Genomic DNA, 84108 nt, shown 5'->3' with positions numbered 1-84108 from the left:
ATCGCATTGATGACGTCCTGGAGGTGGATCGGCGGGCATGCGGCGACAAGCGACTGCTGGGTACCCTGTGCTGTCGCCGATCGCTCTGCACCGACAGATGATGCTTCTTTGACGGGACCGGAAACGAGCGCGCCCGTGTTCGGCTCCGCTAGGGCCCCAGGACCTTGAGGCGTGGTCAGCTGCCATGAGAAATTGATGATGGGAGGATGCATCACACAGCTTACTGCCACGGAATGGGGCTTGAAATCGATACCGGAATCGCGAGCACGAATGACGTATGTACCTGAGCATGGAAATGTGTACGTGTACGTGCCGCCAGGCTGCGGCTGATTGCATGTTCCCCCTTCAGGGCCACACGTTCCGAAGTATCCCCAAAAGCCACCCCATGACTGACTCGTACTGCCAATGTTGGTGTCGTTAATGTATACCTCGTAGTTATGGCCCGGGCATGCGTCATTGGGATCGATAGTTATCTCAATAGTTCGAGGCTGGGTGATCACTAGTTGATAACACCAATTGTAGTAGCCGTGCTCACCTGCGATGAAGAGAGAGGAAAAGGACGCGCTATACGTCAGCGCGTTGGTGTCGATCAGGAGGGGCGATGACGTCGATCGGCACTCGCGGTAGTCCTGCCAGGAGGCGCTGGCGGTGGTTTGAGCCTCGGTCGGACGCGTGCCAACCATTGCCGAGAGGGCACAGACGAGGATCAACGCGGCCCGGAACCCATTAGGATCGCTGGGGGCAGTAGAAGCCAAAGCACGCACCCTTTTGAAATTGTTCTATATCGCAGCGCTCTGAGATGCGGATCAAGGGCTCAACAACCCGAACGAATGCGGATTCTCGACCGTCTGCTAATGCCTCGTCAAGGAGTTGGTCGGAGTCGAACCAAGTCTGTGGCAACTCAACGACAGTGCGCCCACCGATAGAGGGCGCGGGCAGGCCAACTCTGCGACGAGTCGTCTCGATCGTGCGTTACCTCGCGATCTGGCGACGGGACGCGAGAAGACGCCACTGAACTACCGCAGCCAGCCCGAAGACCGGTAACCAGCAAAAGACGATGAATGCCGCCAATTCACCAGCGTAGAGGAACTTCATCCATGAGTTGCCGGAGCATCGATGCCCTGGCGTGTAATCCATTACTCGCTCCCTGGGAACTGTGACCCGATCGCCGGTTTGTAACTCCTGGCTCTCCCTGGGGAGAGCCAGGAATTACATCCGGCTGGAGCCTACGAGCACCCCATCGAGTTGCCGCAGTTGAGACACTTGTAACAGGTGCCGTTGCGCATCGTGATGTGGCCGCACTGGTCGCAGGCGGGCGCGTCGCCGGGGAACTTGTCGAGCATCTGGTCCTGGCCTCCACCCAGCATGGTCTCGCCAGGTCCCAGCGTGCTGGCCGTCGCCGGCCCGGGAAGGTGCGCCGTCTTCGTGCCCCCGTTGTCCTTGCGGTGCTCGCGTCCCACGGGATGTCCGGTGGCGTGCTTGTTGTTTGGCTCCTGGCCCCGCATGTCCTCGGTCACGATGTGGGCGAGATCGTTGCGCCCCAGGTACTCGACGCCGAGGGCCCGGAAGACGTAGTCGATGACCGAGGTGGCGGCGCGCAGGTTCTCGTGGCCCTCCACCCGGCCGGCCGGCTCGAAGCGGGTGAACACGAACTGGTCCACCAGGTGCTCGAGCGGCACGCCATACTGGAGGCCCATCGACACCGAGATCGCGAAGCAGTTCATCATGCTGCGGAAGGCGGCGCCTTCCTTGTGCATGTCGATGAAGATCTCGCCCAGCGTGCCGTCTTCGTACTCGCCGGTGCGGAGGAACACCTTGTGGCCTGCGATCCGCGCCTCCTGCGTGAAGCCATGGCGGCGCTTGGGCAGACGACGCCGGCGCAGCTTGGGCGGCGAGGTGGGCGACGTGGACTCGGTCTCGGCGGCCTTGCCGGTGACCAGCGGCTGGGACAGCTTGCTGCCGTCGCGATAGAGCGCCACCGCCTTGAGGCCCAGCTTCCAGGACTCGAAGTAGGTCTGCTCGACGTCCTGGACGGTGGCGTCCTGCGGCAGGTTCACGGTCTTGCTGATGGCGCCCGAGATGAAAGGCTGCACCGCGCCCATCATCCGCACGTGACCCATCGAGGCGATGTAGCGCGTGCCCTTGGGACCGCAGCGATTGGCGCAGTCGAACACCGGCAGGTGCTCGGCCTTGAGACCCGGCGCTCCCTCGACCGTCAGCGTGCCGCAGATCGCCTCGTTGGCCTCCTCGATCTGCTGCTCGGTGAAGCCGAGGAAGGGCAGCGCGTTGAACAGCGGCTTCTCGCGCTCGGCCTTGGCGATGCCGAGTCGCTCGAGCGTCTCGTCGGAGAGCAGGCCGCGCACGAACGCGAAGCGCACGTCGAGCATGGCCGGCAGCGCGCGCTCGATGCGGTCGATCTCGACCGGCAGCAGGCCCCGCTGCATGAGCGTGGCGCGGTTGACGTGGACCGAGCCCTCGAAACTGCCGGTGCCGATGGCATGGCGCACGATCTTCTGGATCGCCGCGTCGTCGTAGCCGAGGCGCTTGAGCGCCGCGGGCACCGACTGGTTCACGATCTTGAAGTATCCGCCGCCCGCCAGTTTCTTGAACTTGACCAGCGCGAAATCAGGCTCGACCCCGGTGGTGTCGCAGTCCATAAGCAGCCCGATGGTGCCGGTGGGCGCCAGAACCGTGGCCTGCGAGTTGCGATAGCCGTGCAGCATGCCGGCCGCGACCGCGCGGTCCCAGCACTCGATGGCCGCCGCGCGCATCTCGCGCGGCGCGAGCGTGGCGTCGATGCCGCGCGCCGCGTCGCGGTGGAGCCGCATGACGTCCATCATGCTCTCGCGGTTCTGCTCGTAGTCTTCGAACGCTCCGGCGCTGGAGGCGATCTCGGCCGACATGGCGTAGGCCTCGCCGGTCATCATCGCGGTGATGCAGGCGCCGTAGCTGCGGGCCGCGTCGCTGTCGTAGGGGAAGCCCTGCATCATCAGCAGCGTGCCGAGATTGGCGTAGCCGAGCCCCAGCGGCCGGAAACGGTACGAGTTCTCCGCGATCTTCTCGGTCGGATAAGAGGCAAAGCCGACCAGGATCTCCTGAGCCAGGAAGAAGACGCGGTTGGCGTGGCGGTACCCCTCGATGTCGAACGTTCCGTCTTCCTTGAGGAACTTCATGAGGTTGATGGACGCCAGGTTGCACGCCGTGTCGTCGAGGAACACGAACTCGCTGCAAGGATTGGTGGCGTTGATCCGTCCCGTGGCCTTGCAGGTGTGCCATCGCTGGATGGTGTCGTCGTACTGGACGCCAGGATCGGCGCACTGCCACGCGGCCTGGCCGATCTCGCGCCACAGCTCGCGGGCCCGAAGCGTCTCGTGCACCTCGCCCGTGGTGCGCAGCGTGGTCTTCCACGGGCCGTCGTTGATCACCGCGTCCATGAAGCGATCCGAGACGCGTACCGAGTTGTTGGAGTTCTGCCCCGACACCGTGGCGTAGGCGTCGCCGTTGAAGTCGGAGGAGAATCCGGCGGCGACCAGGGCGGCCACCTTCTTCTCCTCGCGCACCTTCCAGCGGACGAAGTCGAGGATCTCCGGATGATCGAGGTCGAGCACGACCATCTTGGCCGCGCGGCGCGTGGTGCCCCCCGACTTGGTGGCGCCGGCGCCCCTGTCGAGCACCTCGAGGAAGCTCATGAGCCCGGACGACGTGCCGCCGCCCGACAGCTTCTCCATGCGTCCCCGCAGCTTCGAGAAGTTGGTGCCGGTGCCGGAGCCGTACTTGAACACCCGGGCTTCGTTGCGGGCGAGCTCGAAGATCGACATGAGGTCGTCGCCGATCGACTGAATGAAGCACGCCGACACCTGAGGCCTCGAGTAGGAGTCGGCCGTGGTCTTGACGGTGCGCGTGTCGGGGTCGAAGAAATAGTTCCCGCCCGAGCCGCTGATGCCGTACTCGTGGTGGAGCCCGCAGTTGAACCACACCGGCGAATTGAAGGCGCCGATCTGGTGGACCAGCATGTAGGCCAGCTCGGCCTCGAACGCCTCCGCGTCTTCGGAGCCCACGAAGTACACGCGCTGCGCTTCGCCCCATGCGCGAATGGTGTGGGCGAGGCGGTGCACCACCTGGCGCACGCTGACTTCGTGTCCGGTCTGGGGCACGCCCGCCTTGCGGAAGTACTTGCTCACCACGATGTCGGTGGCGAGCTGTGACCACTCCTCGGGCACCTCGACGTCGTCCATCTGGAACACCACGGAGCCGTCGGGATTCGTGATCACCGTGCGCCGCTTGTCCCACCGGACCTCGTCGAGAGGATTCACTCCGGGCCTGGTGTAGCGACGGGGCACGCGGAGGCCTGCCTTGGTGGGCGCGGCTCCACTGCTGGAGCTGGAAGAGGCCATGGCCTTGTCGAGCATTTGAGTCATTGCGGACCTCCCTGTCGAGTGCTGCCTTCCATGTTCTCGCGATGCCGTGCCCCCCGAGGGGGATTGAGGAGGCTCGGCCTCGCCCGCACCGACTCTGGCTGAAGACCTGTCGTCTGCGTGATTGGAAGGTGATTCGCCGAGCGCGCGAGAGAAGTGATCCCGTCGCAAACGGTGCCGAGCTTTATACCACCGATGCGCGTTGCCGCATCAAGACCGAAATTCCTCACGCGAAATGCGGCTGCGGTCCACGCACCGCGATTCCGTCCAGCAAACATCGCATCGCGAGGCCGAGTCGTCGATCCTTGGCTCGCCACGTCTTCCTGCGCGCTCCGGACATTTCGGCGCATGGCGCAAGAGACGCCGGACCGGCGAGCTCGAGCGAAAACGCTGGTGACGTTCTTCGATGGGACACCCATGAGATCTCTCCTGCTTGCCGCGCCTTGGCGACGTTCCGGGCGCTCGCGAGGGCGAGCGAGGCGGGCCTTCCGTGGGTTCGTTTCGACGCGCCCATCATAAGAAAGAGGAAGCTAGGGCACAAGGGTGCAGTCGATGATCCAAGCAAAATAATTGCAATGGGTTAAGTGGGCCTGCGGTCAGGCCTTGCGGCCCTGCCAGGGACCCTGGATGGCGAAGGTGACACCCGGGTCCTGGATGTTCAGGAACAGCGTGCGCCCGTCGGCCGAGAAGCAGGCGCCGGCGAATTCGCTGCGATTGTAGGCGTTCCGCGCGAAGTGATAGCAGGTGCCGCGCGGCGTGATGCCGACCACGAAGTTCTCGCCGGTGCCGTCCTCGCACGCCAGCAGATCGCCGTTTGGCGCGACCGCGAGATTGTCGGGACCGTCGAGGAGATTGCGATCGTTGGGCTCGAGCACGAGCGACAGGCGGTTGCCGCCGAGGTCGAGCTTCCACACCTGACCCGCGCCGGCGCTGCCCCCGTTGGTGGCGCAGAAGTAGAGATGCCGTCCCATGCGGGTGATGCCTTCGCAGCGCGAGAACTGCGCGGCGCCGAGCGCCGTGCCCTGCGCGCGCGTGGAGCCCGAGGCGGTGCGCCCCACCCGCTTCGTCGGATCGCGCTCGCGGTCGTTGGGATCTCGCTCCATGTCGACCTTGGGCTCCGGATCGGGAATGGCGACCCAGTCGATGCGCATCCACTTTCCGGGAGTGAACCGCGGCGGACCGTCCTCGTGGTTCTGCGTCCGTGCTTTGGGATGGTCCGGGAGCCGCAGCGCCTCGAGCACGCCGCCTTCGTGGAGATCGAAGGTGGTCAGCTCGCCCGGTTTCTTGCGCCGCGACGTGATCAGGTGCGGCCGATAGCGGTAGAAGAGGCCGTCGGTGCGGTCCTCGGTGAGGTACACGAATCCCGTCACCGGGTCGACCACCAGCGCCTCGTGATAGAAGCGGCCCATGCCGCGAATGGGCCTCGGCGGCACCAGGTCCTCGGCGCGCGAATCGACTTCGAAGATGTACCCGTGAGCCTCGGCCACGTCGGGGCGCTGATGGTGCACGTGGGGATCCACAGGGCCCGGCGTGTAGACGCACTCCTCCGCCGTGAGCCACGAGCCCCACGGCGTGGCGCCTCCGGCGCAATTCCGGAAGGTGCCGGCGAGGCTCGCGAAGCTCCGCACCAGCTCGCCGTTCGCGTTCACCCACAGGGTCGTCGTGCCGCCCGTGCCGAGGCGGTCCCAGCGCGGCGTGCGGCCAGGCGCCACGGCGGGGATCTGGCCGGGATCCATCTCGTGATTGCGCACGAGCACCATCATTCCGTCGCGGCCGGTAAAGACCGCCATGCCGTCATGGAGCGCCGGAACCGGCTCGCGGTTCGAGAGCGTCTGACTGAACTGCATGTCCGAAGTGGTGCCGAGGCGCGCGCTCGAGAAGGAGCGGTAACGGAAGCCTTCGGGCAGATCGAGCAATCCCGAAGGATCGGCGACGAGCCGGCCGAAGCCCGAAGACTGGATGCTCTTCCCCGAGGCCATCCGGGCGCAGAGCGCCTCGAGACCGGTCGGCGCCATGGCGGCGGCGGTGGCCAGCGAGATACGGCGCAGGAAATCGCGACGAGTCGTCATGCCCGACTCCGGTCAGGGATTGGCGACCGACGGAAAGTAATCGTAGAAGTAGGGATCATTGAGTTTCGGAAGGTTCAGGAGCCGCCTGGCGCCGATGTCGTAGACGCGGATGTCGCGCCCGCCAAAGGAGTCCGTGGTGTACACCAGGTAACGGCCGTCGGGCGAGAGCGAAGGGAGATAGTCGGCGAGCGCCGTGTTGGCGCCCGGAAGCGACACCAGGCTCTGCGTTTGCCGGTCGTAGAGGAACACATCGAGCACGCCGCCATTCTGCCCCACGCGGCCCGACTGAAACGCGAGGTAGCGACCGTCTCCGCTCAGGGACGGGGCGAGATCGCTGGCCGGCGAATTGATCCCGGGCAGCGGGATCAGGCTGTCTCCCGGCACCGAGTAGAGGAAGAGATCGAAGCCGCCGCCGCCGCCGCCGGATCGAACGGACGCGAAAGCCATGAGCTTGCCGTCGGCGCTCAGCGATGGATCGAAGCTGAGGACTCCGGGCTGGTTCAGGCTGGGCAGCGGGAGCAGCGAGTCCCCGACCAGGTCCTCCATCCCGATGAACAGATCGGATCCGCCGACCTGGTACTGGAACGCGAGATAGCGGCCATCACGGGTGAGCGCGGGGTTGTTGACCTGCTGGAGCGTGGTGGCCCAGTGAGGCAGCGTGATGGCGCCGGTCTGGATGTCGTAGAGGAGCATGACGGCGAGCGAGCCCGTGGGCTGGCGGTTGGTCCAGAAGGCCAGATGGCGGCCATCGCCCGAGATCGCGCACGGCCCCTCGACGCTGGCGGTATTCAGGTTGGGTGGTGAAAACGCGGGGCCTCCGGTCGACGCGTCGTAGAGGTAGATGTCGCTCGCGAACGCGGGGCTCGGCGGTCGCTCGCTGAGGAAGGCGATCCGAATCGGTGGCCGGTCGCCGTCGCCCGGCTGGTTGGGATCGGAATTCGAGGCACAGCCTGGCGCGAAGATGACTGCGATGACGATTCCGAGCGCGCGGCCGAAGCTTCGGATCACGCGCGGCCTATTGCCATGCGATCCATGGCTGGGCGTCGGTGGTGGGCGATGAACCTGAAGAAGTGACGTTCCCCGAGCTGCGGGTGAGCAGGTAGATGTCCATGCTTCCCTGGGTCCCGGTGCGGTTCGACTCGAAGACGATGCGGTCCGTGTTGTAGTTGACGCTCGGGTGTCGCTCGGTCATGGCCGTGTTGGCGGCGGCGGGCAGCGTGAGGAAGCTGCGCAGCTGGAGATCGTAGAGGTAGAGATCGTAGTCCCCCGGGCTCGAGCGGTCCGAGGCGAACACGAGGTAGCGGCCGTCCGGCGTGATCGATGGATCCACGTCGCTCCCCGCCGATGCCAGATCCGGAAGGTCGATCAGGCTGTCGTTCACCGCGTCGTAGACGAGCACGTCATCGTCGGCCTGGAACCGCGAAAAGACGATCAGGGTCGCGTTCTGGTTGATGACGGGGCTCGAGTCCAGGTAGCTGCCGCTCCCTTCGATGCCGGGCAGCGGCACCAGACGGTCGGTGACCCCGTCGTAGAGGCGAATTTCACGCCGCGAGAGCGTGTCGCGCACGAACGCCAGCTTGTTGCCGTCGCCGCTGAATGCCGGGTCGCGCTCGATGCCGGTGGTATTGAGGTTGGGCGGGTTCACGAGTGATGCCTGGCATCGGTCGTAGACCAGGATGTCGTGGTCCGAGACCGTCAGCACGCGCTCGAAGGCGATGAACCGCACGTTGCGGCTCAGCGTGGGGTTCAGCTCCTGCTGCGAGGTGCTGTTGATGCCGGGCAGCAGATGGAACCCCAGGCCGTCGTGGTCGAAGAGGTAGAGGTCACCCTGATCGGGGGCCGGCATCCGCGCGTAGGCCACGAGAAAACGGCCGGTGCAGTCCGGTGGTGCCTCGAAGGTCTCTTCCCCGCAGCCGGTGACCAGAGCCAAGACGCTGACGCACAGCAGGATCGAACGCTTCAAGTGAGGCAACGCCCTCCACGGCCGTATTCCTGGGCTGCCGACTCTAGCAGAGCGGGGACGGGAGGCCCTATCATTCGTCCCGCACATGACCCCTGGGATCAAGTCACCACCAGGCGCCGCCCATCTCCGTATCCTGACCTGCGCCGCGGCCCTGGCCGCCTTGCTCGCTCCGGTCCCGGGCCGAGCCTTGACCCTGCGTAACTTCGAGCTCAAGGCGCACTTCGACAACTACCCTCCGGCCAACCCGTCTCCCGGGAACTGGAACTACTCGTCGTGCTGGTCCTACATACACCACGACGGCAGGGAATACGCCGTGATCGGCACCGGTACGGGAACCGCTTTCTACAACGTGACCGACCCAGCGGCCGCTTACCAGGTGGGCTTCATCCCCGGTCCGGCCTCGAAATGGCGGGAGATGAAGCAGTACCGGAGCTGGATGTACGTGGTCACCGAGGGCTTCGGGGCCGGCGAGGGCATCCAGATCATCCGCATGACCGATCCCGAGCATCCGGTGCTCGCGTCGACGTATGCGACCGGCTTCGCCCGGTCCCACACCGTGTCGGTGGATACCACGCGCGCGATCCTGGTCTGCAACGGCACCCGCTACAACGCCGGGCTGGGCGCCTATCCCTCTTCGGGCATGCGGATCCTCTCGCTCGCCAGTCCCGAAGCGCCCGCGCCGCTCGCGACCTGGCCCAGCACACCGATCGGTCCGAGCAACGACGATTCGGTGTACGTGCACGACAGCGTGCCGATCGGCAACCGCCTCTACGCCTCGTCGATCTACTACGGGATCCACCGCATCTTCGACTTCACGAATCCCGGAGCACCCGTCCAGATCGCGGCCTGGCACTATCCCGGCGGCTTCACCCACAACTCCTGGCCCGACAAGACCGGCAACTGGCTCTACATCACCGACGAGAAGAACGGCGAGCCGCTCAAGATCTTCGACATCTCCAACCTCTCGGCCCCGGTTCTCTTCAACCGCTACACCTCCAATCCCGCGGCCATCGTCCACAACGTCCACGTGAAGGACGACGAGATCTACGTGTCGAACTACACCGAGGGGATCCGCGTGCTCGACGCCAGCGATCCCGGTCATCCGGCGGAGTTCGGCTTCGCGGATTCCTACGCCGGTCCCTCGGGCAACTACGACGGCGTATGGGCGGTGTGCCCGTACTTTCCTTCCGGCACCGTGATCGCGAGCGACATGCAGACCGGACTCTGGGTGTATCGCCCGCGCCGCGACTACGGCCTGCTGCGGGTCAAAGTGGTGGACTCGAGCAACGGGCAGCCGATCGCGGGCGCAACGCTCTATCGCGGCGCCGCGCAGGAGTCGCTCACCACCACCGCCTTTGGAGTCGCGGTGTTCGCGCTCGACCCGGGCTCGCACACCATCACCGCCAAGCGCTTCGGGTACGCGAACGCGCAGATCACGCGCAACGCCGTCATCGCCGTGCGCGAGACCGTGACCGTGACGCTGGCGCCGCTCGCCAGGGCCGACTTCACCGGCATGGTGCAGGGGGGACAAGGCCCGCTGGAGGAGGCGGGGATCTCGCTCGACGACACGAACCTGCACACGCACACCGATGCCAGCGGGCACTTCGAGCTGAGCGACGTCCCGGTCGGCCCGTATGGCGTCAACGTCACCGCTCCCGGGTACATCCCGCTCCGCTTCGTGCGCACGATCGGCCCGGGACCGACGGATCTGTCATTCACGCTGCCGCCCGTCGCGCTCTGGAATCCGATCGAATCGTCGGCCGGCTGGACGGTGGGAGCGCCGGGAGACGACGCGAACGACAACATCTCGGGGCAATGGCAGTGGGTCGATCCGCTCGGCACCCAGGTCGCGGATCAGGGGCCCGTGTCGATGACGTCGCCTCCCGTGACCGGCGCGTTCACGCGTCCCGGGGTCCCGCTGGCGCACGAGGGACATCGCGAGGCGGAGGGCCTGTATCCCGGCCCGGTGCAGCCGGAGAACGATCGCACGCCCAATGGCACGCGCTGCTTCGTGACCGGCCAGGGCACGCTGTCCACCGACATCGAAGGTCACGATCTCGACGGCCTCACGACGCTGACCAGCCCGGCGTTGGACGCGACCGGCATGGCCATGCCCACGATCGGCTTCTGGTTCTGGTTCTTCACCAACACCAACGATGCCGGCGACTACCTCGACGTGCTGATGAGCGGCAACAACGGCGGCAGCTGGACGCTGGCGAAGCGCATCACCGGCATGCACGCCCACTGGCAGGAAGGCGCGGTCCGCATCGCCGATCACGTGGCGCCCACCGCGCAGGTCAAGGTGCGCTTCGTGGCCTCCGAGAAGAGCGCGTATTCGGTCGTGGAAGCGGCCATCGACGATCTCACGCTCTACGACGCGACCCAGCAGGCGCTCGGCGCTGCGCCATTCCCCGGTGAGCTTCCGGCTCGGCTGGGGCTCCGCTCGCCGTGGCCAAACCCCGCTTCCGGCCGGGTGAGCTTCGTGCTCGAGATGTCGAACGCGGGGCACGCGGTGGTCGACGTGCTCGACCTGCAGGGGCGGCACGTGGCCCGCGTCTTCGAAGGCCGGGCCGAGGCCGGCACGCGCGTGCTCACCTGGGAAGGCCGCTCGAGCGAAGGTCGCGACGCGAGCCCGGGGATCTACTTCGTGCGGGCCGTGAGCGGCGGCGAGAGCAGAAGCTCGAGGGTGGTGAAGATCCGCTAGACCGTCTTCGGCCCGACCTCGCGTCGCTGCGATCGCAGCGAGAGGACTCTCCAGGCCCACCATCCGCAGGCGGCGATCAGCAGCACCGCGCTCGCGGCCCATGCCCTGGCCACGTGCGCCGTGGCGAAATCGGCGATGACGCGAAGCGCCAGCGCGATGAGGAACAGACTCAGCCACCGCACATCGAGCACGCGGCGCTCGAGCTCGAGCGCGTGTCCTCCGTGCGAGACGATGACGCGTGTCCCGATCCCGATCGTGAGCAGCGCGAAGCCTCCCATGTAGGTGAAGTGGAGCAGGGCGACGGCGTGCAGCGGATCGAGCGTCGCGCCCAGGAGCCCCAGCGGCAGGAACCACCCCGCGCCCCAAAGCACGAATCCGGCGGCATCCCGTCGCGGCAGCCGGTAGAGCTTCCACACCCAGGTCACCATCACGGTGACTGCCGTGGCCCGCATGGCCATGCCGAGGGTCGGCCGATGGGCGCTCTCCAGGACGAAGGCCAGCGCGAGCACCGCCATCATCACCGCGTACAACGCACGGCGCCCGGCGCGCTCGTGGGCCTTCGCCACACCGGGAATCACCAGTGGATCGCGCATTCCCGCAAAGGTGGGGACGAGGAGGCTTCCCACGCCCACCACCAGAGACAGGACCATGCCGAGCGAGAGCAGGCGCTCCGGCAAGCGCGCCGGCAGCGAAAACACGACGCCCAGCGACTCGGCGAGCCGCAGCGCGCCGCCCAGGAGCCCGAGCGCCAGTCCGAACGCGACGAAGGCGAACTCTTCCGGCGGCTTCTGCGGATTCCCGAGGACGCGCCGGCCACCGGCGAAGAGTGGCAGCGTGAGAGCGAAGAGGAAGAACTCTTGCGCCGCGGTCTCGTCGGCGAAGAAGGCGGCGACGCCGAAGCCCACCATCGAGAACACGCCCCATGCCAGCTCGAGCGGATGGCAGCGGGGCCCGTGCGTGAAGGCCGGCATCGCGGTGAGGAGGAAGCCGAGGATGAAGCTGGTCTCGAAGCCCTGGATCATCAGGCTCCGGTGCAGCGCGCCCGGATAAGGCAAGAGCCCGAAGACGTGCGCGGGCCATGCGCCGAGGCCGATCAGAGCGAACACGACTCCGATCGGAAAGAGGACCTGGTACGGCTGAGGCGCTCTACCCATCCCTTCTTCGGAACACCTGAGCCGCGATCACGAGCGGGATCACGCTCTCGAGCGTGAGCACCAGCAGCCCGAGCGCAATGCCGCCCGTGCTGCCGAAGCTCTTCATGAGAACCGCCGAGGTCGGCCCGAACAGGGCTCCCGATCCGATCGCCAGCATGGTGAGCACCCGGGCCAGGTCGACGGGATTGAGCAGCAGAGCCGGAAACAGCACGCTCTGGAGCGGCACGCCCTGGAGCAGCGTCGTGGCCCCGAGCACGACGAGGTCGTACGCCACCACCATGAGGAGCCATAGCAACAGTGCGGCGGACATGGCCTTGAGCCGGTCCGGCCAGAGCACGGCGATGAAGAGCGCCGTGGAAACCGTCAGCCAGCCGAGCGCCATGGACAGGCCGGTGAGCACGAGGAATCCGAGCGATTGCTCGGATCCGGCGTAGAAGGCGACCACGAGACCGCCGGCGCCGAATCCCACCGCCTGCGCCACCGTGAGCGCGGCCGCGAGACCGAGGAACTTGCCGAGCAGCACCTCGGTCCGGCTCACCGGCTGCGCGAGCAGCAGCGACAGCGCGCCGTGAGCACTCGAGGTGCTGGTGACGCCGAGCACGAGACCGGTGAGCGGGACGATGAAGAGCACCAGGTTCATCAGGCTCAGCGTGACCCGCGCGAAGCCCTGGAAGCCGACTTCGCGGCTCTGCGCCAGGCCGAAGAAGGAGAGCCCGAGCACGAGGCCCGCGAGCACGGCCGTGAAGCCGAACAGCCAGCGGCTCTCGAGCGCCTGCCGGAACTCGTCGCCTGCGATCACCCGCACGCGGCGCATGTCGACGCCACGCATTACCGGTGTCCTTCCACCAGGTGAGACCCCGAAACCGTCAACTGGCCGGCGAGCTTGCCGTCCACGAGCCAGGCGAAGCCTTCGCCCGGCCGGTCGGCGACGAACGTGGTGTCCCAGCGCGCACCCGGCGCGATCGCGCGGGGCGCGAGCCGGTCCTCGTAGCCGGCGAGCGAGAGCGTCGCCGTCTCGTCGTCGCGGTTCTCGACCGCGAGCCGCACCCGGTGCTCCTTGGGCACCGCCGCGCGGCTCGGCACCATGGCGCCGTGCTCGATCGCCAGCTCGAGCGCCGCCTCGGGAACCGCCAGCGCCACGGGCGCGGCCGGACGGCTCCGCGGCCTCCTGGCCACGATCGCCAGCGCCACCGCGATCGCCAGGCTGATGGCGAACAGCGTGAGATAGCGCTTCATGGCGCCGGTTCCCGCTTCACATCGGGGAGTCGCGACACCCGGCCGCCCGTCTCCGAGGCGACTCGATCGGCGGCCGCGCGGGAGCGGAAAGCGGCGAGGCCGCCGCCCATCGGTGAGGGAAAGTCACCCTTCACCACCCACAAGGACTCGGCCGGGGCGAGCGTCTGCGTGTCGTAGTCGGCGAGCCAGATCGGGCCCGGCTTCTTGTCGTCGAGCAGGCACTCGATCGAGTCGTACTGGGACCAGCCGCCGGCTTGTCTCTCGCAGGCGAAGCGAAGATCGCCGATCGACATGCCGCAAGCGGCGCATTCGGCGCCGACCGCGATCGGCTTGGGCCCGCGAGCGGCGCACGAAGCCAGCGCCGCGAGCATGAGCGCGTTCCATGCGACACGCGCCACGTCACGCATCGGCCCTCTCCTTGCGCACCACCGAGAGGAAGACCTCCTCGAGCGTGGGGAGGGACATCGCTCCGTCGTTGCGGGCGTGGCCTTCGAGGGCGCGCCGCGCCGCGGCTTCCTGGCGCGTGCGCAGCTCGTCCATCCGCTCGAGCGCGGCCTCACGGCCTTCCACCAGGATCAGCACGCGGTCGGCGACGCGCTCCACTTCGGACAGCAGGTGGGAGCACAGGAGGATCGTCTTGCCCTCGGCTCTCAGCTGCTCGACCAGCGATCGAAACTCCCAGGTCGCTTCCGGATCGAGGCTGGCCGTGGGCTCGTCGAGAACGAGCAGGGAAGGATCGGCCAGCAGCGCCTGGCCGAGCGAGAGCCGCTGCGTGTATCCACCGGAGAGCTCGGTCGCCCGGCGCGACGCGAATTCGGAAAGGCCCACCCGCTCGAGAGCTCGGTCCACCGCGCGCGCATCGAGTCCGCGCAGACGGGCGAAGAACCGCAGCACCTCGGTCACCGTGCGGCCGCGGGGGAACTCGACCTTCTGCGGCACGTAACCGAGCGCGGCGCGAGCCTCGGGGTGGTTGGGCGGAAGACGCCGGGCGCCGATGGTGATCGTCCCCTGGTCGGGAAGCGAGAGACCGAGGAGCAGGCGGAGCGTCGTGGTCTTCCCGGCGCCATTGGGTCCGACGAGCGCGAACGTCTCCCCCGCGTTCACGTCGAATGACAGATGGTCGACCGCGACCACCGCGCCGTAGCGCTTGACCAGACCCGCGGCGTGGATCACGGGACCTCCCGGCGCCGGGTGAAGCCGGCGAGCCCCATCCCGAGCAACAGAGAGAAGGCCAAGGCCGCGGTCCAGCTGCGGCGGGCGCCGCGGCGCTCTCCGGCTTCGGATGGGCTCGCCACCGTGGGGCGCACGCTGGGAAAACGGTCCACCGCCTCGCTCGGCTGGAGCGACGGAAACACCCGCTCGGCGACCGACAAGGCGACGACCGCGGGGCTGCGAGCCAGGATCGAAAGATCAGGATATTGCTTGGACACGAACGCGAATGCGCTCACCGGCGAGTGAGGCGCATCGCTGACGCCGTCGGCGTCGAGATCGTACGGAGCGCTCCCGCTCCAGTAGTTGCCTCGCCGCCCGTCGTCGAACCGGTTGTCGGTGCGCCGCATGTCGAGCGCCAGCGGATAGTCGTTGTCGATGAAGTCGTTGCCGGCGAATTCGTTGCCGGCGCACGACGCGAACAGGATCACGCCCCAGCCGTTGTCCGAGAGCCGGTTGCCGGTCACATGATTGCGATTCGAGTTGTCCATGAAGATCGCGACCGTGTTGTCGACGAGATGGTTGGCCTCGAAGCGGCCGCCGTTGCAGTCGCGTAGCAGCAGGCCGTACGTGCGAGGCCCCCGGTTCCGGACCATGCGATTGCGCTCCACGTGAAGACCGTTGGAGAACATGATGGCGATGCCGGCGACATTGCGAGTGAAATCGTTGTCGACGAGCCGTGTGTTGTGGCAGTACATCGTGTGGAGCCCGTACCGCCCGTGGTCGCTCAGCCGATTGTTCTCGACCTGCGCGCGATCCACGAACGACAGGTAGATGCCGTCGAGGAACCGGGACAGCTCGTTGCCGCGAAGCACGGCGTCGCGGCAGTACCAGAGGTGGAGCCCGTTGCCGTCGCCGCGCTCCTCACGCGGGGGCACGCGGCCCGCGAGCCGGCAATCCTCGATCGAGATCTGGTCCGAGCGCTCGGCCGAGATGCCGTAGAGCACTTGGGTGAGGATCAAGCGGCGGAGCCGGACCCCGGACGCTCCGAGCACGCGCACGCCGCTGTCCACCGTGATGACACGGTTGCCGCTGCCTCGAATCTCGAGATCCTCGATCGTCGCGCCCGAGGCCTCGACCGTGAGCACCGAGCCCTCGCTTCCGCCATCCAGCACCGCTCCGGGCTCGCCGCGGAGCGTGAGCGGGACCTGGATGCGGATGCGCTCGCGATGGACGCCTTTGGGCACGACCAGGGTGTCTCCCGGGCGCGCCTGCTGGAGCGCGACCGCGATCGAGCCTTCCGGCGGCAAGAGCACGCGCGCTTGCGCGGCGCCGGCCGCGAGGAGCGGCGTCAACCCAAGGGCCAGCAGCACCCGACGTGCCGCGCTCATGACTTCGCCCGCCTCAGGCAGCCACCGTGGAGCGGCCCGCGGCTAGGCGCTTCCGGCGCCCGAGCACGTCCAGCAGCGCGACCAACGGACCCATCAGCCAGGCGATCCCGAGCAGGATCCCTCCCAGATCGGGCAGGCTCCAAACGCGGAAGTTCGCCATCTTCTTGTAGCCGATCAGCGGCGGCGTGAAGGTATCGAGCTTGATGGCGGCCCGGGGATCCAGGTCGTGTCCGTAGTGATAGAGCCAGTTGGCGTAGTCCTTGAACATCACGACCGCGAAGAGCGTGAACGCCGCCCATCCGATCAGCGCGACGTCACGGCGGTTCGCGATCGCCGCCATCAGCGCCATGACCCCGAACAACGTGAGCGCCAGCGGCATGTAGCCGAACTCCTTGAAGTCGTTCGCGGTGATCGCGTGCATTCCGACGTAGTGGTTCAGGATGTTGATCTTGTCGAGATCGCCCTTGATCGTGTTCGCGAAGATGACGAGGCGGAGCCCCTCAGGATACTGAGGGGCCCACAGCCTCATCGTCCAGATCGGCAGCACCGGGATGAAGAACACCGGGATCAGCACCACGGCCACGATGAAGATCAGCCGCCGGTGCCCGGCCTGGAAAGGCTCACTCCAGAAGTTGTTCATTGCCGTCCGTTATCGCTGGAGGAGCGCCGCGATCTCGCTCACCTGGCGCGGATCCGGTCGCTGGACCGCCGCCACCTTCGCGCCGCGCGGCTGGACCTCGATCAGGCCCTGCATCTCCTGATGCAGCGCGCTGCAGAAGTTCGAGCAGTAGAACGGCGTGATCCCCACCTGCTCGGCCTTCCAGTGCATGGTCTTGGTCTCACCCGGCTCGATCTGCATGTTGCCGTTGGACCACAGCACCGCGAACCCGTGGGCGATATCGTCGTCCTGCTCCAGGTTGGTGACGTGGAAGTAGACGTCGTCCCCCTGGTTGACCTTGACCTTGTCGGGCGTGAAGTGCGTCCGCACCGCCAGAGCGTAGACGTCGACCCGGTTCCCCTTGCGCACGATCCGAGCTTCCTCGGCGGTCTTGATGGCGTCCTTGTTCTTGTTCTCGGCGATCGGGTAGACGGTGATGGGCTTGAGCTTCTCGGCGCGGATCATCTGCGCGTAGTGGGGCTCGAGATAGGTCGGGAAGTCGTACAGGAGCTCCATCTTCGGACCGCGGATGTCGATGAGCTGGGCCGCCTCGGGATGAGTGGGTCCGACCGAGAGGTAGCGGCTCTTCGAGAGCTTGTCGAGCGCGATGACGTATTCACCGGTCGGGTTCTTGGTGTCGCCTTCCGACGCCATGAGGTGCCCGATCGAGTAGTAGACGTCGATCTTGTCGTCGACGTTCCACGGCGGGCCGACCTTCCACTTGGCGATCTGGGAGTCGAGGAACAGCGAAGTGTAGGCGAAGCCCTTGTCGTCGAACTGCGTGTGCAGCGGGCCCAGGCCCACCGGGACCTTGGCCTCGAGCACGTCCTCGTACTTGAGCACCGGGATGCCGCCGCGGTCGCCGTCGAACTTCTCGGCCTGGATGGCGGCCTGGAACTTCGCGAAGCTGAAGACGCTGACCTCGGCCTGCAGCTTGCCGCTCGCGCAGATGTACTCCCCGGTCGGGTTCACGTCCACGCCGTGCGGGCTCTTCGGCACCGGGATCAGATAGATGATGCCCCTCACTTCTTGCGGATGCAGCACCGGGGCGCCGCCGATCGTCTTGGCCTTGCCCTCGTCGACCGCCTTCTGCGCGGCGCGCCAGTCGACGGCCGCGATGAAGTCCATCTCGTTCTGCGACGCCTTCACCTCCAGCGAATCGAAGGCCAGCTCGCTGTTGTAGCAGGTGAAGAACTCCCAGCCGTGGCTCGGACCCTTGCCTGCGTCCGCCAGGTCCCAGTCGAAAGGCGGGGTCAGGATCTCGAAGCCGAGCGACATGGTGCCGTCGTCAGGCGCCACCTTGATGCCGGCGATGATGCCGTTGAAGTCCTTGCCGTAGTCCTCGATGCGCGTGGCGCGATTCGGAACCGGCACGGAGAATCGCGACGCCGCGAACACGTATTCGGTGTTCGGCGTGGGGAAGGGACAGGCGTGCGCCGCCGACAGGTTGGGGATCGGACCGAAGATCTGGCGGGTCTTGAAGTCCTTGAGATCGATGCGCGCGATCCGTGCCCCGACCATGTCGTTGATGAACAGCCAGCGCCCATCGTAGTTGCCGTCGGTCTCCGAGAGGCCGGGATGGTGCGCGTCGCCCCAGGTGCGTCCGCCCAGCATGGCCTTGCTGTCCTCGTCGTAGCCATAGCCCACCGCGGGCTCGGGCGTGAAGACGGGAATGGTCGTGATGTGCCGCGACGAAGGGAAGCCGTAGACGTAGATGTTCCCGTGATGCCCGCCGGAGAGGAACGCGTAGTACGCGTCGTGCTCACCCGGCTTCACGTAGACCTTCTCGGCGGCGGAGCCCTTGCGCGCGGATCCGGAGCCGGCGCAGCCGAGCGACAGGGCGACCGCGGCCAGCACGAGTGCGGTCACAGTTGTGACGATCCAGCGTTTCATGACGTACGCCTCCTTTACGCGGTCAGTCCTCGTCCGCTTCCTGGTCCTGGTGCTTGAAGTACTCGATGACAGCCTTGGCTTCTTCGGGCGTGAGCCCCTGGTTCGGCATCTGGAGCGCGAACTCTCCGAACATGGCGCGCGAGATCGGGTCCTCCTTCACCATCACGTCGGGGTGAAGGATCTGGTTTTCCATCCATCGCGCGGTGCGGCGCATCGACACGCCGGCGAGATCGGGTCCGGCGCTGCGCTTGCCGAAGGCGTGGCAGGCGGAGCAGCCCTTCTCCTGGAAGAGCTTCTCTCCCCGCTCGGCGAGCTCTTCGTTCGCAGCCGATTCACCGGCGCGGGGCCCCTGGTCGAACTTCGACGCCGAGGCTGAAGCCCCGGAGCCGCCGGTCGAGGCGCGGGCCTCATCCTTCCCCTCGTCGGCGGACTTCGATCCACCACAACCCATCGCGGCTGCGAGGGCCGCGAGGAGCAGACCTCGAACCAGGACGTTCATGACCCGTGCTTGCCTTTCTCACGCCCGGCCTCGGCGAGGCGGGCGCGTGCGGGGAGGAAGGACTTCAGCCTGCGGTGGAGACCCCGAAGCTCCCCGGGCCGGAGCACTCGCTCCGAGACATCGAAGACGACCACTTCCTCCTTGCGGATGTGCGCGCGCAGGAGGTCCACGAGATCGCGTGCCTGGATGCCGATCTGCACGTCGCGCTCAGGGCTTCGTGGGCGCCCGAGCGTGACGCGCAGGGCGGCCAGCATCTCGCGCAGGTCGGTGTGCTCGTCGTTCAACGGGCGTAGCGAAGATTCCGTCGCCGGCAGTGTGCGCGCGAGCACGGGATAGAAGACCGATTCCTCGGCGGCCATGTGCGTGTCGAACTGCCGGCCGAGACCGTCGAGGTGGCGTCGCAGCCGCGTCTCGTCGACGGGGCGGCCGCGCCCGGTCGCTTCCTCGATCGCGGTCAGTCGAGTGAGCACTCGGAGGTGATCGCGGCGGAACCGATCGAACGGGCTCTGAGCTCTGGACCGTGCGCTCTCCATACGCCGGGAAGATCGTCGCGACGGCGCTTTCCCGGTATGACCGGCGTCATATCCGCGGCCGATTCCCGCCAAGTCGCAAGCTTCATGGGACTTGCGCGCCCGCGGACAGCCCGCCATCCTGACCGCGAGACCCACCCGTGAGGTGCGACGTTGGCTCGATCCGAAATCCGGGAAGAGCGGCTGAGCGTGGCGCTCCGCTCGACTCCGATGTTTCGCGGCCTGTCACCCGCCGAGTTGGCGCGGCTGAAAGCCATCGCGTCGCTGCGCGACTACGCCCGCGGCGAGACGATCTGGAGCGCGGGGGACTCGGCCGATGCTTTCACCCTCATCGTGAAGGGGCGGGTGAAGATCGTGCGCCACGGCGCCGGCGGCGACGTGATCCTCGAGATCTTCGATGTGGGTGAGCCGGTCGGAGCGATCGCGGTGTACGACGGCATCCCCTATCCCGCGAGCGCGATTGCGATCGAAGCCGTGACGTTGATCCGCATCCCGCGCACCGAATACTTCCATCTGCTCGACAAGCATCCGGAGTTCGCGCGCGCCGTCATGCGCGAGCTCACGCGTCTTTCGATCGCGCTCACGCGCAAGCTCGGCGACATGCGCGGCCAGAGAGTCGAGATGCGGATCGCGCGCCTTTTCCTGACGCTGGCTGCGCGGATGGGTCGCCCGGCCGGCGAAGGGGTGGAGATCCCGATCCAGCTCACTCGCCAGGAAGTGGCGGAGCTGGTCTCGACCACGGTCGAGTCCGCGATCCGGACGCTGTCTCGCTGGGGCCGGGAAGAGCTCGTGATCACCCGCGAGTCGAGCTTCACGATCCCGTCGCTGGCGCGTCTGAAAGCCGTGGCCGAGGGAGGCGAGACGGGGTCCGCCGAGCCCTGAGCTAGACCTTGGCCGTCACCACCAGGGCCTGGCTCGTCGAGCGATAGGGCAGGTCGCCGCCTTCGCGGATCAGCTCGCGCTCGATCGCAGAGATGACCTCGTCGTCGCTGAGACCGCACTCCTGGATCGTGAGGATCACGGGGTTCCCCCGCACGAGACCGGTGGCGAACTCGCGCGCCGACGGACTGGACGTCCGCATCGGAACCCGCTCGATCGCGCTGGAGCGGAAGCCGGCGTCGCGCAACAGGGAGCGGATGGCCGGCTCGTCGCAGAAGCTGAACGGCTTGTCGTAGAAGGGTGGCTGGCCCGCGGGCAGCAACGTGGTGATGGTGTCGTACGCGATCCGGCCGAAAGGGTTCACGGCATGACTGTCCCAGACGTTGAAGACGTAGCGGCCGCTCGAGCGCAGCACGCGCCGCGCCTCGCGCATTCCGGCGAGCTTGTCGGGAAAGAACATCACGCCGAACTGGCAGACGACCGAGTCGAAGCGGTTGTCCTCGAACGGCAGCGCCGTTCCATCGGCGACCTTCCACGTCACTCCCGGGCCGGGATTGCGCCGCCGGGCCTCCTCCACCATCTCCTCATGGAGATCGGTGGCCGTCAGCGCGGTCTCGCGCGGCAGGACCTGGCGCAGCCGCTGGGTCACGACGCCGGTCCCGCACGCGATCTCGAGCACCTCGCCTCCGCTCACCCGGGTAAGACGCTCGGCGAGATCGACGGCGTAGGGGTCGAAGATCACCGGCACCAGATAGCGGTCGTAGTGCGCGGGAACGCCGCCCACGAACTGGGGCCAGGTGGAGCTCATGCTCTCAGGTCTTCTTTCGTTTGACCTTCCACGTGCCCGTGATCGGATCGCCGCCGCTGCGAGCCACGGTGTAGGTGCCTTCGATGGTATCGCCCGACAGCTTGCCTTCGAACACGGTATCCGCCCGGCACTGGCAATCGGGATCGATGTACGGGCTGAGCACGCCGTTCACCTTGCCGTGGTCGGCGCGCACGAAGCGGATCGCCAGCGACTGAGGCAGCGGCTGGCGCACGGTCGTCTCCTCGGCGGAGGGCAGAGCGCGCGGGAACATCAGCACGTCCCCCGTGGCGGAATCGGCGCCGGCGGCGAGCTTGAACACGACGGTGCCTTGCCGGCCTCCGCCGTCGGCGTGGTACTCACCGCTCCATTCTCCCGCCAGGGACTGGATGTCCACCGGGGTCCCGGAGACGGAGACGGGGCGAGGCGCGGAGGAGCAGGAGAGCGCGCCGAGAGCGAACGGGATCAGCCACCACGATATTTTCATCGCAGTCTCCACAGTGCGTCCTACGAGGAGCGTGGAGAGCAGCATACCGCAACCGCGGCGCGTGCAGCGGCCCGACCATCGGATACCTTGCAATCCTGGCGGGCCGAGGAGCAACCTCGATGCCCATGACCGCGATGACGCTCAGCCCGCGAGCCGCCGAGAGACTGTCCGGGATCGCCCGGGTGATGTGGGTCATCCTCGGTCTCAACGTGGTGGTGGCGATCGCCAAGCTCGCCTACGGCTACCGCTCGGGCGCCATCGCCATCACCGCCGACGGGATCCACTCGCTGCTCGACGCCGCGTCCAACGTCATCGGACTGATCGGCATCTCGGTGGCGCGACGTCCCGCCGACTCCAACCATCCGTACGGCCACCGCAAGTACGAGACTTTCGCCGCGCTGGCGGTGTCCGTGATGCTGTTCTTCGGCTGCTTCGAGATCGTCACCGCGGCGATCGAGCGGCTGCGTCATCCTCGTCTTCCCAGCATCGACGCGATCGGCTACGCGGTGCTCGGCCTGACGCTGGTGATCAACGCGCTGGTCGTGATCTACGAGCGCCGCGAGGCGCGGCGTCTGCAGAGCGAGCTGTTGGCGTCGGACGCGGCCCACACCGGCAGCGACGTGTTCGCCACGCTGCTGGTGCTCGTGAGCTTCGTGGCCATCCGATTCCAGGTCCATTTCGCCGACGTGGTCGCGGCCGGATTGATCGTGGTGTTGATCGTGAGGGCGGGAGTGCGCATTCTGAAGGACACGCTGTCCACGCTCTCGGACGAGCGCCGTCTCGATCCGCGGGAGGTCGAATCGGTGGCGATCCAGGAGCCGGGGGTGCGCGAAGTGCACAACGTGCGTTCGAGAGGACCCGCGGACGACATCCATCTCGATCTGCACATCCTGCTGGACCCGGAAACGCCGCTGGCCGCGGCCCACGAGCGCGGCCACCGGGTGGAGAAGCGGCTGCGCGATCGCTGGCCCGGCGTCACCGACGTGGTGGTCCACGTCGAACCGGCGCTCGAGAGCGAGCGCGCGCACGAGCGCGTGGGCGGGGGATTGAGGGCCGAAGGATGAAGAAACTGACCGGGATCATGACGCTGTCCCTGTGGCTCGCCGCGGCGACCGCATTCGCGCAGAGCCCAACGGAGCCCGATACGGTGATGTCGGGCGCGCCGGGGACGATCTCGCAGCAGGCCCCTCCGGGCGCTCCGGGAGGCCCGAGCCGCGGTCCTTACAGGATGCCGCCGCTCATGGAAGGCCTCCTCCACGATCTGCACAACAAGGTGATCCACTTTCCCATCGTGCTCACGCTGGTGGCCGCGGTCATGGTGATCGTGGCGCGCAGGAAGCCCCAGTTCGAGCCGGTGGCGTTCTGGCTGGTGACGCTGGCCGCGCTCTCGGTCATCCCGGCCTACTTCACCGGGAAGGCGGCGGAGGAGCATTTCGAAGGCAAGCCGAAGGAGTGGCTGGTCGAGCTCCACGAGAAGCAGGGCATCACCATCGCCGGACTTCAGGTGCTGTGGGTTCTTTCTCTCCTCAAGGCCGGCACCCGGCGATTCGCGTGGGTGATCGGCGTGATCCTGGCGGTGATGGTGTCGATCGCCGGCTATTTCGGAGGCCTCGTCGCGCATGGGCACTAGGGAACGCGCCGCACGGCGATCGCGCCATCGCGCCACGCGGGCGAGCGCGCTCATCCTGGCGCCCGCGGTGCTCGTGCTCGGGCTGGCGCTGGCGAGCCGCCTCCAGGCGTTTCCCGACCACGCCCGCAAGACTCAGCGCGCATGCGTGACCTGCCACACCCACCCGGCGGGCGGCGCCGAGCTGACCGAAGGCGGCAAGACCTTCCTGTCGAAGAAGAAGGTCCCCGCCGAGTCCGAGGCGCGGCGGGCGGAGTACGTGGGCAGCGCGCGATGCCAGTCGTGTCACCTGCGCGAGCACCAGTCGTGGTCCGCCACCGCTCACGCGAGCGCGCTCGCCCGCCTCGCGGCCGCCGACACCGGCGCGGTCGCCGCCATGGCGGCGAAGCTCAAGGTGAAGCTCAAGGCGCCGCCCGCGAAGACCGATGCCTGCGTGGTCTGCCACGTCACCGGCATGGGACTCCCCGGTGGCTATCCCGGCGCCGACAGCGCGGCGAACGCGAGCCTCGCGGCGGTCGGCTGCGAGAGCTGTCACGGTCCAGGGAGCCTCCACGTGAGCGCGCCCTTCTCGATGAAGAAGACCGTCATCCAGCGCGCGCCCTCGGCGAAGCTCTGCACCCAGTGCCACACCGCCATCATCAGCCCCGGCTTCGACTACGCTGCGCTGCGCATGAAGGGCGCCCACCCCAACCGGGAAGACTGATCTGAGCGATCACGGCGTCGACCTGCTGCCGGTATTGGCGGCATTGGTCGTGATCCTGGTGAGCGCCAAGCTCGGCGGAGCTTTGTTCACCCGCTTCGGGCAGTCGGCGGTCCTCGGCGAGCTGCTCGCCGGCGTCGTGATCGGAAATCTCGGACTGCTCGGCTTCCACGGCTTCGAGCGTCTTCGCGATCTGCCCGCGATCGAGATCCTGGCTCAGATCGGCGTGCTCTTCCTGCTGTTCGCGGTCGGACTCGAGAGCAACATCCGCAGGATGGCCGCCGTGGGCATGTCTGCGTCCCTGGTCGCGGTTCTCGGCGTCATCGCCCCGATGGTGCTCGGCTACGGCGTCACCCGCGCCTTCTTTCCCGAGCAGGACCTGCTCGCCGACTGGTTCGTGGGCGCCACCCTGTGCGCCACCAGCGTCGGCATCACGGCGCGCGTCCTCGCCGACCTCCGCCAGACCGACAGCCGCGAAGGCCGGATCATCCTCGGCGCCGCGGTGATCGACGACGTCCTGGGACTGCTCGTGCTCGCGGTCGTCGCGGGCATCATCGAGGCCGTGAACCGGGGGGTGGCGTTCGCTCCCACCACCGTGCTCGTGATCCTCGGCAAGGCCACCGCCTTCCTGGCCGGCGCTCTGGTGATCGGACAGTGGCTCTCGCCACGCGTCTTCCGATTCGCCGCGAAGCTGAGGGGCGAGGGGCTGCTGCTCACGGTCGCGCTGATCATCTGCTTCGGGTTCTCCTATCTCGCCGCGCTGGCGGGCCTGGCGCCGATCGTGGGCGCCTTCGCGGCCGGGCTGGTCGTGGACAGATCACACTACGAACGTCTGCTTCAGCAGGACCCGGAACGCCGCGGACTGGAGGTCTTGCTGCCTCCGCTCTCGAACTTCCTGGTCCCGGTGTTCTTCGTGCTCATGGGCATGCGCGTGGACCTGAGCGTCTTCGCCCGCGCCGAGATCCTCGGATTCTCGGCCGTGCTGACGTTCGTGGCGATCCTCGGCAAGCAAGCCTGCTCCCTCGGGGTGCTCGAGAAGGGATCCGATCGACTGGCGGTCGGCCTCGGGATGATTCCACGCGGCGAAGTGGGGCTCATCTTCGCGAGCATCGGCGCCACGCTGACCATCGCGGGGGAGCGAGTCATCAACGAGGCGATCTACTCGGCGGTCGTCGTGATGGTCGCCCTCACGACTCTCATGACTCCGCCGCTGCTGACCTGGCGTCTGAGCCGCGGCAAGCCGCCGCTTCCCCAGCCGCCCAGCTCCGGCGCTTGAAAGCGCCGGAGTGCCCTGTATCCTCGGTGCACGCGCACCATCCCACTCGTAAGGAGAACGTCATGCGTATTCGAATTGGGCTTCTGGCCGTGGCCACGCTGGCTGTCGCCACGGCCATCGCCTTGGCCCAGACCACTCAAGTGAAGAAACCCACTCAGGCGCAGCCCGCCGCGGCGACCGCGCCGGCCACGGTGCCGGTGCTCGGCCATAGCGACAGCGTGAAGTGGACGGCCACGACGTACGAAGCCGCGACCGCCGAGGCCAACAAGAAAGTGCTGGAGAGCGGAAAGCCCAAGCGCGTCACCGGCGAAGTGGTGGACGTCTCGTGCTACTTGCAGCTCGGCAAGCGCGGGGAAGCGCACGTCGCGTGCGGCACCAAGTGCCTGCAGAACAATCAGCCGATCGGCATCGTCGATTCCGACGAGAAGCTCTACATCGTGATGGCCGAGGAGCACCATCCCCGCCGCGACGGTGAGGTCGAGCTCAAGTCGGTGTTCATCCCGCTGCTGGCGAAGACGGTCACGCTGAACGGCATGGAAGTGGAGACCAAGGGCTACCACGCGCTGTTCGTCAACGCCGCGGATCTGGGCGGCAAGGTCAAGACCGCCGAGACCAAGAAGTAGATCGGATCACAAACGAGAAGGGCGACCGGATCGCTCCGGTCGCCCGTGTTCATCGAGGAAGGCGCCTTAGTTGCCGTGCCGTCCCCGCTTCTCCTTCACGACCACCACCTGGCGGTCGTCGTGGCGATTGCGGTGCTTCTTCACGAGCCCCGGAGGGGCGCCGTGGGGGTGGCGACGCCAGTGCCGAGCCGGAACCGCCATGATGGCCCGCGGCACGTAGCGAACCTCGATGGCCCGATAGGGCCCGCCCCAGCGACGAGCGCGGTACCAGTACCCGTCGTTGTAGACGTACCAGTAGACCCCGTACCGGAAGCTGTCGTAACCGACCCGTTGGTCGTTGATCACGTAGACCGACGTATTCGGGACCAGCACGATGCGAGGCTCCTCGCGGACCACCACCACCGGCGGCGGCGGGGCATTGCCGATGCTCACGCTCACCCCGACCGAAGTGCCGGCCTCCGCCGCGAACGGGACCAGCAGCCCGAGCGCCAGGAAAAGCGAATACTTGTGCTTCACAGGTATCTCCTTTCTCGTTCGGGCGCGCGAATGGACCCGCGCGCTGGCCGCGTCCTCGCGGTCCACGGTTCTTTCTGCAGGCCACATGCCACGGCAGGTCCCTCTCTCGATCAATCCCAAGCCGTTCCAGGGCAGCGTATTAGGGAGTCCGTGCAGGCTGCATTCCGGGGTCCGCGCGTGGCGGGCGGACCTCGGCGGGCGCGCACCGCCTCGACGGATTGCATTCGGCACGGCGGGAGGGCGGCGCGGTGGCGCCGCGCGGGGGTCCAACGCTCTCCGCATTCGGCCCTTCGGAGGTGGGCGCTCGTCCATCGAATCGTTGGCGGGGCAGGAATCCGCGCGCATAATGCCGCTCTTCACTTCACTCGAACTCGCTGTCCGGACAGGAGTCACCGATGCGTCTTACCCCCTGGTTTTCTCGAGCACCCTGGACGACCGCGTTCGCGGTCCTGGTCCTGGCTCTAGGCATGGCTCCGGCCCGAGCGGCGACGCCGCGCGTCCACGCGATCGTGGGAGCGCGCATCGTCACCGCTCCGGGTCAGACGATCGAGCGCGGAACCATCGTGTTGCGAGACGGCGTGATCACCGCGGTCGGCGCCGACGTCGCGGTTCCCGCCGATGCCCGCGTCTGGCAGGCCGACAGCCTCACGATCTATCCGGGGCTGATCGATCCGTTCGTCCTGGTTCCCGACGAGAGCCCGCGCGCCGCGAGCGGCAATCGCCGTCAGGCGGCGCCCGCGGAGACGCGCGGAGCGGCGCACGAGCTCGCGGTGGTGCGAGCGGAAGCGCGGGCGGTGGAGCTGCTGCCCTTCGCGGAAGACCAGCGATCTGCGCTGCGGGCCGCGGGGTTCACCATGGTGCAGCTCTCGCCTCGCGCCGGAATCGTGCGCGGGCAGACCGCGGTGATCGGGCTGGGCGATGGGTCCGCGAACGACGTGGTGGTCAAGCCCGATGCGTCCCAGGTGCTGGCGCTCGAGGCCGCGCGCGACGGTTATCCGGGCTCGCTGATGGGAGCGATCAGCCTCATCCGCCAGACGCTCATGGACGCGAAATGGTACGGCGATAGCCGCAGCCTGTACGCCAAGTCGCCGCAGGGCAAGGAGCGTCCCGACGAGAATCTGTCCTGGGCGGCGCTGCAGCCGCTCGTTGCCGGTCGCCAGCCCGCGCTCTTCATCGCCAGCGACATGCTCGAGATCCTGCGGGCTTCGTCGATCGCGCGTGAAGCCGGCATCACCGCCATCGCGCTGGGCGGCGGGGATGAGTACAAGCGCGTGCGCGACATCAAGGCCACCGGCATGTCGGTGATCGTCCCGGTGTCATTCCCCGACGCGCCCGACGTGAGCGATCCCGCCACGGCGCTGGAGGCGAGCACGGAGGAGCTGCGTCACTGGCACTACGCGCCCGAGAACTTGTCGACCCTCGTCAAGGCCGGCGTGCCGTTCGCGCTCACCGCCCATGGCCTCGACGACCCGAAGAAGTTTCGCGGCAAGGTGACGACCGCGATCGAGCGCGGCTTGAAGCCCGCCGACGCGCTGGCCGCGATGACGACGATGCCGGCCAAGCTGCTGGGGCTCGCGGACCGCGCGGGCACGATCGCGCCGGGCAAGATCGCCAACCTCACGGTGACTCGAGGCGACCTGTTCTCGAAGAAGAGCAAGGTGGTCGAGGTCTGGGTCGACGGACGCGCGTACGACATGGGGGCTTCGAGCGACAGCATCAAGGGCAACTGGACGCTCCAGGTGGACAAGCAGCGGTACACGCTGATGGTGGGCACGGATCGCGACACCGCGGTCAAGCTCGTGGCCGGGTCCGACACGCTCACCGGACGCGACGTGAGCCACCAGGGCAATCGGCTGGTGTTCACCGTGCAGCGCGGCTCGCAGCCCTCCGAGGACTTCGATCTCCGACTGCGCGCCGAGGTGCTCCAGGGAGCGCTCACATCCCCGTCTCATCCCGGGAAGGGGCACCGCGTGGTGGGGGTGCGCAGCGCCGAAGACAAGGCCGGCAAGAAGGACAAGAAGGCCGAAGCGGTGGCGACCCCGGTGGTGATGGGCAACACCGAAGCCTGGCGCATGCCGGCGCCCGCCCAGCCGGCGGCGGTGCTGGTGAAGAACGCCACCATCTGGACCGCCGGGCCGCAAGGCATCCTGCGCGGCGCCGATCTGCTGGTCCGCGGCGGCAAGATCGCGGCGGTCGGCAAAGGCCTGAACGCACCTTCGAACGCGGTGGTGATCGACGGCACCGGCAAGCACGTGGCGCCTGGCATCATCGACGAGCACAGCCATTCGGCGATCCTGGGCAACGTCAACGAGTGCACCAACAGCGTCACCTGCGAAGTCCGCATCGGCGACGTGATCAACTCCGAGAGCGCGAACATCTACCGCCAGCTCGCCGGCGGAACGACCATCATGCACCTGCTCCACGGATCGTGTAACGCGATCGGCGGGCAGTGCGCTGTGATCAAGAACAAGTGGGGCAGCCCTCCCGACCAGCTCGTGTTCGCCGAGGCGCCGCCGACGGTGAAGTTCGCGCTCGGCGAGAACCCCAAGCAGTCGAACTGGGGGTCGGAAGCCACCGGGCGCTACCCGCAGAGCCGCGCGGGCGTCGAGCAGGTGATCCGCGAAGCCTTCCAGCGCGCGCAGGACTATCGCTCGGCGATGGCGGAATACAAGCAGGGCAAGAGGAAGCTTCCGCCGCGCCGGGATCTTCAGCTGGAGGCGGTGCAGGAGATCATCGAAGGCAAGCGGCTGATCCACTGCCACTCGTATCGGCAGGACGAGATGCTGATGCTCCTGCGGCTCGCCGAGAGCTTCGGCTTCCGGGTCAACACGCTCACGCACATGCAGGAGGCCTACAAGGTCGCCGACGAGATCGCCGCCCACGGGGCTTCAGCGATGGGATTCACCGACTGGTGGGCCTACAAGTACGAGGTCATGGACGGCATTCCCTGGAATGGCTATCTCCTGTGGGATCGCGGGGTGAATGTCGGCTTCAACTCGGATGACTCCGAGCTGGCGCGCCGGCTCAACACCGAGGCGGCCAAGGCGGTCAAGTACGGCGGTGTGCCGGAAGAGGAGGCGATCAAGTTCGTGACCCTGAACCCGGCGAAATCGCTCGAGGTCGACCAGCGGGTCGGCTCGCTCGAGGTCGGGAAAGACGCCGACTTCGCGGTCTGGAGCGGCAGTCCGCTCTCCCCGTACTCGGCCTGCGAGCAGACCTGGATCGAAGGCCGCAAGTACTTCGACCGCCAGGCCGATCTCGCCGGCCGCGGAGCGCTGGCCCAGGAGCGCGCGCAGCTGGTCGCGATGGCAAGGAGCGCGGACAAGGAGGCGGGAGGCGGGAGCGCTCGCCGCTGGCCGCCACGCTATCTCGATGACGCCAATCTCTCGGGCAGCGGCTGCCAGGGGAACGAGCAGCCGTTCATGTCGGAGACCGAAGCGCGGATGCGCCGCGAAGGTCAGGAGGCGGGACGATGAGCGGCGCCAGAGTCGTGAAGAGCCTGATGATCGTGGGCGTGGTCGCTGCGGCTGCCGCCCGCGCCGAGACGACGGCGTTCGTCAACGCCACCGTCCACACGGCCAATGGTCCAGCGATGGAGAAAGCCACGGTGGTGGTCGAGAACGGCCGCATCGCGTCGGTCGGCGCCGCTGCGGTTCCCGCCGGCGCCACGGTCGTCGACTGCGCGGGCAAGCACCTGTGGCCCGGATTCGTGGCGCCCTGGACGGCGCTCGGCCTGGTCGAGATCAGCAGCGTGCGCGGCACCATGGACGCGACGGAGACCGGCTCCATCAATCCCAACGTGCGTGCGGACGTCGAGATCAACCCCGATAGCGAGCTGCTGCCGGTGGCGCGCTTCAACGGCGTGACCAGCGCGCTGGTCGTGCCGGGCACCGATCCGACCAAAGGCGGCATCAGCGGCGCCTCGGCGCTCATCCATCTCGACGGTTGGACGCGCGAGGACATGACGATCAAGGCGCCGGTGGCGCTCCACGTGCGCTGGCCGGCGATGGGAATCAACCGCTCGGTCTTCGAGACCCGCTCGGAAGAGGATCAGAAGAAGGAGCGCGAGCAGGCCATCAAGGCGGTCCAGCACGCGTTCGACGACGCGCGCGCGTACTGGAAGGCGCGCTCGGCGCAGGGGAAGAGCGGCGTCCCTCGGCACGACCAGGACGTGAAGTGGGAAGCCATGGGCAAGGCGCTGCGCGGGGAGATCCCGGTGGTCTTCCATGCATCCACGCTCAGCCAGATCCAGGCATCCCTGAAGTTCGCGGACGAGCAGGGGCTCAAGAACCTGGTGATCGCCGACGGCTACGACGCGTGGCGCGTCGCGGCCGAGCTCAAGAAGCGCGGCGTGGCGGTGGTGCTGGGGCCGTCCCAGGAGCTTCCGCGGCGCAGCTACGAGCCCTACGACCAGGGGATGGCGCAGGCCGCGCGGCTCTTCCAGGCCGGCGTGCGCTATTGCATCTCGGACGGCGGCGGCAGCGGCAACGCCTCGGCGGTCCGCAACCTGCCTTACGAAGCCGCGTACGCGGCGGCTTACGGTCTGCCTCGCGAGGAAGCGCTCAAGGCGGTCACCCTGTATCCCGCGCAGATCTTCGGCGTGGCCGACAGGATCGGCTCGATCGAGCCCGGCAAGGTCGCGGACCTGGTGCTCGGCGACGGCGACCCGCTCGAGGTCACGACCCGCGTCCAGCAGGTGTATATCGCGGGCAAGGCCGTCTCGATGGAGAACCGGCAGACGCGGCTCTTCCAGAAGTACGACGGGCGTCCGCGCGGAGCCAAGTCAAGACCGAAACCCAGCCAGACGACATCGATGCGTTGATTGACCGGGAGGAACGGCCGCCAGGGAACGGGGGCTGGGACTGCAGGGACGCTCTCTTCGGGAAGGAGAGCTGAAAACATGGCGACCGTGACACAGCATGCTCCGGGGACCTTCTGCTGGCCCGAGCTGGCGACGATCGATCAGGGCGCAGCCAAGAAGTTCTACACCGGACTCTTCGGCTGGACATTCAACGACACCGACATGGGCCCGCAGGGCGTCTACACCATCTTCCAGTCGGACGGCGCGGACGTCGCCGCGCTGTACACGATGCGCGACGAGGAAAGAGGGCTCGGACCCCCGCACTGGAACGCCTACGTGTCGGTGGAGAGCGCGGACCGCTCCGCCGCCAAGGCCAAGGAGCTCGGCGGCACCGCCATCATGGAGCCTTTTGACGTCATGGAGCACGGGCGGATGGCGATCCTCCAGGATCCCACCGGTGCGGTGTTCAATCTCTGGGAGCCGAAGAAGAACATCGGCGTCGGCAAGATCGACGAGCCCAACTCGCTGTGCTGGACCGAGCTCATGACCAAGGACGCCGCCAAGGCAGGAGACTTCTACAGCAAGCTACTGCCCTGGAAGCCGGAGTCGATGAACATGCCCGACTCTCCGCCTTACACCATCTTCAAGCGCGGCGACGCGAGCGCCGGAGGGATGATGCAGATCCAGCCGGAGATGGGACCGGTGCCGCCGCACTGGCTCAGCTACTTCATGGTCGACGACACCGACGCGAAGTTCGCGAAGGCGCAGGAGCTGGGCGCTTCGGCCCTGGTCCCGCCCACCAACATTCCCGACATGGGCCGATTCGCGATCCTCAAGGATGTGCAGGGCGCCGCGTTCGGGATCTTCGGTCCCGAGAAGAAGTAGCCGCTCTTCCTTACGCACGAAGGCCCCGGGCGAGCGCCCGGGGCCTTTCGCATGCTCTATCTCAGACTGCCGGCCATCCCCGCGGTTCCCGTGGCGACCGGGGTCAGCTCGACATCGCCGACGTCCGTGGTAGCGCCCGCGGAGACCGCCACGTCGGTGAGCGTGGTGTCGCGGTACGCCGCTTCGGGATGAATGGCCACCGAGTAGCTGCCGGGCAGCAGCGCGGCCAGGTCGAAGCGCCCGTCCGCTCCCGCCACCGTGGTCTGCACCGTATCGGGTCCGGAGACGGCGTAGATGGTCGCGTCGACGCCTTCCGGCAGCAGGTGACCGATGATGTTGCCGGTGGTGGCGACCTGATTGACGATCACACGCACCGTGGGTCTCAGCATGTAGCGGCCATTGCCGGTGCGATGGATCGAGCGCGCGGCATCGAAGTCGAGGGTCAGCTCGACTCCGCCGCCGGCCGGGACGTCGAACTCGCCGACCAGCTTGTAACCGCTCTGCATGCCGCTCGGGACCGTGAGCGCATGCGTGGTCCCGTCGATCACCACGTTCGAGCCCGCGCCGAGATGCAGCCGGATCTGCGTGTAATGCCCGGCGGGAACGTCACCTTCCGCGAGCTGGGCAAAGACGCCGTTTCGCAGCTCGAGCAGGTCGTAGACCGTGGTGGAGTCGAGAGTCAAAGACTCCCAGCCGCCGCTGTCCTCTTCATCGCCTCGATGAATGGACACTCCGGTCACGACGAGATTGACCTGCTCGTAATCGCCCGGGGCGTCGGTGAGCTGGACGGTGACGTGGCCGAGCTTGCCGGCCGTGGGATCGCTGGAGCAACTCGCGAGCGCCAGGAGGAGAAAGAGCGCCGCGAGCCGGGGGATGAAGCGTTCGATGTGCACGATGAATCTCCCGAGATGTTGGTGGCACAGATGCGCGAAACCGGCATCCTGCCGGCAACCCGTCGAGAGGCGATGAAGATGATAGGACAGGAACGGGGGCGCGACATCACATTTCGCAGCGCAAAGAGGCCCTGGGGGAAATCCCCCAGAGCCTCTTGCTTCCCAGAGCCAGACCCGCTCAGTGCCGGCGTCGCGTGGCCACCACGGGAGCTGCCACCGGCTCGTGCGTGAGCACGATGTCTCCCACATTGGTCGTCGCTCCGGCCGTGACGTTCACGCTCGTACGCACCGTGTCGCGGTAGGCAGTGTCCGGATCGATGGCGACCGTGTAGGTCCCGACCGGCAGCGTGCTCAGGATGAACTGTCCGCTCAGAGCCGCCCGCGCGGTCTGAACGGTGTCCGTCCCGGAGCGGATGGCGTAGACATAGGCGGCGGTGCTGTCCGGCTGCAGGCGTCCAATGATCGTGCCCGCGGTCGTCGCGCGATTCACGACCATCCGGATGACCGGCCGCAGCATGTAGACGCCGGCCCCCGTCATGTGCACCGAGCGACGGGCGTCGAAGTCGAGGGTCAGATCGGAGGTGCCGCCCGCCGGCACGTCGAAGTTGCCGAGGATCTTGATGCCGCTCGTGAATCCACTCGGAATGACGAGCGGGTGGGTCACGCCATCGTCCACCACCGTGGAGCCGGCTCCGACCTTCAGTCGGATCTGCGTATAGCGTCCCGAAGGGACGTTCGCCACCGCCAGCTGACGGATGACGCCGTTTTGCAGCGTCAGCACGTCGACCGTGGTGCTGTCGTCTCGAATCACCTCCCAGGAGGTGGTGTCGGAGCCCGATCGGTGGACCGCGATCTCGGTCACGACGATGTTGACCTCCTCGAGCACCGTGGCCGCGTCAGTGAGCTGGACTTGCAGGCGTCCGGTGGTCGGCCCGACGCCGTCATCATCGTTGTCCGAACAACCGGCAAGCCCGGCCATGGCGACCAGGGCTGCCAGAACCGCAAGGAAGCGCTTCGTATTCACGGAAGGACTCCTCTCCCGAATGGCGGATGAGAACCGGCACGAAGACCGGCGACGACTGAGAGGCTTGAAAAGGAAAAGGGAGCGTTTGCCTCGAGACCCTGAGAGTTTCGAGCACACTTGTGTGGAACAGGTCGAATGACGAGACTGCGCGCATGGCGGACCGCTCCGCTGTCTCGCTCGGCAAGATCGGACCCGAAGCGTTCGACCGCTGGATCGCGCCGCATCTCGGAGCTTCGCGCGGCGAAGTGCTGGTCGGTCCCCGCGCCGGCTACGACGGCGCCATCGTTCGTGTCGGCGCCGGCCGCGTGATGGCGATCACCACCGATCCGCTGTCGCTGGTGCCCGCGCTGGGACCCGAGGATTCCGCCCGGCTTGCCTGCCGGTTGCTCGCTTCCGACGCCTGGGCCAGCGGCATTCCCCCGGCGTTCGCGACCTGCAGCTTTCACTTCCCGCCTGATCTGCCCGACCCCACGATCGGCGCCTATCTCGAGGCCATGCACGCGGAGTGGCGGCGGCTCGAGGTGGCGGTGGTCGCGGGGCACACCGGGCGTTACGAAGGCTGCGGCCTCACCATCGTGGGCGCCGGCACGCTGATCGGCCTGGGTGACGAGGGCCGCTACCTGTCGCCGGCCTTCGTCCAGACCGGTGATCGCATCCTCGTGACCAAAGGCTGCGCGATCGAGGCTACGGCGATCGCGGCGCGCCTGTTTCCAGAACGGCTCGCAGCGGTCCTGGACGAAGCCGGCCTCGAGCGGGCGCGCGGCCTCCTCGAACAGGTCAGCGTGGTGGAGGACTGCCGCGCACTGATCCATGTCGGCGTTCGCGACCGCGGCGTGACGTGCCTTCATGACGCCACCGAAGGCGGCGTCCTGGGCGGTCTCGTGGAGCTCGCCAGGGCTTCGGGCAACGAGCTGCGTGTCGAGAAGTCGAAGATTCCGCTGTCGCAGGAGGCCCGCGCGGCGTGCGAAGTCTTCGGCATCGATCCGTACTGGACGCTCTCGGAAGGAACGCTTCTGGCGACGGTGCGGCCGGCGCATGTTGCGGATGCGCTGGCTTCGCTCTCGGAAGCGGGGATCGTCGTCGCCGATATCGGGGAAGTGATCGGCAAGGGCGGGAAGCTCTGGCTGACGGAGTTCGACGGTGGTGTTAGGCCGTTGAGCATTCCCGAATCCGATCCCTACTGGGCGGCCTACGGCCGCGCCGTGCGCGAAGGTTGGAAATGAACGGCGGGGCCTCTGGAAGCCCCGCCGCTCCGCTTCTCTCTAGAACTTGATCGCGATACCGAGCGAGGTGGTCCAGAAGTCCGGATCGAACGTCTCTGGCACCAGCCGGGCTTCCTGGTCCTGCATGAAGACGTAGCGTCCGCCCAGATCGAGCGCGGCCACGGACATGAGCGGAATCTGAAGACCGCCGCCGAGGTGGACGCCGAACTCCTCGGACGTCGAATTCGGAATGCCGGTCTCTTCCTCGTAGTCGAACGTCGTGTGGTACCAGCCCACGCCGCCGCCCGCGTAGATCGAAGGAATGGGGGTGACGTAGAGCGACGCGGTCACCGGCCACTGGCGCACGTCGAGAGCGCCGCCGAAGAACTCGTCGTTGCGGTACGAGGCGCCGATCTCGCCCATGAGGAGCGGCAGGATCGTCCCGCGCACGGCAAGACCCCCGGAAATTTGGGTTTCGTCATCGCCGTTCACGGCTTTGGTGAGACCGATCGAAGGCACGATCTGGCCCGCGGCGCGGGCGGCATTCACCCCCAGCAGCAGGAGGGCGAGCAGCAGGAGCGCGCCGATCAGGGCGCGATCCAGCAATCGCAATACGACTCGATGATGCATCATGGCTGACCTCCGTGGCTGTTATGAGTGATCCGTTGCCGGTGCTACCTAACAAGGGCCGTGCCGAGGCGGGGAGGCTTTGTCTGTAAAGGGTTACGTGCCGTGACGGTGGTCGAGCTGCCCCTTTTGCCACGGCTTCGCGGCCGGGTGTACAAACGGACCCATGATTCGTCGAGACCGGGAGATGGCCCTCGAAAGGGCTCCAGCGCCGCGTCACGGCGCCACTCATGCGGCACGGATGGTCCGTTTCACGGCGCTGGCCCTGTGCGCGACGTCGCTGTTCGCGCCCATCGGTCGTTCCGAGACGACTCCAGAGGTCGCCCGAGCGGCCTCGCGTCCTCATGGCGTTCGCCAGCGCGTGGACGAGGGGCGCATTCGGATCATGGACGGGGACACGGCGGAGATCTCGTGGAGCCAGGCCGAGAAGGAGACGGTCCGCGTGCTGGGGATCGACACGCCCGAGCTGTTCGTGCGCGGCGCGCGGGCACGCAGACCCGCGGCGCCTCGCGGCTTCAACGTGGCCGGGGTCGAGGCTCGCGGGTTCGCGCGCGGCGCCTTCGCGATGGCGCGCGACGTGGAGCTCCTGCGAGCCGCCACGCTGGACCGCTACGGTCGAACGCTCGGCTACTTCTTTCTCGACGGCCGAAACTATTCGGCGCTCGCTCTGCGCGCCGGTGTGGCGAGCGAGACCGTGTCCCGCTACGGCGACAATGGCTTTCCGCGCGAGGCCGAGGAGGTCCGGCAGGCGTCGCGCGCTCGCCGGGGGCGCTGACCGGAAGGCGCTTCTACTTCTTCAGCACGCTCTCGGGCGGCGTGCGCAGCGCGCGCGAGGCCGGGTGGACGTCCTGATCCGGATCGGCCCACGGTGATCGGCGAAAGAAGTAGTCGAGCCGCGCATCCGGGTCGCGCGCGAACACCGAATCCCGCTTCACCTGCGCGCGGAAGGAATCGGCGAGCGCCGGGTCCTTCTCCATCATTCGTCGCGCCAGCGGCTCCATGACGTAGCGCTCGGCGAACTCCTTGCGCTCGAAGACCGTGTCGAACGCGTTCCATCGCATGAGGCCGTCCGGCGCCTGGGCTTCGAGCAGATGCATCGCCACCAGCGCGCCGCGCTGATTCAGAGGGATCCAGAGATCGCCTTCCCGGAATGTCCGCTGCGCCTTTCGCAGCGCGACCCGGCTGACGGCGATCGGACGATGTCCCTCGCTCAGGCGCTCGGCGTTCCACTCGAGGACCTGCTGCAGCTCCACCGAGTCCACCCAGGCCTTGGCGAAGCGCCGGTAGCGCACGCCGTGGAGGTCGAGCTTCTCGGCGACGATCGTCCACTCGCGCGGCACCAGGTAACCGGCGGGCTGGGTGATCGACAGCGCCGGGATCTGTTCGCGGTAGACCGGAATCACCGTGTCCCAGGGCGCCCCCGTGAAGCGAGGGACCGGCGCGGCGGCGATTTCGCTCCACGTCTCCCGGGCCTCGATGCCGCGGTACGGCATCGTTTCGGCCTTGCCGCTCGGCAGCGAGCGCAACACCACGGCGCGCCGCGCGGGATCCAGCTCACGGCCTCGCGCCAACACTTGCGCCTCCGCGGTGGCGACCGCGTTTCTCAATGCTTCCGGGTGCGCATTCACCTCCGTGAGCAGCGCCACCATGAGGTCGTAGGTGGCCTTCACCCGCGACTCGTAGGACTTGAGCATGTGCGTCTCGACCAGGAGACCGGGGCGGCACTGGATGCTGGCGTAGCCCGTCGAGAAGCGCGGCGGCGACGAGCCCAGGTCGATGCCGCTCCGTGGATCGTGCCAGCGCCGGAAGCCGAGATACGGAGCGACCACGTGCCCCATCGCCTCCAGGTTCGGCATCACGCGGCCGACCAGCGCCTCTTCCGTCCAGCGCTGCACCGCCTGCGGCACCGAGGGTCCGCGATCGATGCCGTACGTCAGGTCGTAGCGATAGTCGGCGCCGTCGGTGGTGTGATTGTCGACCAGCAGGTGCGGCCACCACCGGGTGAACACCTGGCCGAGCATGGCTTTCATCTCCGGCGCCTCGGCCTTGAGGTAATCGCGATTCAGGTTGAGGCCGATCGGCGTCGAGCGCCATCCCATCTGCTCGGGCCCGTTCTGGTTGATCCGGTTGAAGCGGCTCCGGCGCTCGTGGGCATCGACCGAGAAGATCGGCAGCACGAGCAGCGTGGCATGGTCGAGCAGGGCGGCCCGTGACCGGGTGACCGCGATGTCGCGGATCAGCGCCAGGCTGGCGTCCTTGCCCTCGATCTCCCCGGAGTGGATGCCGTTCTGCACGAGGATGATCGGCTTGCCCACGCGGCGCGCCGCCTCGGGCGTGAAGGCGCGATCCTTCGAGACCACGAGCAGAGGCAGCGCGCGCCCCTGCCCGCTCGTGCCGTAGGTGACGAGCTTCACCCATGGCGAAGCGCGCTCGAGGCGCCGGCAGAAGTCGATCGCCTCGGCATAATCGCCGGTCTCGCGGAATTGCGTGCGCTCGGCGTGCGTCTGCCAGTCGCTCGTGCCCTGCGTCCGCGACGGCGAAGGGGAAAGCAGCCACGCGGCAGCAAGCAAGGTGGCGGTTGCGGTGTGGCGGAGTCGAAATCGCGACCGGCTCACACGGTGGAGCGCCTCACGGGAAGATGCTCACCCGCTTCACCGACTCGTCGGATCCCTCGCTCAGCCGGACGAAGTACATCCCTGGCTTGACGGTGAGGCCGAGGGTGATGTTGACGGCGCAGTAGAGACCCGCCGGACAGGGGACCTGGACCTTGTTGATCTGGCGGCCGGTGACGTCGAGCAGCTCGAGGTAGGCCGGCGCCGTTCCACGCCTCTGAAGCTCGACGATGACGTCGTGTCGGCTGGGATTCGGTCGGATCAGCGTGATGCCGAACGGCATCGCCGGGGGTCCCGGGACCAGGACCGACGCCGTTCCCGCGAAGACCTGGCAGAAGCCCTGGACCTCGAGCCGGTAGGTGTAGGTATGGCCCTGCGCGATGCCGCTGTCGACGTAGACGATCTGGTCGTTGGCGTCGGCGGTGACTGGCCCGATATCGACGAAGGCGCCGGTGTCGACGCGGCGCGAGAGCGTTGCCTGGAAACCCTGAGGCGCGGACCAGGTCACCACGACGGTGTCGCTCAGCTGGACCGCACTCACCAGCGCCACCGGCGCCGACTGACAGCTCAGCGTGGTCGAGGTCATGTAGACGTCGGGATCCGGGTCGACCAGCTGGTCGTTCGGATCGGCGTCCCGGCCGTCGGCCCAGGCGAGGAAGATCACCGAGTCCACCGCCGTCAGCCCAATGTAGTCGCCCTGGTTCGGCATCAGCGTGCTGTAGGTCAGCGTCCAGTTGGTGGTGACGTCGGTCATGCGCGTGCCGGGGATCCAGTTGTCGCCGCCGTCGTCCGAACGGTAGAGATAGATGTTCGATCCGCCGCCGCAGATGTTCGTGGCGTCACGCCAGTCGTAGTTGGCGATGAAGACCCGTCCGGCCCCGTCGACCGTCACCTCCGGCAGCCAGTCGTCGAAATACCCCGGACTGTCGTTGACGCGCCTCGTGGGCCCCCACGTGGCGCCATTGGTGGATGACTTGGAGAAGATGTCGCGATGATCGCGCGCGCGATCGTTCTGCGGGAAGTTCGTGGTGGTCAGGATCCGGTACCCACCGACCGAAGCGCCCTGATACGAGGCGACGCGGATGTAATACACGCCGGTCGTGGGGGCGGTGAACACCAGCAGCGCCGGTCCGCCGGTTCCGTTCTGACTGAAGGCGAGGTTGGTCGATCCATCGGTGCAGAAGATCCGGAAGGATGCATCGAGGCTCGCCGAGAGCGAGTCGAGATAGAAGATGACGGTCTGCCCCTGATTGCCGTTCCAGCGCCAGTAATCCCAGTCGCCACGGCTCGTGCCGCCCGAGCTGGGGCGTGAGATCACGCCACGGAGGATCTCGCCGGGGGTGAACGGCGTGGGAGAGGATCCGGTGATGAAGGGCTCCGCGTCGTTGGGCTCGACCTCGCGACGCGCCGGGTCCTGACCGGGGGCCGGCAGCGGATCGTTGAAGAAATTGAGCGACTCGTTCCAGCTGAGGTACACGCGCCCGCGATCCGGGCCGTTGGTGCGATCCACCGCGATCGCCGGGAAGGTGATGCCGATTCCTCGGTTGAATCCTGGAGCGCCGTTCGAGAAGTTGGAGAAGATGCTGTCGGCGGTCACCTGGGCGCCGAACGAAGCGCCGCCATCCGTCGACTTGCGGACGCGGAAGAAATCGCGGCCAAAGGGACTATTGATGGGCTGCCCGATCGCGTGCCACACCGTGTAGAGCTCCCCATCAGGCCCCACGCACGGTCGCGAGCCCTGCACCAGGCTCGCGTCGACGCCCGCCGAGAGCGTGACGGGATTGCTCCAGGTCGCGCCGCCGTTGGTCGAGCGAGTGAACTGGATCGAGTTGGACGTCGGGACACCGCCCGTCAATACGAAGTTCGAGTACGTCATGTACAGATTGCCGCTCAGCGAATCGACCGCCAGCCATTGCTTGTCGATGAGATTCGAGCCGTTGGGGAACGTGCGCACCACCACCGGCGGATCCCAGGTGAAGGTCGAGCCCGAGAAGGTGCCGCGCACGATCGCGATGCCGTTCACGTTGGTGTTCGGGTTGTCGATGAGTCCGCAGTAATGGAAGACACCGGTCTTCTCGTTCACCACGACGACCGGGTCGCTGCTCCAAAGGAAGCTGCCGTCATTCGGCACGGCTCCGCCGTCGATCCACGTCAGTCCGCCGTCGGTCGAATAGCCGAACCCCTGAGTGTCTTCGGCGGGTATGGGATAGATGCCGATGCCGTCGTTCCAGGCGGCGACGATATTGCTGTCGTGCGCGGCGATCGAGACTTCCGACTGGCAGGAGCCGACCGGCTCGCCGTTGCGGTCGTTCATCAGCCGGTTGGGCGGCGCCGTGATCGCGGACAACCGGGAGCGCGTGGACTCGCCACTCTTGGGGGCGAGACGCGAGCCCAGCTGGAGATCGGTCGGCGGCCGGAAGGGCTTGCCACGCTGACCTGCCGTGGCGTTCTCCGAGCGCTCGGCCGCGGCCTTCCGATTCGCCTTGCCGCCTTTCTTCGCCTGGCGCTTCATCTCGCGGTATTGCTCCCGGCGTCGCTCGATCTTCTCCACCTTCTCGGCGGGCTCGCTCAGAAGAATGTGCCGCTGCAGCCGCTTGTACTGCTGGAGCTGGTTCTCATCGACTTCGGCCGATGCCCCCCCGGTCATGAGAATCACGAGGGCCAGAGAGAGGGCATGGCGATGGAACCAGCGAGGCATGAAGGCGTCCTTTCGGGGTAGGGAAGCCGGGTCGGTTGGGCGAGAGGTCAATTGGGAGGCGAAGCGCTGGCGAGCGCGGTTCCGAACTCGGTCACGAAATGGGATGCAAGAGAGGGCCAAAGAGAGCCGCCGGCCAAGTCTCGCATCAGCCCCCACCACATGCCAAGAGGCAAGGCAACGCCCAGAACGTATTTCATCCACTCGCCAAAGGTGATGTCGACCCCGGGGAGGAACCGGGCCGAGCGATACAGGGCGAACGCGACTGCCGGCAACATCAGGCGTGCCCAGCGGTTGGCTCGCCCCTGCAAGGATCCCTGCAAGTAGCCGCGGAACAGCAGCTCCTCGGGCAGCGCAGACCCCACGGTGGCCGCCAGGAACGCGAACACCATGCTGTCGGCGGTCAGGTGAACCCTCCCGGAGCCAATTACCCCGTAGGGGTGCTGGGTGATCAGAAATGCTGCAGCCGCCCCCAATGCCAGCGTGAGCGCAACGCGCGGCGCTCCATCCATATGGAAGCCATACTCTCGCCAGCTGTGGGGCTCCGCGATCGCCATGACCCAGGCGAACATGCCGAGCGTGATGAAGACGACGTCGCCGAGGGCGAGCAGCCAGGCGCTGTGCTCACGGCCGAGGAGGGCCGGGCTCAGCACCCGCCAAAAGCAGGTGACGCAAAGGGTATAGACCAGGATGTAGAGCAGCGCGCGCCGTGAGCCGGAAGCCGACGCCATGGGAAGCTGCGGCCGCCGATGGGTGAGCGAGACCAGCCCGATGGCGAGGATCAGGAACCCAAGAACGAGGAACTGAAGGGACGAGTCGGATGTGTGCGGGAAAACCGAGATCAGGCCTGCCAATCCGACCTCCACTGACACGATTCGCAGCCCGGAGGCCTCACCGGGATCGAGCGCGCGGGAGTCTACATCTTGGAAACCGACCGGTCTATCGCGGCGCCGGCCCGGCGGGAATTTGAAGCAAGTCGAGCGGCGGGAGCGTATCGACCGGAAATACGGCGCTGCGCGCCAGTCCGCGCAGCTCGATGTGCAGCGAATCGGTGGGAGGCAGTGCCTCGAGGGGAAGCCAGCCTTTGGCAACCATCGCCCGGCCGATGAAGTGCATCTGAGCTCTTTCCCAGGGACGCAATGTCCCCTTCGCATCCACGCGTGAGCGCCATCGTAGCGGAGAAGGCACCAGCGTGGTGAGGAACAACGCTTCGCTCACGGTGAGATCGGCGGGATCCCGATCGAAGTAATAGCGAGCGGCCTCGCCCGCGCCGTGGACGTCAGGGCCCCACTCGATGATGTTGAGGTAGATCTCGAGCAGTCGCTCCTTCGACACGCCGGTCAGGTGCTCGAGGATCCACGCCAGCACGACCTCCTGGAATTTTCGCGACAGCGTGCGGTCGTGACCGAGATAGAGGTTGCGCGCGAGCTGCATGGTGATGGTGCCCGCGCCGCGGCGGAACGCGCCCGCCTTCAGGTTCTCGGCGATCGCGTCCTTGACCGCCTCCGTGTTGAATCCGCGGTGCCGGAAGAACCCCCCGTCCTCGTTGGTCACCACGCCGCTCGTAAGCCACGGGGAGATCGCGGTGAGCGGCCGGTAGAACGGATTGGCCTCGGAGAGATCCCGGCTCACTCGCCGGCCGCGAGGGAGATGAATCGTCGCCACGAACGGCGACTCGAGCCCGAGAAGCCGCAGACGGGTGCGCTCGGGATCGAGCGCGAGGCCGTGAGGGATCACGTCGGCGACGAATTCCACCGAATCGGGACGGGCGAGATCCAGATCGAGCGCGAGCCGGTAGTCCCAGGTCCCTTCCACGCTCACGTCGAGCAACGGCCCGAGCACGGCAGCCGGCAGGCTGGCTCTCACTTGATCCTGGGAAACGTCCAATGCCTCGAGGCGCAGCCGCACGGCAGGGCCTTCGCGCTTCACCTCCGCGCCGAGACGCAGCGCGATCTTGCCGAGCGTGAGATGCGTGGAGTCGTGCACCGTCACGATTCCCCGACGGGAATCCTGCTTCAGCGCTCCGTCGAGGACGAGCAGGATCTCTTCGGGGCCGGCGGCGTCCGTGGCGGGGAAGCCCACCTTGATGCCGCCACGAATGCGATCGTTCGCGCCGTGGCTGAGCGAGGCTTCGAACGGCAGCTCGTTCTCTCCGCGAATCGCCCCGACCGCGGCCGCGCGCATGCCTCCGCCCTCGGGGCGTGACTCCATCCAGGACAGCCACAAGCCGCTCCAGAACGCCTCGGCGCCCGGAGGCGCCTGAAGCGAGACATCCCGCAGCGTGAGCGCTGGCAGCTCGCGCGTCCTGGTGAAGAGCAGCCGCACCAGGGATTCCGCGGAGCGCCTGAGCCGCGCGGCTCGCTCGGGATCGTCGCGCCGTCCACGGCGTTCCCCGGCCGGCGGCAGCGTGTCGGCGTCCACCGAGCGGGTGCGCGGCAGGCGAACCGTCGCTCGAGCCGCTCCGATCGCCGCGACCCTGACGCGAAGACCGAGGAGCGCCATGGGTGAAAGGCCGATGGCCAGCGAGTCAGCGACGAGCAGCGTGTCGCCGCCCTCCCGGCTCGACAACGTCAGCCGCCGGAACGCGACACGGCCGTCCCATCCGGCCTGGAGATGATCCCAGTGCACGCGAAGGTCGCGCGCCCGAGCTTCCCGCTGAATCCGGCCGGCGGCCATGCGGCTCACGATGGCCGGGGCGGTCAACGCCACGGCAAGAACCATCGCGACCAGGATGCCCGCGATGACGAGGGCTCGTCTCACACGCTTATCTACGCGGGAGCGGGCCTCGGGAGCAAGCGAGGCCCGGGAACGCGGGCGCCCCTGCGCGGTCTAGGAGACGGTCGCGCGGCGACCGTCCATCCACTCGCGGTAGAGCGCCTCGGCCTCGGTGATGAACGACGCGTGTCGCGGCACCCATCCCAGCTCGCGGCGCGCCTTGGCCGCGCTCAGTCGCTGGTCCATCAGCAGGGCCGCACCCACGTCGCCGAGCTGCTCCAGCACCTGCTCGCGAGGAATCGAGCGGGTCTCGGCGCCGGTGGCGCGCGCCGCAGCTTCGGCCAGCTCGCGTGCTGGGTGGCGAGAGCCGTCGAGGAGAAGGAATTTCTGCCCGCCGCGCGCGTGCTCGAGGGCCAGGCGGTAGGCTTCGGCGACGTCTTCGCGATGAACCAGGTGCCAGTGCTGATCGCCGTCGCCGGGATAGGACACGGTCTTCCGCTGCACTCCCTCGCGGAACCAGCCGCCGAAGTATCCACCGTGACCGCCGTACACCTTGCCCGGGCGCATCACGGAGACGTGGACGTCGTGCTCGACCAGATCGAGCGCGACTTCCTCATGAGCGGGACGCCAGATCACCGTGGGCGCAGGCGTCAGGGTCGCGGTCTCGTCCTGAGGCTCATCACTCGCCGGGCCGTGCACGTGGGCTCCGCTGGTGTACAGCACGTGTCGCACGCGGCCATCCAGGGCGCCGATCCGGATGGCTTCGAGAACCTTCTGGTCGATGATGATCGGATCGCTCGACGCTCGGGCGACATGAACCACCGCGTCACAGTTCTTCAGATCCGCGAGATAACTCTCCGGCTGCTCCAGCGAGCCGAGCACCGGGGTGACGCCGATCGAACCAAGCGATTCCGATCGCGCCGCGCTGCGCGCGAGGCCATGAACACGAAGCCCGGCCTTGACCAGTCGACAGGCGATCGCTGAACCCAGATACCCCGTCGCGCCGGTGACGAAGACCTTCATTGAACAGTTCCCTCCACGATCCGATCTATGCATCGACCAGTACGGGCCGGCTCATTAGATACAAGGTCGGGCCCATGCGATCCGAACATGGGACGTAGGTAACGGATTCCCTGAAAATCCGGGTCGGACGAGCGAAATGGAACGCGGCGCCTAAGGTTCAGCGGCCGCGATAAGTGCACCGGGCGGCGCAGGTCTCGTGGACGGTGATCGCTGCCAGTCCGGGCAGGCGGGGTGCGAAACGTTTCCACAACCATTCGCAAAGTCGCTCGGACGTGGGATTGTCCAGTCCTGGAACATCGTTGAGCGTCCGATGGTCGAGCTCATTCAGCAGGATTGGCTCGACCACCGAAGTGATGTCCGCGTAGTCGACGAGCCAGCCCATGTGCTGGTCGAGCTCGCCTTCCACCACCACGTCGACCGCAAACGAGTGTCCGTGCATGCGATGGCACTTGTGGTCGGCGGGGACGCGCGGCAAGCGATGCGCGGCCTCGAAACGAAACGTCTTCGAGAGCTCCACCCGCACGATCAGCCTCGCTCCGCGACCTTCATGCGGTAGCGCACGGGGTCGGTGATGCCCGCTTCGCGAAAACCCTTGAGCCGGAGCTGGCAGGCGTCGCAAGCGCCGCACGCCACGCCCTCCTGGTCGGGGTCATAGCACGAATGGGTCAGCGAGAAGTCCACGCCGAGCCGGCCCCCGAGCCTCACGATGCCGGCCTTGTCGAGGCTCATGAGCGGAGCGTGCACGGTGAAGCGAGCGCCCTCGGCACCGGCCTTGGTGCCGAGCGATGCCACCTGCTCGAAAGCGCGCAGGAATTCAGGCCGGCAGTCCGGATAGCCCGAGTAATCCAGAGCGTTCATGCCTGCGATCAGGTCGCACGCCCTGAGCGTCTCGGCATGCGCCAATGCCAGCGCGAGCAGCACGGTGTTGCGCGCCGGGACGTACGAGACCGGAATCCCCGTAGCCATCTCGGCCAGCGGCCGCTCCTTCGGCACGTCGATCGCCGCGGTCAGCGCCGAGCCACCGAACGCCCGGAGATCGGCGGTGACGACGCGGTGATCGTCGATGCCGAGCGAGACCGCCACGCGCCGCGCGGCGTCGATCTCGACCCGGTGCCGCTGGCCATAGTCGACCGTGAGGGCGTGGCAGACGAAGCCTTCGGCTTTGCCCCAGGCGAGCGCCGTGGCCGAGTCGAGCCCGCCCGACAGGAGCGCCACCGCCTGCGCGCCGGACCGGCTCACGTGCCGCGCCTCATGCCCCACAGCCAGACATGGAGGCGCGGTGAGAGCCTGAAGCCTTCGCGCTTGCAGCGGTCCGCGAGCCACTCCGATCGCGCGCGCAGCACCGGCTCGGTCATGCCCTCGGGCATCAGCATCACGCGCTCTCCGGGAATGGCGTATCGAATGATCATCGCCCGGGCTTCGTCGTAGTCTTCAGGGCTCGCGACGACCAGCTTGAAGGTCGCGCGCGGCTCGGCGATCCACGCGGCGATGTGCTCCCAGGTGGCCTCCCAGCGAGGCGTCGCGGTCGAGAGCTTGGGGCTGACGTTGTAGTGCAGGCGGGGATGAGAGCGCGGCGGCGGTCCGATGCCGCTGGTCTCCACCTCGACGCGCGGCCATCGCGCGACCGCCTGGTCGAGCAGCTCGCCGATCTGCGCTTGCTGAAGAGGCTCGCCGCCGGTCACCACGAGGAGCGGCGCGTCGCCGAGGGCCGCGAGCTCGGTCCAGAGCTCCCCGGCCGAGATCGACCGTCCACCTTGCGCCTCCCAGGAGTACTTCGTATCGCACCACCGACAGCCCACGTCGCACCCCTGGAGACGAAGGAAGCACGCCGGTGTTCCGGCGGAGGGACCTTCGCCCTGGAGCGAGAGAAACAGCTCGGCGATGCGGTAAGGCCTGGGCAAGAGAGGCGCTCAGTGCCCTCGGTCGCGGGTCAGGTCGAACTCCTTCCCGCAGTTGAAGCACTTCCAGTGGTAGGCCTCCTGCCCGACCGGCCAGCGCACCCAGTCGTGCCGGCCGCAGCCGGGGCAAGAGATGTGGACCCGCTCGAACTCGGCCGCGGGATTCTCGGGTCGTGTGTCCTGGGCTTCGGAAGTCATGGGAATTCCCCGTGAGTGGTCAGGGACGAAACGGCAGTCAGTCTACAACCGCGGTCAATCGGCCGACCCAGAGTCGCCCGCGAGCAGCCGGGGCAGCTGGCGACTGAACGCCGAGCGCGCCAGGACTCGATCGGCGCCGGCTTTCAGAGCCGATTCCCGCAATGCGTTGTGGACATGAGCATAGAAGGCCAGCACGGGAAGAGCGCGCGTCTCGGGATCCTGCTTGAGCGCCATCACGATCGCCTCGGGCGGTGGGTCGCCTTTGGCTTCCAGATCCACGATGACCAGGTCGGCCGGAGTTCTGCGGCAGATCTCCACCGCATCCTGGGCGCGGGCGCTCACGTGGGCCACCCCTACCTGCTTCGCGGTCGCGGCGATCCGGGTCGAGGTGAGCAGATCGGGAACGATCGAGATGATCGTCCTGGGTCGAGACAAAGAGTCGTCCTCCAATCGAAGTCGTCCGGCTTCGGGATTCTGGAGCGATTCGTGAGCCCCTGGATCGCGCTCGATCATTCCTGACAAAGCTAGATCTTGACAGGTCGCGAGGCCGGGAAAAAACTGCCCATAGGAAGTTGTCTGGCTCGCGGCGAACTCGGTTGCGTCAATACCGGACGGGGATCAGATCGTGGCTCGGCTCCCCCGACCGGCGAACTCGGTCGCGACAAACCCGAGTCAGATGATCGCGGAACGCGCGGGCGCAAGGGTGCGCGTTCCGGTGATGAAAGCGACGGTGGGCTTCCCACCGTCGCTTTTTTTCATGCGCTCCACTCGTAACGCCGCGCGGCGCGCTGCACCCCCCACATCATGGGAAGCGTGAGGCCGAGCCCAAGAAGCAACGGTCCCCAGAGCATCGCGCCGGGCAGCCACGCGTCGCGCATCGGCTCGGCCACCGACAGCGCCGCCACCCACGCCACCGCCTGCAGCAGGAGCAGGCCCGAAGCGATGAGCCTTCCCGAAAAAGTCAGCATCGCGCGCGGCTGCGTCCAGTGGGGATCGCCGAACGTCCATCCGGTCCAGAGCCCGAGCGCCAGTGAGAACGCGAGCGCGCCGACTCCCGCGGCGATCGCTTCCATCCAATCCAGAAAACCGATGCGGAGCGCGAGCTTCGCGACGATCGCGGCGACCGCCATCAGCGGCAGCGCGATGAGCGCCCCTCCGAGCCACTTGGCTCCGTTCCATCGCCAGGCGGCCAGCGGGGCGAGACGGGTCCACGCCAGCGCCGGCCCTTCATAAGGAATGGTGCGCGCGCCCACCTCGTATCCGAGTCCGATGGCGAGCGCCACGAGCATGAAGCGCGCGAGTTGCGCATCGGGGAGCGGCTGGACCGGACCGGCGAGGAGCGGGAGCAGGGTCCACAGCAGCGCGGCGGTGAGGACGTCGCCGAGGACCGACCAGTCGCGGGTGAAGATGCGCGCGTCCTTGAGGAGCAGCGCTCTCAGACTCCCCATCGGCACCGCGGCCGCAGGATGACGGCGCTTGGGTGTGTCGCCGCTCGCGACTCGCGCCAGCACATCGTCGAGCAGGCCCTTGCCCGCAAAGGCCGCGAGCCCCAGCGAGGCCACGGCGAGAAGCGTCAGACGGAGCGTCCACAGCAGCGCCTCGACCAGGCGCGTCTCGTGCGCGGCCAGCAGCGCGTTCGCGGCCCAGTGGGGAGGCGAAATGCTCACGAACCAGCGCGCCGGCGTGACGCTCTCGATCAGGCGCGGCGCCAGCTCGGTGTCGTCGGTGAGCAGCCGGGGCATCGCGAACGAGTTGAGCAGCCAGAGCGCCAGCATGATGAGCGTGGAGAGCACGGCCAGCACCTCACGCACGCGGGAGGCCGGCACGGCGCGCAGGATCAGCAGAGCCGTGGCCAGGCCGGCCCCGAGTGGCGCGGCCCAGAGGCTGGCGAGCAAGACCGGGAGGAGGATCCAACCCCACCATGGCGCGCGCATCACGATCGAGAACGCGAGACAGGCGGGAAGGGCGACCGCCAGGATCATCGCTCCCGTGCGCGGGATCGAATCCAGCAGCTTGATGGTCAGCAGCTCGCGCGGAGTGATGGGTGCTCTGTGCAGCAGCTCGAGGTCCGAATCGAGCAGCGTGGCCGATACCGCGTGCTGCAGGTCGAAGACCAGCGCCGCGACCAGCGCGGCGAGGATCACGGCGGCGAGCACGGCGGCTCCCTGGGCCGGCCCGAAGCCGAGCGGATCGAGCGAGGCGAACGTCACGCCGAGCGAGGTGAGCACGAGGGTGAAGAACCAGGCGAACAGGCCGAGACCGAGGATCGTCGCCCAGCGTCCGCGTCCGGGCCGCAGCTGATTGCGCAGGAGACGGCGCCGGCTCGTGAGCACTCCGCCCCAGATCACGGGGCCTCCTTCACCCGCTCGAGGAACACGTCCTCCAGCGTCGTCGCCCCGCTTCCGCGTCGCAGCTCCTCGAGCGTTCCCGAGGCGCGCAGCCGCCCGTGGCTCACGATCGCCACCCGGTCGCAGAGGCGCTCCGCCACATCGAGCAGGTGCGTGGACACCAGCACTCCGAAGCCCGCGCTGGCGCGCTCGCGAAGCAGATCCTTGAGAGCGCGGGCGCTCTGTGGATCGAGGCCTCCGAGCGGCTCGTCGAGCAGCAGGAGCGGCGGGTCGTGGAGGAGCCCCGCGGCCACCGCCACCTTCTGACGCATGCCCAGCGAGAAGGTCTCGATCAGGTCATCGCGCTCACGGCCCAGGTCGAGGCGCGTCAGCAGCTCATCACCACGCTCCCGCGCCCTCGGTCCTGGCACGTCGTAGAGCGCGCCGACCAGATCGAGGAACTCGCGGGCGGTGAGGCGCGGATACAGAAAGGGCCGGTCCGGCACGAAACCCATCGAGGCCCGGGCGCGCAGAGCCTCGCGCTCGAGATCGAAGCCGGCCACGCGGATGGTCCCGGCGTGAGGACGAAGCAGGCCCGAGATGCAGCGCAGCGTCGTCGTCTTCCCCGCGCCGTTGGGTCCGAGGAAGCCGAGGATCTCCCCGGCACGCACCTCGAGGTCGAGATGATCGACCGCGACCAGCGAGCCGTAGCGGCGGGTCAGACCGCGGATCTCGAGCGGGACCAGAGTTCGCTCCAGGCCGGTCAAGCGGGCTTGGCCCCGAGAGCCGCGGCGATCTTCGGAAAGCTCACGTCGTAGCGGTAGCTCACGTTCATGTGGCCGTCGTCGAACTCCTCGTGCTCGTGAGCGATGCCAAGCGCAAGCAGCCGCCTGGACATCAGCCGGGCGCCGAGATGCAGGCTCCACTCGTCGCGAGTCCCGCAATCCAGGTAGAGGAGATGCATGGAGCGCAGCGCGTCCGCGTGACGCTCGAGCAGGCGGATCGGATCGTGCGCGAGCCATCGCTCCCAGACGTCGTCCCGGAACGCCCCGGTCTCGAGGTCGCAGGGCAGATCGATGCCGAGGGGCGAGGCTGGATTCGGCGAGTAGGCGGAAGCCATCGCCAGGATGTTGAGCGCCACGTGATCGTCGTGCTTCTTCTGCGGCTTGGCCTCGAATGCCCGGAGCCAGGCCTCGACTCCTCCCTCCTGCTGCAGGGCAGAGCAGAACTTGGGGACGTCGCCGCGATAGCAGTAGTCGAAGTACATGTCTCCGCTGTGGCATGCGACGACGCCGAAGACGTCGGGGTTCTTCAGGCCATGGACCAGCGCGCCATATCCCCCCGAGGACTTGCCCGCCACCGCGCGGTGATCGCGGTCGTCCAGCGTCCGGTAGCGCGCGTCGATCCAGCCCACGAGCTCGCGAGCCAGGTGCTCGCCGTACCGTCCGGTGGCGGTGGAGTCGATGTACTGCGATCCGCCGAGGCGCGTGAAGCAGTCCGGCATCACCAGGATCATCTCGCCGCATCGCCTGGATGCGATGAGTCCGTCCATGCGCTCGTCGAGCGGCGGTGACCAGGGCGAGTCGTTGAGCAGCGTGCGGCCGCGACCCGTGAATCCGGCGAGCACGTATACGCTGGGATAACGCGCATCGGGAGATTCGTCGTACGACGGCGGCAAGTAGACCGGCACTCTGCGCCGGTGGGAATCGCCGAGCGGGTTGCCGCGCAGGACCAGGCTGTCGATTTCCTCGAGAACCACTCGCCCTCGCCGCATCGCGTTCTCTCCTCAGAACTCGACCACCGCGCCCGATTGCGACCGTCGCTCCATCGTACGGGCTGCGGCCACCAGCAGCGAATCGCTTCGCCAGTCGAACCCGAGCGTCGCGATCTGCGCCATCTGGAGCCGCGCGTCGTCGTCGAGTCCGGAGCGGTAGAGCCCGAGCACCAGGTCGCGGCGCGCCAGCCAGTCGTCCGGCTTCAGATAGGAGGCCACCTTGAGCTCGAGGACGCCGTACTTGGGGTGCGATTCGAGCAGGAGACTGCCGAGCACCGCATGCGCCTCGGGGCGGCCGATGCCGGAACGGATCGCCTCGGCCAGCGCGCGTCGAGCGGCCAGCGTGTCGCGCGTGTCGTTCAAGGCCTGCCGGGCTCGTCGCATCTGCATCCACCACGCGACGGAGTCGTCCTTTGCGCCGAACGCACGCCAGGCGGCTTCCGCGGCGTCGCGCCGCAGCAGCCAGAGCTCGGTCCACCCCAGCCAGTAGAGGTGGTCGGCGGCGAGCTCGTTCGAGGCGAGGCCACGACGGAACGCGTGTCGCGCGCCCTCGAGGTGCCCAAGGGCGAGCAGATCGGAGCCCACCTGGAAGAAGCGGTCGCGCGGGCTCGGATAGAGAGGCCTCAGCGATTGTCCGTCCCACGTGATGAAGATGCAGGGCCGGTCGGCCGCGGTGCTCTCGGAGAACTGCGAGAAGAAGTGAGACTGGAGCGACAGGTCCTTGTAGAGGGCTCGCACCTGAGGCCCGTTGCCCATCTGGAATCCCGCCCAATAGGGGAAGTTCGAGAAGAAGAAACGCGACTCGTGCTCGGGATTCGGCACGAGGCGAAGCAGCTGGCGTCCCAGGGTGTCAGTGTTCGCCGCGGCGCGCTGGAAGTAGAAGGACGTGAGGTGAGACGTCCACACCCAGGGGTTCTCCGCGGTGGCGAATGCGCGCGCGCTCGTCGCCCCGGCGTGCCACCACAAGAGCCCTGCGCAGAGGAGCAGCCAATCCGCCGGACGAATGCGGATGCAGGCGAGCCCAACCAGAATCGATCCGCCGACGGCGAACAGCGTGTAGTAGTAGCTGCTCCACCCAGCGGCGACCGGTCCCGTCACGATCCCGAATGCCAGCAGCCATGCTCCGGCGAAGAGGACGACGTTCCGCCGCCGGCTCCCCGTATGGGCCGGTGCGTCCCGCATCGCCAGACCCGCCGGGATCAGGAGCAGCAGCGCCGGCACCAGGGTGACCCACACCCACGAGGCGCTGCCGGGATGGAGCAGGCCTCTCAGGAAGCCGGACGGATGCTCGAGACCGAGCAGGCTCTGCAAGCCATGGACGTAGCCGGCCACGAAGTGTTGGGGACCGAAGTGCAACGGCTGGGCCGCTGCCTGGCTTCGTACCCACAACGTGACTCCACCCCAGAGTGCGAGGACGATCAGGAACGGGACTAGGCGCCGCTGTGCAGCCGCTCGATCGGGCGCCGGCTCGAACCAGAACATCCATGCCGCCAACGCGAGAGGAAGCGGCAGCGCGGATTCCTTGCTGAAGACGGCGAGAAGATAGGCCAGCGCGGCCAGGATGGTTCTTCCTCGTCGAAATAACGCGAACGATCCGAGCGAGAAGAAGAGCGCCAGCAGATCCTGCGAGCAGGAGACCCAGGTGAGGTTCACCTGCTGGAAGGGAAGGGTGGCGAAATAGAGCGTGCCCGCCAGCACCGCCGGAAGCGGCAGGAACGCGCGCAGGAGATCCGCGACCAGCGCCAGACCCAGGACGAAGATCACGAAGTTGACGGCATGGAAGACCAGAGGATGATCGCCCGCCAGCGGCGTGATGAGGGCGAAGTAGATCTGCCTCGATAGCGGGCGAAAGTAGTTGCCGAGCGGATCGAGCGGCGTGATCGAGTGAGTCAGCGTCGCGCGCTTCGCCTGCTCGAGGAAGAAGTAGTCGTCATTGAGGAACCCGGTCCGCAGCGCCTCGAGGTAGAAGATCGCGAGCCCGGCCGCGAACAGGGTGAGCCATACGCCGGGACGCCGGATCAGGGAGGCCAGCCGGTCGTTCAATTACGAGCCATTCCGGCCTAAGGCCTTGGCCGCGCTCGCCGATAACCAGGAGGTCCGCACGTCCTCTCCAGGGGAACGGCTCGTGAGCCTGTTTCGCAAGTCGAAGAACGACCACGTCGACCTTCGGGGCTGGTGGCTCTGGTCGGTCACCTTCGTCGTCATCGGGGCGCTCACCATCGCGGTCCAGCTCCTCGAAGGCCGCCTTCCTCTGTCCGATAGCCGGGTCGCCGGCTTCAGTCTGGCCGGCCTGGTCGGCGCATTCTGCCTGCTGATCGGGGTGAAGCAATACCAACTCAACCGCCTGCGCTCGAACATGGGCCGCGAGCAGTCGGATCTGAAGGACATGGGCACCAGATTATCCGAGATCTCGGAAATGTTCCGGGTCTCGACGTCGCTCAACCTTCAGCTTCCGCTCGACGTCATCCTCGAGATCATCGTGCGACGTGTCGTTTCCACGCTCGGCGCGCAACAGGCGTCGGTCATGGTGTACGACGCCGACAGCGGCATCCTCGAGACGCGCGCATCCTACGGTCTCGAGTCCGAATACGCGCGCCACGGAAAGCGGAAGATCGGTGAAGGCATCGCCGGCTGGGTGGCCGAGCACCAGCAGCCGCTCCTGCTCGGCGCCGAGGACCCGGGGCCGATGGGACAGCACTACAAGCCCAACCGGAACATCACCTCGGCCTTGTCGCTGCCGATCCGTGTCGCCGATCGTCTGATCGGCGTGCTCAACGTCAATCGCATCAACCACCCCCAGCCGTTCCGTGAGCACCACCGCGACGTGCTGAGGATGTTCGCCGAGCACGTCGGCTCCGTGGTGGAGCGAGCCGAGGTCGTGGAGCGGTTGAACGCGCGCACGCAGGTGCTCGAGGCGTCGAACCTCCAACTGAGCGAGCTCAACCGGTTCAAGGACAGCTTCCTCTCCACCGCCAGCCACGAGCTGCGCACGCCGCTGACCTCGGTGATCGGCTACGCGGAAGTGCTGGAGGAAAGCGAAGGCAGGTTGTCGAGCGCCCAGCGCCGGGAGTTCCTGCGCCGCATGTCGAGCGAAGCGGGGATGCTGCTCGGACTGATCGACGACATCCTGGACCTCACCCGCCTCGAGACCGGCAAGCTCGTGCTCGACAAGAAGTCCCGGGACCTGAACGACTTGGTGCGCGCCGCGATCGCCACGGTCACGCCGATCGGCGAGAAGCACGGCGTGCGTCTCCACGCGAGCCTCGCGCCCGGCCTCGCCCAGCTCTTCGTCGACGATCTCAAGGTGCGGCAGGCGCTGGTGAATCTGCTCTCGAACGCGATCAAGTTCTCGCCGCGCGGAGCCACGGTCGAGGTCGTGAGCCGTTCGGAGCCCTCCACGCTGGTCGTCGAGGTACGGGACCAGGGTCCCGGCGTGCGCCCCGAGGATCGCGCCAGGATCTTCGAGCTCTTCGGGCAGGGCGAGCAAAAGGGCGCGAACCAGAAGAGCGGGCTGGGGATCGGTCTCCATCTGGTGCGCCGCATCGTCGAGCTCCACGGAGGAAGCGTCGGCGTCGAGCATCCGAACGGCGGAGGAAGCCTGTTCTGGATCCGCCTTCCGCTCTTCAACGAGAGCGCGCTTCCCGATCAAGCCGCGGCCTAGTCGCGCTTCCAGCACCGACCCATCGTGCTGTCGCGATCAGGCGGCCGCGCTCGGTTCCTCGCCGGGGTACTCCGCTCCACGCAGCGCGCGCCTGACCTTCCGGTCCTGGGGAATCGGAGTGAGGTCCAGCATCTCCGAGGGCGCGAGTCGCCGGCCGCCGGGGGCGATGATCGGCCTCACGTTGGGACGAGCCAGGTCCTTCGCGTTCGGCGCCAGCACGATGGCGATCGTGCCGTCGTCGAGCTCGACCATTTGCCCGGGCGGATAGAAGCCGACGGTCTGGACCAGCGCCCAGAGCATGGCGGGATGGAAGCGGCTCTTGAGCGGGCCGAGCATCATGCCCAGAGCTTCGAACGGGGTCACGAAGGCGCCGCGCACGCTGCGGTGCATCTGCAGGCTCACGTAGCAATCCGCCACCGCCACGATGCGCGACAGCATGCTGGTGTGCCACTCGGGACCCAGCGCCGGATAGCCCACGCCGTCCGGACCCGCGTGATGCTCGAGCGAGACCTTCATGCAGCGCAGTGAGGTGGCGTTGAGCGTGGTCGAGCGCGCCATTTCCTTGACGCCTTCCACGGGATGGCGCTCGGCGAGCGCCTTCTCTTCGTCGGTGAAGGCCTCGAGCGGGTTGCTGATCTGACGGCCGACCGCGTCCTTGCCGACGTCGTGCAGCAGGGCGGCCACCCCGAGGTCCGCGAGCGCACGGCGGTCCATCTCGAGGAGGTGGCCCATCGTCACCGCGACCAGCGTGACATTCACGGCGTGGGCGTAAGTGAACTCGTCGCGGTGCGTCAGCGACGAAAGGCCGAGCACCACGGGCTCGTCCGCGAAGGCGCCGTCGACGAGCGGCTGCACCACGCGCTTGGCGTGACGCATCTCCATGCCGCGCTGCAGCGAGGTCGTGGTGAGCAGCGACTTCGCCCCGGCGATCGCGGCGGAGAAGTTCTTCCGCACCGCGCCTTCGGGGGCGCCCGAGCCACCCTGGGTCACGACGCCCGCTCCCGGAAAGTCGTTGGAGAATCCCGCGTCGGCGTCGCTGTTCCTGGGACGCGACGCGACCTCGGGCGCAGAGTCGTCGAGATGCTCGAGGGCCGCCCCGATGTCGAAGATCTCGTCCGGCGACGTCGTCGAGGCATGAACGGCGGGCAGCACCTTGTCGAGGCCTTCGGCGATGCAGGCGCTGAGCAGGTCCGCGCCGGTGTAGAGGTCGGGCTGCATGAAGTAGCGGAAGAACTTCTTCATGTCCTCGTTCGTGACGCCCTGCACCGCGCGGAAGCCGGCGATCTGGCGGGCGCGCATCTCGTCCATCACGTGCCGATGAAAGCGCACGTTCATGCCCTTGATCGGGACGCGCGTGCCATTGAGGAATACGTCGCCGTCGACCTCCACCAGGACCGCTTCGCCGTCGGCGTCGAGCACCGGCTGGAGCGCGCTCATGAAGCCCTGGAGCTGGCCCTCGAACACCTGGTTGTCCGTCTGATAGGAGCGGCCAATGCGGATCAGCGCGGAGAGGCGGCTCAACACCGGCACGCCGAGGTCTCGTGCCGAAGCTCCGACCGGCCGTTCCGGGTTCTCGTACGGGCGCTCGCTCATGGAGCACTCTTGCTGGCCATGGCCTCGAGACAGACCTGGCGGATCGCCTCGTGGCTCGAGCGAATGCCTTCTTCGAGCACGGCCAGGGCTTTTTCGGTGCCGATCTTGAAGAGCGCCTGCGCGGCGGCCTGGCGCTGCGGGGTCACGCGCGCGAACCATCCTCCTTTGTTGACCAGCGTCGCCAGCGCGGAGACCGCGCTGTCGTCTCCCATCTCGGAGATGGCGTTGAAGATCAGCCGCTGATGCGCGTCGCCGCGGGATTCGAAGTTCGGGGCCATGATCTGCCGCACCAGCGTGCGCAACGTCTCTGGAGCGCGGTGCCGCGCCATCACGTTGAGCGTGGTCGAGAGCAGCCGCAGATCCGGCGTGCTGAGATACGTCGTCAGGATCGGCAGCCGCGCCTCCGGCGGCACGTTGGCGAGCGAGGTCACGACTTGCCGGCGCACGCGAGCGTCGGGGTGGCCGGAAGCGAACCGCAAGTGCTCCAGCACTTCTTCGCCGCCGATCTGTCCCAGGATGAACACCGTGTTGCGAACCACGTACCAGCGCTCGTCCGCAAGGTAGGGCGAGAGGAGCTCCGGCTTGTCGGAGCAGAGGTAGCACAGCATCGTGGTCGCCGCCGCCCTCGTGCGCGCCTTGGCCGCGCGCGCCATCACGGTGGTGCCGAGATCGATCGCCGTGGCCCCTTGCGCGACGGCCAGCGCGAGGAACTTGGCCAGATCCTCCGCCGGAGATTCGTCGAGGTGCTCGGCGATCGCTTCGCCATCGAGTCCGGCGAAAGCGTCGGCCAGATCTTCGGTGGACAGCGATCCATCGGGGTCGAACTCGCGCAGCAGCGAAAGCGCGTCACGCGCCTCGTCCCACGAGAAGCGCTGGACCGCGGACGCCAGCCAGGTGACCACCGATTGGGATAGCGCGGCTCGGGTGTCCACGCTCGGGTCCAGCGCGAGGACCCTCCGGAACAGGCCCGGCACCTCGGTCGTCCATTCCACGCCCCGCTCGGCCGACCACTCGGTGAGCAGGATGGAGCGCACGAACTGCATGCCTTTGGTCAGGATCTCGTACGCCGCCGGCACGTCGACGTAGGTCTTGGGGAGCGGCCAGTCATCGAAGGTGTCGCGATGGAGCCCCTGGGCCGCGCCGGCGATCTGACCGATCTCGGCGTGGATCTCTTCCCCGGTCGGATCGAGGCTGAAAGCGAGGCCGTGAAGCCTCCTCCGTCCTCCCGCGTGAATGCGTTTGGTGGAGAGGTAGATGGTCTGCGAGATCGGCACGGCATCGATCTCGATGCGAGTGGCATGAGCCTGCCACAGGAGCGTCACGAGATCGTCGTGGAGCATCGGGCCGCGATCGGCCGCGACCATCGCATGGAAGAAGGCGTCGAACTCCGCGGCCGGAATGTCGGGCTTGAAGACCAGGCCGCGCAGACCGTCGCGATAGAAGATGAACGAGAGCCGGTCGGCCTTGGCGGACAGCGGGTCGACGTTCTCGGGATTGAGCGGCTGATGAACGATGGGCTCGTCGACCAGCCAAATCTCGGTGGGCGTGATCCTCAGTCGAGCCGCGCCGTGGTCCCCGAGGTTCTTGTTGAGCTGGGTGAGCAGCTGGTCCTGGATCTGAACCACGGTCGGGTTGTCGCGCGGATAGAGCCGGCAGACTCGCATCCCGCGGGCCAGCTGCTGGAACCAGCGCGCCATGGCCTGCGCCTCCGGCGAGAGATAGCGCAGCTCCGGATACTTGAGTTGGGCCCCTGGCGACATGTCCGCTCCGTGCCAATGACGACCGCCGGAGCCTGGAACGGCGGTCTTCTCCCCGCGCGTCCCGGGCGGGGCATTCTCTGAAGTTCCACCGGGTTATCGGCCGCGAGCTCTACGACGTTGAGGAAAACCGCCGGAGCGCTTCCAGCGGAACCGACTGTCGATCCAGAGCTTGACGGCCTGGGTGCCGTTCCGTACTCTGCGCCGTCTGCCCGGCACCCCCAGCTCCTGAAGAGGCCATAGAACGCCATGAAACGGACGTACCGGCCGCGCAATCGCCATCGCAAGAAGACGCACGGCTTCCGCGCGCGCATGAAGACCAAAGGCGGGCGCAAGGTGCTCGCGGCGCGCCGCAAGCAGGGCCGGAAGCGACTGACGGTTTCCACCCCCTGAGGTTCCGGAGCGGTCTTCTCCGTCTCGGAGGGCTGGCCGCCTGCAGAGCCCACTCGATCAAGACCCGATATGGTCTGGGCTGTATCCGCCGGCCGAGCCGACTTCGCGCGGTCCGGTCTCCACATGATCTCGAAGTCCGCCGAACGGATCCCTTCGGAGTCCCGACTGCGGTCGAAGGCCGAGTTCACGCAGCTCAAGGCCCATGGCCGGCCGGCCCGTGGCCGGCACTGCCTCGTGGTCTTCGAAGCGCGTCCCGGCGAACCCACCCAGGTGGCCTTCGTCGCCAGCCGGAAAGGCGTGGGCGGCGCGGTGGAACGGAACCGCGCGCGGCGGCGCATGCGTGAGATCGTGCGCCGGCGCTGGCCCCGCGTGGCGCCATTCGGCGTGCGCATGATGTTCGTCGCCTTCCGCAGCTTGCCGCGCGCGGCTCACGCCGACCTGGTCGAGGACATCGAGCGCCTGCTGGTCGAGGCCGGGGCGATGACCGCGGAGAGCCTCACCTCGTGACCCGCCAGCTGCTGATCGGGCTCATCCGTCTCTATCGCCGATCGCTCTCGGCGTGGCTCGGCCCCGTTTGCCGGTATTGGCCCTCGTGCTCCCATTACGCCGAAGAGGCGATCGTTCGCCACGGAGTGGCGCGCGGATCGTGGCTCGCCGCCCGCCGCCTGCTGCGCTGTCATCCGCTCGGCGGGCACGGCGTGGACCCGGTTCCATAGAGAGGAACGCGCTTGGACCGTAGGACCATCGTTCTGGTCGCCCTGTGCCTGGTGCTGTTCCTGGGCTACCCCTTCATCCTTCGCTTCTTCGGGCTCGGACAGTACCTGGGTCCGCCGCCCAGGCAATCGACCGACACCACCCTGGTCGCCGTTCCCGACACGACGCCGGCGCCCAGCGCCGCTCCCGCAGCGGCTCCAGCGATCTCGCCGGCCGACACCGCCACGGCGCGTTCCGAGCAGGTGGTCACGGTGGAGAACGATCTCTACCGCGCGTGGTTCTCCACCCGCGGCGCGCGTCTCCTGGGCGTGGAGCTCAAGCGCTACGCGACCGCCGGCGCGGCCGCAGAGTCGCGGCACCGGCGGTTGAAGGAAGGGGAGGTCCTTCCCGACGAGGATCGCGTCCAGCTGCGGGGCGAGCCCGCGCTTCGGCTCGAAACCGGCGCGGCCGGTCGTGGTCCGGAGATCACGTACCAGGTCTCGGAGAGCCTCGACGCCGCGGGGCAGATCCGCGTGCTCACCTTCACGGGACGTGATCCGTCAGGCGCGGAGATCCGCCAGACCTATCGCCTCGAGCCGAACACCTACGCGATCGGCCTCGAGGTCGCGATGCGCGGATCGAACCTGACGGAGTACAGGCTCACCGCCCGTTCCTGGCCTCTCGCGCACGAGCACAATCAGGCCGAAGAGGAGCGCTCGCTCCGCGCCACGAGCCAGGTAGGCTCCAACCTTCACCGCGAGGGCACGGGCGGACTTCGCAAAGGGCCGAAGAGCTTCGAAGGCAATGCCTCCTGGGCCGCCGTCCAGACGCGTTATTTCGGCGGCGTGGTGGCCATCACCCGCGGCACCGCGCGCGGCACCACCGCGGGTCTCGAGTCACGGAACCTGACCGCGGAAGAGCGGGCGCGGCTCGGTCCGCAGGCCAAGCCCGTGCAGGAGCTGGTCACCAACACGCTGATCGTCAGCGTGCCGGGAGAGTCCGATTCACCCGACCGTTTCCTGGTCTATTTCGGCCCCAACGAGTACTTCCCTCTGGGAAAGCTCGGCCACGGGCTCGAGAACCTCGTGGATCTCGGATGGTCCTGGATCCGTCCCTTCAGCAAGCTGCTGCTGCAGATGCTGCTCTGGCTCTACGGCGTGATCCACAACTACGGGCTGGCCATCATCGTGCTCGCCACGCTGGTGCGCGTGCTGCTCCATCCGCTGTCGATGATGAGCATGAAGAGCATGCGCGAGATGCAGAAGGTGCAGCCCGAGGTCGAGCGCATCCGGCAGAAGTACAAGAACGATGCGCAGGCGATGAACGCCGCCATGATGGCGCTCTACAAGGAGCACAAGATCAATCCCGCCGGCGGCTGCCTTCCGATGCTGGTGCAGATGCCGCTGTTCATCGCGCTCTATTCCGTGCTGTTCAACGCCATCGAGCTGCGTCAGGCGCCGTTCGTCGCCTGGGTCGACGATCTCTCGGCGCCCGATTCCCTCTTCCCTCTGGGAATCCCCTACGTCGAGAGCTTCCGAGTCCTGCCGATCCTGATGATGCTTTCGGGTCTTCTCCAGCAGAAGCTGACCCCCACGGATCCACGCCAGGCCGCATCGATGTACTTCATGAACGTGCTGATGCTGGTGTTCTTCTACCACCTGCCCTCGGGGCTGGTGCTGTACTGGACCGTGATGAACCTGCTCACGGCCCTGCAGCAGTGGCTCGCCCTGCGGGAGGACGGAGGTCACAAGGCCGAAGCCGCGGTCTCTCCGGTGGCCGCTCGCGGCGGCTCGAAGTAAGCTAGTTCGCCAAGCCAGGGCCACGGCGGCCGGCGTGAAGCCGCCGGGATGGGGCCCGAACCACAGGTCGCCAGCGCGCATCGCGGACACGCCTACGATTGTCGCTTCCGGGTGCGCAACGATTGGAGGAAGAGGTTTCGATGGAATCGAAGGGGGTCATCTTCGAAGGCAAGACCCTCGATGACGCGGTGAGGAAAGGGCTCGAAGCCCTCGGACTCTCGCGTGCCGAGGTGATGATTCAGGTGATGGAGGAAGGCTCGAGCGGATTCCTCGGAATCGGCTCTCGCCCTTACAGAGTGCGCATGATGCCGCGCCCGCGCCGCGAGCTGGTGGAGCGGCCGGAGCGGCGGGGTGGCGGCGACCGGGATCGTGGTCGCGGGGGTCGAAGCTCGGAGCGGGGCGGTCGCGACCGTGGCGAGCGTGGAGATCGCGGCGAGCGCTCGGAGCGCGGTGAGCGCGGCGGCGATCGCGGAGATCGCAGACCTCGTGGTGAGCGCGAAGGCCGCAGCGGGGCCCGAAGCGAGCGCGGGGGAAGATCCGAGCGCGGCGGCCGTAGCGGAGGCGAGCGCTCTCGCGAGCCACAGGTCGAGCGGGTCGCGCAAGGCGGCGGACGTCGCGAAGAGCCGGCGGCGGCCGACGAAATGCGGCGCGACGACGCCGGCGGTCCTGGTGGACGCCGGCGCAGACGCCGCCCTCGCCGGAATGGCGACGACCGTCCGCGTGAGGGCGCCCCGCGCGCTCCGCATGCGCAGGGAGTCGAGGTGAGCCAGGGCGACGGCAACCGTGCGAACACCGGCAACGGCTCCATGCTGCCGGCCGAGGAGCTGGCGGCCACGGGCAAGCGTCTGGCCGAGGATCTATTCCGCGCCATGGGGTTCGAGGCCCAGGTCACCGCCCAGGCGGAAGGCGATTCAGTCGAAGTGAAGGCGGAGATCGGCCAGGACAGCGAGCTCATCACCGGCGAGAAGGGCGAAGTTCGCCAGTCGATCCAGCACCTGCTCAACCGGATGCTGAATCGCGGCGGAACTTCTCGCTATCACTTACAGCTCGAGATCAACGACTTCTGGGCTCAGCGGGAGAACGAGCTGCGCGACATGGCGCGCCGGCTGGCCGACGAGGCCGTGGCGGAAGACGCAGAGAAGCTCACCGAGTATCTCAATGCCCAGGAGCGGCGCGTGGTGCACGTGGCGCTGCGTGACGACACCCGTGTCAGGACGTTCGGTCTCGGGGACGGGCTCATCAAGAAAGTCGCGATCTCACCGGCGGGCCCCGGCGAAGGACAGAAACCGGAGGAATAGGCCCGGCGGGTTGCGGTGCACGCGCCGGCCTCGCTTCCGGGGGCCGGCGCTTCGTTTGAGGCTCATGCTTTCCACCGACGATACGATCGCCGCGATCGCGACCGCCGCGGGTGCTTCGGGGCTGGCCGTGGTGCGCGTGAGCGGGCGCGGCGCTGTGGCGGTCGCCGACCGCGTCTTCCGCGGGCGCGGCAGGCTGTCGGGAGCGGCCACGCACACGCTGCATCATGGCTGGGCGGTATGGCCGGAGCACGATCCACCGCCCGCGAAGCCCCGAAGGCTGGATGAAGTCGTGGCCTCATTGTTCCGCGCGCCGCGCTCGTACACGCGCGAGGACGTGGTGGAGCTCTCGTGCCATGGCGGTGACCGGTCGGCGCGGCGCATCCTCGGCGCGCTGATCGCCGCGGGCGCGCGGCTGGCGGCGCCCGGCGAGTTCACGCTGCGCGCGTTCCTTCACGGCCGCATCGACCTCACGCAGGCCGAGGCGGTCGCTGATCTCATTCACGCCGCCAGCGAGCGCGCGCACGATCTGGCGTTGATGCAGCTCGCGGGCGATCTGCGCGAGCGTCTCGAACGGCTGGCCGAGCGACTCGCCGACGCGGTGGCTGAAGTGGAAGCGCGCGTGGATTTCGCAGAAGACGTGGGCGGAATCGAGGTCCCGGGCCACGTCGTCCTTGCCATCGCGGAGGTCGATCGCGATCTGACCGCGTTGCTCTCGAGCGCGCCTTATGGACGGGCGATCCGCGAAGGCGCCCGGGTGCCGCTGGTGGGCCGGCCGAACGTCGGCAAGTCCTCGCTCTTCAACGCGCTGCTCGGCGAGGAACGCGCGATCGTCACGTCCGTCCCCGGCACCACGCGCGACCGGGTCAGCGAGGCCATCGAGCTCGCGGGCGTCCGCGTGACGCTGTCCGACACCGCCGGCCTTCGCGAGACCAGCGACCCGGTGGAGGCGATCGGCGTGGGCCTCGCCGAGCGCGCGCTCGACGAAGGCCAGGTGGTGATGTGGGTGGTGGATGGCTCGCGGACGCTCGAGGCGGCCGACCGGCAGATGGCCGAGCGACTCCGCGGCCGCAAGGTGATCACGGCGCTCAACAAGTCGGACCAGGAGACGCGAGTGGCGGTGGCCGAGATGTCCGCGCTGCTCATGGACGAGTCGCCGATCGTCCCGGTCTCCGCGACGCGAGGCGATGGACTCGAGCAGCTTCGCTCCGCGCTGGCCTCACGCCTCGGGGCTCCTGCTTCGGAGGTCGACGCTCCGGTCACGCACCCACGGCATGCCGAAGCGCTGGAGCGCGCTCAGGCGTCGTTGCGCCGCGCGGCGACCGCCGCGGCCGCGGAAGAGCCGGGAGAGATCGTCGCGCTCGAGCTCCACGAAGCGCTGGCCGCGATCGGCGAAGTCACGGGCAAGGGCGTCGGCGAAGACCTGCTGGATCGGATCTTCAGCCGCTTCTGCGTGGGAAAGTGACGTGACGCGCGATTACGACGTCGTGGTGGTCGGCGCGGGACACGCCGGCTGCGAGGCCGCGGTCGTGTGCGCGCGGCTGGGGCTCTCGACCGCGCTGGTCACCGTGAAGCTCGAGGACACGGCGAAGATGTCGTGCAACCCGGCCGTGGGCGGAATCGCGAAAGGCCACATGGTGCGCGAGCTGGACGCGCTCGGCGGCGTGATGGGCCGGGTGACGGACCGGGCTGGAATCCAGTTCAAGATCCTGAACCGCGGGCGGGGACCGGCCGTGCGCTCGCCCCGGGCCCAGTGCGACAAGGCCGCCTACAGCGACGAGATGGCGGACCTGCTGATGCGCGTGGCCGGGATCGATCGCGTGGCGGGCGTGGCGAACCACGTGCGCCTCGAGCGTGGTCGCGTGGCGGCGATCGAGCTCGACGACGGGCGCACGCTCGGCTGCGCGTCGGCCGTGATCACTCCCGGCACGTTTCTCAACGGACTCATTCACATCGGAGAACAGAAGATCGAAGGCGGTCGCATCGGCGAGCATGCGGCGCGGGCCCTGAGCGAGTGCCTCGCCGAGCTCGGTCTGGAGCGCGGCCGGCTGAAGACCGGGACGCCGCCACGCCTTCATCGCGACTCGATCGACTGGAGCGCGCTGGAGCCTCAGGCGGGTGACGATCCACCGGTTCCCTTCTCTCACTGGACCTGCGCTCTGGACGTCGAGCAGGTGAATTGTCATCTCACGCGCACCAACGAGCGCACGCACGAGGTCATCCGGCGCAACCTTCACCGCTCCCCGCTCTATTCCGGTGAGATCAAAGGCCAGGGTCCGCGCTACTGCCCGTCGCTCGAGGACAAGGTGGTGAAGTTTCCCGAGCGGCTCTCGCATCACGTCTTCCTGGAGCCGGAAGGTCGCGAGGTTCCCGAGATCTACGTCAACGGTGTTTCGTCGAGCATGCCGGCCGAGGTGCAGCTCGAGTTCGTGCGCACCATGCTCGGGCTCGAGTCCGCGGAGATGATCCGGCCGGGTTACGCGGTGGAGTACGACTTCGTGCTGCCGCATCAGCTCCGCCCGACGCTCGAGGTGAAATCGACACCCGGGCTCTTCCTCGCCGGACAGATCTGCGGCACGTCGGGATACGAAGAGGCCGCCGCGCAAGGCTGGGTCGCGGGCATCAACGCCGCGCGGCAGGTGCGCCACGAGGATCCCGTCGTCCTGCGCCGCGACCAGGCGTACATGGGAGTCCTGATCGACGACCTGGTGACGCGCGAGCACCGCGAGCCCTACCGGATGTTCACGTCCGCGGCGGAGCATCGGTTGCTGCTGCGCACCGACAACGCCGACGAGCGTCTGGCCGAACTGGGCTTCGAGCTGGGGCTGCTCGATCGCGAGCAGGTGGACCAGGTGCGCGCGAAGTACGCGGCGATCGAGGCCGCCGAGCGTCGCAGGCGTGCGGTGAGCGTGTCGGTCGACATGCCGAGCGAATGGAGCGAATGTCTCGAGACCCGCGCGCGCTATCGCGGTTACATCGAGCGCCAGGCGCGGCTTGCCGAGCGCACGGCGTTGCTCGAGCAGAAGCAGATCCCCGAGCGGCTCTGGGACGGCACGCTCGCGGGGATCTCGCACGAGGCCATCGAGAAGCTGCGTCGCTGGCGCCCCGCGACGATCGGGCAGGCCGGGCGGATCGCCGGCGTCTCCCCGGCCGATGTCGCGGTGCTGATGGTGCTGGTGCGTCGAGCGATGGCTACTGTGCCCTAGTCGATCGCGCTCGTCGCGGCCCTCGCTGCAATCGTGTTCGAAGGGCCGCCTGCGGACGGTCCTTCACCGCAGACCCTGTCGCTCCGGGCACGCTTGAAGCTTCCTGCTAGAGTGCCGCGGTGCGCGCTCCGCGAAAGAAACGCTTTGGTCCTCGCTCCGGGAAGGCTTCCGGCGCGAAGCGATCACGAAGCGGAGCGCCCGGCGCCCGTCCCTCGGCGCCCACGGCGCGCCGCCCGTCGTTCCCGCGCAAGCGTCCGCGTGACGCGTCGCCGGCCGCCATCCAGCGACTGCTCGACCGTCAGGACTGGAACCGCGTGCGGGACCTGCTGACCCGAAAGGAACTCGACGCCGGGCGATGCCTTCCGTCGCTGCGCGAGTTCTGCGCGCGCGTCATCGCCTGGAACCGTAGCGTTTCCAACCTGATGTCGAAGAACGACGAAGGCAGGATCGTGGAGCGACATCTGGTCGAATCCATCGAGCACGTGGATTGGCTCCACGAGAGCGGATCGAGGGACTGGGTTGATTTTGGCTCTGGAGCGGGGTTTCCAGCGATTCCTTTGGCCATCGTCGGAGTCGGAGCGCGGTGGACGCTGGTGGAAAGTCGGAGGATCAAGACCCTGTTTCTTCGGAAGACGCTCGAGTCCATGACGATAGGGATGGAAATGGCGGTCTTGAACGCCCGCCTGGAATCGATTGCCCGGGAGGGTGGACGATTCGACGGATTCACCGCCAGAGCAGCTGGCAATTTGACCGAAACCCTTGATCACGCTTCCAGTCTGCTCATCGGGGGTGGATCCGCGTTCCTGTGGAAGGGCAGCCGTTGGCGGTCCGAGATCGAAAAGGACCGATCTTGGGAGCAGCATTGGACGTTTGTCGAGAATCGAGCGCTTGCCGACCCCAATGTCGAGGTCCTCAAGTTTCTTCGTAACAAAGAATAAAATGAGTTCGCCCGACGCTGTTCCACGTGAAACTCTTGGGGTTGTAAGCCGCGAGTCATCCTGCTAGGTTGCGACCCAAGCCGCAGCCTCAGTCCTCTCCATCATGGTGGGCAGGAAGTCCGCCCCCCCGAGCAAGGGAATGGCTCGAGTTATCGCGATCGCCAGCCAGAAGGGTGGCGTAGGCAAGACGACGACGGCGATCAATCTCAGCGCGTGCCTGGCGCAGGAAAGCCGGCACGTTCTCCTGATCGATCTGGACCCGCAGGCCAACGGAACCAGCGGGCTTGGGATCAACGGCAACTCCCAGGGACGGTCGATCTACGAGCTGATGATCGGCACGGCGGAGGCGACCGACTGCGTGGTGCCGACCGCGTTATCGAGCCTGGATCTTCTGCCCTCCGCCCAGCGCCTGTCGGGCGCCGAGATCGAGCTCGTCGGAATGATGGCGAGGGAAAGCCGCCTCAAGACGGCTCTCGCCCCACTGCGCGAGAAGTACGATTACATCATCCTCGATTGTCAGCCTTCGCTTGGAATCCTCACCGTCAATGCGCTCACTGCGGCGGATTCCGTGTTGATCCCACTTCAGTGCGAATACCTCGCGCTCGAGGGGCTGACGTCGCTCCTCTCCGCCATCCGTCTGGTCCAGGACCACCTGAATCCTGGCCTCAGGATCGAGGGCGTTCTGCTCACGATGTACGACGCACGTCTCAACCTCTCGTCGCAGGTCGCCGACGAGGCACGCAAGTTTTTCGCGGAGAGGGTCTACAAGACGATGATCCCCCGGAACGTCCGGTTGAGCGAGGCGCCTTCGTTTGGGAAGCCGATCGTTCTCTACGACCCACACAGTTCAGGCGCCGAAAGCTATCGAGAATTGGCGCGGGAGGTGATTGAGCATGCATAGAAAAGCGCTCGGAAAGGGATTGGAAGCGCTCATTCCTTCGAGTGGCGCAAGCACGATGGAAGCGCCGCGTGTTGGCGTCAGAGAGATCCCGATCGACCAGGTGGAGCCCAATCCGTTCCAGCCCCGCACGCGTTTCGATGAAGGCGCACTGCGTGAGCTGGCGGATTCGATTCTCGCGACCGGAGTGCTGCAACCGATCCTGGTTCGACGCCGGGCGGATAACGATGGTTTCCAGCTCGTGGCCGGAGAGCGAAGGCTGCGCGCCGCGCAATTGGCGGGCGTGGATCAGATCCCCGCCCTGGTGAAGGAGGTCGACGACCGAGAGATGCTCGAGCTGGCTCTGGTCGAGAACGTCCAGCGAGAAGATCTCAACCCCATCGACGAAGCGAAGGGGTACCACTCGCTCGCGACCCGGCTGACCATGACACACGAGCAGATCTCCCAACGGGTCGGAAAGCATCGCTCAGTCGTGACCAACGCGCTGCGGCTCCTTGCTCTTCCGGCCGAGATCCAGGAGATGGTTTCACGTGGAACATTGAGCGCAGGTCATGCCCGCGCGCTTCTCAGCCTGGACTCATCCGGTGAGCAGCTCGCGACCGCGCGCTATATTCACTCGAAGGGCTTCTCGGTGCGTCGCACGGAAGCGCTCATCAACCGCAAGTTGCGGCGCAAGCACAGCCGCCCGCGCGCTCGCGCCGCCGATCTTGCGGAGCTGGAGAACAAGCTTCAGCAGCGCTTCTCCACCAAGGTCACGATTCGCGCCGGACGCAAGGGCGGGAAAGTGGAGTTCGAGTATTACGGTCGTGAGGATCTGGAGCGGCTACTCGAGGCGTGGGCCGTCCTCTAACAGGCCCGATTGGGAGGAAGCCCATGATGAAGTTCAGGTCTCGCCCAAGTGAATCCGCCCCTGCGCCGCCCAATACCGTGATCGGAGTGGGATCGAGCTTTCGCGGAACGCTCATGGTGTCCGGAACGCTGAGGATCGACGGCGAGTTTGATGGGGATGTCTTGAACTGCGAGCGCCTCGAGATCGGTGAGCACGGAGTGATGCGCTCGGACATCGAGGTGAAGTCAGCGGATGTCCACGGCAAGGTATACGGCAGCATCCGCGCGCTCGGAATCGTCGAGCTTCGTGCCGGTGCTCACGTCGAGGGTGACGTCGCCGCCGCCAGCGTGGTCATGGAGCCAGGAGTCTTCTTCAACGGCCGCTGCACAATGCTAGAAAATGGTCCGGATGCCGTATCGGTCAACACCGAGGTTTCCAGGGTCCGGGAGTTCGCCCGCGAATAACACCGAGGCACACGCGCGGGGGACTCTGCGAGCAGTCTCGACTCGCGTGGCGCTCCCCTTGGCGGTTGCTGCCGTTCTCCTCGCGGTCGCAATGCCCTCGGGCTCCGCCCCTCCCGGTACGACCCCAGTATCCTGGCCCGAGGGCACCGACACCCTCGCTTTCGAGAACGTCGAAGGCATCATCCTGATCCGCGCCCGTCTCACGGGACGTCCGATCGGACCCGAGCGCAGCGAGTCGCGTCCCGTTCCTGAGAGCGGCGCCGACACCACCGGCTGGCTGGCGCTCGACACTGGGGCGGGCTTCATCGCGCTCGATGCTCGAGTGGCGGTGCGGCTCGGCGTGCTCGACAGTGTCCCCGCGCGAGCGGTCGACTTTGCGACCCGCGCTCTCCCGCGACTGGAGATCGGAAAGCTGCAGGCGGATCAGCTATCGCCGGTCGCTGTCTTCGACGCGGGGCTACTCAATCGGGTGACCGATCATATCGTGCTGGGCCTGATCGGATATGCGGTGATCCGTGATCGCATTCTCTGGATCGACTACGCAGCTCGGCGTGTCGTGCTCATTCCTGCGGGTGTTGATGTAGAGCAAAGCGATGCACTGGCTGTTGCCGCATCGCGCCGCATTCTCGAGGCGGCTCTTTCGACCGCTGCGGTGCCCTGTCGGTTCCGGATGACGACGGACGGCAAGATCATGCTTCGTAGCCGCGTGACACCTCATCAGGGGGGCCAGACGACACCTTGGCTCAACCTGGTACTCGACACCGGGGCGTCCAAATCGACGCTCTTCGAGGATCTGATGGACCCGAAGATCAACGTCGCCAAGTGGAGCCCGGCCCTGAAGGGGCTCGCGGCCCCGACGCTGCTCGCCACCAGCACCGCCCGACTGAGCCGCGTCAAGCGGATCGAAGTCCAGGGCACATCGGGAACGGCATCCACGTCGCAGACGGAGGTCGCTCTGTTGAGGAACCCGATTGCCGCCGAGCTGGCCAAGCTCGCCGGAGAACCGATCCATGGGCTCCTTGGATACTCGTTCCTCCAGCGTTTCCGGGTGGCGGTCGACTACCCTCACCGGGTTCTGTGGCTCGATCCGGATCCTGATTTCCGCGACCCACGGCCATACGAGCATTCACACGTCGGCCTGCAGCTCGAGCGCGACCGTGGCATGGTGCGCGTCGCCGCGGTCGTCGAAGGTTCTCCGGCCGCGCAGGCCGGGATCAAACCAGGCGACGAAATCACCGCGGTCGACGGCAAGACGCTCACTTCAATGAACTGGGTGGAAGTCGGCAACCTCTTCGAAGGCCCGGCCGGAACGGAGATCGAGCTGACGGTGCGTCACGGTGGGGTCGAGAAGAATCACCGGTTGCGTCGCCGCCAGCTCCTCTGACATGGCCACTCAGCCCGTGCCTTCCCTCCGGTCCTCCTTCGCGACCGGCCGATGGATGGTGCTCGGCGCCGCCGTGCTGTGGGGCACTTCCGCGACTTTGGCGAGGTTCATGTTTCGGGATCACAAGATCCCAGCGCTCACGGTGGTGGAGCTGCGACTGGTCATCGCGTGCTCGCTGTTGCTTCCCTGGATGTTGTGGCGAAACCGAGCAGCCCTGCGCGTGGAGCGAAGCGAGCTGGGCTATCTGCTCATCCTCGGAATCTTCGGAGTCGCAGCAGTGCAGGGGACTTACTACTACAGCATTTCGCGCCTGGGAGTCGGCGTGTCCATCCTTCTCCAGTATCTCGCTCCCGCGCTGATCGTCGTGTACGAGATGCTGCGCGGGCGCCGGCCGAGCCCCCGGACGCTGGCCGCCGTCGCGGCGGCGTTCGCCGGCACGGCGCTGCTGGTGGGCGGTGTGGATCCATCAGCGCTCGGAGCCAGCGTCTTCGACTGGGCCATCGGTTTCGCCTCGGCCTTTGCTTTCACGTTCTACATCCTGTTCTCGAAGCGCGGACTCGCTCGCCACGATCCATCCGCCGTGCTCCTCTACACGTTCGCGATCGCCGGCGTGCTATGGGCGTTCGTGACTCCTCCGTGGAAGATCGCGGCCGCGGGCTATGGCACGAGTGTGTGGCTGATGTTCCTGGCCATCGGAGTCGGATCGACACTGCTCCCGTTCGCGCTCTTCTACGGGGGCTTGCGCCGGCTTCGGGCCGAGGAAGCAGGAGTGATCGCCACGATCGAGCCGGTGGTCGCCGTCCTGACCGCGGCCATCTTCCTGGGCGAGATCCTGCGACCCATGCAGCTCGCCGGCGCCGCACTGGTCCTGATCGCGACGTTGTTGTCGACGATCCGGGCGCCGGAGCCAGCGGTGCTGGCCGCCGAAAGGGTTTGAGAACACCATGGCCTGGTTGCGACGGTGCTCTACCTGGATCCCCTGCGCTTCTCAGCCCGCTTCGGCGAGTGTCTCCGGCGGTCCGTGCAGGTGCCGGAGCTTCCGTTGCACGTGCTCGAGACGAATCGGGCTCACCGTCTCGACCGCGTAACGCTCGTCCCACAGCAAATTGCCGCCGAGCCAGACACGAAGCTCCGGATGATCCGACATGAGTGCCAGGCCGGTGCGGCTCTTGATCTCTCGCACCGCGGTCGCGACGCTCTGGGATGGTTTGAGACCGAACAGCGCGTGCACGTGGTCCTGTCCTACGGCAACGTCGAGCAGCTCGAATCCGCGGTCATCGCAGACCTTGGCGACCAGCTCGTGCACCTTTCGGGCGTGCCGCTCCTTGAGGATGGGCCGGCGACCACGAGTGCTCCAGGTGACGAGATAGTGAAGACGACTGCGATAGACGGGCTCCCAACGTTCGTGCAGGGCCTCGTTGATCGGGGGAGCCACTTTCGAGTTCACGACCACCCACCTCCTCCGGGGACGAATGAACGGATGTGCAAACCTGCTTCTCGAAAAGGCGGGAGTTCGAAGCTCCCGCCGGTCACTGCTTTCGATGTCCATCAACTCCCGACGGTGCGAATCACTCCTCGGACCACGCCAAGCAATTTGAAATCAGCCCCTTGCGTCACTTCGATGGGCTCGTACGCGGGATTGGCGGCGACCAGCTCGATCTTGTCGCCCTGAGGTCTGTAGTACTTCACCGTGGCCTCATCGCCGATCAGTGCGACCACCATGTCGCCGGGGTTGGCGTTCTCCTGATGCCGAACGATGACGTAATCGTTGGGCATGATGCCCGCGCCGTTCATGCTGTCGCCGCGCACTCGCAGCGCGAACAAGCCGTTGGTGTTGCCGAACAGCGTGCCGGGTTCGAGCGTTCCCTCGTAGCTCTCTTCGGCGAGGATCGGCTGGCCGGCGGCAACGCGTCCGAGCACGGGGATTCCATCGACGACGGAAGTGGTCCCACGCGAGATCTTGCTCTTCCGGCTGAGGTACCCCTCCTTCTCGAGGATGTTGAGGTGGTAGCGAACGCCGTTGGTCGACGCGATCTCGAATGCTTCGCCGATCTCGCGGATCGTGGGTGGATATCCCTTGTCGCGCTGGAATGTGCGGATGTAGTTGAGAATCGCTCGCGCGCGCTCGTTCAGCATCGAGTGCTCCTTGGATTGAAGGCCCTCGCGGGACCTGGCACGTCGTGAATGTAGTGCACACTCGTGCAGCCGGTCAAGACAATTTTCCGCGACCGAGAGCAGTGCGGTCGACGACGCGAAGTAGACGGCAGGGACCACGACGTTGACACCCCGCGGCCGTCCGCCACCCGACCTCGGCCAGAACCATTCTCGCGACTCGTTGATTGCACGTGTCTTGTCTCTTTCGTGCGCCGGTCTCGTCGCTGGTCCGCGGGTTGCGATGACTCGCGACCGAGGTCGCAAGACCTTGCAGCACGACAAGACAAGGAGCGGCGGTCGGGTTCTGGAGGCTGATCGCTATCGGGGGCCGGTTGGCCAAAGGGATCCACCCCGCTGCCTTGTCGGTCGAGTCCTCAGGGCCAGCGCAGCGTGAGACCGGCGGACCACGAAGCGGGAAGCCCCGGCTCGTAGTACTCGTCGTTGACACCGTTGATGAACACCGAAGCGACGTAGTCCTCGTCGGTGAGATTCTGTCCGGACACGAAGAGACGAACCGGAATGGTTCCCAGCGTTCGCTCCATGCCGACGGAACCGCCAAAGACCGTGTAGGCGTCGGCCTCCGCCGTGTTGGCGTCGTCCGCGAAGTAGGCGCCCACGTGCTCCACCTGGGCTTCGGCCCAGAGGCCGCCACCCAACGCATAGCGCAGCGCAGTCGAAACATTGACGTCGGGCAGCCCGGGAACCTTGTTGCCCGAGAAGTCGCCAAAGTCGTTGGTGTATTCGTCGTACTCATTGCGCGTGAAAGCCGCCGCGGCTCGCCAGCTCAGTCGTTGGACGGGGCGCCAGTCGAGGCCCGTCTCCAGTCCTTCACGATGGGATTTTCCGGCGGACAGGAAGTACGCCCCTCCGTCGAAGGGAACGATCTCGTTCTTCACGTCGATCCAGTAGAGCGCGACGTCGTAGTCGAGCGATCCCCACCGCGAGGAAGAGACCAGCTTGCCCTTGGCGCCCGCCTCGAAGGTCGTGGAGGTCATGGGCTCGAGGAACGGATTCAGGCCGGTGAGGGTGTCATAAGGCGGCGGCGGATCGATTTCGTTGAAGGCAGGAGCCTCGACCCCGCCGCCCAGCGCGGCGTACAGCGTGTGGCGATCGAACCCGTAGGACACCGATCCTTTGGGTGTGACGTGCTCGAACGTCTTGCTCGCATTGAACGATGGGTCGATGAAGTCATCACTCACAAAGCGAACGGCGTCGTAGCGTCCACTGACGCGCAAGGACCAACGCCCGATGTCGAAGCCCTGCTGGGCGAAGATCCCGGCGCTGTTCGCGGCTTCCCGCTTGTTCTGGATCAGCTGATCTCCGCGGCTGCCGTTCACGACGTCGTAGAAGAGGATCGAGCCGTCCTGGTAGGCCTCGTCGGCGCCGACCAGCGTGTTGGCCTTCGTGCTTCCCATCTGCCAGCGGGCGTTGTAGGTCGCGGTGCCTCCGACGTGGTACCGCGTGAAGTCGCGGAAGCGGTTTCGCTCCGAGCGGTGAAGCAGCTTGGGCTCGACCCAGGCGGAGAGCCGCACATCCTGCGACTCACCCATCGAGCGATCCAGCGAGAGCGCCACACGACCGACCGTGTGATCGCGGCGTTCGTCACGCGCGACGTAATCCGAATCGGCTTGCTGCGGATCGGCCTCGAGGTCCGCGCTCGTGAGAGCGCCGGGGAAACGATTCAAGGTATGCGTGCCATCGAGGCTCACGCCCAGCCGGGTGGCGGTATCGAGAGGAAACTGCATGCGCGCCTGGCCGAGCAGCGCGGTGCTGCTGCTGTGCTCGCGCCAGCCATCGAAGGTCGAATTGAGCAATGTGACCACGCCTCGGCTCGAGCCGATGGTGAACCCCGTGGCGACCTGCTCGCGGTGGTAGCCGAAGCTCCCGGCGCGCTGGCGGAACTCGGCGTAGGGCGACTGGAATCCAAAGTCGGTGCGCAAGTGCACCACGCCACCCGAGGCGTTGCCGTAGAGCGTGGAGGAGTTGCTGCGCGCGACCTCGATGCGATCGACGACGGCCAGGTCGACCAGGTCGAGCGACGTTCGCCCATCGGGCTCGGTGATCGGGATGTCGTCGCTCATGAAACGGATGCCGCGCATGTTGCCCACGTTCGAGCGCTCGCCGTTGCCGCGGGCGCCGAAGCCACGGATGGTGATGCGGACGTCCGGAGCGCCGGCGCGGCTCTGCGAGAACACTCCGGGGATCATCGACAAGGCGTCACGAACGCCGAGCTGCCGGGTGGCCTCGAACTGCTCCTTGCCCACCACCGTGATGGCCGAGGGCGCCAGCAGGGCCGATTCGGGGACGCGGGTGCCGGTCACGACGACTTCCGGCATCTGCACGACCGCGGTGTCCGCGGTTCCACCGAGAGGGGCAGCGCTGGCGGCGGCGAGGAAGAGGAGCTCGGTGAGCAGGAGCAGGTCTCTGGAAGTGGGTTTCGCCAGTCTGGACGGCTTGCGAGATCGGGCATGATGGAGGGGCGCTCTGATCGGGTCAAGTTCGTCGCGAACGTCTTGGTGGTGCCGCACGGGTGGGCTACGCTAGCCCGCCGCTTCAGCCAGCAACGTCGCTGAGCGCCTCCGCCCATGGCCACCGCCTCCGCCGCTACCGACGCTCCCCTCGAGCGACTGCGCACGTACGCCTCGTTCGTGCGCTTCGAGCACACCCTGTTCTCGCTGCCGCTCATCCTGGCCGGGATCTTCAGCGCGCCCGGACCGGCGATGGCGTGGCGGAGGTGGATATGGATCGGCGTCGCGGCCGTGGGCGCGCGGACCGCCGCGATGGCGATCAACCGCCTGGTGGACAAGCGCCTCGATGCCATCAATCCGCGCACCGCCTCGCGCGAGCTGCCTGCCGGGCGCATGACGATGATCGAGGCGTGGGCGCTGCTCGGCGGGAGCGTGGCGGTCTATCTGGTCGCATGCGCCGTGCTCGGACCTTGGTACGTGAGAGTGTCGTGGGTGCCGCTCGCGGCATTCACGATCTATCCCTTCCTCAAGCGCTTCACGCCGCTCTGCCACTTCGGTGTCGGCGCCGCGCTGGCGTTGGCGCCGCTCGCGGGATTCGCCGCGGCGCATCCCGAGCTCGCCTCGCCACAGCCGGCGCTCTGGCTCGCGCTCTTCGCGCTCTTCTGGGTCTCGGGTTTCGACATCATCTACGCCACGCTGGACGAAAGCTTCGACCGCGCTCATCGGGTGCGTTCGATGGTCGAATGGCTCGGCCGCGTGCGAGCGCTGCGGATCTCTGCAGTGCTCCACGCGCTCGCCTTCATCGCGCTCGCCGCCGCGCTCGGCGCGCTGCAAGCCATCCACGTCTGTCCCGGCACGCCGTGGGCCGCCTGGGGCGCGCTGGTTCTTGCGGGCGTGCTGCTCTTCCTCGAGCAGCGCTGGGCCGAGAACGTGAATCTCGCCTTCTTCAAGGTGAACGTGTGGGTCGGCGTCGCCGTGCTGGCCATGGTGCTCGCGGCGCGAGCCCGCTGCGGCGGCTTCTGATGGCGCGTTATCTGATCGCGATGACCGGCGCTTCGGGCAGTGCGTACGGAGTGGACTTCGTGAAGCGCTGCCCGGGCGAGAAGTATCTGGTGCTCTCCGACTGGGCGCGCAAGGTGCTCCACGACGAGACCGGGCTCAAGCCTTCGGACCTCGAGCCGCACGTGAAGAAGATGTTCGCCGACTCCGACCTGGCGGCTCCCTTCTCCTCCGGATCCAACCGCTACGACGCACTGGTGGTGATCCCGTGCAGCGTGTCGACCATGGCCAAGATCGCGGCGGGAATTGCCGACACGCTCATCACCCGTGCCGCGCAGGTGGCGATGAAGGAGCGCATGCGGATCGTCCTGTGCGTCCGCGAGACGCCGCTGTCGACGCTGGCGTTGCGCAACGCGCTCGAGCTCTCGCGGGAAGGCGTGGTGATCATGCCGATCGCGCCGCCCTGGTATCGAAAGCCCGCCTCGCTCGAGGATCTGGTCTCTGGCTTCTCCGACAAGGTGCTGGGACTCCTCGGCGAGGACGCGGGCCAGGGCTGGCGTGAGGACGATCTGGAGTGAGCGCCCGGTAAAAACGCATTCGCCGCGGGACCATGCCGGGCGTTTTCCTGGCGTTGGTGGCCGGAAGCCTGGGCGTGTCCGGTGGAATTTGGAGATGCTCCCGTGGCACGCCGGTTGCCCTTCACGCGTGTCCCCAAGCGCACGATTGGAGGGTCCCCGCATGAGATCGTCCCTGATCGCACGGATGGCCGTGCTCCTGATCTTCGCCCTTTCGGTCCACGGCTGTGGGGGCGACAACTCGACCAACCCCAACAACAGCTCCCTGAATCAAGGCACGGCGGACGACTTCGCCATTCAGACGGTGACCAGCATGGGCGTGGTGGGCGCCGAAATGCAGGTGGCCGTCGGGAGCACCCCGAGCTCGGCCGCGCGTGTCACGCCGACGCCGGGAGGCATCGCCCGTCCTGCTCGCGCGCTATGGGATACGAGCTTCGTACAGGGTGGCGTCACGTTCGAAGCGAGCCGCACCTTCTATGACGAGAACGACGATCCGCTCGTGGACTATGGCCCCACCGCGACCTGGCTGCGCTGGACCTCGCGCGCCTACGGAACCTATGAGGGGCCGCGTGACACCGCGACCGTCGCTCATTCCTCCAGCATCGACGTGCACGGCATCCAGGCTGGGCAAGACACGCTGAAGTTCGACGGCGGCTGCGCGGACACGCTCGAGAATCGTTTCCGCTCCTACGACGGCACGCGCACGCGCTACTTCCACTGGACCAGCGGCACGACCATCGACAACGTCCGTTTCCTCAAGAGCCTGATCCAGATCGGGTATCCCGCGCCGATCGGCGGCCGGGTGACGATCGTGGTGTCGGCCGACCGTCTGCGCAGCAACAACCGTCTGGATGTGGAAGCCCACTTCCAGGCCACCATCGTCGTGACCTTCAATGCGACGGGCTCCGCCGTGATCAACGTCGACGGCCGCTACTACTACTACTGGAATCTGGCCACCAATCAGATCACCCGAGCCGGATCCGGCGCGTGATGCGCTCGCCGCCCGCCGGTCTCGATCGGCGGGCGGTTCGCTTTTCTGCTTCCCCTTCTTTAGCCTGCGGCCGCCATGGCCGGATTCCGCACGCTGTCGGAGTTCCTATCCCACCTCGAGTCTCGCGGTGATCTGAAGAGGGTCACGCGCGAGGTCGACTGGGCGTACGAAGTCACCGAGATCGCCTGCCGAGAGGCGCGCACCGAAGGTCCCGCGCTCCTGTTCGAGAGGGTGCGCGGCGCGCGCTTCCCCCTCGCCGTCAACGTGCTGGCCGCGGAGCGGCGCATCGAATGGGCGCTCGGCCGCACGCCGCGTGCGGTCGGCGGCGAGCTGGAGGAGATCCTGCACGCGGTTCCTCCGCGGCGGCTCTCGGATCTGTGGAATCTGCGCGGCTCCGCGGGACGAGTGCTGGCGATGCGACCCCGCTCGGTGGAGGGATCGCGCCAGGAGCTGCCGGCGGACCTCGGCCTCCTGCCCAATCTCCAGCTGTGGCCCAAGGACGGAGGGCGGTTCGTCACCTTCGGCCTGGTCTCCACCCAGCATCCGGTCACACACGTCCGGAATCTCGGCATCTATCGCATGCACGTCTACGACAGCACGACCACCGGCATGCATTGGCAGATCGGCAAGGGCGGAGGCTTCCACTACCACGAGGCGGAGAAGCGCGGGCTGCCGCTCGAGGTCTCCGTCGCCGTCGGCGCGGATCCGGCAACGCTGCTCTCGGCCATATCGCCATTGCCGGAAGGCATCGATGAGCTGGCCTTCGCGGGGTTCCTGCGCGGCGCGTCCACACGGCTGACGCGCGGCCGTCGAATCGGCATACCGGTCCTGGCCGACGCGGAGTTCGTGCTGGAAGGCGTCGTGCCGCCGGCCGAACGCAGGATGGAGGGGCCCTTCGGCGATCACTTCGGGCACTACTCGCACGCCGCCCCTTTCCCGGTCTTCCACCTCAAGGCGGTGTCCCGTCGCGAACGCCCGATCTATCAGGCGAGCGTCGTGGGGAAGCCGCCGCAGGAAGACAAGTTCATGGGGGAAGCGGTGCAGGAGTTCTTCACCGGCGTGCTCAAGGTGATCCATCCGGAGATCGTCGACCTGTGGGCCTACTTCGAGGCCGGCTTTCACAACCTGCTCGCGGTCTCGGTGGAGAATCGCTTCGCGAAGGAAGCCAGGAAGACGGCGCTGGGTTTGATGGGTACGGGCCAGCTCTCGCTCACCAAGATGATCGTGCTGGTGGACGCCGAGGTGAACCCTCGAGACCGGGGCGCCGTGTTCGAGGCGGTGGCGCGGCACTTCGACCCTTCGGAAGACTTCCTGCTCATTCCGGGGGTGCCGCTCGATACCCTCGATTTCACCTCATACACCATGAATCTCGGCAGCAAGATGGTGCTCGACGCCCAGACCAAGCCCGGCCGTGCGCCGGCGCCGCCGCTGGCCCAGGTGGCCGACCCGCGCGGCTTCGAGCCCGACGTGCTCGAGCACCGGCTGGTGCGCGGCGGCATCCTGATCGTGCAGGTGCGTGGAGAAGGCCGCGGCGTGATCGAGCGGCTCACGGCCCGCGCCGAGTATGCGGCGCTCAAGATGGTGGTCGCGGTCAGCGCCGACGTGCCGCTCATGGATCGCGAGCTCCTTCTGTGGGGCGTGTTCACGCGCTTCGACTGCGCCCGTGACGTGATTCCGGCGCGCACCGAGACTCGTGGCGCGTGGCTCACCTGCCGGGGGCCGCTCGGCATCGACGCCACGTGGAAGCAGGGATATCCGGAAGCGGTGGCGAGTCCGCCGGACGTGGTGTCGCGCGTCGACCAGTGGTGGGGGAGGAATGGCCAATGACTCAGGACCTGTGGAACAAGGTCGATGGGTATCTCAACGAGCTGCTCATCGGCGACGATCCGGTGCTGGAAGCGGCGCTCGAAGACAGCCGAGCCGCCGGCTTGCCCGAGATCCAGGTGGCGCCGAACCAGGGAAAGCTGCTGCACATGCTGGCGCGCGCCATCGGCGCGCGAAGGATCCTCGAGATCGGCACGCTCGCCGGTTACAGCACGATCTGGATGGGGCGGGCGCTCGAAAAGGACGGCCGGCTGATCACGCTCGAGTACGAGGCGAAGCACGCCGACGTCGCGCGCAGGAACCTGTCGCGTGCCGGGCTCGACGATCGGGTCGAGGTGCGCGTCGGCAAGGCGCTCGACCTGCTGCCGGGGATCGAAAAGGAGAAACTTCCGCCGTTCGATCTCACGTTCATCGACGCCGACAAGCAGAGCACGACCGAATACTTCGAATGGGCGCTGCGCCTTTCACGGCGCGGCAGTTTGATCGTGGTGGACAACGTCGTGCGGAAGGGCGAGGTCGCGAACCCGGAATCCAATGACGACATGGTGCTGGGCATGCGGCGCTTCTTCCAGCGCCTGGCCGCCGAGACCCGGGTGGCCGCCACCGCGATCCAGACCGTGGGCGTCAAGGAGCACGATGGTCTGGCGATCGCGCTCGTCACCGAAGCTCCACGCTGAACCCTCAGACTCCCGCCGTCACCACCTGGGCCGCGGGGCTGCTCTGGCTGCGCGCCGCGAGGCGCGCGCGGAACCGGAGATGCCGCCGCCGCGTCCACTCCACGAGCGGGCCCCAAACCGTGTGGGTCAGGCGATGGCGAATGAGAAACGCCCACAGCCGGTTCGATCGCTTGTACAAGTAGGACATCGCCAGGTACGGCAGCACCGCGTCGGCCTGGCGTGGACGCCGGCGCCAGATCGACGTGTGCGAGAACAGACGCCGGTAGCACCATGAGTAGCCTGCCGCGAGCTGCTCGGGCGTCATGTGCCGCGGCCGGAACACCACGTGCGACGTGTCGTACAGGCTCCAATTGCGGTGGAGCAAGCGGTCCTCCGCCTCGAGCTGCCGGAAGAGGGGCGTGCCGGGATAGGGCGTGAGGATGTGGAAGGTGGCGCACTCGAGCCGGTTCGACTCGACCCACTCGACGGTGCGCTGGAACACATCCGGGCGATCGTGATCGAATCCGAGCACGAAGCTGCCGTTCACCTGGATGCCGTGGTCGTGGAGGAGCGCGACTCGGCGCGCGTAGTCGGCGGGGCTCGGGCTCTTCTTGCGCTGGTCCACGATGTTCATCGGCTGCAGCGATTCGAATCCCACGAACACGCCGGTGCAGCCGGCGAGCGCCATCTGCCGCACGACCTCGGGATGGTCGGTGACGTCGATCGATACCGCCGCGCTCCAGATGCGCTCGGTCTTGCGTAGCTCACGGCACAGCCGTGCCAGGTACTCGGGGCGCGAGCCGAGATTGTTGTCGACGAAGACGGCGTAGGGCTGGCCGTCAGCGCGAATCTCTCGCGCGATCTCTTCCGGATCCCGCAGCTGGTAGGGCAGGTGGAGGCCCTGGGTCGACAAGTAACAGAAGCCGCAGCGACTGTGACAGCCGCGGGTGGCGATGACACTCGTGGTGGTGAGGAAGTCGCGCCGCGGGAGCAGCTCGCGCCGAGGCAGTGGATGGTCGGCGTAAGGCCGGCGGTAGCTGCCCTCGTAGCGTGGCCGCAGAGCCCCGTCCGCATCGCGCAGGATCTCGGGCCAGATCTGGACGCCTTCGCCGACGGCGAGCGCGTCGGCGTGAGGCGCGCATTCCTCCGGACACGAGACCACGTGCAATCCGCCAAGCACGACCCGCGAGCCGAGTGAGCGGTAGAAGTCGGCGAGCTCGAAGGCGCGCTCCGCGAACGTCAGGTGGACGCTGATGCCCACCACCTGGGGGACCGGGTCGGTCGGAGGCGGACCCTGGAGGAGGTTCTCGTCCCAGTAGCGCACCGTCCAGTCCGCCGGCGTGGTGGCCGCGATGCTGGTGAGCGCCAGCGTGGGCGTGAGCACGTGCTTGCCGAAGCTGGCGTGCGGATCCTTGGGGTAGAAGGGATTCAGCAGCAGCGCGTGGTGATGCAGCACCGGCCGTGGTCCGAGGCCCTTGGGAAGCTCCGGCGGCTCTCGCATCGCTCGTGGGTGGAACATTCGGCACTCCTCCATTGGTTCAAAGCACTTTGTTGAACAAAGTATCTGCCGAGACGCTGCCGTCGGCAAGGTCCATGGCCGGTCTGAATCGTGGAACCCTCATTTGGCCGCCAGGAGTGGGCCAGAAATGGACCCGGGTGGTCCCGGGCCTGGGTGACGACCGCTGTCGTCATGTCCGCTCGTCGGCCCAATGCCTACGCTCGTCGTCACGATGCTGGCGGTCCGGGTGGCGCTCTCCCAACCTTCCGCCGGTCGAGCCCGTCCCATGCATCAGTGGACATGCGGGCTCGCCCGGTAGCCGCGGCCGATCTAGGACGGACCGCTCGCAACCAGCGGCTCTGGTGAGCCGTAAGCGTCTCGGTCGATGCGGCCTTCGATTCTCCTCTCTATCGCGGGTACTGAAGATGAGATCGTTCCCCCTGTTCCTAGGGATCGCCCTGCTCGCGGTCCCCTTCGCGGCTCTTGCTGACACCATCACGGTCGCGCGGCCGACCACCACCACCGCGCGGCCGACCATCACCGCCGCGCGTCTCGATGCGGCGGTCACCGTGGACGGCAAGCTCGACGAGCTCGTCTGGCAGAACGGCAACGCCGTCACCGACTTCAAGCAGCGCGACCCCCACGAAGGCGCGGCGGCGACCCTGCCCACCGAGGTGCGAGTCGCGTACGACGACAACGCCGTCTACATCGGCGCGCGCATGCACGACACGGCGCCGGATTCGATCCTGGCCCGTCTCACGCGGCGCGACTTCTCGATTCCGGCCGATCGGTTCGGCGTCTACGTCGATCCTTATCTCGATCGCCGCAGCGGCTATTACTTCCTGGTCAACGCCGCCGGGACGCTCTTCGACGGCTCGCTCTACAACGACGGCTGGGAGGACCCTTCCTGGGACGGCGTCTGGGAAGGGAAAGCGCGTGTCGACGAGAAGGGCTGGACGTGCGAGATGCGGATCCCCTACTCGCAAATGCGTTTCACGAGCGGCGAGCGCTGGGGCATGAACTTCCGCCGCGTGATCCAGCGCCGCAGCGAAGAGGACTTCGTCGTCTACCTGCCGAAGAAGGAGAGCGGCTTCGTTTCCCGTTTCCCGGACCTCGTGGGCATGTCGGGGATTAGGCCCAAGAGCGCGATCGAGGTGATCCCGTATGCGACGAGCAAGGGTGAGTACCTCGTGACCGACCCGGGCGATCCCTTCAACGACGGTTCGCGGCTCACCGCGGACGGCGGCGTGGACGTGCGCATGGGCGTGGGCAGCAAGCTCACCCTGAACGCCACGGTCAATCCAGACTTCGGCCAGGTCGAGATCGACCCCGCGGTGGTCAACCTGAGCGACGTCGAGTCGTTCTTCCAGGAGAAGCGTCCGTTCTTCGTCGAGAACGCCCAGGTGTTCCGCTTCGGTAACGAGGGCGCCGACAGCTACTGGGGCTTCAACTGGCCCGAGCCGACCTTCTTCTACAGCCGCCGCGTGGGGAGGGGGCCCCAGGGCGACGTGCCTTCGGCGGAGTTCACCGATGCGCCGCTCGGCACCACCATCCTCGGCGCCGGAAAGCTCACCGGGAAGATCGCTCCGACGTGGAACTTCGGCACCATGCATGCGTTCACCGCTCGCGAGCACGCCAGGCTCTACGACACGGGTTTCGAGTCCGAGTCGGAGATCGAGCCGCTGACGTACTACGGCGTGGTGCGCAGCCAGAAGGAATTCAAGAACCGCCAGCAGGGACTCGGTTTCATGGCCAACGGCGCGGTGCGCTCGTTCGAGGACCGGGACCTGCGGGACCAGCTCAACAGCGAATCATTCTTCGGCGGCATGGATGGCTGGTGGTTCCTCGACAAGAACCAGACCTGGGTGATCTCGGGCTACACCGTGATGTCGCACGTTCGCGGCAACGAGTCACGCATGACCGCGCTGCAACGGAGCTCGACCCACTACTTCCAGCGCCCTGACGTGGATCACCTCGGCGTCGATACGACCGCCACGTCGCTGACCGGATTCGCGAGCCGTTACTGGCTCAACAAGCAGAAGGGCAACACGTTCGTGAACGCCGCAGTGGGGTTCCTGAGTCCCAAGTTCGACGTGAACGACGTCGGTTTCATGTCGTATGCGGACCTCGCCAACTACCACGTCGGCGGAGGCTACAAGTGGACGGAGCCCACCAAGTACACCAAGTACCAGGACGTTCTCGGTGCGGTGTTCTCGAGCTTCGACTTCTCCGGCACCCGCACCTGGGGCGGCGGTTATCTCGCCGGCACCACCGAGTTCCAGAACAACTACAGCTGGAGCTACAACGCCGCGTACAACCCGCAGAGCATCAGCGCGCGCCGCACCCGTGGCGGTCCGCTCATGATCAACAAGCCCGGCTACCAGCTGGGGACCTACTTCGACACCGATGGCAAATCCAAGTTCTTCTGGTGGCTCGACACCGGGATGTACATGCAGCCCGACAACGGTTCGTGGAACTACTGGGTCAATCCGGGTATCGAGCTCAAGCCGGTCTCGAACGTCCTGCTGAGCGTCGGTCCGCTCTTCGAGAGGGTGGTCGAGGACGCCCAGTACGTCAGGCAGGTCGAGGACCCGACCGCGACCGAGACCTACGGACGCCGCTACGTGTTCGCGCACCTGGAGCAGAAGACCATCTCGGCCACCATTCGCCTCAATTGGGCGTTCACGCCGCGCATCAGCCTGCTCACCTATCTGCAGCCGCTGATCTCGACCGGCCAGTACACGAGCTACAAGTCGCTGGCCAGGCCCAGGAGCTACGAGTTCGA

73 protein-coding genes are annotated in these 84108 nt (G+C 67.1%); 32 read left to right on the top strand and 41 right to left on the bottom strand.

The genetic code is table 11. The features are described 5' to 3' along the window. From VFQ05_06160 to VFQ05_06140, 5 genes are all read right to left on the bottom strand, one after another. Window positions 1-212: hypothetical protein (locus VFQ05_06160; GenBank protein ID HET9326335.1), on the bottom strand; the 212-nt coding region annotated here is incomplete at its 3' end. A gap of 1014 nt (window positions 213-1226) precedes the next feature. Further along, window positions 1227-4418, bottom strand: coding sequence for a vitamin B12-dependent ribonucleotide reductase (locus VFQ05_06155; GenBank protein ID HET9326334.1), 3192 nt, complete (start codon window positions 4416-4418; stop codon window positions 1227-1229). 593 nt (window positions 4419-5011) lie between these two features. Beyond that, on the bottom strand, window positions 5012-6484 hold the full coding sequence (locus tag VFQ05_06150; protein HET9326333.1) for an alkaline phosphatase PhoX: 1473 nt from the start codon (window positions 6482-6484) through the stop codon (window positions 5012-5014). A gap of 12 nt (window positions 6485-6496) precedes the next feature. Next, the gene (locus VFQ05_06145; protein HET9326332.1) at window positions 6497-7492 is read right to left on the bottom strand and encodes a hypothetical protein; all 996 of its coding nucleotides are present in this window, start codon (window positions 7490-7492) and stop codon (window positions 6497-6499) included. A gap of 7 nt (window positions 7493-7499) precedes the next feature. After that, the gene (locus VFQ05_06140; GenBank protein ID HET9326331.1) at window positions 7500-8447 is read right to left on the bottom strand and encodes a hypothetical protein; all 948 of its coding nucleotides are present in this window, start codon (window positions 8445-8447) and stop codon (window positions 7500-7502) included. A gap of 85 nt (window positions 8448-8532) precedes the next feature. On the opposite strand from VFQ05_06140, the gene VFQ05_06135 reads away from it, so the two are divergent. Then, entirely contained in the window at window positions 8533-11151 is a 2619-nt protein-coding gene (locus VFQ05_06135; GenBank protein ID HET9326330.1) for a choice-of-anchor B family protein, read from the top strand. Here VFQ05_06135 and VFQ05_06130 read toward each other — a convergent pair. Genes VFQ05_06130 through VFQ05_06085 form a run of 10 tightly spaced genes read right to left on the bottom strand, consistent with a single transcriptional unit; the run spans window position 11148 to window position 19664 of the window. Continuing rightward, on the bottom strand, window positions 11148-12305 hold the full coding sequence (locus tag VFQ05_06130) for an NnrS family protein (GenBank protein ID HET9326329.1): 1158 nt from the start codon (window positions 12303-12305) through the stop codon (window positions 11148-11150). The genes VFQ05_06135 and VFQ05_06130 overlap by 4 nt on opposite strands. Continuing rightward, the gene (locus VFQ05_06125) at window positions 12298-13134 is read right to left on the bottom strand and encodes an ABC transporter permease subunit (protein HET9326328.1); all 837 of its coding nucleotides are present in this window, start codon (window positions 13132-13134) and stop codon (window positions 12298-12300) included. Before VFQ05_06125 ends, VFQ05_06130 begins: the two co-directional genes overlap by 8 nt. Beyond that, window positions 13134-13541, bottom strand: a complete 408-nt coding sequence (locus tag VFQ05_06120) for a hypothetical protein (protein HET9326327.1) — start codon at window positions 13539-13541, stop codon at window positions 13134-13136. Before VFQ05_06120 ends, VFQ05_06125 begins: the two co-directional genes overlap by 1 nt. Further along, window positions 13538-13948 carry a nitrous oxide reductase accessory protein NosL gene (locus VFQ05_06115; protein HET9326326.1) on the bottom strand — a complete coding sequence of 137 codons (411 nt, stop codon included), beginning with the start codon at window positions 13946-13948 and terminating at the stop codon, window positions 13538-13540. Before VFQ05_06115 ends, VFQ05_06120 begins: the two co-directional genes overlap by 4 nt. Further along, window positions 13941-14714: an ABC transporter ATP-binding protein gene (locus tag VFQ05_06110; GenBank protein HET9326325.1), complete on the bottom strand. Its 774-nt coding sequence runs from the start codon at window positions 14712-14714 to the stop codon at window positions 13941-13943. The genes VFQ05_06115 and VFQ05_06110 overlap by 8 nt, the downstream gene beginning before the upstream one ends. Continuing rightward, window positions 14711-16081, bottom strand: coding sequence for a nitrous oxide reductase family maturation protein NosD (gene nosD / locus VFQ05_06105; GenBank protein HET9326324.1), 1371 nt, complete (start codon window positions 16079-16081; stop codon window positions 14711-14713). The genes VFQ05_06110 and nosD overlap by 4 nt, the downstream gene beginning before the upstream one ends. 13 nt (window positions 16082-16094) lie before the next feature. Then, the gene (locus tag VFQ05_06100; protein ID HET9326323.1) at window positions 16095-16721 is read right to left on the bottom strand and encodes a hypothetical protein; all 627 of its coding nucleotides are present in this window, start codon (window positions 16719-16721) and stop codon (window positions 16095-16097) included. Between the two features lie 9 nt (window positions 16722-16730). Next, window positions 16731-18632: a Sec-dependent nitrous-oxide reductase gene (nosZ, locus tag VFQ05_06095; protein ID HET9326322.1), complete on the bottom strand. Its 1902-nt coding sequence runs from the start codon at window positions 18630-18632 to the stop codon at window positions 16731-16733. A 22-nt stretch (window positions 18633-18654) separates the two neighbouring features. Further along, window positions 18655-19131: a cytochrome c gene (locus VFQ05_06090; protein HET9326321.1), complete on the bottom strand. Its 477-nt coding sequence runs from the start codon at window positions 19129-19131 to the stop codon at window positions 18655-18657. After that, window positions 19128-19664, bottom strand: a complete 537-nt coding sequence (locus VFQ05_06085) for a hemerythrin domain-containing protein (protein ID HET9326320.1) — start codon at window positions 19662-19664, stop codon at window positions 19128-19130. The genes VFQ05_06090 and VFQ05_06085 overlap by 4 nt, the downstream gene beginning before the upstream one ends. A gap of 150 nt (window positions 19665-19814) precedes the next feature. Between VFQ05_06085 and VFQ05_06080 the strand changes: the two genes are divergently transcribed. Further along, complete coding sequence (locus VFQ05_06080) at window positions 19815-20543, top strand: Crp/Fnr family transcriptional regulator (protein ID HET9326319.1); 729 nt, start codon at window positions 19815-19817, stop codon at window positions 20541-20543. A 1-nt stretch (window position 20544) separates the two neighbouring features. Here the strand turns inward: VFQ05_06080 and VFQ05_06075 are convergent, their stop codons facing one another. Together VFQ05_06075 and VFQ05_06070 are read right to left on the bottom strand one after the other, a co-directional pair. Further along, on the bottom strand, window positions 20545-21348 hold the full coding sequence (locus VFQ05_06075; GenBank protein ID HET9326318.1) for a class I SAM-dependent methyltransferase: 804 nt from the start codon (window positions 21346-21348) through the stop codon (window positions 20545-20547). A 4-nt stretch (window positions 21349-21352) separates the two neighbouring features. After that, complete coding sequence (locus VFQ05_06070; protein ID HET9326317.1) at window positions 21353-21832, bottom strand: hypothetical protein; 480 nt, start codon at window positions 21830-21832, stop codon at window positions 21353-21355. Between the two features lie 119 nt (window positions 21833-21951). Here VFQ05_06070 and VFQ05_06065 point away from each other — a divergent pair, with 119 nt between their 5' ends. The 5 genes from VFQ05_06065 to VFQ05_06045 all read left to right on the top strand — a co-directional run bounded on the left by VFQ05_06065 (window position 21952) and on the right by VFQ05_06045 (window position 26058). Next, on the top strand, window positions 21952-22896 hold the full coding sequence (locus VFQ05_06065) for a cation diffusion facilitator family transporter (protein ID HET9326316.1): 945 nt from the start codon (window positions 21952-21954) through the stop codon (window positions 22894-22896). Further along, on the top strand, window positions 22893-23462 hold the full coding sequence (locus VFQ05_06060; protein HET9326315.1) for a DUF2231 domain-containing protein: 570 nt from the start codon (window positions 22893-22895) through the stop codon (window positions 23460-23462). The genes VFQ05_06065 and VFQ05_06060 overlap by 4 nt, the downstream gene beginning before the upstream one ends. Continuing rightward, window positions 23452-24162: a multiheme c-type cytochrome gene (locus tag VFQ05_06055; GenBank protein ID HET9326314.1), complete on the top strand. Its 711-nt coding sequence runs from the start codon at window positions 23452-23454 to the stop codon at window positions 24160-24162. Before VFQ05_06060 ends, VFQ05_06055 begins: the two co-directional genes overlap by 11 nt. 49 nt (window positions 24163-24211) lie before the next feature. After that, window positions 24212-25435, top strand: a complete 1224-nt coding sequence (locus VFQ05_06050) for a cation:proton antiporter (protein ID HET9326313.1) — start codon at window positions 24212-24214, stop codon at window positions 25433-25435. A gap of 62 nt (window positions 25436-25497) precedes the next feature. After that, window positions 25498-26058: a hypothetical protein gene (locus VFQ05_06045; GenBank protein ID HET9326312.1), complete on the top strand. Its 561-nt coding sequence runs from the start codon at window positions 25498-25500 to the stop codon at window positions 26056-26058. Window positions 26059-26124: 66 nt separating this feature from the next. Here VFQ05_06045 and VFQ05_06040 read toward each other — a convergent pair whose 3' ends face one another. Next, window positions 26125-26574 (bottom strand): hypothetical protein, encoded by a 450-nt coding sequence (locus VFQ05_06040; GenBank protein HET9326311.1) that lies wholly within the window; start codon window positions 26572-26574, stop codon window positions 26125-26127. A gap of 467 nt (window positions 26575-27041) precedes the next feature. Here VFQ05_06040 and VFQ05_06035 point away from each other — a divergent pair, with 467 nt between their 5' ends. The 3 genes from VFQ05_06035 to VFQ05_06025 all read left to right on the top strand — a co-directional run bounded on the left by VFQ05_06035 (window position 27042) and on the right by VFQ05_06025 (window position 32260). Further along, the gene (locus VFQ05_06035; GenBank protein ID HET9326310.1) at window positions 27042-30050 is read left to right on the top strand and encodes an amidohydrolase family protein; all 3009 of its coding nucleotides are present in this window, start codon (window positions 27042-27044) and stop codon (window positions 30048-30050) included. Continuing rightward, window positions 30047-31396 carry an amidohydrolase family protein gene (locus VFQ05_06030; GenBank protein ID HET9326309.1) on the top strand — a complete coding sequence of 450 codons (1350 nt, stop codon included), beginning with the start codon at window positions 30047-30049 and terminating at the stop codon, window positions 31394-31396. The genes VFQ05_06035 and VFQ05_06030 overlap by 4 nt, the downstream gene beginning before the upstream one ends. A gap of 78 nt (window positions 31397-31474) precedes the next feature. Beyond that, complete coding sequence (locus tag VFQ05_06025; protein ID HET9326308.1) at window positions 31475-32260, top strand: VOC family protein; 786 nt, start codon at window positions 31475-31477, stop codon at window positions 32258-32260. A 56-nt stretch (window positions 32261-32316) separates the two neighbouring features. Here the strand turns inward: VFQ05_06025 and VFQ05_06020 are convergent, their stop codons facing one another. Both VFQ05_06020 and VFQ05_06015 read right to left on the bottom strand, forming a co-directional pair. After that, complete coding sequence (locus tag VFQ05_06020; protein HET9326307.1) at window positions 32317-33153, bottom strand: DUF4382 domain-containing protein; 837 nt, start codon at window positions 33151-33153, stop codon at window positions 32317-32319. 178 nt (window positions 33154-33331) lie between these two features. Then, entirely contained in the window at window positions 33332-34177 is an 846-nt protein-coding gene (locus VFQ05_06015) for a DUF4382 domain-containing protein (GenBank protein ID HET9326306.1), read from the bottom strand. 152 nt (window positions 34178-34329) lie between these two features. Between VFQ05_06015 and VFQ05_06010 the strand changes: the two genes are divergently transcribed. Next, window positions 34330-35400: an AIR synthase family protein gene (locus VFQ05_06010; GenBank protein ID HET9326305.1), complete on the top strand. Its 1071-nt coding sequence runs from the start codon at window positions 34330-34332 to the stop codon at window positions 35398-35400. Between the two features lie 39 nt (window positions 35401-35439). Here the strand turns inward: VFQ05_06010 and VFQ05_06005 are convergent, their stop codons facing one another. Next, a complete protein-coding gene (locus tag VFQ05_06005) occupies window positions 35440-36012 on the bottom strand; it encodes a hypothetical protein (GenBank protein HET9326304.1) in 573 nt (190 codons plus the stop codon). 235 nt (window positions 36013-36247) lie between these two features. Here VFQ05_06005 and VFQ05_06000 point away from each other — a divergent pair, with 235 nt between their 5' ends. Further along, entirely contained in the window at window positions 36248-36781 is a 534-nt protein-coding gene (locus VFQ05_06000) for a thermonuclease family protein (protein ID HET9326303.1), read from the top strand. Between the two features lie 13 nt (window positions 36782-36794). Here the strand turns inward: VFQ05_06000 and VFQ05_05995 are convergent, their stop codons facing one another. From VFQ05_05995 to VFQ05_05930, 14 genes are all read right to left on the bottom strand, one after another. Continuing rightward, window positions 36795-38621: a M14 family metallopeptidase gene (locus tag VFQ05_05995; protein HET9326302.1), complete on the bottom strand. Its 1827-nt coding sequence runs from the start codon at window positions 38619-38621 to the stop codon at window positions 36795-36797. 13 nt (window positions 38622-38634) lie between these two features. Further along, window positions 38635-41316 carry a pre-peptidase C-terminal domain-containing protein gene (locus VFQ05_05990; protein HET9326301.1) on the bottom strand — a complete coding sequence of 894 codons (2682 nt, stop codon included), beginning with the start codon at window positions 41314-41316 and terminating at the stop codon, window positions 38635-38637. A gap of 47 nt (window positions 41317-41363) precedes the next feature. Further along, window positions 41364-42167, bottom strand: coding sequence for a CPBP family intramembrane glutamic endopeptidase (locus VFQ05_05985; protein ID HET9326300.1), 804 nt, complete (start codon window positions 42165-42167; stop codon window positions 41364-41366). Window positions 42168-42252: 85 nt separating this feature from the next. Further along, window positions 42253-44073, bottom strand: coding sequence for a transglycosylase domain-containing protein (locus VFQ05_05980; protein HET9326299.1), 1821 nt, complete (start codon window positions 44071-44073; stop codon window positions 42253-42255). A 69-nt stretch (window positions 44074-44142) separates the two neighbouring features. Beyond that, window positions 44143-45051 carry an NAD-dependent epimerase/dehydratase family protein gene (locus VFQ05_05975; protein ID HET9326298.1) on the bottom strand — a complete coding sequence of 303 codons (909 nt, stop codon included), beginning with the start codon at window positions 45049-45051 and terminating at the stop codon, window positions 44143-44145. A gap of 157 nt (window positions 45052-45208) precedes the next feature. Then, window positions 45209-45577 carry a 6-carboxytetrahydropterin synthase QueD gene (gene queD, locus VFQ05_05970; GenBank protein HET9326297.1) on the bottom strand — a complete coding sequence of 123 codons (369 nt, stop codon included), beginning with the start codon at window positions 45575-45577 and terminating at the stop codon, window positions 45209-45211. Beyond that, a complete protein-coding gene (gene queC / locus VFQ05_05965; GenBank protein HET9326296.1) occupies window positions 45577-46290 on the bottom strand; it encodes a 7-cyano-7-deazaguanine synthase QueC in 714 nt (237 codons plus the stop codon). Before queC ends, queD begins: the two co-directional genes overlap by 1 nt. After that, on the bottom strand, window positions 46287-46952 hold the full coding sequence (locus VFQ05_05960) for a 7-carboxy-7-deazaguanine synthase QueE (protein ID HET9326295.1): 666 nt from the start codon (window positions 46950-46952) through the stop codon (window positions 46287-46289). Before VFQ05_05960 ends, queC begins: the two co-directional genes overlap by 4 nt. 9 nt (window positions 46953-46961) lie before the next feature. Continuing rightward, complete coding sequence (locus VFQ05_05955; GenBank protein HET9326294.1) at window positions 46962-47147, bottom strand: hypothetical protein; 186 nt, start codon at window positions 47145-47147, stop codon at window positions 46962-46964. A gap of 54 nt (window positions 47148-47201) precedes the next feature. Beyond that, window positions 47202-47582 carry a hypothetical protein gene (locus VFQ05_05950; protein HET9326293.1) on the bottom strand — a complete coding sequence of 127 codons (381 nt, stop codon included), beginning with the start codon at window positions 47580-47582 and terminating at the stop codon, window positions 47202-47204. 320 nt (window positions 47583-47902) lie between these two features. Then, a complete protein-coding gene (locus tag VFQ05_05945; GenBank protein HET9326292.1) occupies window positions 47903-49495 on the bottom strand; it encodes a hypothetical protein in 1593 nt (530 codons plus the stop codon). Next, window positions 49492-50241 carry an ABC transporter ATP-binding protein gene (locus VFQ05_05940; GenBank protein HET9326291.1) on the bottom strand — a complete coding sequence of 250 codons (750 nt, stop codon included), beginning with the start codon at window positions 50239-50241 and terminating at the stop codon, window positions 49492-49494. The genes VFQ05_05945 and VFQ05_05940 overlap by 4 nt, the downstream gene beginning before the upstream one ends. Beyond that, on the bottom strand, window positions 50238-51248 hold the full coding sequence (locus tag VFQ05_05935) for an alpha/beta hydrolase-fold protein (GenBank protein ID HET9326290.1): 1011 nt from the start codon (window positions 51246-51248) through the stop codon (window positions 50238-50240). Before VFQ05_05935 ends, VFQ05_05940 begins: the two co-directional genes overlap by 4 nt. A gap of 12 nt (window positions 51249-51260) precedes the next feature. Continuing rightward, a complete protein-coding gene (locus VFQ05_05930; GenBank protein HET9326289.1) occupies window positions 51261-53291 on the bottom strand; it encodes a hypothetical protein in 2031 nt (676 codons plus the stop codon). Window positions 53292-53373: 82 nt separating this feature from the next. Here VFQ05_05930 and VFQ05_05925 point away from each other — a divergent pair, with 82 nt between their 5' ends. Continuing rightward, window positions 53374-54909, top strand: a complete 1536-nt coding sequence (locus VFQ05_05925; GenBank protein ID HET9326288.1) for a GAF domain-containing sensor histidine kinase — start codon at window positions 53374-53376, stop codon at window positions 54907-54909. 36 nt (window positions 54910-54945) lie between these two features. Here the strand turns inward: VFQ05_05925 and VFQ05_05920 are convergent, their stop codons facing one another. Continuing rightward, a complete protein-coding gene (locus tag VFQ05_05920) occupies window positions 54946-56502 on the bottom strand; it encodes an HD domain-containing phosphohydrolase (GenBank protein HET9326287.1) in 1557 nt (518 codons plus the stop codon). Further along, entirely contained in the window at window positions 56499-58262 is a 1764-nt protein-coding gene (locus VFQ05_05915; GenBank protein HET9326286.1) for a HEAT repeat domain-containing protein, read from the bottom strand. The genes VFQ05_05920 and VFQ05_05915 overlap by 4 nt, the downstream gene beginning before the upstream one ends. A 246-nt stretch (window positions 58263-58508) precedes the next feature. Between VFQ05_05915 and rpmH the strand changes: the two genes are divergently transcribed. The 13 genes from rpmH to VFQ05_05850 all read left to right on the top strand — a co-directional run bounded on the left by rpmH (window position 58509) and on the right by VFQ05_05850 (window position 71095). Beyond that, window positions 58509-58652, top strand: coding sequence for a 50S ribosomal protein L34 (rpmH, locus tag VFQ05_05910; protein HET9326285.1), 144 nt, complete (start codon window positions 58509-58511; stop codon window positions 58650-58652). Between the two features lie 69 nt (window positions 58653-58721). Continuing rightward, complete coding sequence (locus VFQ05_05905) at window positions 58722-59159, top strand: ribonuclease P protein component (GenBank protein ID HET9326284.1); 438 nt, start codon at window positions 58722-58724, stop codon at window positions 59157-59159. Continuing rightward, entirely contained in the window at window positions 59156-59368 is a 213-nt protein-coding gene (gene yidD, locus VFQ05_05900) for a membrane protein insertion efficiency factor YidD (GenBank protein HET9326283.1), read from the top strand. The genes VFQ05_05905 and yidD overlap by 4 nt, the downstream gene beginning before the upstream one ends. Before the next feature lie 12 nt (window positions 59369-59380). Continuing rightward, entirely contained in the window at window positions 59381-61144 is a 1764-nt protein-coding gene (yidC, locus tag VFQ05_05895) for a membrane protein insertase YidC (GenBank protein ID HET9326282.1), read from the top strand. A 140-nt stretch (window positions 61145-61284) separates the two neighbouring features. Continuing rightward, on the top strand, window positions 61285-62442 hold the full coding sequence (locus VFQ05_05890; GenBank protein HET9326281.1) for a Jag N-terminal domain-containing protein: 1158 nt from the start codon (window positions 61285-61287) through the stop codon (window positions 62440-62442). A gap of 64 nt (window positions 62443-62506) precedes the next feature. Then, entirely contained in the window at window positions 62507-63904 is a 1398-nt protein-coding gene (gene mnmE / locus VFQ05_05885; protein HET9326280.1) for a tRNA uridine-5-carboxymethylaminomethyl(34) synthesis GTPase MnmE, read from the top strand. 1 nt (window position 63905) lies between these two features. Further along, entirely contained in the window at window positions 63906-65645 is a 1740-nt protein-coding gene (gene mnmG, locus VFQ05_05880; protein ID HET9326279.1) for a tRNA uridine-5-carboxymethylaminomethyl(34) synthesis enzyme MnmG, read from the top strand. Between the two features lie 314 nt (window positions 65646-65959). Then, complete coding sequence (gene rsmG, locus VFQ05_05875; GenBank protein ID HET9326278.1) at window positions 65960-66583, top strand: 16S rRNA (guanine(527)-N(7))-methyltransferase RsmG; 624 nt, start codon at window positions 65960-65962, stop codon at window positions 66581-66583. Window positions 66584-66722: 139 nt separating this feature from the next. Beyond that, window positions 66723-67484, top strand: coding sequence for an AAA family ATPase (locus tag VFQ05_05870; GenBank protein ID HET9326277.1), 762 nt, complete (start codon window positions 66723-66725; stop codon window positions 67482-67484). Then, the gene (locus VFQ05_05865) at window positions 67477-68331 is read left to right on the top strand and encodes a ParB/RepB/Spo0J family partition protein (protein ID HET9326276.1); all 855 of its coding nucleotides are present in this window, start codon (window positions 67477-67479) and stop codon (window positions 68329-68331) included. The genes VFQ05_05870 and VFQ05_05865 overlap by 8 nt, the downstream gene beginning before the upstream one ends. Window positions 68332-68354: 23 nt before the next feature. Next, a complete protein-coding gene (locus VFQ05_05860) occupies window positions 68355-68774 on the top strand; it encodes a polymer-forming cytoskeletal protein (GenBank protein HET9326275.1) in 420 nt (139 codons plus the stop codon). Between the two features lie 322 nt (window positions 68775-69096). Then, entirely contained in the window at window positions 69097-70158 is a 1062-nt protein-coding gene (locus VFQ05_05855) for a PDZ domain-containing protein (GenBank protein ID HET9326274.1), read from the top strand. Between the two features lies 1 nt (window position 70159). Continuing rightward, window positions 70160-71095: a DMT family transporter gene (locus VFQ05_05850; protein HET9326273.1), complete on the top strand. Its 936-nt coding sequence runs from the start codon at window positions 70160-70162 to the stop codon at window positions 71093-71095. Between the two features lie 51 nt (window positions 71096-71146). Here the strand turns inward: VFQ05_05850 and tnpA are convergent, their stop codons facing one another. The 3 genes from tnpA to VFQ05_05835 form a co-directional block, all read right to left on the bottom strand. After that, a complete protein-coding gene (tnpA, locus tag VFQ05_05845; GenBank protein HET9326272.1) occupies window positions 71147-71605 on the bottom strand; it encodes an IS200/IS605 family transposase in 459 nt (152 codons plus the stop codon). Between the two features lie 101 nt (window positions 71606-71706). Continuing rightward, on the bottom strand, window positions 71707-72294 hold the full coding sequence (lexA, locus tag VFQ05_05840) for a transcriptional repressor LexA (protein HET9326271.1): 588 nt from the start codon (window positions 72292-72294) through the stop codon (window positions 71707-71709). 392 nt (window positions 72295-72686) lie between these two features. Continuing rightward, a complete protein-coding gene (locus VFQ05_05835) occupies window positions 72687-74648 on the bottom strand; it encodes a TonB-dependent receptor (protein ID HET9326270.1) in 1962 nt (653 codons plus the stop codon). A gap of 249 nt (window positions 74649-74897) precedes the next feature. Between VFQ05_05835 and VFQ05_05830 the strand changes: the two genes are divergently transcribed. The 5 genes from VFQ05_05830 to VFQ05_05810 all read left to right on the top strand — a co-directional run bounded on the left by VFQ05_05830 (window position 74898) and on the right by VFQ05_05810 (window position 79846). Continuing rightward, entirely contained in the window at window positions 74898-75803 is a 906-nt protein-coding gene (locus VFQ05_05830) for a 4-hydroxybenzoate octaprenyltransferase (GenBank protein ID HET9326269.1), read from the top strand. Continuing rightward, entirely contained in the window at window positions 75803-76357 is a 555-nt protein-coding gene (locus VFQ05_05825; GenBank protein HET9326268.1) for a UbiX family flavin prenyltransferase, read from the top strand. The genes VFQ05_05830 and VFQ05_05825 overlap by 1 nt, the downstream gene beginning before the upstream one ends. A 160-nt stretch (window positions 76358-76517) precedes the next feature. Continuing rightward, complete coding sequence (locus tag VFQ05_05820) at window positions 76518-77345, top strand: hypothetical protein (GenBank protein ID HET9326267.1); 828 nt, start codon at window positions 76518-76520, stop codon at window positions 77343-77345. Between the two features lie 75 nt (window positions 77346-77420). Then, window positions 77421-79172, top strand: coding sequence for a UbiD family decarboxylase (locus VFQ05_05815; GenBank protein HET9326266.1), 1752 nt, complete (start codon window positions 77421-77423; stop codon window positions 79170-79172). After that, window positions 79169-79846, top strand: coding sequence for an O-methyltransferase (locus tag VFQ05_05810; GenBank protein ID HET9326265.1), 678 nt, complete (start codon window positions 79169-79171; stop codon window positions 79844-79846). Before VFQ05_05815 ends, VFQ05_05810 begins: the two co-directional genes overlap by 4 nt. A 4-nt stretch (window positions 79847-79850) precedes the next feature. Here the strand turns inward: VFQ05_05810 and VFQ05_05805 are convergent, their stop codons facing one another. Next, window positions 79851-81344 carry a radical SAM protein gene (locus VFQ05_05805; protein HET9326264.1) on the bottom strand — a complete coding sequence of 498 codons (1494 nt, stop codon included), beginning with the start codon at window positions 81342-81344 and terminating at the stop codon, window positions 79851-79853. A gap of 404 nt (window positions 81345-81748) precedes the next feature. Between VFQ05_05805 and VFQ05_05800 the strand changes: the two genes are divergently transcribed. Further along, window positions 81749-84108: DUF5916 domain-containing protein (locus tag VFQ05_05800; GenBank protein HET9326263.1), on the top strand; the 2360-nt coding region annotated here is incomplete at its 3' end.

The organism is Candidatus Eisenbacteria bacterium (assembly GCA_035712145.1).
In the GTDB taxonomy this organism is placed as follows: domain Bacteria; phylum Eisenbacteria; class RBG-16-71-46; order RBG-16-71-46; family RBG-16-71-46; genus DASTBI01.
Note: the sequence above shows the minus strand (reverse complement) of the source record. Positions and strands in the feature narration are given on the sequence as shown.

Coding starts and splice junctions, on each gene's coding strand:
- VFQ05_06155 (HET9326334.1), bottom strand. CDS start 4,418: ATGACTCAAATGCTCGACAAGGCCATGGCCTCTTCCAGCTCCAGCAGT.
- VFQ05_06150 (HET9326333.1), bottom strand. CDS start 6,484: ATGACGACTCGTCGCGATTTCCTGCGCCGTATCTCGCTGGCCACCGCC.
- VFQ05_06135 (HET9326330.1), top strand. CDS start 8,533: ATGACCCCTGGGATCAAGTCACCACCAGGCGCCGCCCATCTCCGTATC.
- VFQ05_06130 (HET9326329.1), bottom strand. CDS start 12,305: ATGGGTAGAGCGCCTCAGCCGTACCAGGTCCTCTTTCCGATCGGAGTC.
- VFQ05_06125 (HET9326328.1), bottom strand. CDS start 13,134: ATGCGTGGCGTCGACATGCGCCGCGTGCGGGTGATCGCAGGCGACGAG.
- VFQ05_06120 (HET9326327.1), bottom strand. CDS start 13,541: ATGAAGCGCTATCTCACGCTGTTCGCCATCAGCCTGGCGATCGCGGTG.
- VFQ05_06115 (HET9326326.1), bottom strand. CDS start 13,948: ATGCGTGACGTGGCGCGTGTCGCATGGAACGCGCTCATGCTCGCGGCG.
- nosD (HET9326324.1), bottom strand. CDS start 16,081: ATGAGCGCGGCACGTCGGGTGCTGCTGGCCCTTGGGTTGACGCCGCTC.
- VFQ05_06100 (HET9326323.1), bottom strand. CDS start 16,721: ATGAACAACTTCTGGAGTGAGCCTTTCCAGGCCGGGCACCGGCGGCTG.
- nosZ (HET9326322.1), bottom strand. CDS start 18,632: ATGAAACGCTGGATCGTCACAACTGTGACCGCACTCGTGCTGGCCGCG.
- VFQ05_06090 (HET9326321.1), bottom strand. CDS start 19,131: ATGAACGTCCTGGTTCGAGGTCTGCTCCTCGCGGCCCTCGCAGCCGCG.
- VFQ05_06085 (HET9326320.1), bottom strand. CDS start 19,664: ATGGAGAGCGCACGGTCCAGAGCTCAGAGCCCGTTCGATCGGTTCCGC.
- VFQ05_06075 (HET9326318.1), bottom strand. CDS start 21,348: ATGAGCTCCACCTGGCCCCAGTTCGTGGGCGGCGTTCCCGCGCACTAC.
- VFQ05_06070 (HET9326317.1), bottom strand. CDS start 21,832: ATGAAAATATCGTGGTGGCTGATCCCGTTCGCTCTCGGCGCGCTCTCC.
- VFQ05_06065 (HET9326316.1), top strand. CDS start 21,952: ATGCCCATGACCGCGATGACGCTCAGCCCGCGAGCCGCCGAGAGACTG.
- VFQ05_06060 (HET9326315.1), top strand. CDS start 22,893: ATGAAGAAACTGACCGGGATCATGACGCTGTCCCTGTGGCTCGCCGCG.
- VFQ05_06055 (HET9326314.1), top strand. CDS start 23,452: ATGGGCACTAGGGAACGCGCCGCACGGCGATCGCGCCATCGCGCCACG.
- VFQ05_06045 (HET9326312.1), top strand. CDS start 25,498: ATGCGTATTCGAATTGGGCTTCTGGCCGTGGCCACGCTGGCTGTCGCC.
- VFQ05_06035 (HET9326310.1), top strand. CDS start 27,042: ATGGCTCCGGCCCGAGCGGCGACGCCGCGCGTCCACGCGATCGTGGGA.
- VFQ05_06030 (HET9326309.1), top strand. CDS start 30,047: ATGAGCGGCGCCAGAGTCGTGAAGAGCCTGATGATCGTGGGCGTGGTC.
- VFQ05_06025 (HET9326308.1), top strand. CDS start 31,475: ATGGCGACCGTGACACAGCATGCTCCGGGGACCTTCTGCTGGCCCGAG.
- VFQ05_06010 (HET9326305.1), top strand. CDS start 34,330: ATGGCGGACCGCTCCGCTGTCTCGCTCGGCAAGATCGGACCCGAAGCG.
- VFQ05_06005 (HET9326304.1), bottom strand. CDS start 36,012: ATGATGCATCATCGAGTCGTATTGCGATTGCTGGATCGCGCCCTGATC.
- VFQ05_06000 (HET9326303.1), top strand. CDS start 36,248: ATGGTCCGTTTCACGGCGCTGGCCCTGTGCGCGACGTCGCTGTTCGCG.
- VFQ05_05990 (HET9326301.1), bottom strand. CDS start 41,316: ATGCCTCGCTGGTTCCATCGCCATGCCCTCTCTCTGGCCCTCGTGATT.
- VFQ05_05975 (HET9326298.1), bottom strand. CDS start 45,051: ATGAAGGTCTTCGTCACCGGCGCGACGGGGTATCTGGGTTCAGCGATC.
- VFQ05_05955 (HET9326294.1), bottom strand. CDS start 47,147: ATGACTTCCGAAGCCCAGGACACACGACCCGAGAATCCCGCGGCCGAG.
- VFQ05_05935 (HET9326290.1), bottom strand. CDS start 51,248: ATGCGGCGAGGGCGAGTGGTTCTCGAGGAAATCGACAGCCTGGTCCTG.
- VFQ05_05920 (HET9326287.1), bottom strand. CDS start 56,502: ATGAGCGAGCGCCCGTACGAGAACCCGGAACGGCCGGTCGGAGCTTCG.
- VFQ05_05915 (HET9326286.1), bottom strand. CDS start 58,262: ATGTCGCCAGGGGCCCAACTCAAGTATCCGGAGCTGCGCTATCTCTCG.
- rpmH (HET9326285.1), top strand. CDS start 58,509: ATGAAACGGACGTACCGGCCGCGCAATCGCCATCGCAAGAAGACGCAC.
- VFQ05_05905 (HET9326284.1), top strand. CDS start 58,722: ATGGTCTGGGCTGTATCCGCCGGCCGAGCCGACTTCGCGCGGTCCGGT.
- VFQ05_05890 (HET9326281.1), top strand. CDS start 61,285: ATGGAATCGAAGGGGGTCATCTTCGAAGGCAAGACCCTCGATGACGCG.
- mnmE (HET9326280.1), top strand. CDS start 62,507: ATGCTTTCCACCGACGATACGATCGCCGCGATCGCGACCGCCGCGGGT.
- VFQ05_05870 (HET9326277.1), top strand. CDS start 66,723: ATGGCTCGAGTTATCGCGATCGCCAGCCAGAAGGGTGGCGTAGGCAAG.
- VFQ05_05865 (HET9326276.1), top strand. CDS start 67,477: ATGCATAGAAAAGCGCTCGGAAAGGGATTGGAAGCGCTCATTCCTTCG.
- VFQ05_05860 (HET9326275.1), top strand. CDS start 68,355: ATGATGAAGTTCAGGTCTCGCCCAAGTGAATCCGCCCCTGCGCCGCCC.
- VFQ05_05850 (HET9326273.1), top strand. CDS start 70,160: ATGGCCACTCAGCCCGTGCCTTCCCTCCGGTCCTCCTTCGCGACCGGC.
- lexA (HET9326271.1), bottom strand. CDS start 72,294: ATGCTGAACGAGCGCGCGCGAGCGATTCTCAACTACATCCGCACATTC.
- VFQ05_05835 (HET9326270.1), bottom strand. CDS start 74,648: ATGCCGGAAGTCGTCGTGACCGGCACCCGCGTCCCCGAATCGGCCCTG.
- VFQ05_05830 (HET9326269.1), top strand. CDS start 74,898: ATGGCCACCGCCTCCGCCGCTACCGACGCTCCCCTCGAGCGACTGCGC.
- VFQ05_05825 (HET9326268.1), top strand. CDS start 75,803: ATGGCGCGTTATCTGATCGCGATGACCGGCGCTTCGGGCAGTGCGTAC.
- VFQ05_05820 (HET9326267.1), top strand. CDS start 76,518: ATGAGATCGTCCCTGATCGCACGGATGGCCGTGCTCCTGATCTTCGCC.
- VFQ05_05815 (HET9326266.1), top strand. CDS start 77,421: ATGGCCGGATTCCGCACGCTGTCGGAGTTCCTATCCCACCTCGAGTCT.
- VFQ05_05810 (HET9326265.1), top strand. CDS start 79,169: ATGACTCAGGACCTGTGGAACAAGGTCGATGGGTATCTCAACGAGCTG.
- VFQ05_05805 (HET9326264.1), bottom strand. CDS start 81,344: ATGTTCCACCCACGAGCGATGCGAGAGCCGCCGGAGCTTCCCAAGGGC.